The 108796-nt window shown below is 71.3% G+C and carries 95 protein-coding genes and 1 riboswitch (1 of these 96 only partly in view); of the genes, 72 read left to right on the top strand and 23 right to left on the bottom strand.

The window, feature by feature from the left end:
* Positions 1-84 precede the first annotated feature (84 nt).
* The gene (locus ACLQ2T_RS19870; protein WP_425767843.1) at positions 85-705 is read left to right on the top strand and encodes a DUF402 domain-containing protein; all 621 of its coding nucleotides are present in this window, start codon (positions 85-87) and stop codon (positions 703-705) included.
* An 86-nt stretch (positions 706-791) separates the two neighbouring features.
* Here the strand turns inward: ACLQ2T_RS19870 and ACLQ2T_RS19865 are convergent, their stop codons facing one another.
* The 8 genes from ACLQ2T_RS19865 to ACLQ2T_RS19830 form a co-directional block, all read right to left on the bottom strand.
* Positions 792-1853, bottom strand: a complete 1062-nt coding sequence (locus ACLQ2T_RS19865) for an ABC transporter permease (RefSeq protein ID WP_425767842.1) — start codon at positions 1851-1853, stop codon at positions 792-794.
* Positions 1850-2743, bottom strand: coding sequence for an ABC transporter ATP-binding protein (locus ACLQ2T_RS19860; protein WP_425767841.1), 894 nt, complete (start codon positions 2741-2743; stop codon positions 1850-1852). The genes ACLQ2T_RS19865 and ACLQ2T_RS19860 overlap by 4 nt, the downstream gene beginning before the upstream one ends.
* Before the next feature lie 82 nt (positions 2744-2825).
* Positions 2826-3542 (bottom strand): response regulator, encoded by a 717-nt coding sequence (locus ACLQ2T_RS19855; RefSeq protein ID WP_425767840.1) that lies wholly within the window; start codon positions 3540-3542, stop codon positions 2826-2828.
* The gene (locus ACLQ2T_RS19850) at positions 3539-4822 is read right to left on the bottom strand and encodes a sensor histidine kinase (RefSeq protein WP_425767839.1); all 1284 of its coding nucleotides are present in this window, start codon (positions 4820-4822) and stop codon (positions 3539-3541) included. Before ACLQ2T_RS19850 ends, ACLQ2T_RS19855 begins: the two co-directional genes overlap by 4 nt.
* A gap of 69 nt (positions 4823-4891) precedes the next feature.
* Complete coding sequence (locus ACLQ2T_RS19845; protein ID WP_425767838.1) at positions 4892-6892, bottom strand: M48 family metalloprotease; 2001 nt, start codon at positions 6890-6892, stop codon at positions 4892-4894.
* Complete coding sequence (locus ACLQ2T_RS19840; protein ID WP_425767837.1) at positions 6892-7467, bottom strand: LemA family protein; 576 nt, start codon at positions 7465-7467, stop codon at positions 6892-6894. The genes ACLQ2T_RS19845 and ACLQ2T_RS19840 overlap by 1 nt, the downstream gene beginning before the upstream one ends.
* A 248-nt stretch (positions 7468-7715) precedes the next feature.
* On the bottom strand, positions 7716-8681 hold the full coding sequence (locus ACLQ2T_RS19835; RefSeq protein ID WP_425767836.1) for a permease prefix domain 1-containing protein: 966 nt from the start codon (positions 8679-8681) through the stop codon (positions 7716-7718).
* Entirely contained in the window at positions 8678-9019 is a 342-nt protein-coding gene (locus ACLQ2T_RS19830) for a PadR family transcriptional regulator (RefSeq protein ID WP_102658059.1), read from the bottom strand. The genes ACLQ2T_RS19835 and ACLQ2T_RS19830 overlap by 4 nt, the downstream gene beginning before the upstream one ends.
* Positions 9020-9193: 174 nt before the next feature.
* On the opposite strand from ACLQ2T_RS19830, the gene ACLQ2T_RS19825 reads away from it, so the two are divergent.
* The 4 genes from ACLQ2T_RS19825 to ACLQ2T_RS19810 all read left to right on the top strand — a co-directional run bounded on the left by ACLQ2T_RS19825 (position 9194) and on the right by ACLQ2T_RS19810 (position 16437).
* On the top strand, positions 9194-9808 hold the full coding sequence (locus ACLQ2T_RS19825) for a TetR family transcriptional regulator (RefSeq protein ID WP_425767835.1): 615 nt from the start codon (positions 9194-9196) through the stop codon (positions 9806-9808).
* Between the two features lie 88 nt (positions 9809-9896).
* Positions 9897-11477, top strand: coding sequence for an MDR family MFS transporter (locus ACLQ2T_RS19820; protein WP_425767834.1), 1581 nt, complete (start codon positions 9897-9899; stop codon positions 11475-11477).
* A gap of 208 nt (positions 11478-11685) precedes the next feature.
* Positions 11686-15219: a DNA polymerase III subunit alpha gene (gene dnaE / locus ACLQ2T_RS19815; protein ID WP_425767833.1), complete on the top strand. Its 3534-nt coding sequence runs from the start codon at positions 11686-11688 to the stop codon at positions 15217-15219.
* Between the two features lie 180 nt (positions 15220-15399).
* Positions 15400-16437, top strand: a complete 1038-nt coding sequence (locus ACLQ2T_RS19810; RefSeq protein WP_425767832.1) for an aminotransferase class V-fold PLP-dependent enzyme — start codon at positions 15400-15402, stop codon at positions 16435-16437.
* Positions 16438-16565: 128 nt separating this feature from the next.
* Here the strand turns inward: ACLQ2T_RS19810 and ACLQ2T_RS19805 are convergent, their stop codons facing one another.
* Positions 16566-17429 (bottom strand): SPFH domain-containing protein, encoded by an 864-nt coding sequence (locus tag ACLQ2T_RS19805; RefSeq protein ID WP_425767831.1) that lies wholly within the window; start codon positions 17427-17429, stop codon positions 16566-16568.
* Positions 17430-17853: 424 nt separating this feature from the next.
* Here ACLQ2T_RS19805 and ACLQ2T_RS19800 point away from each other — a divergent pair, with 424 nt between their 5' ends.
* The 3 genes from ACLQ2T_RS19800 to ACLQ2T_RS19790 all read left to right on the top strand — a co-directional run bounded on the left by ACLQ2T_RS19800 (position 17854) and on the right by ACLQ2T_RS19790 (position 20923).
* Entirely contained in the window at positions 17854-19416 is a 1563-nt protein-coding gene (locus tag ACLQ2T_RS19800) for an MFS transporter (protein ID WP_425767830.1), read from the top strand.
* 19 nt (positions 19417-19435) lie between these two features.
* Positions 19436-20035, top strand: a complete 600-nt coding sequence (locus ACLQ2T_RS19795) for a TetR/AcrR family transcriptional regulator (protein ID WP_425767829.1) — start codon at positions 19436-19438, stop codon at positions 20033-20035.
* A gap of 174 nt (positions 20036-20209) precedes the next feature.
* Positions 20210-20923 carry a DedA family protein gene (locus tag ACLQ2T_RS19790; protein ID WP_425767828.1) on the top strand — a complete coding sequence of 238 codons (714 nt, stop codon included), beginning with the start codon at positions 20210-20212 and terminating at the stop codon, positions 20921-20923.
* 22 nt (positions 20924-20945) lie between these two features.
* Here the strand turns inward: ACLQ2T_RS19790 and ACLQ2T_RS19785 are convergent, their stop codons facing one another.
* Positions 20946-22859, bottom strand: a complete 1914-nt coding sequence (locus ACLQ2T_RS19785; RefSeq protein WP_425767851.1) for a helix-turn-helix domain-containing protein — start codon at positions 22857-22859, stop codon at positions 20946-20948.
* Positions 22860-22873: 14 nt separating this feature from the next.
* Complete coding sequence (locus ACLQ2T_RS19780; RefSeq protein ID WP_425767827.1) at positions 22874-23656, bottom strand: 3-hydroxybutyrate dehydrogenase; 783 nt, start codon at positions 23654-23656, stop codon at positions 22874-22876.
* Positions 23657-23860: 204 nt separating this feature from the next.
* Here ACLQ2T_RS19780 and ruvC point away from each other — a divergent pair, with 204 nt between their 5' ends.
* The 8 genes from ruvC (at position 23861) to ACLQ2T_RS19740 (ending at position 33267) form a co-directional block, all read left to right on the top strand.
* Positions 23861-24388 carry a crossover junction endodeoxyribonuclease RuvC gene (gene ruvC / locus ACLQ2T_RS19775; RefSeq protein ID WP_425767826.1) on the top strand — a complete coding sequence of 176 codons (528 nt, stop codon included), beginning with the start codon at positions 23861-23863 and terminating at the stop codon, positions 24386-24388.
* Positions 24385-24987: a Holliday junction branch migration protein RuvA gene (gene ruvA, locus ACLQ2T_RS19770; RefSeq protein ID WP_357530775.1), complete on the top strand. Its 603-nt coding sequence runs from the start codon at positions 24385-24387 to the stop codon at positions 24985-24987. The genes ruvC and ruvA overlap by 4 nt, the downstream gene beginning before the upstream one ends.
* A 55-nt stretch (positions 24988-25042) precedes the next feature.
* Positions 25043-26113 carry a Holliday junction branch migration DNA helicase RuvB gene (gene ruvB, locus ACLQ2T_RS19765; RefSeq protein WP_425767825.1) on the top strand — a complete coding sequence of 357 codons (1071 nt, stop codon included), beginning with the start codon at positions 25043-25045 and terminating at the stop codon, positions 26111-26113.
* 136 nt (positions 26114-26249) lie between these two features.
* On the top strand, positions 26250-26588 hold the full coding sequence (gene yajC / locus ACLQ2T_RS19760; RefSeq protein ID WP_425767824.1) for a preprotein translocase subunit YajC: 339 nt from the start codon (positions 26250-26252) through the stop codon (positions 26586-26588).
* 285 nt (positions 26589-26873) lie between these two features.
* A complete protein-coding gene (gene secD, locus ACLQ2T_RS19755; RefSeq protein WP_425767823.1) occupies positions 26874-28751 on the top strand; it encodes a protein translocase subunit SecD in 1878 nt (625 codons plus the stop codon).
* 1 nt (position 28752) lies between these two features.
* Complete coding sequence (gene secF, locus ACLQ2T_RS19750) at positions 28753-29949, top strand: protein translocase subunit SecF (RefSeq protein WP_425767822.1); 1197 nt, start codon at positions 28753-28755, stop codon at positions 29947-29949.
* A 105-nt stretch (positions 29950-30054) separates the two neighbouring features.
* Entirely contained in the window at positions 30055-30621 is a 567-nt protein-coding gene (locus tag ACLQ2T_RS19745) for an adenine phosphoribosyltransferase (protein ID WP_425767821.1), read from the top strand.
* 195 nt (positions 30622-30816) lie between these two features.
* Positions 30817-33267 (top strand): RelA/SpoT family protein, encoded by a 2451-nt coding sequence (locus ACLQ2T_RS19740; RefSeq protein ID WP_425767850.1) that lies wholly within the window; start codon positions 30817-30819, stop codon positions 33265-33267.
* 293 nt (positions 33268-33560) lie between these two features.
* Here ACLQ2T_RS19740 and ACLQ2T_RS19735 read toward each other — a convergent pair whose 3' ends face one another.
* The gene (locus tag ACLQ2T_RS19735) at positions 33561-34388 is read right to left on the bottom strand and encodes a peptidylprolyl isomerase (RefSeq protein ID WP_425767820.1); all 828 of its coding nucleotides are present in this window, start codon (positions 34386-34388) and stop codon (positions 33561-33563) included.
* 47 nt (positions 34389-34435) lie between these two features.
* A complete protein-coding gene (locus ACLQ2T_RS19730) occupies positions 34436-35338 on the bottom strand; it encodes a peptidylprolyl isomerase (RefSeq protein ID WP_425767819.1) in 903 nt (300 codons plus the stop codon).
* A 246-nt stretch (positions 35339-35584) separates the two neighbouring features.
* Between ACLQ2T_RS19730 and ACLQ2T_RS19725 the strand changes: the two genes are divergently transcribed.
* Together ACLQ2T_RS19725 and hisS are read left to right on the top strand one after the other, a co-directional pair.
* Complete coding sequence (locus ACLQ2T_RS19725; RefSeq protein WP_425767818.1) at positions 35585-36304, top strand: MBL fold metallo-hydrolase; 720 nt, start codon at positions 35585-35587, stop codon at positions 36302-36304.
* A gap of 54 nt (positions 36305-36358) precedes the next feature.
* Complete coding sequence (gene hisS / locus ACLQ2T_RS19720; protein ID WP_425767817.1) at positions 36359-37687, top strand: histidine--tRNA ligase; 1329 nt, start codon at positions 36359-36361, stop codon at positions 37685-37687.
* A 289-nt stretch (positions 37688-37976) separates the two neighbouring features.
* On the opposite strand, the gene ACLQ2T_RS19715 is transcribed toward hisS, so the two are convergent.
* Positions 37977-38495 (bottom strand): PaaI family thioesterase, encoded by a 519-nt coding sequence (locus tag ACLQ2T_RS19715; RefSeq protein ID WP_425767816.1) that lies wholly within the window; start codon positions 38493-38495, stop codon positions 37977-37979.
* 54 nt (positions 38496-38549) lie between these two features.
* Here ACLQ2T_RS19715 and ACLQ2T_RS19710 point away from each other — a divergent pair, with 54 nt between their 5' ends.
* The gene (locus tag ACLQ2T_RS19710) at positions 38550-39020 is read left to right on the top strand and encodes a winged helix-turn-helix transcriptional regulator (protein ID WP_425767815.1); all 471 of its coding nucleotides are present in this window, start codon (positions 38550-38552) and stop codon (positions 39018-39020) included.
* 210 nt (positions 39021-39230) lie between these two features.
* Here the strand turns inward: ACLQ2T_RS19710 and ACLQ2T_RS19705 are convergent, their stop codons facing one another.
* Positions 39231-40061, bottom strand: a complete 831-nt coding sequence (locus ACLQ2T_RS19705) for a GDSL-type esterase/lipase family protein (protein WP_425767814.1) — start codon at positions 40059-40061, stop codon at positions 39231-39233.
* Between the two features lie 246 nt (positions 40062-40307).
* On the opposite strand from ACLQ2T_RS19705, the gene ACLQ2T_RS19700 reads away from it, so the two are divergent.
* The 5 genes from ACLQ2T_RS19700 (at position 40308) to ACLQ2T_RS19680 (ending at position 46515) form a co-directional block, all read left to right on the top strand.
* Complete coding sequence (locus ACLQ2T_RS19700; protein WP_425767813.1) at positions 40308-41360, top strand: S1 family peptidase; 1053 nt, start codon at positions 40308-40310, stop codon at positions 41358-41360.
* A gap of 263 nt (positions 41361-41623) precedes the next feature.
* A complete protein-coding gene (gene aspS, locus ACLQ2T_RS19695; RefSeq protein ID WP_425767812.1) occupies positions 41624-43429 on the top strand; it encodes an aspartate--tRNA ligase in 1806 nt (601 codons plus the stop codon).
* Positions 43430-43546: 117 nt separating this feature from the next.
* Positions 43547-44359, top strand: a complete 813-nt coding sequence (locus tag ACLQ2T_RS19690) for an SDR family oxidoreductase (RefSeq protein WP_425767811.1) — start codon at positions 43547-43549, stop codon at positions 44357-44359.
* A gap of 177 nt (positions 44360-44536) precedes the next feature.
* Positions 44537-45130 carry an ArsR/SmtB family transcription factor gene (locus ACLQ2T_RS19685; protein WP_425767810.1) on the top strand — a complete coding sequence of 198 codons (594 nt, stop codon included), beginning with the start codon at positions 44537-44539 and terminating at the stop codon, positions 45128-45130.
* Positions 45127-46515, top strand: coding sequence for an MFS transporter (locus tag ACLQ2T_RS19680; RefSeq protein WP_425767809.1), 1389 nt, complete (start codon positions 45127-45129; stop codon positions 46513-46515). Before ACLQ2T_RS19685 ends, ACLQ2T_RS19680 begins: the two co-directional genes overlap by 4 nt.
* Here ACLQ2T_RS19680 and ACLQ2T_RS19675 read toward each other — a convergent pair.
* Entirely contained in the window at positions 46473-47216 is a 744-nt protein-coding gene (locus ACLQ2T_RS19675) for a GNAT family N-acetyltransferase (RefSeq protein ID WP_425767808.1), read from the bottom strand. The two genes, ACLQ2T_RS19680 and ACLQ2T_RS19675, sit on opposite strands and share 43 nt — an antisense overlap.
* A gap of 139 nt (positions 47217-47355) precedes the next feature.
* Here ACLQ2T_RS19675 and ACLQ2T_RS19670 point away from each other — a divergent pair, with 139 nt between their 5' ends.
* The 8 genes from ACLQ2T_RS19670 (at position 47356) to mltG (ending at position 57644) form a co-directional block, all read left to right on the top strand.
* The gene (locus ACLQ2T_RS19670) at positions 47356-47553 is read left to right on the top strand and encodes a hypothetical protein (protein ID WP_327026774.1); all 198 of its coding nucleotides are present in this window, start codon (positions 47356-47358) and stop codon (positions 47551-47553) included.
* A gap of 75 nt (positions 47554-47628) precedes the next feature.
* A complete protein-coding gene (locus tag ACLQ2T_RS19665) occupies positions 47629-49146 on the top strand; it encodes a replication-associated recombination protein A (RefSeq protein ID WP_425767807.1) in 1518 nt (505 codons plus the stop codon).
* 2405 nt (positions 49147-51551) lie between these two features.
* Complete coding sequence (locus ACLQ2T_RS19660; RefSeq protein ID WP_425767849.1) at positions 51552-52301, top strand: hypothetical protein; 750 nt, start codon at positions 51552-51554, stop codon at positions 52299-52301.
* Between the two features lie 153 nt (positions 52302-52454).
* Positions 52455-52916, top strand: coding sequence for a DUF948 domain-containing protein (locus ACLQ2T_RS19655; protein WP_425767806.1), 462 nt, complete (start codon positions 52455-52457; stop codon positions 52914-52916).
* A 24-nt stretch (positions 52917-52940) separates the two neighbouring features.
* Positions 52941-53246: a hypothetical protein gene (locus ACLQ2T_RS19650; RefSeq protein ID WP_425767805.1), complete on the top strand. Its 306-nt coding sequence runs from the start codon at positions 52941-52943 to the stop codon at positions 53244-53246.
* Positions 53243-55921 (top strand): alanine--tRNA ligase, encoded by a 2679-nt coding sequence (gene alaS, locus ACLQ2T_RS19645; protein WP_425767804.1) that lies wholly within the window; start codon positions 53243-53245, stop codon positions 55919-55921. Before ACLQ2T_RS19650 ends, alaS begins: the two co-directional genes overlap by 4 nt.
* Positions 55922-55994: 73 nt before the next feature.
* Positions 55995-56453 carry a Holliday junction resolvase RuvX gene (gene ruvX, locus ACLQ2T_RS19640; protein WP_425767803.1) on the top strand — a complete coding sequence of 153 codons (459 nt, stop codon included), beginning with the start codon at positions 55995-55997 and terminating at the stop codon, positions 56451-56453.
* Positions 56454-57644 carry an endolytic transglycosylase MltG gene (gene mltG / locus ACLQ2T_RS19635; protein ID WP_425767802.1) on the top strand — a complete coding sequence of 397 codons (1191 nt, stop codon included), beginning with the start codon at positions 56454-56456 and terminating at the stop codon, positions 57642-57644. It abuts the gene before it with no gap.
* A gap of 65 nt (positions 57645-57709) precedes the next feature.
* Here mltG and ACLQ2T_RS19630 read toward each other — a convergent pair whose 3' ends face one another.
* Positions 57710-58048 carry a hypothetical protein gene (locus ACLQ2T_RS19630; protein ID WP_425767801.1) on the bottom strand — a complete coding sequence of 113 codons (339 nt, stop codon included), beginning with the start codon at positions 58046-58048 and terminating at the stop codon, positions 57710-57712.
* A gap of 138 nt (positions 58049-58186) precedes the next feature.
* Positions 58187-59443 carry an endo-1,4-beta-xylanase gene (locus ACLQ2T_RS19625; RefSeq protein ID WP_425767800.1) on the bottom strand — a complete coding sequence of 419 codons (1257 nt, stop codon included), beginning with the start codon at positions 59441-59443 and terminating at the stop codon, positions 58187-58189.
* A gap of 45 nt (positions 59444-59488) precedes the next feature.
* Between ACLQ2T_RS19625 and ACLQ2T_RS19620 the strand changes: the two genes are divergently transcribed.
* The 14 genes from ACLQ2T_RS19620 to ACLQ2T_RS19555 all read left to right on the top strand — a co-directional run bounded on the left by ACLQ2T_RS19620 (position 59489) and on the right by ACLQ2T_RS19555 (position 76038).
* Entirely contained in the window at positions 59489-60322 is an 834-nt protein-coding gene (locus tag ACLQ2T_RS19620; RefSeq protein ID WP_425767799.1) for a shikimate dehydrogenase, read from the top strand.
* 191 nt (positions 60323-60513) lie between these two features.
* Positions 60514-62229, top strand: a complete 1716-nt coding sequence (locus tag ACLQ2T_RS19615; protein WP_425767798.1) for a glycosyl hydrolase — start codon at positions 60514-60516, stop codon at positions 62227-62229.
* 243 nt (positions 62230-62472) lie between these two features.
* Entirely contained in the window at positions 62473-64377 is a 1905-nt protein-coding gene (locus ACLQ2T_RS19610; RefSeq protein WP_425767797.1) for a hypothetical protein, read from the top strand.
* A 150-nt stretch (positions 64378-64527) separates the two neighbouring features.
* Positions 64528-66120 carry a lipopolysaccharide biosynthesis protein gene (locus tag ACLQ2T_RS19605; RefSeq protein WP_425767796.1) on the top strand — a complete coding sequence of 531 codons (1593 nt, stop codon included), beginning with the start codon at positions 64528-64530 and terminating at the stop codon, positions 66118-66120.
* A gap of 9 nt (positions 66121-66129) precedes the next feature.
* Complete coding sequence (locus tag ACLQ2T_RS19600; protein WP_425767848.1) at positions 66130-67473, top strand: O-antigen ligase family protein; 1344 nt, start codon at positions 66130-66132, stop codon at positions 67471-67473.
* A gap of 67 nt (positions 67474-67540) precedes the next feature.
* Positions 67541-69139, top strand: a complete 1599-nt coding sequence (locus ACLQ2T_RS19595) for a lipopolysaccharide biosynthesis protein (protein ID WP_425767795.1) — start codon at positions 67541-67543, stop codon at positions 69137-69139.
* Positions 69140-69146: 7 nt separating this feature from the next.
* A complete protein-coding gene (locus ACLQ2T_RS19590; protein WP_425767794.1) occupies positions 69147-70049 on the top strand; it encodes a sulfotransferase domain-containing protein in 903 nt (300 codons plus the stop codon).
* Between the two features lie 40 nt (positions 70050-70089).
* Positions 70090-71337, top strand: coding sequence for a hypothetical protein (locus ACLQ2T_RS19585; RefSeq protein ID WP_425767793.1), 1248 nt, complete (start codon positions 70090-70092; stop codon positions 71335-71337).
* Between the two features lie 70 nt (positions 71338-71407).
* Positions 71408-71887: a UDP-N-acetylglucosamine--LPS N-acetylglucosamine transferase gene (locus ACLQ2T_RS19580; protein WP_425767792.1), complete on the top strand. Its 480-nt coding sequence runs from the start codon at positions 71408-71410 to the stop codon at positions 71885-71887.
* Positions 71888-71943: 56 nt separating this feature from the next.
* On the top strand, positions 71944-72567 hold the full coding sequence (locus ACLQ2T_RS19575; protein ID WP_425767847.1) for a glycosyltransferase: 624 nt from the start codon (positions 71944-71946) through the stop codon (positions 72565-72567).
* Complete coding sequence (locus tag ACLQ2T_RS19570; RefSeq protein ID WP_425767791.1) at positions 72564-73484, top strand: glycosyltransferase family 2 protein; 921 nt, start codon at positions 72564-72566, stop codon at positions 73482-73484. The genes ACLQ2T_RS19575 and ACLQ2T_RS19570 overlap by 4 nt, the downstream gene beginning before the upstream one ends.
* Positions 73485-73558: 74 nt before the next feature.
* On the top strand, positions 73559-74212 hold the full coding sequence (locus ACLQ2T_RS19565) for a methyltransferase domain-containing protein (protein ID WP_425767790.1): 654 nt from the start codon (positions 73559-73561) through the stop codon (positions 74210-74212).
* A gap of 138 nt (positions 74213-74350) precedes the next feature.
* A complete protein-coding gene (aroC, locus tag ACLQ2T_RS19560; RefSeq protein ID WP_425767789.1) occupies positions 74351-75529 on the top strand; it encodes a chorismate synthase in 1179 nt (392 codons plus the stop codon).
* The gene (locus ACLQ2T_RS19555) at positions 75526-76038 is read left to right on the top strand and encodes a shikimate kinase (protein ID WP_425767788.1); all 513 of its coding nucleotides are present in this window, start codon (positions 75526-75528) and stop codon (positions 76036-76038) included. Before aroC ends, ACLQ2T_RS19555 begins: the two co-directional genes overlap by 4 nt.
* Here the strand turns inward: ACLQ2T_RS19555 and ACLQ2T_RS19550 are convergent.
* Together ACLQ2T_RS19550 and ACLQ2T_RS19545 are read right to left on the bottom strand one after the other, a co-directional pair.
* Positions 76031-76816 (bottom strand): cytochrome c oxidase assembly protein, encoded by a 786-nt coding sequence (locus ACLQ2T_RS19550; RefSeq protein ID WP_425767787.1) that lies wholly within the window; start codon positions 76814-76816, stop codon positions 76031-76033. The two genes, ACLQ2T_RS19555 and ACLQ2T_RS19550, sit on opposite strands and share 8 nt — an antisense overlap.
* Positions 76813-77352, bottom strand: coding sequence for a DUF2243 domain-containing protein (locus tag ACLQ2T_RS19545; protein WP_425767786.1), 540 nt, complete (start codon positions 77350-77352; stop codon positions 76813-76815). Before ACLQ2T_RS19545 ends, ACLQ2T_RS19550 begins: the two co-directional genes overlap by 4 nt.
* A gap of 130 nt (positions 77353-77482) precedes the next feature.
* Here ACLQ2T_RS19545 and aroB point away from each other — a divergent pair, with 130 nt between their 5' ends.
* From aroB to nusB, 4 genes are all read left to right on the top strand, one after another.
* Complete coding sequence (gene aroB / locus ACLQ2T_RS19540; RefSeq protein WP_425767785.1) at positions 77483-78577, top strand: 3-dehydroquinate synthase; 1095 nt, start codon at positions 77483-77485, stop codon at positions 78575-78577.
* Positions 78574-79014, top strand: a complete 441-nt coding sequence (aroQ, locus tag ACLQ2T_RS19535; protein WP_425767784.1) for a type II 3-dehydroquinate dehydratase — start codon at positions 78574-78576, stop codon at positions 79012-79014. The genes aroB and aroQ overlap by 4 nt, the downstream gene beginning before the upstream one ends.
* 361 nt (positions 79015-79375) lie before the next feature.
* Positions 79376-79933: an elongation factor P gene (gene efp, locus ACLQ2T_RS19530; protein WP_327026750.1), complete on the top strand. Its 558-nt coding sequence runs from the start codon at positions 79376-79378 to the stop codon at positions 79931-79933.
* Between the two features lie 23 nt (positions 79934-79956).
* The gene (gene nusB / locus ACLQ2T_RS19525; RefSeq protein ID WP_357532106.1) at positions 79957-80367 is read left to right on the top strand and encodes a transcription antitermination factor NusB; all 411 of its coding nucleotides are present in this window, start codon (positions 79957-79959) and stop codon (positions 80365-80367) included.
* Between the two features lie 128 nt (positions 80368-80495).
* Here nusB and ACLQ2T_RS19520 read toward each other — a convergent pair whose 3' ends face one another.
* A complete protein-coding gene (locus ACLQ2T_RS19520) occupies positions 80496-80984 on the bottom strand; it encodes a transcriptional regulator BldD (protein WP_117229180.1) in 489 nt (162 codons plus the stop codon).
* Between the two features lie 316 nt (positions 80985-81300).
* Between ACLQ2T_RS19520 and pyrR the strand changes: the two genes are divergently transcribed.
* From pyrR to ACLQ2T_RS19425, 19 genes are all read left to right on the top strand, one after another.
* Positions 81301-81888, top strand: a complete 588-nt coding sequence (gene pyrR, locus ACLQ2T_RS19515; protein WP_327026749.1) for a bifunctional pyr operon transcriptional regulator/uracil phosphoribosyltransferase PyrR — start codon at positions 81301-81303, stop codon at positions 81886-81888.
* A complete protein-coding gene (locus ACLQ2T_RS19510; RefSeq protein WP_425767783.1) occupies positions 81885-82811 on the top strand; it encodes an aspartate carbamoyltransferase catalytic subunit in 927 nt (308 codons plus the stop codon). The genes pyrR and ACLQ2T_RS19510 overlap by 4 nt, the downstream gene beginning before the upstream one ends.
* Positions 82808-84085 carry a dihydroorotase gene (locus ACLQ2T_RS19505; RefSeq protein ID WP_425767782.1) on the top strand — a complete coding sequence of 426 codons (1278 nt, stop codon included), beginning with the start codon at positions 82808-82810 and terminating at the stop codon, positions 84083-84085. Before ACLQ2T_RS19510 ends, ACLQ2T_RS19505 begins: the two co-directional genes overlap by 4 nt.
* Before the next feature lie 103 nt (positions 84086-84188).
* The gene (gene carA, locus ACLQ2T_RS19500) at positions 84189-85352 is read left to right on the top strand and encodes a glutamine-hydrolyzing carbamoyl-phosphate synthase small subunit (RefSeq protein WP_425767781.1); all 1164 of its coding nucleotides are present in this window, start codon (positions 84189-84191) and stop codon (positions 85350-85352) included.
* On the top strand, positions 85345-88704 hold the full coding sequence (carB, locus tag ACLQ2T_RS19495) for a carbamoyl-phosphate synthase large subunit (protein ID WP_425767780.1): 3360 nt from the start codon (positions 85345-85347) through the stop codon (positions 88702-88704). Before carA ends, carB begins: the two co-directional genes overlap by 8 nt.
* A gap of 135 nt (positions 88705-88839) precedes the next feature.
* Positions 88840-89880 (top strand): quinone-dependent dihydroorotate dehydrogenase, encoded by a 1041-nt coding sequence (locus ACLQ2T_RS19490; protein WP_425767779.1) that lies wholly within the window; start codon positions 88840-88842, stop codon positions 89878-89880.
* A 142-nt stretch (positions 89881-90022) separates the two neighbouring features.
* Positions 90023-91297, top strand: a complete 1275-nt coding sequence (locus ACLQ2T_RS19485; protein WP_425767778.1) for an adenosylmethionine--8-amino-7-oxononanoate transaminase — start codon at positions 90023-90025, stop codon at positions 91295-91297.
* A 77-nt stretch (positions 91298-91374) separates the two neighbouring features.
* Entirely contained in the window at positions 91375-92211 is an 837-nt protein-coding gene (gene pyrF / locus ACLQ2T_RS19480; protein WP_425767777.1) for an orotidine-5'-phosphate decarboxylase, read from the top strand.
* Positions 92212-92382: 171 nt separating this feature from the next.
* A complete protein-coding gene (mihF, locus tag ACLQ2T_RS19475; protein ID WP_327026741.1) occupies positions 92383-92700 on the top strand; it encodes an integration host factor, actinobacterial type in 318 nt (105 codons plus the stop codon).
* A 25-nt stretch (positions 92701-92725) separates the two neighbouring features.
* Positions 92726-93259, top strand: a complete 534-nt coding sequence (locus ACLQ2T_RS19470; RefSeq protein ID WP_425767776.1) for a guanylate kinase — start codon at positions 92726-92728, stop codon at positions 93257-93259.
* Positions 93260-93310: 51 nt separating this feature from the next.
* Complete coding sequence (rpoZ, locus tag ACLQ2T_RS19465) at positions 93311-93574, top strand: DNA-directed RNA polymerase subunit omega (RefSeq protein ID WP_007075826.1); 264 nt, start codon at positions 93311-93313, stop codon at positions 93572-93574.
* A gap of 14 nt (positions 93575-93588) precedes the next feature.
* The gene (gene coaBC, locus ACLQ2T_RS19460; protein WP_425767775.1) at positions 93589-94815 is read left to right on the top strand and encodes a bifunctional phosphopantothenoylcysteine decarboxylase/phosphopantothenate--cysteine ligase CoaBC; all 1227 of its coding nucleotides are present in this window, start codon (positions 93589-93591) and stop codon (positions 94813-94815) included.
* A gap of 93 nt (positions 94816-94908) precedes the next feature.
* Complete coding sequence (metK, locus tag ACLQ2T_RS19455) at positions 94909-96102, top strand: methionine adenosyltransferase (protein ID WP_425767774.1); 1194 nt, start codon at positions 94909-94911, stop codon at positions 96100-96102.
* 65 nt (positions 96103-96167) lie between these two features.
* Positions 96168-98153 (top strand): primosomal protein N', encoded by a 1986-nt coding sequence (locus ACLQ2T_RS19450; protein WP_425767773.1) that lies wholly within the window; start codon positions 96168-96170, stop codon positions 98151-98153.
* A gap of 295 nt (positions 98154-98448) precedes the next feature.
* Positions 98449-99438, top strand: a complete 990-nt coding sequence (locus ACLQ2T_RS19445) for an AAA family ATPase (RefSeq protein WP_425767772.1) — start codon at positions 98449-98451, stop codon at positions 99436-99438.
* A gap of 114 nt (positions 99439-99552) precedes the next feature.
* Positions 99553-100812, top strand: a complete 1260-nt coding sequence (locus ACLQ2T_RS19440) for a cytochrome P450 (RefSeq protein ID WP_425767771.1) — start codon at positions 99553-99555, stop codon at positions 100810-100812.
* Between the two features lie 42 nt (positions 100813-100854).
* A complete protein-coding gene (def, locus tag ACLQ2T_RS19435; RefSeq protein WP_425767770.1) occupies positions 100855-101415 on the top strand; it encodes a peptide deformylase in 561 nt (186 codons plus the stop codon).
* 5 nt (positions 101416-101420) lie between these two features.
* Positions 101421-102347 (top strand): methionyl-tRNA formyltransferase, encoded by a 927-nt coding sequence (gene fmt, locus ACLQ2T_RS19430; protein ID WP_425767846.1) that lies wholly within the window; start codon positions 101421-101423, stop codon positions 102345-102347.
* Entirely contained in the window at positions 102344-103759 is a 1416-nt protein-coding gene (locus ACLQ2T_RS19425; protein ID WP_425767769.1) for an RsmB/NOP family class I SAM-dependent RNA methyltransferase, read from the top strand. The genes fmt and ACLQ2T_RS19425 overlap by 4 nt, the downstream gene beginning before the upstream one ends.
* Before the next feature lie 40 nt (positions 103760-103799).
* On the opposite strand, the gene ACLQ2T_RS19420 is transcribed toward ACLQ2T_RS19425, so the two are convergent.
* Complete coding sequence (locus ACLQ2T_RS19420; RefSeq protein ID WP_425767768.1) at positions 103800-104684, bottom strand: septum formation family protein; 885 nt, start codon at positions 104682-104684, stop codon at positions 103800-103802.
* Positions 104685-104742: 58 nt separating this feature from the next.
* The gene (locus ACLQ2T_RS19415; RefSeq protein WP_425767767.1) at positions 104743-105630 is read right to left on the bottom strand and encodes a septum formation family protein; all 888 of its coding nucleotides are present in this window, start codon (positions 105628-105630) and stop codon (positions 104743-104745) included.
* A 245-nt stretch (positions 105631-105875) separates the two neighbouring features.
* On the opposite strand from ACLQ2T_RS19415, the gene rpe reads away from it, so the two are divergent.
* The 3 genes from rpe to ribD all read left to right on the top strand — a co-directional run.
* Positions 105876-106556, top strand: a complete 681-nt coding sequence (gene rpe / locus ACLQ2T_RS19410) for a ribulose-phosphate 3-epimerase (protein WP_425767766.1) — start codon at positions 105876-105878, stop codon at positions 106554-106556.
* Position 106557: 1 nt separating this feature from the next.
* On the top strand, positions 106558-107538 hold the full coding sequence (locus ACLQ2T_RS19405) for a GGDEF domain-containing response regulator (RefSeq protein WP_425767765.1): 981 nt from the start codon (positions 106558-106560) through the stop codon (positions 107536-107538).
* A gap of 58 nt (positions 107539-107596) precedes the next feature.
* Positions 107597-107769, top strand: a riboswitch (FMN riboswitch).
* 142 nt (positions 107770-107911) lie between these two features.
* Positions 107912-108796 carry the 5' portion of a bifunctional diaminohydroxyphosphoribosylaminopyrimidine deaminase/5-amino-6-(5-phosphoribosylamino)uracil reductase RibD gene (gene ribD, locus ACLQ2T_RS19400; protein WP_425767764.1) on the top strand. Its footprint extends 177 nt past the window's final position, so 885 of the gene's 1062 nt are visible here — the first part of the coding sequence; the start codon lies at positions 107912-107914; the stop codon falls past the right edge of the window.

The raw sequence follows: 108796 nt of genomic DNA, 5'->3' as shown, positions 1-108796 counted from the left end.
GCCCGACAATCCCACTACACACGCCGCCTCAACCTCGAACTCCAGCCATGATCCCGAACGGCGGCTGCCGTACTAGGGGGAGTGGTGGCGGTCGAACGGTTCAGACCGGGTGACGTGGTGGTCCGGCGGGAGATCCTGCACGGTGAGGTCTGGTTCGGCTGCCCGACCATCTGCGTCCAGGACAGCCCCGACCTGCTCGCGCTCTACCTGCCACCCGGTACGGAGTTCGGCTTCCCGACCGAGGGCCGCTTCCCGTCCGGCCGGCACCCCTGGCAGGTGGCCGGTCACTACGCCTGGACCGGGCACGGCAAGCTGATGCTGCACCGGCCCGGCGAGGCACACGCGGTGGAGGTCTTCTGGTCCGGCCCGCAGCGCACCTTCGCCGGCTGGTACTTCAACCTCCAGGACCCCTTCCGGCGTACCCCAATCGGGGTGGACACCCTGGACCACGAGCTTGACCTGTGGTGGGCGGCGGACACCGACCGGTACGTATTCAAGGACGTGGAACTGTTCGCCCAGCGGCTGGCCGAGGGGCGCTACCCGGGGATGGCCGAGGCGATCCGGGCCGAGGGTGACCGGATCGCCGCCCTGCTCGACGCGGGCCGACGCTGGTGGGACGAGTCCTGGGCGACCTGGCGGCCCGACCCGGCCTGGCCCGTCCCCCGCCTGCCCGCCAACTGGTCGACCATCCCGTTCCACGGTTGACCGGCAGCGCCGTGTCGGGCGGCAACTTCGCCGAAGTTGCCGCCCGAGGTCCGCCCCGACCGCCGTAGGGGCCGGGGTGCTGCCGGTCAGCTCAGGGTCTCGCGCTCCCGCCAGGCGGTACGGATCGAGGTGCGGCCGTTGGTGCGCAGCAGCGAACCCTCGTACACCCGGGACCCGGCGAGCACGAACCCGAGCGCCGAGACCAGCAGCAGGGCCAGGGAGGCGAACAGCTCCCAGACGGCGGCGTCACCGCTGAACAGCCGCAGCGGCATCGCGGTCGGCGACGAGAACGGCAGGTAGGACAGGACCTGCATGGCGCCGGGGTTGTCGTTGAGGAAGACCACCGCGAAGAACGGCAGCATCACCGCGAGCTGCACCGGCATGGACACGCCGTTGAGGTCCTCCAACCGGTTGACCAGGGCACCGGCCGCCGCCCACATCGAGGCGATCAGCACGAAGCCGAGCAGGAAGAACGGCACGAACCAGCCGATCGCCGGGCCGAGCAGGGAGAGCAACTCGTTGCTGTCGCCGAAGGCCATACCGGCCAACGCGACGACGGCGATCAGGCCGATCTGCCCCAGCGCCAGCAGGGTGCCGGCGAGCATCTTGCCGGCCAGCAGGGCGCGCACCGGCACCGCGGCGACGAGGATCTCCACGATCCGGGTCTGCTTCTCCTCGATGATGCTCTGCGCGATCTGCACGCCGAAGATCTGCGAGGTGATGAAGAAGATGAAGGCGAAGGCGAACGGCACCAGGAAGGCCACCACCGGATCCACCGCGTCCGGGTTCAGCAGCCGCACCGGCGGTGCGCTGCTCAACGCGGACACCACGTCGCTGGGGGCGTCGTTCATGGCCAGCACGACCGGGCCGGCGACCACCGCCGCGTCGGCGTCGCCGTCGCGGACCGCCTGCTCCGCGGCGGCGTCGTCGGCCACCACCCGCACCTCCAACCCCGCCTGGCGCAGCGGGGCGGCAGCCGCCTCGGTCACCGCCACGGTGGACGGCCCACCGGAGAGCAGGGGCGGCAGGATGGTCGCCGCCGCCGCGATGAGCAGGAAGAACAGCGTACTGATCAGGAAGGTGCGGTCGCGCAGCTTGACCCGGATCTCGCGGGCCGCGACCAGCCGGGTGGCCTCGAAGGTGTTCACTTGGTGACCTCTCGGAAGATCTCGGCGAGGGAGGGAGTGACCGGCCGGAACGCGCGCACCGGCCCGCGAGCGAGCGCGGCGTGCAGCACCGTCTGCTCGTCGGTGCCGGGGGCTAGGTCGAAGACGGCGCGGGGGCCGTCCAGGTCGACCAGGCTCACCCCGGCCTGGTCCCGCAGCCAGCCCGCGTCGGCGTCCACCACCAGCTCGAAGCGGTGGGCTGCCGCCGAGTCCCGCAGCTGCTCACGGCTGCCGGCGGCGCGGATCGCACCGTCGGCGATGATCACCAGGTCGTCGCAGAGGCGTTCGACCACGTCGAGCTGGTGGCTGGAGAACAACACCGGTACGCCGGCGGCGGCCCGCTCCCGCAGCACCGCCAGGATGGTGTCCACGGCCATCGGGTCCAGCCCGGAGAAGGGCTCGTCGAGCACCAGCACCTCCGGGTCGTGCACCAGCGCGGCGGCGATCTGGGCGCGCTGCTGGTTGCCCAGCGACAGCGTCTCCAGCAGGTCGTCGCCCCGTTCACCGAGGCCGATCCGGTCCAGCAGCGCGTCGGTGGCACGGCGGGCGGCCTCGGCGGTCAACCCATGCAGCCGGCCCAGGTAGACCACCTGTTCCCGGACACTCATCTTCGGGTAGAGGCCGCGCTCCTCCGGCATGTAGCCGAACCGTCCCCGGATCTGGCGGCTCAGCGGCCTGCCGCCCCAGGTCACCTGCCCCGCGTCGGCGGCCAGCACCCCGAGGATGATCCGCATGGTGGTGGTCTTGCCGGCGCCGTTGCCGCCGACGAAGCCGGTCATCCGACCGGCGGCCACCTCGAAGGACACGTTTCTGAGCACCTGACGGTCGCCGAAGCTGCGGTCGACACCGTCGAGGCGGAGGACTGTGGTCACGGCGTCCACGCTAGATCTTTCATGATCTGCTGCCGTCCGCCCGGGGACGGAGATCACTGCTCATCCTCGCGGCGGAGGCCACTCACCCGCCGGGACGGACCACCCCCTGCTCGTACGCGAAGACCACCGCCTGCACCCGGTCCCGCAGCTCCAGCTTCGCCAGCACCCGGCTGACATGCGACTTGACGGTCGCCTCGCCGAGGTGCAGGGCGCCGGCGATCTCGGCATTGCTGGCACCCCCGGCGACCAGGACCAGAACCTCCCGCTCCCGGGGGGTGAGGTCGGCCAGGGCCGCCCGCGGATCCGGCCCACCGGCGCCCGGCCCGCCGGACCGGGCGAAGGTGGCGATCACCCGGCGGGTGATCTCCGGGGCGAGCAGACCGTCACCCCGGGCCACCACCCGGATCGCCTCGATCAACGCCTCCGGGGTGCCGTTCTTGAGCAGGAAGCCGCTGGCCCCGGCGCGCAGCGCGGCGAACAGGTAATCGTCCCGGTCGAAGGTGGTGAGGATCAACACCGCCGGACCACCCTGGTCCTGCTCGGCACGGATCCGCCGGGTCGCCTCCAACCCGTCCACCTCGGGCATCTCCACGTCCATCAGCACCACGTCCGGGCGCAGCGCCCGGGTCATGCTGACCGCCCGTTGCCCGTCGGCGGCCTCGCCGACCACCTCGATGTCGTCCTCGATCTCCAGGATCACCCGGAAGCCGGTACGCACCAGATGATGGTCGTCGGCCAGCAGCACCCGGATCGGTCGGTCGAGTCCGAACCCCTCGCCGTCGCCCAGTGGGGTGCTCATGCCGACCGTCCCGCCGTGACCGGCAGGGGGAAGCGCACCCGTACCCGCCAGCCACCCCCGGCACGCGGACCGGCCTCCAGCTCACCGCCGTGGGTGGCCACCCGTTCCCGCATCCCGATCAGGCCCAGCCCGTCGGTGTCGGGGGAGCGGCTGACCTGGCCGTCGTCGGTCACCTCGACCTCCACCTCCTGGGCCAGGTAGCGGATCCGCACATCGAGAATCCGTGCTCCGGTGGCGTGCTTCAACACATTGGTGACCGCCTCCTGCACCACCCGGTACGCGGCCTGGGAGACCGACTCGGGAAGCGGGGTCCGGTCACCGTACACCCCCAGGGTGGCGCGTAGCCCGGCCTCGCGAGCCCGGGTGACCACCGCCTCCACCTGGGCGATCCCGACGGCCTGAGCCGTGGTGTCGTCCGGCTCGTTGTCGTTGGCGCGCAGTACCCCGAGCATCCGGCGCAGCTCGTCCACGGCGGTCCGGGCGGACTCCTCGATCGAGGTCAGGGCGGTCCGGGCCTTGGCCGGGTCCCTGTCGAAGACCCGGCGGCAGGCCGCCGCCTGCACCCCCATCACCGACACATGGTGGGCTACCACGTCGTGCAGCTCCCGGGCGATGCGGACCCGTTCGCCGACCACCGCGTGCTCGCGCGCCTCCGCCTGTGAGCGGCGCAGCGCCTCGGCCTGCTCGGCCAGCTCGTGCTGCCGGCGGGCGGCGACCCAGGCGATCTCGCCGGAGAAGTACGCGAAGCCGAAGAACAGGGCGTTGACCAGTACACCGGTGACGATCGCGGCGATCATCGGCGGCACCGGCCCGATCGCGTCGGCGAAGGCGTCCGGGGGCATCCGGTCGAAGTTGATCCCGTAGGAGATCGCCAGCCACAGGAACATGGTGACGATCACGCTGATCCGTACCCGGCGGGACAGCCTTCGGTCGCGCCCCCACGCGCCGAGGGTGAAGATGGCCGCGAACAGGGCCCACTGGGAGAGCTGCCACTCCGGTACGGCCCGCACCTGCGATCCGATGAAGGCGGCGGAGATGAGCAGGGCGGTGGCGGTGGGGTGACGGCGCCGCCAGATCAGCGGCAGGGGCACCGCGACGGTCCAGAGGAGCTGTTCCAGGCCGGAGGGCGGCGGGCCGAGCAGGAAGTACCCGGTGCTGTTGGCCAAGGTCAGGCTGAGCAGAGCCAGGACGGTGGCGGCCAGACCGGCGTAGAGGTCGATCCGCTGCTGCTCGGGGGTGGGTCCGGGTCGCCGCCATCCTTCGGCCTTCTCGCTGGTCACCCGGGCCAGGATGCCAGCCCGACGGCCGCTGTCCCAACCTGGGCCGCATCGGTGTGCTCGACGCCGCGTTCAGCCGATTCCCGCGCCGGCCATCGGGGGCAGGGGGCAGTGCAGCAGGCCGCAGATGGTACGCAGCAGCTCGAACTCGGCCACCGTCATCATCCCGTCGGCACTGATCACCGCCACCACGGCGGCCACCAGCCGTTCCTTGTCCGCCGGGCGGAGCCCGTCCAGCACCGGCCAGGCGGTCTCCAGGGCGAGTACGCCGTTCTCCGGCGGGGCGTACGCCCACGAGGTGCCCGGCAGCAGGGTGTCGATGCCGGCCTGGAAGGCGCGGGCGGCCTCGGCCTGCCCGCCATGCCCCACCTGGGCGAGGGTGGCCAGCAGGAACCCCGCCGCCGAGCGAGCGTCGGTCATGCTCCGCCGGTCGGTGCGCCAGCGGGAGTCCGGCCGCAAAGACTCCTGGATCTCGGCCAGCAACAACCGGGAGAGGCAGTACTCGGACACGTCGATCGCATCGTCGGCGTTCATCAGGGTGAACACGGCCGCCAGGATCGACTCCAGTTCCGGGGCCGGCCGGTCGCGCAGCGCCGGGAAGGTCAACTCGGCCAGCGGCAGTACGAGCATCCGGTGCAGCCCGGTCAGGGCCTGTGCCTGACCGATCGCGGCGTCGGCCAGCTCCCGACCGTGTTGGTGGGCCAGGGCGGCGTACTGGTGCTGCCGGATCTGCGGATCGGCGCTGAGCAGCAGACCGAGCAGCAGGGGTACGGCGGTGTTCCGGTCCCGGGCCCGATCCAGCAGCTCGGCCGGGATCTGGTCCAGCAGGGCTGCGGCGTGCTGGTAGGCGCTCTCGGTGGGCGCGGCCACCCGCCCGATCACCTCGGTCGGCGCGACCCGTACCCGGGTCCCCGCCCCCGGCAAGGCCGCCCCGGACGGGCGTACCTCCCCGGTTGTGGCCTGGCCTGGCGCGGCCTGGTTGGGGGTTCCTTGGCCGGCGGGTCGTGGGGGTGCGGTCGGGGCCAGGCCCAGGGCTACATCCTCCTGCCGACCGGACGGCGGGGCCGCCGCCCACTGCCGGGACAGCCGTTGCAGCTCGGCGGGGTCGAAGGAGGGCTCCAACGCGCGGATCCGGTCGGCCAGCGGCGGGTGGGTGGCGAACCAGGACGCCGCCGCCTCGCCGAAGAGCATGTGCCCCACCTCGTCGCGCTTGGGCGACTTCAGTTCCGAGCCCTCGGAGAGGCCACCGATCTTCTTCAGCGCCCCGGCGATGCCCCGGGTCTGCCGGGTGTACTGCACGGCCGAGGCGTCCGCCAGGTACTCCCGTTGCCGGGACACCGAGGCCTGGATGAGTCGCCCGGCGAGCACCCCGACGTACCCGGCCACCAGCAGGGCCAGCCCCACCAGCAGCAGCGGGTTGGCTCCACCGTTGTTGCCGCGTTGCCGGTTGCCGCCGCTGATCAGCCCGGAACGGGACAGGCCCCGGCCGATCACGGTCAGGAACAGGATGCCGAACAGCAGGCCCATCAGTCGGATGTTGAGCCGCATGTCCCCGTTGACCACGTGCGCGAACTCGTGGGCGATGACCCCTTGGAGCTCGTCGCGGTTGAGTCGCTGCAAGGCCCCTCGGGTCACCGCCACGGCGGCGTCCGAGGGACCCCAACCGGCGGCGAAGGCGTTGATCGCCGTCTCCTCCGGCAGTACGTAGACCTCGGGTACCGGTACCCCGGAGGCCAGCGCCATCTCCTCGACGACGTTGCGCAGCCGACGCAGCTCCGGGTCGGTGGTGTTCGGCGGCACCGGCACCCCGCCCAGCTCACGGGCCACCTTCCCGCCGCCGCCGCGCAGGGCGAGGGTACGCACCAGCGCGGCCAGCCCGATCGCCGCGACGGTCGCCACGGTCACCATGGCCACGAAGCCGGCCAACTGCCCCGGGTCGGCGGCGGTCGCGTTGAAGGCGAAGATCGCCGCGAGGTTCACCACCACCACGATGCCGATCACGGCCAGGACGAACAGCAGCACCAGCCGGGTCGACAGCCGGCGTACCTGGCGCTGCCGTTCGAAGAAGTTCATCAGAAGCTGACCTGCGGGGCCTGCCGCTGCTGCGGGTCGTCCGGCTCGAACAGGGCGGCCGGTCCGAAGGAGAACATCCCCGCGATCAGGCTGGAGGGGAAGACCTCACGCTTGTTGTTGTAGGCCATCACGGCGTCGTTGTAGGCCTGCCGGGCGAAGGCGACCCGGTTCTCCGTCGAGGTCAACTCCTCCGACAGCTGCATCATGTTCTGATTGGCCTTGAGATCCGGGTACGCCTCGGAGAGGGCGAACAGCCGACCCAGAGTGCCGGTCAGGGCGTTCTCCGCCCCGCTGAGCCGCTGCATGGCGGCCGGATCGCCCGGAGCGGCCGCGGCGGCGGCCTGCGCGTCGACGGCGACGTTGCGGGCGGCGATCACCGCCTCCAGGGTCTCCCGCTCATGCTTGAGGTAACCCTTGGCGGTCTCCACCAGGTTGGGGATCAGATCGTGTCGACGGACCAACTGCACGTCGATCTGGGAGAACGCGTTGCGGTACGCGTTGCGGGCCCGGACCAGCCCGTTGTAGATCGAGACCCCGAAGCCGAGCACCGCCACGACGATCAGGACCAGGCACACCAATCCGATTATTACTTCCACGGCACCCCCCTGGTTACGCGTCACACCTGTCGCAGGCCAGCCTACTTTCGCCCCACCACCCCCGCCCCCCACCTCACCCACCCCACCCCCGGCCCTCACCGCGTTGATCATGAGGTTGGCGGCAGTCTGGAGATCGACGACTGCCGTTAACCTCATGATCAACGGGGAGGTCAGGGGGTGGGGTGGGGGTGGGGTGGGGGTGGGGTGGGGGTGGGGGTGGGGGTGGGTTAGCGGGGGGTGGGGGTGGGGGTGGGGGTGGGGCGGCGGGCTTTCAGGGCGCTGTCGACGATGTCCCAGAGGGTGGTGGCGACGATGACCACGATGCTGATCTGGGCGACGGTGTCGATGCCGCCGTCGCGCAGCCAGGCGAAGCGGTCGACGAACTCGGGGTTGAACAGGCGGTCGGTGCTCAGCAGCCAGATCACCGGCACGGCGTACGCCAGGTTGAGGGCGGCGTTGACGGCGACCAGCGGCCAGGTCCATCGGCGGGCCCGGTACTTGGCGACCTCCAGCCCGATGCTGGCGACCAGGACGGCGAGCAGCACCGGCAGCCAGAAGCTCCAGAGTGCGGGGTCGAGGAGCGGCAACCGGTCACCGTCGCCGACCACGGTCTGGAAGTGCTGCCACGGCAGGGCGGCGATGAGCAGGACCAGGAACACGATCGAGGCGCACACGTCGGTGAGGCTGACGTCCCGCTCGACGGGCTCGTCCGGGAGCCGGTCGACACTCCACTGTGGCTGGTTGAGCGGAGTGCCCACCCGCTCCATGATCGCGAAGATCAGGGTCACCCAGAAGGCGATCTGCACCGCTACGTTGAACGCCGCGACGATGCCCTTGCCGATGGCCCCGCCCGCGTTGTCGGAGACGGTGGCCTCCAGCACACCCATCAGTACCCCGATGATGGCCGGGATGGTGCTCAGCAACCCGATCATCAGGCGTTGCCAGGCCAGGTAGTACGTCGGGCCGATGAGTTGCAGTCTTCGGTCGGCGTACCGGGCGGCCAGTTCGGCCGGGTTGCCCAGCTCGGTGAGCACTTCGCGCTCGGCCGTGGTGGCGTCGAGCCCTTCGGCCGTCCGGCCGTCGATCATGTCAGCGATCGAGGCGCGCAGTTCGTCGGCGATCTCCTCGCGACGCGCCGTCGGCACCGAGCGCAGGGTGGCGGCGAGGTACCTGTCGGTCAGGGAGGTCGTCATCGGGGGGCTCCTTCAATCAGGGCGGTCAGAGAGGTCTGCACGGCGGCGAGGTCGGTCAGCAGGCGTTCCAACACCTGCTCACCCGCCTCGCTGGTGCGGTAGAACTTGCGCGGCCGGCTTTCCTCGGTGTTCCACTCGCTGGTCAGCAGCCCCTGCTCTTCGAGCCGGCGCAGCAGCGGGTAGAGGGTGTTGGCGTCCACCGGGAAGCCGTGCCCGGTGAGCCGTTGCAGCAGTGCGTACCCGTAGCCGGGTTGGCGCAGGGCCACCAGGCTGGCCACCACCACCGTTCCCCGGCGTAACTCCTGCAGATGTGTCCGCAACACGTCGTCACTGCCCATGCGTCACACCATACTGTGTGCCACACACTAATGTCCAGCGACCAACAGTGTTCGTACGCCAATAGTGTTCGGCGACCATTGGTCTCCGTCGCCCGACATGGTGTCCGCCAGGGAAATTTGCGTCACACGGTAAAACTTTGCAGTGAATGCACCTTCGGTCGTACGGTTTCTACCGTGCCGGTGGACGAGATGACGACGCTGGGTCGGCGGGACCGCAAGAAGCGGCAGACCCGGGCCGCCCTGGCGGCCGCCGCCCTGCGGCTGGTCGCCGAGCGTGGCCTGGACCAGGTGACGGTCGAGGAGATCAGTGAGGCTGCGGACGTGTCCGCCCGGACCTTCTTCAACTACTTCCCGACCAAGGACGACGCCCTGGTGGGCGACAGCGAGGGTGACCGCGAGCGGGTGCTGCGGGCGCTCGCCGCCGTACCCCCGGAGCAGCCCGCACTGGAGGCGCTGCGCCGCGCCTTCATCGAGGCCGTCGAGGAGGCGCAGGGGGACGCCGAACTGTGGCAGCTGAGACTGCGGGTGGTCACCCAGCATCCCGTGCTGCTGGGCCGCCTGGTCACCGGCAACGCCACCACCGAACGGGTCCTGATCGAGGCGGTTGCCGCGCGTACCGGACTGGCGGCCGATGAGGCGTACCCGGCGCTGGTCGTGGGGGTCGCGGGGGCCGCACTGCGTACCGCGATGATCCGGTGGGCCACCGGCGGTGCCGGCCCCCTGACCGCGTTGCTCGACGAAGCGTTCGCCGCGGTCGCCGCCGGCTTGCCCGACCCCCGCACCGGTTGACCACCGAGGCCACCACCGGCATCCCGACCACCACCACTGGCCCGGCGTACTCGCGCCGAGGCCGTACCACGTGTGAGAAAGAAGTGTCATGAAGACTTCGATCGAGCCGGTCGACGCCGCTGGGGCGACCGACGGCCGGATGTCCCGCCGGGAGATCCTCCAGGCCCTCTCCGGGCTGATGGTGGGGATGTTCGTGGCGATCCTCGCCTCGACCGTGGTGGCGAACGCGCTGCCGCGCATCATCGCCGACCTCAACGGCAGCCAGACGGTCTACACCTGGATCGTCACCAGCGAACTGCTGGCCATGACGGCCACCGTGCCCCTATGGGGCAAGATGGCCGACCTCTACAGCAAGAAGCTGCTGATCCAGCTCTCCCTCGGGCTGTTCGTGCTCGGCTCGTTGATCGCCGGACTCACCCCGAACGTCGAGGTGCTGCTGGTCAGCCGGGTGGTGCAGGGTATCGGCGCCGGTGGCATGACCGCCCTGGCGATGATCGTGATGGCGGCCATGATCCCGCCCCGTGAGCTGGGCCGCTACGCCGGCATCTTCGGCGCGGTGTTCGGGGTCGGCACCATCGCCGGCCCGCTGATCGGTGGCGTCCTGGTGGACACCTCCTGGCTGGGCTGGCGCTGGTGCTTCCTGATCGGGGTGCCGTTCAGCATCATCTCCATCGTCCTGCTCCAGCGCACCCTGCACCTGCCGGTCATCCGCCGCAAGGCCCGCATCGACTGGGCCGGCGCGGCGCTGATCACCGCCGGCGTCTGCACCCTGCTGATCTGGTCCTCGCTGGCCGGACACAAGTTCGCCTGGGCCTCCGGCTGGACCGCCCTGATGGTCGTCGGTGGGGTGCTGCTGCTGGTGGCGGCCGTCTGGGTCGAGTCCCGGGCGTCCGAGCCGATCATTCCGCTGGAGATCTTCCGCAGCCGTACGGTCACCCTGACCACCGTCGCCAGCATGCTGGTCGGTGTCGCCCTGTTCGGCGGGACGGTCTTCCTGTCCCAGTACTTCCAGACCTCCCTGGGCAAGTCGCCGACCATCGCCGGCCTGATGAGCCTGCCGATGATCCTCGGTCTGCTGGTCTCCTCCACGATCGCCGGCCAGCTCATCACGAAGTACGGCCGGTGGAAGGCGTACCTGGTGGCCGGGGCCGCCACCATGGCCGCCGCGATGCTGCTGCTGTCGACCATCGACATCGACACCCCCCTGCCGCTGCTGTTCAGCTACATGGCGCTGCTCGGCATCGGGGTCGGCATGCTGATGCAGAACCTGGTGCTGGCGGCCCAGAACGACGTACCCGCCCACGAGTTGGGTGCGGCCACCTCGGTGCTCACCTTCTTCCGCAGCATGGGCGGCGCGATCGGGGTCAGCGCCCTCGGGGCGGTGCTGGCCAACCGGGTGACCGGCCTGATGACCGAGCAGCTCGGACCGGCCGCCGGTGCGACCGGCGGCGGCACCACCGAGGTACCGGACCTGTCCACCCTGCCGGAGCCGGTGCTGGTGATCGTGCAGAACGCGTACGCCACCGCCACCTCGGAGCTGTTCCTGATCGGCGCGCCGATCGCCTTCCTGGCCCTGCTGGCGGTGCTGTTCATCCGGGAGAAGCCGCTGCACACTCTCAGCGGCGACGAGCGGGCCCGCCAGGAGGCCAACCTCCCCCTCACACACTGACCCCACCCCACCCCACCCACTCCTTCGCGATCTTGCAGTTTTGGTCGCCAAATTGCGGCTCCTGTCCGGTTATGCGGCGACCAGAACTGCAAGATCGGCGGGGAGGGGGTGGTCTGGGGTACGACTGCCGCGCGCCGCGTGAGAGGCCCTCCGGTGGCGGGATAGGGTGGGCCGGCCGACTCGATCATCCGACCCGGAGGGCCTTCGCATGAGCGATTCGTTCGCGCATCTGCACGTGCACACGGAGTACTCGATGCTCGACGGGGCGGCCCGGCTCAAGGACCTGTTCGCCGAGGTCAAGCGGCAGGGGATGCCGGCGGTCGCGATGACCGACCACGGCAACATGCACGGCGCGAACGACTTCTACAAGCAGGCCATGGCCGCCGGGGTGACGCCGATCCTGGGCGTGGAGGCGTACGTGGCGCCGGAGTCGCGCTTCCACAAGCAGCGGGTCAAGTGGGGCCGCCCGGAACAGAAGAGCGACGACGTATCCGGTAACGGCGCGATCACCCACATGACCATGTGGGCGAAGAACAAGAACGGCCTGCACAACCTCTTCAAGCTGAACTCGCGCGCCTCCATGGAGGGCCACTACATCAAGTGGCCGCGGATGGACATGGAGTTGATCGCCGAGTACGCCGAGGGGATCATGGCGACCACCGGTTGCCCGTCCGGCGCGGTGCAGACCCGCATCCGGCTCGGTCAGATGGACGAGGCGCTCAAGGTCGCCGGGGCGTACCAGGACATCTTCGGCAAGGAGAACTACTTCCTGGAGTTGATGGACCACGGCCTGGACATCGAGAAGCGGGTCCGGGACGGGCTCATCGAGATCGGTCGCAAGCTCAACATCCCGCCGGTGGTCACCAACGACTCGCACTACACCCGCGAGGAGCAGGCCGAGGCGCACGACGTGCTGCTCTGCGTGCAGACGGCCAGCAACATCAACGACCCCAATCGGTTCCGCCTGGAGGGCGGCGGCTACTACATCAAGTCGGCCGACCAGATGCGGGACGTCAACTCCTCGGAACTCTGGCTGGAGGGTTGCCGCAACACGCTGCTGGTGGCCGAGAAGGTCGACCCGGCGGGGATGTTCGAGTTCCACAACCTGATGCCGCGTTTCCCGGTGCCCGATGGCGAGACCGAGGAGTCGTGGTTCCGCAAGGAGACCTTCGCCGGGTTGGCCCGCCGCTTCCCGAACGGCATCCCCGAGGGGCACGTGGTACAGGCCGAGTACGAACTCGGCGTCATCATCCAGATGGGTTTCCCGTCCTACTTCCTCGTGGTCGCCGACTTCATCCAGTGGGCCAAGAACCAGGGCATCGCCGTCGGTCCGGGCCGTGGCTCCGCGGCCGGTTCCCTGGTCGCGTACGCCCTGGGCATCACGGACCTGGACCCGATCCCACACGGGCTGATCTTCGAGCGGTTCCTGAACCCCGAGCGGGTCTCCATGCCGGATGTCGACATCGACTTCGACGAGCGTCGGCGCGGCGAGGTGATCAAGTACGTCACCGACAAGTGGGGTGAGGACAAGGTCGCCCAGATCGCCACCTTCGGCACCATCAAGGCCAAGGCCGCGATCAAGGACTCGGCCCGGGTGCTCGGCTACCCGTACGCGGTCGGGGACCGGATCACCAAGGCCATGCCCCCGGCGGTGATGGGCAAGGACATCCCCCTGGAAGGGATCTTCGACCCGAAGCATCCGCGCTACGCCGAGGCCGGCGAGATCCGCGGCATGTACGAGTCGGAGGCCGACGTCAAGAAGGTCATCGACACCGCGCGGGGCATCGAGGGGCTGATCCGGCAGACCGGTGTGCACGCCGCCGGCGTCATCATGTCCGCCGAGCCGATCATCGATCACATCCCGCTGATGCGCCGGGACTCCGACGGGGTGATCATCACCCAGTTCGACTACCCGACCTGCGAGTCGCTCGGGCTGTTGAAGATGGACTTCCTCGGCCTGCGCAACCTGACCATCATCGATGACGCGGTGAAGAACATCCAGCTCAACCACGGCAAGGAGCTGGACCTGCTGGGCCTGCCGCTGGACGACAAGCCCGCCTACGAGCTGCTGGCCCGAGGCGACACCCTGGGCGTGTTCCAGCTCGACGGCGGGCCGATGCGCTCCCTGCTGCGGATGATGAAGCCGGACAACTTCGAGGACATCTCCGCCGTCCTCGCGCTGTACCGGCCCGGCCCGATGGGCGTGGACTCGCACACCAACTACGCGCTGCGCAAGAACGGCCTCCAGGAGATCACCCCGATCCACCCGGAGCTGGAGGAGCCGCTGCGGGAGATCCTCGCCCCCACCTACGGCCTGATCGTCTACCAGGAGCAGGTGCAGCGCGCCGCGCAGATCCTCGCCGGCTACACCCTGGGGCAGGCCGACCTGCTGCGCCGGGCGATGGGTAAGAAGAAGAAGGAGATCCTGGACAAGGAGTTCATCCCGTTCCGGGACGGCTGCCGCGAACGCGGCTACTCCGACGACGCCATCCAGAAGGTCTGGGACGTCCTGGTCCCATTCGCCGGGTACGCCTTCAACAAGGCGCACTCCGCCGCGTACGGGCTGGTGTCGTACTGGACGGCGTACCTGAAGGCGCACTACCCGGCCGAGTACATGGCGGCGCTGCTCACCTCCGTCGGCGACGACAAGGACAAGATGGCGCTGTACCTGTCGGAGTGCCGCCGGATGGGCATCCAGGTGCTGCCACCGGACGTGAACACCTCCGCCGGGCCCTTCACCCCGGTCGGTACGGAGATCCGGTTCGGCCTGGGCGCGATCCGCAACGTCGGCGCGAACGTGGTCACCTCGATCATGCGCTGCCGGGAGGAGAAGGGCGAGTACGCCGACTTCTACGACTTCCTGTCCAAGGTGGACGCGGTGGTCTGCAACAAGAAGACAATCGAATCGCTGATCAAGGCCGGCGCGTTCGACTCGATGGGGCACTCGCGCAAGGGCCTGCTCACCGTGCACGCCGACGCCATCGACGCGTACGCCGACGTCAAGCGCAAGGAGGCCGTCGGTCAGTACGACCTGTTCGGGGCGGGCTTCGGTGAGGCCGAGGTGGCCACCAACACCACTGTCATGCCGACCATCGGCGACGGGGAGTGGGACAAGCGCGACAAGCTGGCCTTCGAGCGCGAGATGCTCGGCCTGTACGTCTCCGACCACCCGCTGTTCGGCCTGGAGCACATCCTCGGCTCGGCGGCCGACTGCACCATCTCCACCCTGTCCGAGGAGGGCACCGTGCCTGACGGGGCGGTGGTCACCCTCGCCGGAATCCTCTCCGGGGTGCAGCGGCGGGTCACCAAGCAGGGCCGGGCGTGGGCCTCGGCCACCCTGGAGGACCTCGCCGGTGGGGTGGAGACCCTGTTCTTCCCGAACACCTACGAGGTGATCGGGCAGTACATCGCCGAGGACGCCATCGTGGTGGTCAAGGGCCGGGTGGACCGACGCGACGACATCCCCCGCATCATGGCGATGGACATGTCCCTGCCCGACGTCAGCGCCAGCGCCACCAACAAGCCGGTCACCCTCACCATCCCGGTGACCCGCTGCACCCCACCCCTGGTGGAACGGCTCAAGGAGACCCTGGTGCTGCACCCCGGCGACGCCGAGGTGCACGTCAAGCTGCTCAACGGCAGCCGGACCACCCTGCTGCGGCTGGGGCCGGTCCGGGTGGCGGCGACCACCGCCCTGATGGCCGACCTCAAGAGTGTCCTGGGCCCAGCCAACGTCAGCTGACCCCGCCCCGGCGACGGGCCGGGGTGTGGCTGGCGCCGTTTCGGCGGAATGGCGGTGACAGACCGGTCGGGACCCCGCCACACCGCCGAAACGGTGTCGATCTTCGCCCGAAGGTTGAGGGCCAAAGGGTGCGGATTGGCGCTGCGCACCTGTCGGCACCGGCGACTAGCGTCGGTCTGCGTGGAGCTTGAGCAGGCACAGAAGCTGTGGCAACCGCGACCCGGATGGCTGAACACCGCCAGCTACGGGCTACCGCCCGACCCGGCCTGGGACGCGGTGCAGCAGGCCCTGACCGACTGGCGTCGCGGGACCGGATCCTGGGAGGACTGGAGCACGGCGACGGACCGGTCGCGGGCGGCCTTCGCCCGCCTGACCGGGGTACCGGTGGCCGACGTCGCCGTCGGCGTCACCGTCTCGCAGTTGCTGGCACCGATCGCCGCCGCACTGCCCCCCGGTGCCCGGGTGGTCGTGCCCGAGGTGGAGTTCACCTCCAACCTGTTCCCCTGGCTGGTGCAACAGGACCGGGGGGTCGAGGTACGCACGGTGCCGCTGGCCGAGTTGGCCACCTCGATCGACGCCGGCACCGACCTGGTGGCGTTCAGCCTGGTGCAGTCCGCCGACGGCATGATCGCCGCGTACGACGACATCGTCGCGGCGGCCCGGGCGCACGGTGCGCTCGTCGCGGTCGACGCCACCCAGGCCTGCGGCTGGCTGCCCTTCGAGGCGGCCCGGGCCGACGCGGTGGTGGCCGGCGGGTACAAGTGGCTGATGGGTCCGCGCGGGACCGCTTTCGCCTACCTGGCGCCGCAGTTGCGGGACCGGCTGCGCCCGGACGCCGCCGGCTGGTTCGCCGGCCGTGATCCCCACGGCTCCTACTACGGTCCGCCGCTGCGGCTGGCCGACGACGCCCGCCGGTTCGACATCTCGCCGGCCTGGTTCAGCTGGGTCGGCGCGGCCCCGACACTGGAGCTGCTGCTGGAGATCGGGGTGGCGGCGGTGCACGCGCACGACGTGGCGTTGGCCAACCGGTTCCTCGCCGGGCTGGGACAGCCGCCGGGGGACAGTGCGATCGTCACCGTGCAGGTCGCCGACGCACAGGAGAAGCTCGAACGGGCCGGTGTCCGGGCGGCGGTACGCGCCGGCAACGTCCGCGCCTCCTTCCACCTGTACTCGACCCAGCAGGACGTCGACCTGGCCCTGGAGGCCCTGACCAGCTGATCACACGCCCCTCGCCGGACCGCCAGCTCGGTACGGTCACCGTCCGGTCCGGTGGCCGCCCGCTTCGCCGGTCACCGTCCGGTTCGGTCACCGTCCGGTTCGGTCACCGTCCGGCGAGGGGCGTCGGGTCACCTCGCGGTGCCGGTGACGATGCCCGGGTTGATGCACAGCCCCGGGGAACTGCCGTTCTTCTCGGCGATCTCCAGGCAGCGGGTCACCTTGTCCACCTTGGCGTTGGTCTCGGTGATCTCCTTCTGGATCTCGGCGTTGCGGCGGTCCTGTTCGAGATTGCGGGTCTGGGCGAGCTTGTCCTGGAAGGCCTTGATGTTGCCCTCGGTCTTCTCGTCGTGGTTGACCCGGGTGATGGTCACCGACAGGATGTCGACGTCGCTGCCCAACCGGGTCTCGGCGCTGGACTTGATGCTCTCGGCGAAGGGCTTGAGGTCGACGTTCAGGTTGCCGGTCTTCGCGTCGATGCGCTCCAGCGGGTTGTAGGAGGCGAAGGCGTCGTTGACCGCACTGTCGAGTTGCACACCGACCCGCTGCCCCCGGAAGCTGCCGAAGTCGCCCTTGTAGTCCATGAACTGCTGCGGGGCGTTCTCCGGCTTGACCTGCCACTCGATCAGCACCTCGACGCAGGCGTCGGCGAGGGTGCCGGTACGCACCCGCACACAGGCGTCGTTGCCGATGTGGTCGTACTTCTGTCGGCCCGCGTCCCATTCGCCGACCCGCTGCCACGGCGCGACCCACTTCAGGCCGGAGCCGGTGACCTCACCGGTCGGCTTGCCGAAGCTGGTGACGATCCCGACCGAACGGATCGGTACCGAGTGGGCGCTCGACGTGACGGTGAGCAGGAGCGTCACGGCCAGTGCGGAGATCGCCGCCAGGGCACCGATCTGTCGCACGCTGCGGTGGCCGCCGAGCAGAGCGACGGCGACGGCGATGGCCGCGATGACCGCCGTGGCGATCGAGAGAATGAAGCCGATTGGCATGGGTGTGGACCTTCCGGGGCGAATTGCTGAGTGGATCATCAACCTACCCACCCTGATCAACCCCTCCGCCCACCCGCCAGCCGAGGAGGGCCTACGCGGCGGACGTACAGTGCACCGCCGCGGCGCCGAGGTGGGCCGGTCCGCTGCGTGATCGGCGAACCGAGGCGCAAGGTCGACCAGCCTGGCGGCTTCGGGTGCGTCTGTTGTCGCTGGGGCCGCGACAAGTGCACCCGAAGCTCACGCCCGCCCGTCTGTGACGCGTCAACGCCCACGACGGGAGCGCTGGCGGCGGCGCAGCGGAGACATCAAGCAAGCAGAGTGACGGCGGTCACATCAGATACGAAACGGTTCAGTATCGATACTGGTGACCCTAGGCTCGGATTCGATTACGGACGCGGTCGTATCGAAAACCGGGGGTGCGGGGATGCCGTCTGTTGCCGACACCGGGCATCCGAGGAGATGGGCGATCCTCGGGGTGCTGGTGGTCAGTCTGCTCGTGGTCGTCCTGGACACCACGATCCTCAATGTCGCCCTGCGGACCATCGCCGATCCGGTACACGGTCTCGGGGCCAGCCACGGCGAGTTGGAATGGTCGATCAACTCCTACACCCTGGTCTTCGCCGGACTGCTGTTCACCTTCGGGGTGCTCGGCGACCGCGCCGGTCGGCGTCGCATGTTGCTCATCGGCCTGGTGCTGTTCGGCCTGGCGTCGTTGTGCTCGGCGTACGCGCAGAATCCCGCGCAGTTGATCGCGGCCCGGGCGTTGATGGGGGCCGGTGGCGCGGCCGTCATGCCGGCCACCTTGTCGATCATCTCCAATGTCTTCGACCCACGGGAGCGGGCGCGGGCCATCGGCATCTGGGCCGGCGCGGTCGGGTTGGCGATGGCGATCGGCCCGATCCTCGGCGGCCTGCTGCTGGAGCACTTCTGGTGGGGTTCGGTCTTCCTGATCAACGTGCCGGTCATCGGGCTCGGCATAGTCCTGGTGGCGCTGCTGGTACCCGAGTCCCGGGATCCGAACCCGGGCCGGATCGACGTGCTCGGAGTAGTGCTCTCGGTGGTCGGTCTGGTCACCCTGACCTACGGCATCATCGACGGCGGTGAGCACGGGTTCGGTCGGCCGGTGGTCTGGGCCGCCATCGTGGCCGGGATCGGAGTGCTGGCCTGGTTCGTCGCCTACGAACGGCGCAGCAGCCACCCCTCACTGGACGTCCGGCTGTTCCGGGAGCCGCGCTTCGCCGTACCGGTGGCGCTGATCGGGCTGGTCTTCTTCGCGGCCATGGGGGTGATGTTCTTCAGCTCGTTCTACCTGCAACTGGTGCGGGGCTACAGTCCGTTGCAGACCGGCCTGATCTTCCTGCCGTTCGCGGTCGCCCAACTCGTCTTCGCCCCGCTCAGCGCCACGATGGTGCGTCGGTACGGCCCCCGGGCGGTGTCGGTGGTGGGGCTGCTGCTGGCCGCCGTGTCGCTGGCCGCCTTCGCCTTCATCGACGCGGTGACCCCCATCTGGGTGGTGCTCGTGTTCTTCTTCATCCAGGGGGCCGGGATGGCCAACATCATGCCCCCGGCCACCGAGTCGATCATGTCCTCGTTGCCCAGGGAGAAGGCCGGTGTCGGTTCCGCGGTCAGCAACACCATCCGGCAGACGGCCGCCGCGCTGGGGGTGGCGGTGCTCGGCTCGGTGCTGGCCGCGGGCTATCGCAACGGCATCGCGCCGACGCTGGAGGAGTTGCCGCCGGGGGCACGCGAGTCGGCCGGGGAGTCGATCGCCGGGGCGTACGCCGTCGCCGGTCAGCTCGGGCCGGCGGCGCCGCAGCTGATCACGGCGGCCAACGACGCCTTCGTCTCGGCGATGCATGTCTCCGCGGCGCTGGCCGCCGTGATCACGGTCGGCGGCGCCCTGGTGGCGCTGCGCTGGATGCCGGCCCGGCCCGGGGCAGCCGTACCGGACACGGTCGGTGAACCCGAGTTGGCTGGTACGGCGTAGCGTCGGGAACAATGCGGGCATGACTAGCACGGCAGACGCTCCGCGGCCGCCCGGCCGGCCGCGCAGCGTCCGCGCGGCCGAAGCGATCATCGAGGCCACCCTCGACCTCCTGGCGGAGGGCAGCACGATCGAGGCGATCTCGGTGGAGGCCATCGCCGCTCGGGCCGGGGTCGGCAAGGCCACCATCTACCGTCGCTGGTCGGGCAAGGAGGCCCTGCTGCACGACGCCCTGCGTACCCTCAAGGGCGACCAGCCGCAGCCGGCCGGTCGGTCCGTCCGGGAGGATCTGATCACCCTGGTCGGGGCGGTCGGGCAGAATGTCGACCCGCGGGCGGCGAAGATCATGCCCTGTCTGGTGCCCGAGGTGAAACGCAACCCCGAGCGGTACGCGCTCTACCAGAGCATCGTCGAGCCCCGCCGGGCGGTGATGCGCGAGGTGCTGCGACGGGGCATCCGCGACGGGGAACTGCGGGCCGACCTGGACATCGAGGTGACCCTGGCCATGATCACGGGTCCGATGCTCATCCAGCGGGTGATGAACTGGAACCCCGAACTCGACGAGTCGACCCTTGCCGCGAAGGTCGTCGACCAGGTGCTGGCGGGCATCCGGGCCCGCTGAGAGCGCCGCGACGCGCCGGGGCGAAGTGCGCGACCGGGGGTGACCAGGACGGACGATCCGGTGCGGGGCGAGATATCGGCATGCGTCGGTGTCGGGGCCACGGGCAGCCGGTAGGGGCCTAGACTACGGGCGTCCCACAGTCATCGGGATCGTTCCCAGCCATCGGAGGTCTTCGTGCTGTCACCCGTCACCAACCTGGCCCTTGGGCCGGACTGGCTGGACCCGGAGTGGCTGATCTCGACCTTCGGGCTGATCGGCATCCTGGTGATCGTCTTCGCCGAGTCCGGGCTGCTGATCGGCTTCTTCCTGCCGGGTGACTCGCTGCTGTTCACCACCGGGTTGCTGGTGGCCGACGGGCAGTACCTCAAATATCCGCTGTGGCTGGTGTGTCTGCTCATCACCATCGCCGCGATCGCCGGTGACCAGGTCGGCTACCTGTTCGGCCGCAAGGTCGGCCCGGCCCTGTTCCGGCGGCCTAACTCACGCCTGTTCAAACAGGAGAACCTGCTCAAGGCGCACGAGTTCTTCGAGAAGTACGGCGCCCGGTCGATCGTGCTGGCCCGGTTCGTGCCGATCGTGCGGACCTTCACCCCGATCGTGGCCGGGGTCAGCCGGATGAACTACCGCACCTTCGTCATCTACAACGTCGTCGGCGGCATCCTCTGGGGCACCGGCGTGACCGTGCTGGGCTACTTCCTCGGGCAGATCCCGTTCGTCAAGGCCAACATCGAGTTCATCCTGATCGGCATCGTGGGGCTCTCCGTCCTGCCGATCGCGGTGGAGCTGCTGCGGGCCTGGCTGTCCGCCCGGCGGGGCGTCACCCCCGAGGAGCGGGCCGCCGCCGAGGAGGCGATCCGGGAGACCCGGCAGCACTACGGCAAGCACTGACCGCAGGCAAGGGTCGGTCGGCTCAGCCGGTACGCAGCCGGTGCAGCCGCAGGGCCAGCTGCACCTCCAGGGCCCGTTCGGGTTTCTGCCAGTCCGCGCCGAGCAACTGCCCGACCCGCTCCAACCGCTGGGTCACCGTGTTGACGTGCACATGCAGCACCTCGGCGGCCCGGGCCAGGCTGCCACCGACCCCGAAGTAGGACTCCAGGGTGCGTACCAGGGCGGTGCCCCGCCGGGCGTCGTAGTCCACCACCGGGCCGATGGTGGTGGCGAGAAACCGGCTGACCTCGGCGTCGCCGCCGCCGGAGGCCGTGCCCAGCAGCAGGCCGACGAAGCCAAGCTCGGCGGTGCTCGCACCCTGCCCGGCCCGGCCCAGGGCGCCCAGCGCGGCCAGGCAACGGTCGGCTTCCCGGAAGGCCGTGGCCAGCGAGGTGGGGCCGGTCACCGGGCCGCTGGCCCCGGCGGTCACCGGTCGTGCGGTGATCCGGGACAGATCCCGCGACACCGCCCGGGCGCTGCCGCCGGCATCCTGTCCGGGCAGCATCAGCACCACCCGCCCGTCCCGCGCCGCGGCCAGTCCACCCCGGGTCGAGGCGTACGTGGTGGCCCAGGAGAGCACCCGCTGTCGGGCCGATCCGGTGGCGGCGATGGCGTCGTCGTCGACGGCCACCAGCACGTGCGGGGCGTCCAGGTCGACGCCGAGGCGGCGGGCCCGGCCCCGCAGCGCCTCGATGTCCCGCAGGGGCCGGGCGATCAGGTCGTCGAGCAGCTCACCCCGGACCCGACCCTCGGCCTCGGCCACGGTACGCCGGAACAGCAGCAGCAAGGCGGTCACCAGCGCGGCCCGTTCCAGGATGCGCTGGTCGGCGTCGGCCAGTTCCCCCTCGGGGTGCAACACCAGGGCGCCCAGGTTCTCCGCCCCGGCCACCACGGCCGCGTACCACAGCTGGCCTCGGCGTACGCTGCGTCCCTCGGTCCGGGAGGCCGCCACCGCCTCCACGATGTCCGCCCGGTCCGGCTCGTCGAGTTCACCGACCCGGGCCAGCAGCCGACCCTCGGTGTCCAGCGCCAGCAGGGCCCCGCCCAGCACCTCGGTGACCGCTGCGGTGACGTCCTCCACCCCACCCCCGCGCAGCACCAGGGCGGTCATCCGGTCGTGGGCGGCGGCGGCCCGCTCCACCGAGGCGCTGTGCGCCCGGATGGTGGTGTTGGCCGAGGACAGTTCCGCCAGCGCGGCCCGGGTCTCGGCCAGCAGCCGGGCGGTGTCGATCGCCACCGCGGCGTGCGCGGCCAGGGAGAGCAGCAGTGCCACCTCCTCCCGGGCGAAGGGTCGGGCCGACCGGTTCGCCGCGTAGAGCACCCCGATGCTGGTGGAGCCGAGCCGCAGCGGCACCCCGAGGATGGCGACCAGTCCCTCCTCACCCACCCCGGCGTCGATCTCCCGGGTGTGGTGGAAGCGCTCGTCCTGGGGATAGTTCGCGGTGACGTACGGGGCGCCCGACTGGGCCACCAGCCCGCCCAGCCCGGCACCCATCGGCAGCCGCAGCCGCTGGAACCGGGCGGACACCGAGCCGTCGGTGACCCGCATGTAGGTGTCGCCGCGTTCGGCGTCGTTGAGGGTCATGTAGGCGACGTCGGCACCGAGCAGGTGCCGGGCCCGGTGCACGATGGCCCGCAGCACCTCGTCGAGGTCACGCAGCCCGGCCAGGTCGCTGACGGTGTCGTACAGGCTGAGCAGTTCGCTCTCCCGGCGGCGGCGGCGCTCCAGCAGCGCGCGGACCCGCAGCGCCACCGTCTTGGCCTGCTCCAACTCGGCGATCCGGTCGGCCGGCAGCCCGGCGGAGCGGGCGGCCACCAGCGGCCCCTCGAACTCGACCGGGGCGGCTTCCCGGGCCAGTAGTTCCAGGAACTCCAGCGGCGAGGACATGACCGACATTGTGCGGGGGGCCACTAGTTCGCCGTCCAGCCCCCGTCGAGCGCGATCGAGGTGCCGGTGAGGAAGGCCGCCGGGGGGGCGCACAGGTAGGCCAGCAGCTCCGCCACCTCCTCCGGTTCGATCAGGCGTTTGATCGCGGCCCGGGCCAGCATGATCTTCTCGATCACCTCGTGCTCCGGGATGCCGTGGGTGGCGGCCTGGTCGGCGATCTGGCCCTCCACCAGGGCGGTGCGCACGTACGCGGGGTTGATGCAGTTGGCGGTCACCCCGTGCGCCGCGCCTTCCAGGGCCACCACCTTGGACAGTCCTTCCAGCGCGTGTTTGGCCGCGACGTACGCCGCCTTGTAGGGCGAGGCGCGCAGCCCGTGCACCGAGGAGATGTTGACGATCCGACCCCAGCCCCGGGCGTACATGTGCGGCAAGGCCCGCCGGATCAGCAGGAACGGCGCCTCGACCATCACCCGCTGGAGGTACTCGAAGCGTTCCACCGGAAAATCCTGGATCGGGGCGACGTGCTGGAGGCCGGCGTTGTTGACCACGATGTCCACCTCGGCGTCGAGCCGGTCGATCGCGCCGACGTCCGCCAGGTCCAGTCCGACGGCCCGCCCGCCGGCCTCGGCGGCCACCACCCGGGCCGCCTCGACGTTGCGGTCGACCACCAGCACCTCGGCGCCGGCCGCGGCCAGCCGCAGGGCGCAGGCCCGACCGATGCCGCTGCCGCCACCGGTCACCAGCGCGGTGCGGCCGGTGAGGTCGACGTTCACGACGTGGGGGAGCGCCACGGGTTCTGCCGTCATGGCGCATGAAACTACGAGCTGTGCGGCCGAGGGCACATGGCGGCGCAGCACATACTCCGGTGGAATCAGGTGGCCGTCGGATACATCGCGGGGCGGGTGAGGTCGCCGCCTGACGGCGGTGCCGCGTGTCCCGGGGCGCGGCCGGGAGACGGCATCGGTAGGGTGTCGAACACACGTACTGCTCGACGGCTGGGAGGGGGAGGCGTGCGGGTGCTCGGCGTCGACCCGGGGCTCACCCGGTGCGGGGTCGGCGTGGTCGAGGGGGTGCCCGGACGTCCCTGCACCCTGGTCGCCTACTACGTGATCTACACCGATCCGGCGGACGAACTGCCGACCCGCCTGCTGCACCTGGACCGGTCGTTGACCGACCTGGTGGCCGAGCACCGGCCGGACAGTGTGGCCGTGGAGCGGGTGTTCAGCCAGCACAACGTGCGTACGGTGATGGGCACCGCCCAGGCCAGCGGGATCGCCGTACTCGCCGGGGCCCGGGCCGGGCTGCCGGTGCAGACGTACACCCCCAGTGAGGTGAAGGCGGCCGTGACCGGCTCCGGTCAGGCGGACAAGGCGCAGATGACGGCCATGGTGACCCGGCTGCTGCGGCTGGCCGAGCCACCCCGCCCGGCCGACGCCGCGGACGCCCTGGCCCTGGCCATCTGTCACGTGTGGCGGGGTGGCACCCGTTCCAAGCTGGCCGCCGCCGCGGACCGGGCGAGACGAGGAGGAGCGAGATGATCGCCAGTGTGCGTGGCGTGGTGACCGCCACCGGCCCGGATCACGCGGTGATCGAGGTCGGCGGGGTCGGCCTGGCCGTGCAGTGCGCCCCGGGCACCATCGCCGACCTGCGGGTCGGCCAGCAGGCCCGACTGGCCACCAGCCTGGTCGTCCGGGAGGACTCGCTGACCCTCTACGGCTTCGCCGACGACGACGCGAAGTCCCTGTTCGAGCTGTTGCAGACCGCCAGTGGAGTGGGCCCCCGCCTGGCCCAGGCGGTGCTGGCCGTGCACACCCCGGACGCGGTACGCAAGGCCATCGCCAACGCCGACACGGCCGCCCTGACCCGGGTCCCCGGCATCGGGAAGAAGGGGGCCGAGCGACTGGTGCTGGAGTTGCGTGACCGGATCGGCCCGGTGGCCGTGGGCGCCGACGGAGCGGCCGGGGTCACCGGGGGCGCCTGGCCGGAGCAGGTCCGCCAGGCGTTGATCGGGCTGGGTTGGACGGCCGGCCAGGCCGACCAGGCGGTGGCCGCGGTCGCGGAGACCGTCGACGGGGCCACCCCGCCGGTGCCGGTGCTGCTCAAGCAGGCCATCCGGCTGCTGGGCCGGACCCGATGAGCGCGAGGAGTGAGTCCGGTTTGCGAGCCCCGCAGTCGCGAATGGAGATGGTCCCGTGACCGGCCCCGACAGCGGCCTGGTCTCGGCGTACGTCAACGAGGCGGACCGGGACGCGGAGGTCAGCGTCCGCCCCAAGCGGCTCGACGAGTTCATCGCCCAGCATCGGGTCCGTGACCAGCTCGACCTGCTGTTGCAGGGGGCCATGCGGCGCGGCTCGCCGCCGGATCACATCCTGTTGTCCGGGCCCCCCGGCCTGGGCAAGACCACCCTGGCCAACATCGTCGCGGCGGAACTGGGCTCCGGCATCCGGGTGACCAGCGGGCCGGCGATCGAGCGCTCCGGTGACCTGGCGGCGATCCTGACCAGCCTCGCCGAGGGCGACGTGCTGTTCATCGACGAGATCCACCGCATCGCCAAGCCTGCGGAGGAGCTGCTCTACAGCGCGATGGAGGACTTCCGGGTCGACGTGGTGGTCGGCAAGGGCCCCGGGGCCACCGCCATCCCGTTGGACGTCGAGCCGTTCACCCTGGTCGGCGCGACCACCCGGTCCGGTCTGCTGACCGGTCCGATGCGTGACCGGTTCGGTTTCGTCGCCCACCTGGACTTCTACTCCCCGGCCGACCTGGAGATCCTGCTGCACCGTTCGGCCCGCATCCTCGGTGTGCCGATCACCGAGGAGGGCGCGGTCGAGATCGCCGGCCGGTCCCGGGGCACCCCCCGGATCGCCAACCGCCTGCTGCGCCGGGTGCGCGACTACGCCGAGGTACGCGCCGACGGCGTGGTCACCCTCGACACCGCCCGCGCGGCATTGACGGTCTACGATGTCGATGCGCTCGGACTGGACCGGCTGGACCGGGCGGTGCTCACCGCGCTTGTCGACTCGTTCCGGGGCGGTCCGGTCGGCCTGTCCACCCTCGCGGTGGCGGTGGGGGAGCAGCCGGACACGGTGGAGGAGGTGTGCGAGCCGTTCCTGGTGCGGGCGGGACTGCTGGCCCGTACGCCGCGGGGCCGGGTGGCCACCGAGGCCGCTTGGCGGCACCTTGGCCGTACTCCACCAAATGGTACATTTGCTGCTGAAGTTCCCCCCGCGCCCGATCTGTTCTCCGTGGACACGGGGGAGCCGTGATCTGTTCGTGATCTGCGGCGCGTTCGGCGTTCCCAGCTACAGCGACTAGACTCGCCGCGGTCTGTACAGGATGTGAAAATCCGCCTCCGCTCCGGCGCCATGTGCCGGACTGGGGCCAATGGGAAGGTCGACACCGGTGTTTCACGCAGCAGAAGGCAGCGGAGCGAGTAGCTTCACGCCGATCCTCATGATCGCGCTGCTTGTCGGCGTCATGTACTTCATGATGATCCGCCCCCAGCAGAAGCGCCGCCGCGAGGCCGAGGCGATGCAGTCCGGCCTGTCCATCGGCGACGAGGTGGTGACCATCGGCGGGCTGTACGGCACGGTCTCCGGAATCGAGGACGACAGCGTCCTGCTCGAGGTCTCTCCCGGTGTGCAGACCCGGTACGCCCGACCCGCGATCGCCCGTGTGGTGACCAGGGCGGAGCGTGCCACGGAGCCAACGGCCGAGGAGACCGACGCCGTCAAGGAGTGAGCACCGCACCCACCTGGTCTGCCGGTGCCCCCGGCACGACCAGGTGGGAGAACCACCCGCACGCGTCCCCGGCGGGTGGCCGCCGCCGCGGCGGCGCCCACAACTGAATAGCAGGCCGACGCCGGGCGTCGGCGCGCCGGCTCGGTCCGGTCCACGCGCCCGCGTCGACCACCAGGCGGCGGCGTCAGCCCCGGGCGCCGTCGGAAGGCAGATCGTCGGCCGGGAGACCGGCAGACCCGCCGTCGCGCCTGCGGCGGCGCGACCGTACAGGGAGACAAGACAGCCGTGGCACCACCTCAGGGACAGATGCGCCCGGGACGGCAGTTGGCCGTACTGGGCGGCATCTTCGTCGTCCTCTATCTTTTGGTGTTCTTCGCGGGCGGTGCCAGCGGAGGCTGGAAGGACCGGCTCGAACCCCGCCTCGGTCTTGACCTCGTCGGTGGCACCCGGCTGACGTTGGAGGCGACGAACACCCTCGACGGCCGGGCCCCGACGGCGGACAACCTCGAACAGGCCCGCCAGATCATCGAGAGCCGGGTCAACGCCTACGGCGTGGCCGAGGCCGAGGTGGTCACCGAAGGCGACCGCAACATCGTCGTCTCCCTGCCCGGCGAGAACCGCGACCTGACCGAGATCGGTAGCGCCGCCGAGCTGCGCTTCCGCAAGGTCCTGAAGATCGTGGACGGCAGCGGCGCCCTTCCGGCGCCGGCACCCGTCCCGTCTGAGGGCGCGGAGCCCGCGGCCACCCCGAGCCCCTCCGGCAGCACCAGCCCCACCCCGAACGCCGAGGCCACCGCCTCGCCGTCCGGCGGTCAGGGCGGCGGTGCCCCCACCCCGGACCCCTCGCAGAGCCCGAGTGCCGCCCCGTCGCCGGCTGCCAGCGAGGAGCCGGTGCCGCAGACCCTGGAGGAGCAGCGCAAGGCCGTCGAGCAGAAGGTCGGCGCGGAGGCCTGGGCCGCCGCGAGTGGCCTCCAGGCGCCGGCCGACTTCAGCGCCGACCCGTCGCTGGCCGAGAAGCTCAAGCCCTTCGCCGAGCTGAACGGCCGTGAGGTCGCGGTGCTCCCGACCCAGATGCAGTTCAACGTGCCGACCATCGGCTGCCTGCAGCTCGACGACCGGCCCCCGGCGTCCATCTCCGCCGCGGACCAGCAGGTCGTCGCCTGTGAGGGTGGCTACGCCAAGAACCTGCTGGACCAGGCGAAGGTGCTCGGCACCGATGTCGACTCGGCCGCCGCGGTGCGTGACCAGACCAGCCAGTGGGTGGTCAGCCTGGACTTCACCCGCAACGGCCAGGAGAAGTGGACCGCGCTGACCCGCGAGGCCTTCAACAACGAGGGCCAGGCCTGTGACCCTTCCGCACTCGGTGACGAGGGCCGCTGCCGGGTGGCCGTGGTGCTGGACAACGCGATCATCTCCTCGCCGCAGATCCAGGGGGTGCTCACCGGCAACTCCCAGATCACCGGCAACTTCAGTAACGCCGAGGCCAGCGAGCTGGCCGGCTACCTGAACTACGGCGCCCTGCCGGTCACCTTCGAGGCGCAGGAGCAGCAGAACGTCACCGCCACCCTGGGCGCCAGCTACCTGCGGGCCGGTCTGCTCGCGGCCGGCATCGGCATGCTGCTGGTCATCATCTACTCGTTCTTCTACTACCGGCTGCTCGGCTCGGTGATCTTCGCCAGCCTGGTGCTGTCGGCCCTGCTGCTCTTCGGCGCCCTGGTGGTGCTCGGTAGGCAGATCGGCTTCACCCTCACCCTGGCCGGCATCTCCGGCATCATCGTCTCGCTGGGTGTGGCGGCGGACTCCTTCGTCATCTACTTCGAGCGATTGAAGGACGAGATCCGCGAGGGCCGCAGCCCGCGCAGCGCGGTCTCCCGTGCCTGGGTCCGCGCCCGCCGTACGATCATCTCGGCGAACGCCATCACGATCATGTCGGCGGTGGTCCTCTACGTCGTCTCGGTCGGTGCGGTCAAGGGATTCGCCTTCGCCCTGGGTCTGGCCACCGTGCTGGACCTGGTCGTGGTCTTCCTCTTCCGGCACCCGATGATGACGATGCTCGCCCGGAGCCGGGCGTTCCTGTCCCCGCGGGTCAGTGGTCTCGGCCGGGTACTGCCGGCCAAGACGGAGCAGCCCCAGTCCCGCAACCCGCGTGTCAAGGAGGCCTGAGATGGCTGCTGAGAGCTCTCTGGCAAGCCGCCTCTACCGGGGCGAGGCCGGCCTGAACGTCGTCGGCAAGCGCAAGATGTGGTTCACCGCGGCGGCCATCCTGGTGCTGATCGCGTTGGGCAGCATCCTCATCAAGGGGTTCAACCCGGGTATCGAGTTCGCCGGCGGTAACTCGTTCCAGGTCCCCACCAGTGTGGGCACCATGCAGCAGGCCGAGGACACCGCTGGTGAGTCGTTGAGCACCGAGGGTGCCCACGTGGTCACCGCCCAGCAGGTCGGTGGGGCCGGTGGCTCGTTCTACGAACTGCGGACCACCCAGCTCGACCAGGCGCAGGCCGAGACCGTCCGGCTCGACATGGCCGAGCGCTTCGGCATCGACCCGAACGAGATCAGCGCCAACCGGGTCAGCGAGGCCTGGGGTAGCCAGGTGACCAACCGGGCCGTACTCGGTCTGGTCATCTTCATCGCCCTGGTGACCGTCTACCTGGTGCTGCGCTTCGAGTGGCAGATGGCGGCCGCGGCCATCTTCTCCCTGCTGACGAACCTGGCGCTCACCGCCGGCATCTACTCGATCGTCGGCTTCGAGGTCACCCCGTCGACGATCATCGGTTTCCTCACCATCCTGGGCTTCGCGCTCTATGACGTGGTGGTGGTCTTCGACAAGGTGCAGGAGAACGCCAAGGGCATCACCGCGAGGAACAACCAGACCTACGGCGAGGCGGCCAACCTGGCCGTCAACCAGAGCCTCATGCGCTCGGTCAACACCTCCGTGGTGGCCCTGCTGCCGGTCGGCGGCATCCTCTTCATCGGTGCCGGCCTGCTCGGTGCGGGCACCCTGAAGGACCTGGGTCTGGTGCTGTTCGTCGGTATGGCCATGGCGTTCGTCACCTCGATCACCCTGGCCACCCCGCTGCTGGTGGTGCTGAAGAACCGCGACCCGCGGATCCAGGCGCACAACAAGCGGGTGGAGGCCCGCCGGGCCAACCCGGTGCCGGTCAAGGAGACCCGCAGCAAGGCGGCTTCGGCTGTCGCGGTCGAGGGGGAGGACGAGGAGCCGGTGCCGGCGCAGGCCGATGCGGCTCTGGCCGGTGCGGCAGCCCCGAAGGTGGGTGCCCGTCCGGCCGGCAAGCGTTCCGGCGGGGCCCGCGGTGGGCGGCCCGGCGGCGGCAACCGCCCGGGCGGCGCAAAGCGACGCTGAGCGACACCGGGTACACCCGGTAGGAACTGATCCGGCGGCGTCCGGCATGCTGTGCGAGCAGAATGCCGGACGCCGTCGGCGTCGTGGAAGGGGAGCGCAGCTACCGTGACGGAGACCCACAGCAGCGGGGTACGGGGAGACTTCGGCCCGGAGGTGGCCCAGTTGGTCGCCGGCCGGGTGCTCGACGTGCCCGACTTCCCCAAGCCCGGTGTGATGTTCAAGGACCTCATGCCGTTGTTCGCCGACGGTGCGGCCTTCCGTGAGGTCATCGACGGGATCGTCGCCTACCACGGACCGGAGTCCTTCGACACCGTGGTCGGCATCGAGGCCCGAGGCTTCGTCGTCGCCGCGGCCATCGCGTACGCCACCGGGGTCGGGGTGGTGCCGGTCCGCAAGGCCGGCAAGCTTCCCCGCCCCGCCTACGCCGCCTCCTACGCCCTGGAGTACGGCGAGGCCACCCTGGAGGTGCACCAGGACGCCTTCACCGCCGGCCATCGGGTCCTGGTGGTGGACGACGTACTGGCCACCGGGGGTACCGCCGCGGCGACCCTGGATCTGGTGGAGCGGGCCGGCGGCACGGTGGCCGGGTTCACCGTGCTGTTGGAGTTGGCCTTCCTCAAGGGGCGGGAGCGGTTGGCACCGCGTACCGTCCATGCCCTGTTGACCGTTTGAGGTGCGACCGCCACCGGGCGGAGTCGGCACGGTCCGTCCGGCGGAGCGGCAGGGCACTGCGGGTGCGGGTAGCATTGCCCATTGCTGACCGGACGGTGACCCGTCCGAGCGGCACGAGACCAAGCCGGCCGGCGCACGGTCGGTTCGTTCCGGCGAGCGGTGAGGAGGCCGGTGTCCCACGATGTCGCCCCTCCGGTGGAGGGCACGGTGCACCCGACAGGCGACGCGGACGGCTCGGTGACCGATCGCAACAGCGCCACTGCGGCGCCGGGCGGCGGGCCCGCCACGGTTCAGCCCACCGGCGATGTGGCCCGCACGGGTGTCGGAGCCGATGTGGCACCGGTCGACCCCGTTGTCGACTCCCCGCCGAGCAGTGGCTTCGCCCTGTCCAACGCGCCCACCGGGCGGCGGGTCCGGGCCCGGTTGGCGCGGTTCAACGCTCCCTGGCAGTCCTCGCAGGTCAGCGAGGTGCTGGAGCCGCTGATCTCGTCCCATCGGGAGAATCACCCCAAGGCTGACGCGCGGCTGCTGCAGCGGGCCTTCGACACCGCGGCCCGCTGGCACTCCGGCCAGTACCGCAAGTCCGGCGACCCGTACATCACCCATCCGCTGGCGGTGGCGACCATCCTGGCCAACCTGGGCATGGACACCACCACCCTGGTCGCCGCGCTGCTGCACGACACCATCGAGGACACCGAGTACACCCTCGACCAGATGCGTGCCGACTTCGGTGGCGAGGTGGCCCTGCTGGTCGACGGAGTCACCAAGCTGGACAAGGTCAAGCTCGGTGACGCGGCCAAGGCGGAGACCATCCGCAAGATGGTCGTGGCCATGGCCAAGGACCCCCGGGTCCTGGTGATCAAGCTGGCCGACCGGCTGCACAACATGCGTACCCTGACCTTCCTGCCCCGGCCCAAGCAGGAGCAGAAAGCCAAGGAGACCCTGGAGATCCTCGCCCCACTCGCGCACCGCCTCGGTATGAACACCATCAAGTGGGAGCTGGAGGATCTGGCCTTCGGCACCCTGTTCCCGAAGCGGTTCGAGGAGATCAACCGGCTGATCGGGGAGCACCAGCCGCAGCGGGAGGCGTTGCTGCGGCAGGTCACCCAGAAGGTGCAGACCGACCTGAAGGCCGCCAAGATCAAGGCGGAGACCACCGGACGGCCGAAGCACCTGTACTCGATCTACCAGAAGATGATCGTGCGGGGTCGGGACTTCAACGACATCTACGACCTGGTGGGTGTGCGGATCCTGGTCGACACGGTGCGGGACTGCTACGCGGCGTTGGGTGTCATCCACGCCAACTGGCAGCCGGTGCCGGGCCGGTTCAAGGACTACATCGCCATGCCGAAGTTCAACATGTACCAGTCGTTGCACACCACCGTGATCGGCCCGACCGGCAAGCCGGTGGAGATGCAGATCCGCACGTACGCGATGCACCGTACGGCGGAGTTCGGCATCGCGGCGCACTGGAAGTACAAGGAGCACAAGGGCACCCAGATCGTCGGGCCGCCGGCGCACATCGACGAGATGACCTGGCTGCGGCAGCTGCTGGACTGGCAGCGGGAGGCCGCCGACCCGAGCGAGTTCCTGGACGCGCTGCGGTTCGACCTGTCCAGCCAGGAGGTGTACGTCTTCACCCCCAAGGGCGACGTCATCCCCCTGCCTACCGGCTCCACGCCGGTGGACTTCGCGTACGCGGTGCACACCGAGGTCGGGCACAAGTGCATCGGGGCGCGGGTCAACGGCAAGCTGGTGCCGCTGGAATCGACGCTGTCCAACGGCGACGTGATCGAGATCTTCACCTCGAAGTCCGAGACCGCCGGCCCGACGCAGGACTGGCTGGGCTTCGTCAAGAGCCCTCGGGCGCGGACGAAGATCCGGCAGTACTTCAACAAGGAGCGCCGCGAGGAGGCGATCGAGGAGGGCAAGGACGCGATCGTCAAGGCGATGCGTAAGCAGGGCATGCCGTTGCAGCGGATGCTCACCTCCGACAACCTGATGGCGATCGCCCGGGATCTGCACCTGGCCGACGTGGCCTCGCTGTACGCGGCCGTCGGCGACAGCCAGGTCTCCGCGCAGTCCGTGGTGCAGAAGCTGATGGCCACCTACGGCGGCGAGGAGGGCGCGGCCGAGGACATCGCCGAGACCGCCGTGGCCACCCGGCCGCCGCGCAGCCGGGTCTCCAGCCACGACCCGGGTGTGGTCGTACGCGGGGTCAGCGACGTGTGGATCAAGCTGGCCCGCTGCTGCACCCCGGTGCCCCCGGACTCGGTCTTCGGTTTCGTGACCCGCTCCGGCGGGGTCAGCGTGCACCGCGACGACTGCGCCAACGCCGAGGACCTGCGGGCCCAGGGGGAACGTGTGGTCGAGGTGAGTTGGAAGCTCACCTCCGCCTCGACCTTCCTGGTGGCCATCCAGGTGGAGGCCCTCGACCGGCACAAGTTGCTGGCCGACGTCACCCGGGTGCTCTCCGAAGAGCGGGTCAACATCCTCTCCGCCACGGTCACCACCACCCGCGATCGGGTGGCGGTCAGCCGGTTCAGCTTCGAGATGGCCGACCCCAAGCACCTGGGTCACCTGCTCGCCGCCGTACGCAAGGTCGACGGCGTCTTCGACGCCTACCGAGTAACCTCCGGCTCCTAACCCTCCCCACCTTCCCCACACCCCGCACCCCGCCCCACGCTCCGCGTCGGGCGCGCTCTCCGCGTCGGGCGCGCTCTCCACGTCGATCTTGCACTTTTGGTCGCCACATAACGGGACAGATAACGCATAAAGGCGACACAAAGTGCAAGATCGCGGGTGCGGGTGCGGGTGCGGGTGCGGGTGCGGGTGCGGGTGCGGGGTGGAACGGTGGGATGGTGGGATGGTGGGATGGTGGGGCAGGGAAGCGCCCCCCCGCTCCAGCCGGCGGGCGCTTCGACGTGTGGGGCTTAGGGTCAGCTCATCGTCAGGTCGGTGATGAGGACTTCCTTCTTGGGGTGGCCGCCCCCGGCCTGCTGGGCGAAGGCGCCGTCGTCGCCGGCCTTGGCGACGTCCTCGACGATGTCCATGCCGCCGGTGATGGTGCCGAGCACGGTGTAGTTCGGGTCCAGCGGCGAGTCACCGTAGACGATGAAGAACTGGCTGCCGCTGCTGGCCGCCTGGCCCGAGTTGGCCATCGCGATGACACCCGCAGGGTACGGCGGACGCTTGTCGGTGGGCAGGTTCTCCTCGGCCATCCGGTAGCTCGGGCCGCCGGTGCCGTCGCTGTCCCGCCAGCCCTCGCCGGTGGCGCTCGGGTCGCCGCACTGGAGCACCTTGATGCCCTCGGTCACCAGTCGGTGGCACTTGGTGTTGTCGAAGAAGTTCTGCTCGGCCAGGTGGACGAAGCTGCCCGCGGTGCAGGGCACCGCCGACCGGTCGATCCGCGCGGTGATCGGACCGAGGTTGGTGGTGATCGTCATGGTCTGGCTGCCGACCTTGCTCTGCTCGACCGGCGGCAGTCCGACGTCCTTGGTCGTCGGGCTCCGCTCGCCGTTGGGCAGCTCGACCCAGTCGCACTGCACCGTGTCCGCGCTCTGGGCGGTGGTGTCGGTGCCGCTGTCGTCGCCGATCAGGCTGGTGGCCAGCCAGACCGTACCGGCGACCACCAGCAGCAGGACCACGCCGCCGCCCACGACCGCCTGGGTCTGCCGGCGCTTACGGGCCCGGGCCGCCCGCTCGGCCATCTCCTTCTCGAGCCGGGCGCGGGCCGCCGCGCGCTGCCGCTCTCTGGTGGACGTCACGCCTCGATCCTCCTGGACTGTCTGTGGATGCCGCTGCCCGTCGTGGGTCAGCCGGCGTTCGGGCTCGCCTCTGGTGAATCGGAGACCGCCGGGCTCGGCGTACCCGTGGGGTCGGTGGGCGATGCCGGATCCAGCACCGGCTCACCGACGGTCAGGCTCTGGATGACCACGTCGTTCTCCGGCTTGACCTTCTGCCCAGCCTCATTGTCCACGGTCGGCAGGGCGCCGATCTTCTCCACCACGTCGAGGCCCCCGGTGACCCGACCGATGATCGGGTACGCCGGATCGTCGTGGGTGGTGAAGTCCTTGAAGAAGATCAGGAACTGGCTGCTGTTGGCACCCGGCGGGTTCGAGATCATCGCGACCGTGCCCTTGGGGTACGTCGGCGGCTCACTCGGCGGGGCCGGGCTGCTCTCCGGCGGGGTCGGCACGTTCTCGCTGTGGAACGAGTACGCCGGGCCACCGAGTCCGGTGCCGCTCGGGTCGCCGCAGCGCAGCGCACCCTCGGCCGTGATCTCGTGGCAGTTGGTGTTGTCGTAGAACGACTGGCTCGCCAGGTGGGCGATGCTCGCGGCGGCACACGGCGCCTTGGCGAGATCCAACTCGATGTTGATCGGTGCGCCCTGGTTGGTGGTCACCGTCATCGGGCGGGTGCCGGTGGTCGGCAGACCGGTGGTGGCCGGCTCGCCGACCTCCTTGAGGTTGCTGTTGCCCTGGGTGTTCTGCGGGGTCCACAGGCAGATCTCCGGGCTGGCGGTGTCCTCGCTCGTCTCCCGGTCGAACGCACCCAGCGCCCAGGCCGAGCCGACGACGACGAGGACGAGGATCAGGGCCGTGCCGACCCCGGCGCGAATCTGTCGGCGCCGTTTGACGGCGGCGGCTCGACGAGCCATCTGCCGGTCGAGCTTGGCCCGCGCGAGTTTGCGCTGCCGGTCCCTGCTGGAAGCCACTCGCGCTCCCCTTCCTCTACCCTGATTGTCAGTCGCTGGTGCGCGTACCCGTCGGGCGGCGGGTGCGCCACGCCACACGCCCGCCAGAGTGTACGGGTACTGGCTGGAAAAGTCGTGTACGAGGTCCGTGCGCGGGCTGATCGTGACCTGGTTCGTCCCGACGGGCTGCTGGGGCGGCGACGGAAATGGGCGCGACGGGCCGGTTAGGCTGCGATCGACGGACAGTTCGACGAAAGAGGAGCGGACGTGCTCGTAGCCGGCTTTCCCGCCGACGCCTTCGGCACCAACTGCTACGTGGTCGCCACCGGGCCGGGGGAGCAGTGCGTGGTGGTCGACCCCGGCATCGGGGTGGTCGACCGGCTGGACGCGCTGCTGGCAGAGCATCGCCTGCATCCGGCCGCGGTGCTGCTCACCCACGGCCACCTGGACCACACCTTCTCGGTGGCGCCGGTCTGCGGGGCGCGCGGGATCACCGCCTACGTGCACCCGGGGGACCGGGAGATGCTGGCCGATCCGGCCAAGGGCCTGTCGATGGACCTGAGCCAGTTGTTCGGCGGGCGGCTGCCGTACGCCGAGCCGGAGGACGTGGCCGAGTTGGCCGACGGTACGACGCTCACCCTCGCCGGGTTGGAGATCACCGTCGACCACGCGCCCGGCCATACCGGCGGGTCGGTGCTGTTCCGACTGCCCGGCGCCGGTTCGCCCTGGGAGGCCGACCAGGTCTGCCTCTCCGGTGATGTGCTGTTCGCCGGCTCGATCGGCCGCACCGACCTGCCGGGCGGCAGTATGCCGACGATGCTCACCAGCCTGCGGGACAAGATCCTTCCACTGGCCGACGACACCGTCGTACTGCCTGGCCACGGCCCCGCGACCACCATCGGCCGCGAGCGCGCCACCAACCCGTACCTCGCCGAGGTGGCCGGGATGGGCGGCGGGCGACCGGCGGCCCCCACTCGCGGCCTGTAGCGGCCGCGCCCACGCTCACCCGCGCGGACCGTGCGGGTTTCCGAACGGAGCATCATGAGCAAGCCCACGCCCATCTCCGGTTTCCCGGAGTGGACGCCCGCCCAGCGGATGATCGAGCAGTACGTCCTGGACCGGATCCGGTCGACCTTCGAGCTGTACGGCTTCGCCCCGCTGGAGACCCGGGCGGTCGAGCCGCTGGACCAACTGCTGCGCAAGGGGGAGACCTCCAAGGAGGTCTACGTGATCCGTCGGCTGCACGGGGACCCGGAGGGCCCGTCCGGCGACGACACCCTGGGGCTGCACTTCGACCTGACCGTGCCGTTCGCCCGCTACGTGCTGGAGAACGCCGGCAAGCTGAACTTCCCCTTCCGGCGGTACCAGATCCAGAAGGTGTGGCGGGGCGAACGCCCGCAGGAGGGGCGCTACCGGGAGTTCCTCCAGGCCGACATCGACATCGTCGACCGGGACACCCTGGCACCGCACCACGAGGCGGAGATGCCGCTGGTCATCGGCGACGCGCTGCGCTCGCTGCCGATCCCGCCGGTGCGCATCCAGGTCAACAACCGCAAGATCTGCGAGGGCTTCTACCGGGGCATCGGGCTGACCGACCCGGAGGCGGCACTGCGCGCGGTCGACAAGCTCGACAAGATCGGCCCGGCCGGGGTGACGCAGTTGCTGGCCGAGACGGCCGGGGCCAGCGAGGCGCAGGCCAAGGCGTGTCTGGCGCTGGCCGAGATCTCCGCGCCGGACGCCTCCTTCGCCGACGCGGTGCGCGGGCTGGGGGTCAGCGACCCGCTGCTGGAGGAGGGCGTCGAGGAGCTGGTCCGGGTGGTGGAGACCGCCGCCGCGCACTCGCCCGGCCTCTGCGTGGCCGACCTGCGCATCGCCCGAGGCCTGGACTACTACACCGGCACGGTCTACGAGACCCAGATGATCGGGTACGAGCGCTTCGGCTCGATCTGCTCCGGCGGCCGGTACGACAACCTGGCCAGCGCCGGCAACGTCCGGTTCCCCGGGGTGGGCATCTCCATCGGGGTGACCCGGCTGCTCGGCCTGCTCTTCGGCGCCGATGCCCTGTCGGTGTCCCGGTCGGTGCCCACCTGTGTGCTGGTCGCGGTGACCAGCGAGGAGCACCGTGGCGCCAGCAACCGGGTCGCCGAGGCGCTGCGCTCGCGCGGCATCCCCACGGAGGTCTCGCCGAGCGCGGCGAAGTTCGGCAAGCAGATCCGCTACGCCGAGCGGCGCGGCATTCCGTACGTCTGGTTCCCCGGCACCGACGGCGCCCCCGACGAGGTCAAGGACATCCGCTCCGGCGACCAGGTCACCGCCGCGGCAGGGGAGTGGACCCCACCCCAGGCCGACCTCAAGCCGCTGATCGGCTGAGCGAGTCGGTCCCTACCCGGTGCCGCTGCCGGGCCTGGCTGTGCTCGTACCCGATGAAGCTCCGGGCGTGGGGGGGGGGGGGGGGGGCGGCGCCCCCCCCCGGGGCGGGGCCGGGGGGGCGGCCCCGGCCGAGGCTGGCCCGCCACCGCTGGGGCGGGGGATGGGCGAACCTGCCACGGGCCCGTCACCCGGGGGGGCGGGTGGCGCTGCCCCGGGGGGGGGGGGCGGGCGCGGCCCCCCCCCCCACGCCGGGAGCGGTCCGGGGGTGCCGCCCGGTGCCGCGTTTCCGTCAGGCGGCGGGAGGCTCCAGGGGCAGCAGGAGGCAACTGGAGGTGGCGTGGGCGACCAGGCGGTCCCGCCCGTCGGTCAGCCGGGCCTCGGCCAGGGCGGTACGGCGGCCCTGCTGGAGCACCGTCCCCTCGCAGCGCAGCATGCCGGAGTCCACCGTCACCGGGCGGAGGAACTTCACGTTCAGGTCGAGCGTGGTGTAGCCGATGCCGGCCGGCAGGGTGCTGTGTACGGCGCAGGCGGCGGCGGTGTCCAGCAGCGTCGAGATGACCCCGCCGTGCACCGTGCCGAGGGGGTTGTAGTGGAACTCCTGCGGCTTCAGTTCGACCACCACCCGCCCCTCCTCGGCGGTCATGCTGGCCATGTCGATCAGGCGCATCACCGGAGGGGCGGCCAGCTCGCCGGCGACCATGGCGCGGATCAGGTCCAGGCCGCTGCGTCGGCCGATCTGCGCGGCGTTGATGCTCGGGTCGGACCACGAGAAGGTGCGGCTGCGCGTCGCATCCTGCGTCTGCGTCATGGACTCAGCCTGGCAGCGGTTGCTGAGTCTGTCAACGAGACCTAGCCTTGCGGGATGAGACCCACGGCGTTGGACTGGTCGGTGGACAACTGCACGGTCGCCCGCGCCATGGAGATCCTCGGCGAGAAGTGGACCCTGGTGGTGCTGCGTGAGGTGTTCAGTGGGGTCCGACGCTTCGACGACATGCGGGTGCGGACCGGGATTCCCCGCCAGGTGCTGACCAACCGGCTGGCCGGCCTGGTCGAGCAGGGCGTGCTGCGCCGTGAGCCGTACCAGGAGCCGGGCAGTCGGATCCGCCACGAGTATCGCCTCACCACCAAGGGCTTCGACCTGTGGCCGGTGCTGGTCGCCGTCCTGGCCTGGGGTGACCGCTACCTCGCCGATCCGGAGGGGTCGCCGCTGACCGTCGGCCACCGCGACTGTGGCGCCGAGGTACGCGTGGAACTCCACTGCACCGCAGGCCACCCCGTTACCGACCCCCGCGACCTCATCCCCCGCCCCGGCCCCGGCGCCCACCCCCGCTAGCCCTCCCCACCCCTCCCGCCCGCGCGCAGGCCTCACCCCGCCTCGCGCGCGGCCCCCGCCCGCCCCGCGCCCGTCGATCTTGCATTTTCGGTCGCACCTTCGGGGTTTTTGCCCAGGTGTGCACCGACAGAAAGTGCAAGATCGCGGGGAGGGTACGGGCGCGGGGGGAGGGAGGGGGCGTGGGGGAGGGGGGAGGGGAGGGAAGGGGGGCTACCAGGGGTAGCCGGCGGGGTAGGAGATGGTGGACAGGGCCTGCTGGCCGGTGGTGTTGGGGTGGAAGTAGTCCCAGGTGGAGAGCTGGGCGAGGGTGAAGGGGTAGCTGAAGACGGCGTTGTTGTCGTACCGGCAGTTCGCCCCGTAGGCGGCGCAGGCCGCGGCCAGTTGGGCGTTGAAGGCGATCACCCGCTGCCGGACCCGGTCGCGGCGGTCGACGTCGGCCTGGGCGGTCGAGGTCGGGTTGGCCAGGATGGACTGGCAGATGCCGAAGACCGACCAGGCGGTACGCGCGCTGCTGCTGCCCTTGCCGACCGACCAGAGTCGGTGTACGTCCGGGATGCTGATCACGTAGACCTTGGCGTTCGGTAGGCCGGACTTGAGTCGGGCCAGTGCCGAGTCGATGTTCGCCCGGAAGGTGGCCGTCGAGGTCATCGTCGACTCCGAACTGGTGCAGGCGTCGTTGGCGCCGATCAGGACGGTGACGTAGTCGACGCCCTGGCTGACCGCGGTACCGGCCTGGCCGTACAGGTCGGCTGACTTGGCCCCGGTGCGGGCGGCGTTGTGGTTGCGGCCGTTGATGGCCGGGTTGGTCCGGCGGATTCGCAGGTAGTGACTGTTCACGGTGGCGTCGCCGCCGGTGCTGAACGAGCGGTTGGTGCAGTCGACGTACCACCCGCAGGCGTTGAAGCCGCGGGTGATGGAGTCGCCCAGGCTGGCCATCGAGTTCGGTGGTGGACCGGGGTCGGCCAGAGCGGGGCCGGTGGCGAACAGCACGAGGGCGGTGACGCCGGCGAGGGTGGCCAGCGCGCGTCGGACGAGGGTCATGGTGGCCTCCGGGTCACGGTTGCCGGGGGGTGGCGGTGACCAGAGCGTATAGATGACCGTCTGTATCCACAATGTTGCCGGCGGGTTACTTCGGATGACCGGCGAAATTGGGGCAAAGGGCGGCCTTGTCTATGATCTTAAATGTGTGAATACTTCTCTTCGCTTGGCCGTTTCCCCAGGTGGCCGAGTTTCCCCCTGCCCTGTCGGCATGACAGGGCCCTCCAACCCCCTTCGGGAGGCTGTTACATGCGACCCACAAGGTCAATGCTGCGCCGCGCGGTCACCGTCGCCGCGGCCGGAACCCTCGTCGCCGGCGTACTGGCCGGCACCCCCGCCCAGGCGGCTCCCGCCTCCGCCACGCCTGACTCCGCCGCCACCCTGGCCGAGCGGCTCGGTGCCCGCGCCGCCGGCACGTACGCCGACGCGACCGGCAAGATGGTCGTCGCGGTGACCGACAGCCTCGCCGCCCGTCAGGTGGCGTCGGCCGGCGCCACCCCGAAGCTGGTCAAGCGGGGTGCGGGGGAGCTGAACCGGGCCACCGCCGAGTTGGACCGTTCCGCGGCCATCCCGGGCACCGCCTGGTGGGTCGACCCGGCCACCAACCAGGTTGTCGTCTCCGTCGACAGCACCGTCACCGGCGCCAGGCTGGAGCGGGTCAAGGCCGCCGCGGCGCGGACCAACGGCGCGGTACGCATCGAGGCCGAGGCCGGTGTGCTGAGCACCCGGATCTCCGGCGGCGAGGCCATCTACGCCCAGGGCGGCGGGCGCTGCTCGCTCGGCTTCAACGTCCGGGCCGGCAACACGTACTACTTCATCACCGCCGGGCACTGCACCAACATCGCGGCGAACTGGTACAGCAACTCCAGCCAGAGCGCGCTGCTGGGTTCGCGTACCGGCAGTGTCTTCCCGGGCAGCGACTACGGCATCGTCCGGTACAGCAACCAGAGCGTGGTGCAGCCGGGCAACGTCTCCCTCTACAACGGCAGCTTCCGCGACATCACCGCGTCCGGTAACGCCTACGTCGGCCAGTCGGCGCAGCGCTCCGGCAGCACCACCGGCGTACGCAGTGGTTCGGTGACCGCCCTCAACGCCACGGTCAACTACGCCGAGGGTCAGGTTCGTGGCCTGATCCGGACCAACATCTGCGCCCAGCCCGGTGACAGCGGCGGTTCGCTGTTCAGCGGCACCATCGCGCTCGGCCTGACCTCCGGCGGCAGCGGCAACTGCTCCATCGGCGGCACCACCTTCTTCCAGCCGGTCGGGCCGGTGCTGAGCCGCTACGGCGTCAGCGTCTACTGATCTGCCGTACCCCCTGACCCTCCTCACCGCAGCGGGCCGCCGGATTCCTCCTCCGGCGGCCCGCCCGCGTGTGCCGAGGTTCCAGGTGCCGTCGGGTCGGGATGCAGGGGGTAAACGGCGTGCGGACCGGCTGTTAAGAGGGGACCCTTTTGCTACCTGAGGCGTTAAGAAGGGGCCCTTCCTTGCACCCGGCAAACGGCGGCGGGGGAGGGCTGCGAGAATGCCCGCAACAGACGTAGAGCTTCACGAGGGAGACGCACGCCGTGATCCGTACCCATGACGCCGGCAGCCTGCGCGCGACGGACGCCGGCACCACGGTGACGCTCGCCGGATGGGTGGCCCGCCGGCGCGACCACGGCGGTGTCATCTTCGTCGACCTGCGCGACGGCTCCGGCGTGGTCCAGGTGGTCTTCCGTGAGGAGGACGCGCACGCCCTGCGCAACGAGTACTGCGTCAAGGTCGTCGGTGAGGTCACCCGGCGGCCGGAGGGCAACGAGAACCCGGAACTGCCCACCGGCGAGATCGAGGTGACCGCCACCGAGTTGGAGGTGCTCTCCGAGGCGGCGCCGCTGCCGCTGCCGGTGGACGACCAGGTGGTGGCCGGCGACGACATCCGGCTCAAGTACCGCTACCTGGACCTGCGGCGCGGCGGACCGGCCAAGGCGATGCGGCTGCGCTCGCGGGCCAACCAGCTGGCCCGGGCCGTGCTGCACGAGCGGGACTTCCTGGAGATCGAGACCCCGACCCTGACCCGGTCCACCCCGGAGGGTGCCCGCGACTTCCTGGTCCCGGTGCGCCTGCAACCCGGCAGCTGGTACGCCCTGCCGCAGTCGCCGCAGCTGTTCAAGCAGCTGCTGATGGTCGGCGGCATGGAGAGGTACTACCAGATCGCCCGCTGCTACCGCGACGAGGACTTCCGGGCCGACCGGCAGCCGGAGTTCACCCAGCTCGACATCGAGATGTCCTTCGTCACCGAGGACGACGTGATCGACCTCGGTGAGGCGATCGTGGCCGCCCTCTGGTCGGACCTGGCCGGGTACGAGATCCCCCGGCCGCTCCCGCGCATCACCTGGCACGACGCGATGGCCCGGTACGGCTCGGACAAGCCGGATCTGCGTTACGGCGTCGAGCTGACCGAGCTCACCGACTACCTGCGCGGTACCACGTTCCGGGTCTTCGCCGGCGCGATCGACGCGGGCGGCTACGTCGGCGCGGTGGTCATGCCCGGCGGCGCCGCCCAGACCCGCAAGGAGCTGGACGGCTGGCAGGACTGGGCCAAGGCGCGCGGCGCCAAGGGCCTGGCGTACGTGGTGCTCGACGCCGAGACCGGCGAGGCACGCGGCCCGGTGGCGAAGAACCTGTCGGCCGAGCACCTGAACGGGCTGGCCGACGCGGTCGGCGCCAAGCCGGGCGACGCGATCTTCTTCGCCGCCGGCGCCGAGACCCGGGAGGCCCAGGAGCTGCTCGGGGCGGCCCGCATCGAGATCGCCAAGCGGGCCGGCCTGGTCGACGAGAGCGCCTGGGCGTTCTGCTGGGTGGTCGACGCGCCGATGTTCGAGAAGACCGACGAGGGTGGCTGGACGGCGGTGCACCACCCGTTCACCTCGCCGAACTCCGAGTGGGTGGACCGCTTCGAGGAGGCGCCGGACCGGGCGCTGGCGTACGCGTACGACATCGTCTGCAACGGCAACGAGATCGGCGGCGGCTCGATCCGTATCCACCGCCGCGACGTGCAGCAGCGGGTCTTCGACCTGCTCGGCATCACGCCCGAGGAGGCGCAGGACAAGTTCGGCTTCCTGCTGGAGGCGTTCAGCTACGGCCCGCCGCCGCACGGCGGCATCGCCTTCGGCTGGGACCGGGTCTGCATGCTGCTGGCCGGGGCCGACTCGATCCGCGAGGTGATCGCCTTCCCGAAGACCCGGGGCGGCTTCGACCCCCTCACCGGTGCCCCCACCCCGATCACCGCCCAGCAGCGCACCGAGGCCGGCATCGACGCCAAGCCCAAGCCCCAGGCCCCGTCCCACCCCGGCACCGCCGGCCCCGCCGCCCCGGTAGCCGACCCCACCTGACCCACCCACCCCTCGGCCACCCTTCCTCGGCCTCCTGGTTGATCAAGAAGTTTGCGTCATGATCTGAGCCCTTCGGCGACGCAAACTTCTTGATCAACCAACCGGGGAGGGGCGAGGATGCGGGTTCTGGTGGTGGGGGGTAGTGGGTTTCTGGGGCGGGAGGTGTGCCGGCTGGGGGTCGGCGCGGGGTGGTCGGTGGTCGGGACGTGCCACTCCGGTGCGGTGCGGGTGCCGGGGGTGGCGGTCCGGCGACTGGACGTGACCGACCGGCTCGCGGTGCGCACTCTGGTCGCGCAGGTGCGCCCGGACGTCGTGGTCAACACCTCCTACCGGTACGACGACTGGGCGGTCACCGCCGACGGGGCGGCGTACGTGGCCCGGGCCGCTGCCGAGGTGGGTGCCCGCCTGGTGCACATCTCCAGCGACGCGCTGCACGCCGGGCGCTCCGAGCCGTACGCCGACGATGATCCACCCACCCCGATCTTCCCGTACGGTGCGGCGAAGGCGGCTGCGGAGACGGCCGTGCGCGCGATCGACCCGGGGGCCGTGCTGGTGCGTACCTCGCTGATCGTCGGCGAGGGCAGTCCGCAGATTCGGCTCTGCCGAGAGGCCCTGGCCGGACGAGGAGCCCTCTTCACCGACGAGTTGCGCTGCCCGGTGGACGTCACCGACCTGGCCGCCGCCGTGCTCGAACTGGCGACTTCGGACTACGCCGGACCGCTGAACGTGGCCGGCCCGGACCCGGTCAGCCGAGCGGAACTGGGTCGACTGCTGGCCCGCCGGGACGGCCTGGACACCGGTGCCCTGACCACCACCACCGCCGCCGAACGTGGCCTGGTCCGCCCGGCTGAGATCCGCCTCGACACCACCCGCGCCATCACCCTGCTCCGCACTCGCCTACGCGGCATCACCGAACTCCTAGCCCGCTAGACCCACCCCGGGCCGACCTCACCCACCCCGCCGATCCACCCCTGCCGTCGATCTTGCACTTTCTGTCGGGGCAAAGCTGACAAAAGCCTCGAAAGAGCGACCGAAAGTGCAAGATCGACGGGGAAGAGGAGTGCACAATAGTTGTGCATAGGAGTTGTGCATAAGTATTGTGGATTCATGGGGAGTGGTACGGGGGATCGGCCTCGGCGAGTGCGGATCGATCGGCGGCAGGTTCGGGTGTTGGCGCATCCGTTGCGGACGCGGCTGTTGGGGGCCCTGCGGGTGAAGGGGCCGGCGACGGCAAGCGGGCTCGCTGAACTGCTCGACACCAACACCGGGGCGACCAGCTATCACCTGCGGCAGCTGGCCGAGGTGGGGTTGGTGGTCGAGGAGCCGGGTCGGGGGACCGGGCGGCAGCGGTGGTGGCGGGCCGCCCACGACGTCACGAACTGGGAGAACACCGACTTCGACGATGACCCGGACGCGCGGGCGGCGATCGAGTGGATCCAGGCCGAGCAGGTACGCCAATACGTCGAGTACGCCGAGCGGTGGTTCGCCGTACGCGATCAGTGGCCGCCGGCCTGGCGCGACCTCTTCGGTACGAGCGACATCTTCATGACCATTCCGGCGGACCGGTTGGCGCAGTTGCGTGCCGAGCTGTGGCAGGTGCTGGAGCGCTACCGGGCCGAGGCGGACCCGACCGAGCCCGGGGCCGAGCAGGTGCAGATCTTCCTCACCGCCCTGCCGATGCTGATCGGTGGCACCCGGTGAACCCCCTGTCCGTACGCCAGGTCCGGCGGCGTTACCTGGCCCTGCACGGCCTGCGCTGGTTGCCGGTCGGCCTGCTGATCCCGGTGACCATCCTGCTCATGCAGGAACGCGGCCTGACCCTGACCCAGATCGGTCTGGCCGTCGCCGCGCAGGGCGTGGTGGTGCTCGCCCTGGAGTTGCCGACCGGCGGGGTGGCCGACGCCCTGGGCCGCAAGCCCGTGCTGGTGGTGGCGAGTCTGGTCGGCCTGGTCTCGACCGGGTTGCTGGTGGTGGCGGACTCCTTCGCCCTGCTGGTCGTCGTCTGGGCGCTGCAAGGGGTGTTCCGCGCCCTGGACAGCGGCCCCCTGGAGTCCTGGTACGTCGACACCACCCTGGCCGCGGACCCGGACGCCGGGTACGAGAAGGGGTTGGGGCAGGGCGGCATGGTGCTCGGCCTGGCCATGGCGGCCGGGGCGCTGCTCAGCGGCGGCCTGGTGGCCCTGGGGCCGATCGGGCCGCTGAGCGCCTTGACCGGGCCGGTGCTGGCCGCCGTCGGCTTGCAGGTGGTCTACCTGGTGGCGTTGCTGATCCTGCTGGTGGAGGGTCGGGCGGCGATCGGCTCGGCCGCGTTGCGGGCCTCCGTGCGTGACGCCCCGCGCATGGTGGGGGAGGCCCTCGGTCTGCTGCGCCGGTCCCGGGTGCTGCTGGCCCTGGTGGCGGTCGAGTTGTTCTGGGGCTTCGGCATGGCCACCTTCGAGGGGCTGTTGCCGATCCGGTTGGCCGAGGTGGTGGGCGACCCCGAGCGGGCCGGTGTCCTGCTCGGGCCGGCCAGTACGGCGGCGTGGCTGGCCTCGGCCGGTGGCGCGGCGATGACTCCGCTGATCATCCGCCGGCTGGGTGCCGCACCCGGTGCCGCCCTGCTGCGGATCATGCAGGGGATCACCGTGGTCGGCATGGCGCTGTTCGCCGGGCCGACCGGAGTGTTGATCGCCTTCTTCGCCTGCTACGCGGTGCACGGCGTCTCCAATCCGCTGCACATGGGGCTGCTGCACCGGCAGGTCGCCGGCCCGTACCGGACCAGTCTGATCTCGCTGAACTCCATGGTGGCGATGCCGGCCGGCGCCCTGGGTGGGGTGGTGCTCGGTTACATCGGCGACCGGGCCGGGGTCAGCGCGGCGATGCTGGTCGGCGCGGTGGTGCTGGCGGTCGCCGCGCCGCTGTACCTGCCGGCCTGGCGGGCCGGCCGCCACCCCGAACCGCCGGTGACCGCCGATCAGCAGCACCCCACCGATCGGCAGCAGCCCGCCGCCGAGGAGCAGCAGCCCGCCGAGCCGGAGGCCGGCAACGGGGTGGCGATCCCGGGTCAGGCGCAGCGCACCGAGGTGAGCCCGACGGTCTCGACGTAGCCGAGCCGACGGTAGAGCCGCATCGCACCGCTGTTGGCCAGGAAGACGCCCAGCGCCAGCACGTCGTAGCGGGCCGACAGGGCCCGGCTCATCCCGGCGGTGAGGGCGGCACCCAGGCCCCGGCCCCGCCAGGCCGGCGCCACCGTCAGCCCGGCGAGGTAACCGACGTCACCCCGGGTGCGGTCGGCCCCGCAGGCGATCAGCCGGTCACCCTCGCGGATGCCGTACCAGTCGACGACCTGGGGATTGCCCGGCCGTGCGGTGGAGGTGGGGAAGGAGTCCTCGATGAGGGCGGTCAGCTCGGGATGATCCGCCTCGGTGAGCCGGACGACCCGTTCCTCGCCGGGTTGCGGTGGCGGCGGGGTGGTGGTCCAGAGGAAGTCCCAGTCCTCGTGAGCCGCCACCCCGGGGGCGGTGTCGAGGGTGGCCCGGTCCAGTCGGGGCAGATGAACCCAGCGGCCGGGCTGCAGGACGCCCTCGGCGGCGAGTGCGCCGAAGAGGTCCACCGCCTCGGCCGGCGGCCCGACCATCCCACCCAGCGGCCCCGTCGTGACCTCGGGCAGCAGCCAGCAGACCGCGCTGTCACGGCGCCAGGCCCGTACCGGCTCCCGCAGCGGCAGCGAATGTCGAAGGAAGGGGTGCGGGCCCGCGGCGCGCAGAATCGCCTCCCGCTCGGTCAGCCCTCCGTCGCAGATGACCATGGGATGAGCCTAGGTGGGCCCAGATCATGGCAGCAGAGGTCCCCGGGAGGGTGGTCCGGGGTCCAGGATGGAGATTGGTGAGGGGACCGATCGGGTACATCTCGGGCCGACCTACTGGAACCCCCACCGGAGGAACGCCATGCTCGCCATTGCCGCCGCTGCGGTCTTCGGCTTCACGTTGCTGCTGGACCTGCTCGGTACCGATCTCGGAGCGCCGGACCTGTTCAACTGGAACACCCTCGTACTGATCGGCCTGCTGCTGCTGGCGCTGCACCTGGCCGGTGTCGGCAGCCGGGGTGGCCGCTGGTATCGGGGGCGTCGTCCCGGTCGCGGCTGACCGAGAGCGATCATCCCGGGCTCGATCGGTGGCGTGATTCTGGCGTGGTCGGTCGAGCCCGGTACTGTTCTCGTGATGGAGTCCGAGACGCTGTTCACCCTGGGTGAACCTGCCGCAGCAGTCGGTGCGGTGGCAGGTTCCAGTGGCGTCGGTGGCTTCAGCCCGGTCGGCCCGGACGCCCCGCTGCCGGTCCGGATGCGTCCGGCGAGCCTGGACGAGCTCGTCGGTCAGGAGCACCTGCTCGCCCCCGGTGCGCCACTGCGACAACTGGTCACCGGGCAGGCCCCGATGTCGGTCATCCTCTGGGGGCCACCCGGAAGCGGCAAGACCACCATCGCCCACCTGGTGGCCACCGCCACCGACCGGCGGTTCGTCGCCATGTCGGCCCTGTCGGCCGGGGTCAAGGACGTCCGCGCGGTGATCGACACCGCTCGGCGGCAGCGGCGCTCCGGCGGCCCGCCCACGGTGCTCTTCATCGACGAGGTGCACCGGTTCAGCAAGACCCAGCAGGACTCCCTGCTCGCCGCCGTCGAGGACCGTACGGTCACCCTGCTGGCGGCCACCACGGAGAATCCGTACTTCTCGGTCATCTCCCCGCTGCTGTCCCGGTGTGTGCTGCTGTCCCTGCACCCGCTCGACGACGCGGCCGTGCGTCGCCTGCTGCATCGGGCCCTGACCGACGAGCGGGGCCTGGCCGGGACGCTCACCCTCGACTCCGAGGCGGAGGATCATCTGGTCCGGTTGGCCGGCGGGGACGTCCGCAAGGCCCTGACCGCCCTGGAGGCCGCCGCCGGGGCGGCCACCGCCCTGGGCACCGGTCGCATCGACCTGGCCACCGCCGAACGGGCGGTGGACACCGCCGCGGTCCGGTACGACCGGGCCGGGGATGCCCACTACGACGTGACAAGCGCCTTCATCAAGAGCATGCGGGGCTCGGACGTGGATGCCGCCCTGCACTGGCTGGCCCGGATGCTGGTCGCCGGGGAGGACGCCCGGTTCATCGCCCGCCGACTGGTCATCTTCGCCAGCGAGGATGTCGGCATGGCCGATCCGAGTGCCCTCAGCGTGGCGACCGCGGCTGCACACGCGGTGGAGTTCGTCGGCCTGCCGGAGGTGCAGCTCAATCTCGCCCAGGCGGTGATCCACCTGGCCACCGCACCCAAGTCGAACTCGGCCACCACCGCGATCGGTGCGGCGATCGCGGACGTACGGGCGGGTCGGGGTGGCGCGGTGCCGCGGGGCCTGCGCGACGCCCACTACGCCGGGGCCCGCGGCCTCGGTCACGGCACCGGGTACCGCTACCCCCACGACGACCAGCGGGGCGTGGTCCGCCAGCAGTACGTCCCGGACGACCTGGTCGGGACCGACTACTACCAGCCGAGCCAACACGGTGCGGAACGCGCGGTGGCCACCCGGCTGCCGTTGCTACGCCGGATCGTTCGTGGACTACCCGCCCCCGCCGCCACGGGAACGTCGCCGGGCGGCGGCCGGGCTCAGGTCCGCTCCGGTGCCGATGACCCGCAGTCGACGACCGCGGCCGCCGAGGTGACCGAGGAGGTCGGCGATCGCGCCGACGGGAAGGGTCAACAGTGAGATCGCCTGGTTCCGAGCGACCGGAGGACGGCCAGGAGGAGCGGCGCGCCAAGCCCCGCCGCTGGGGCCGAAACAAGTCGGAGGCCGTCCCGCAGGAGCCGGACGGCGGTGAGGACTTCGGCTGGATCGACGACCTGCGCTCGGCCAAGCAGCAGCGCGGCGAACTGGGTCCCGACGGGGTCACACCCGTACCCGAGGGCCCGGCGGCGGCGTCCCGGCCCGATCCGACCCGACCCGTCCACCCCGGCCCGATCCCGGGCAGCCCCGCCTCGGCCGGGCCGGGAGTCCCGCCCACCGGGCCGGTCCGACCTCCCGCCGACGGGCGTACGCAGTCGATGCCGGTTCGTGGCACCGGCCTCCCGCCCCGCCCCGCCGAAGCGCCCCGCCCCGTGGAAGCGCCTCGCGCCCGCCCGGTGGACGGCCCCTGGCCTGGTACGCCGATCACCCGCCCGAGCGGTGGCGGCCATCCGACTGCCGGTCCCGCCCCGACTGGCGGCCCCGCCCCGGTCGGCGGCCCTCGTCCGGCCGGTGGGCCGGTGGCCGCCGGTGGGCCTCGGCCCACTGAAGCCCCCGGGGTCGCCGCCTCGCCGGGTGCGGCGCCGCTGCCCGGCACCGGGCACCAACCGGTGGCAGGTGCCCGAGAACCGCTACCCGCGCCCGCAGGACAACCCCCTGCGCCCACCGGACCTCGTGGCCGCCAGGGCCCGGGCACGGCGGACACCCCGCCGGGTGGCTGGCCGCAGACAGCGGAGGGGCGGTACCGGGGCGAACCGAGGACCGGTCCGGTGATCGGGCCGCCGGCCAACGCGCCGGAGGGGCCCGTCTCGGGTTCTCCGGTCGGCCCGGTGTCGGGTCCCCCCGCAGCGCGCCGCGCGGTCCGGCCGACCGGGACGCCCGCCGGCCCTCGTCGGGCTATGCCGGAACCGATGGGCGGCCCCCGCGTTCCCGGTGCCCCCGAGATCGACCCTGCGGTACCTCCGCTGCCGGCTCAGCCGGGCCGACGTGCGGTCCCGGAGCCGTCCTCCACCGCCGACCCGGCCGCGGGTGGCCTGGGCCGTCCGGCAGCAGGCATGGCGCCCGCCCCGGGGGCACCGACCGGCGCACCCGCCACCGGTCGACGGGTGGGACGGCGACGCGCCGCCGAGCCCGAGGCGGACCAGCCGGTGGTGCCGGCCTCCGGCAATGCGCCGCCGGTCCCCGAACCGGCATCGCACGGCACCGGCGACGAGAATCCCCTCCGGGGCCGCAGTCCCGCGCCGGAGGGCCCGTCCACCGCGCAGCGAGGCCCGTCCGCTGCTACGCAGGGCCCGTCGATCGGGCAGCGAGGCCCCGCGACCGCCCCACAGGGCCCCTCGACAGGGCACCGAGGCCCGTCCGCGCCGCAGGGCCCGTCGACGGCGCCGCCGGGACGGTCGACGGCAGCGCACGGCGTACCGGTGGTGCCGCCAGGGCCGCAGACGCCGCCCCAGGGCCGTCGGGCGGTGCCGGAATCACCGCGTCGAGCGGACGTGCCGGAGGTGTCCCCTGGCACCGGGACACCGCCGCCGAGCAGGGCCGGTCGCCGGGCTGCCGAGGACGGGCCGGTGACCGCTACCGGCTCGGTCGACGACCCCGGCGGGCGGTCGGTGGACCCCCGCTCCGGCACCGGCGGCCCGGACCGGCCGCAACGACCGGCGGACTGGCTACGTCAGGCTGGACGTGCCCACCACACCGATCCGGCGCTTCGGACGATCACGAGGTCGGAACCCGGCCGCCCCGACGGTGCCACCACCGGCGATGTGCCGACGACGCGGGGGCAGCATGGCGTGGAGAACCCCGCCGGGCCGCCGCCGGGTCGCGCCGCCGCCGAAGCGGGCAGGCCCGAGGGCGGGGTACGGCGGCCGGCTGGCGGAGCAGCCCGTCACGACGGGCCGCCCACCGGCCGAGGGCGTGTCCTGCCCCCGGTCGGAGCACCGGCTACGCCGCCGACCGCGAACGAGCCGCCGCCCGGCCGAACCGGATCAGCCGTATCCCCCGGAGGACCCGGATCAGCCGTACCCCCCGGACGGCCCGGATCAGCCGTACCGCCCGGCCGGTCCGGACCGGTGCCGGGGCAGCCGGGCGGAGGGCCGGTGACCGGGCGTACCCGGGCTCCGGATCAGTTGCCCGCCCCGCCGCGCGGTACCGCCCGCCCCGATGGCCCACACGTCGGCCGCCCCGCTGACCTGCCGCCGGGACCCCCCGGGTCGCCGGTGGTCGCCCGGGGCGCCGCCGTGCCTCGGTCCGAGGAACGGCCGGCCGGCCGGGCCGCTCCGCCCGCACGCAACCCGGGGCGTCCGGAGCCCTCCGGCACCGCACCGGTACCCCCACCGGCGCGCGCCGGTGAAGGCCCGGCGGTGGCTCGGGCGGCCGCGGCGGTGGTGCCGATGGGCCCGGTGCTCCGACCCGGGCCGGAGCCGCAGGTACGCAACCCGGCCGAGGCGCCACCGGCGCACTCCGACGGACCGGGAGACGACGGGCCGGACGACGGCGCGCAGGAGCGCCACCAGGACGGCGACAACCGTCGGCTGCGGGTGATGATCCTGGCCGTGGTCAGCGTGCTGCTGCTCGGCGCGGTGCCGGTCTTCTTCGGCCTGCGCGCGGAGGGCCGGGACCCGGTCTTCGCCTCCTTGGACGAACTGGCGGTGCCCACCTGGGCCGCGGTCAACACCACCGATGCGGTCAGCGGCAGCCGCTGGTGTCTGCTGGACTGCCGACTGCGGGAACGGACGGTGACCTCCGAGCGGTCACCGGAGGAGACCGCCCAGGTGTACGAGTCGGCGCTGAGCCAGGACGGCTGGCAGCCCTGGAAGCCGGCCTACTGCCCGGAGCAGGAGGAGAAGGGCCGCTACACCTGCTGGCGGCGGGACGAGTTGACCCTCGATCTCTGGGTCCGCCCACCCACCTGCGTACCTCCGCCGGTGGACGGCGAGCCGGCCGTGGTTCCCTCGCTGGATCCGGAGGCCGCCGCCGAGGAGTGCGCCGGATCGTTGGTGACGGTGAAGGTGCGTAACGCGATCGACGACGACCGGACCCGGCCACAGCCGAGCACCGATCCGTCACTGACCGGTGTGGACCCCTTCCCGACCCTGGGCGACGATCCGCTGGGTGACTTGACGCCCTCACCACCGTCCTGAGCCGAATGTCATCACGGACGGTAGGGTCTCACCTGGCGTCCCGCGTGTGACCCGGCCGGCCCTGCGGCGGGCCACCGGGCGTCGGCGCGGGCGTGACGGTCGTGCGGATCGGGGATAATGCCGCCCCGAGACATCTCGTTGAGGAGGACAGGCGTGGGCATTTTGGAGGTCGCGGCACTGATCGCGGCAATCGCATTCGCGATTCTGGTGCTTTTCCTGACGCGGCCCATCCTGCGGCTGCGGCACACGCTGGATGCCACCACCCGCATGATCAACGACCTCAACGACCGGACCGGTCCGTTGCTGGGCGAGGTCAACACCACGGTCCGCAATGTCAATGTCACCCTGGAGCAGGTGCAGACCTCCCTCGACGGGGTGAACCTCCAGCTGGCCAAGGTCGACACCATGACCAGCCACGCGCAGAACGTCAGCGCCAATGTCGCCAACCTGGTCACGGTCGTCTCCGCCGCCGCGGCCAATCCGCTGGTCAAGGTGGCGGCCTTCGGCTACGGGATACGCAAGGCGGCGGCCACCCGTCGGCACGCCGAGACCGAGCGCGAGGTCCGCGACACCATCAAGGCTCAGCGGCGCGCCGCCCGGCGCGGGAACCGCTGACCAGACGAGGGCGGAGGTACGAGCATGAGGCGCCTGTTCTGGCTGGGTATCGGGGTGGCCGTCGGGGTGATGGTGGTGCGCAAGGCGACCCGGGCCGCGCACGCGTACACCCCGGCCGGCATCGCCGACAACCTGTCTGAATCCGCTGGCAACCTGGTCGAGGAGTTGCGTAGCTTCGTGGCGGACGTACGCGCCGGGATGGCCGAGCGGGAGCAGGAGATCCACGAGGCGTTCGCCCAGGGTGAGGCGTTCGACGACCAGTTCGCCGAGCTGCGGGAGGACCCGCGGATCGGCGATCGAGAAATCTTTCCGGAGGAACACCAGCGATGAAGACGGCGGAGATCAAGCGGCGGTTTCTCGCCCATTTCGAGGCGAACGGTCATGCCGTGGTGCCGTCCGCTCCGCTGCCCGCCATCAACGACCCGAACCTGCTGTTCGTCAACGCCGGCATGGTGCAGTTCGTCCCGTACTTCCTGGGCCAGCAGACCCCGCCGTACCCGCGGGCGGTCAGCGTGCAGAAGTGCATCCGTACGCCGGACATCGACGAGGTCGGCAAGACCAGCCGGCACGGCACGTTCTTCCAGATGAACGGCAACTTCTCCTTCGGTGACTACTTCAAGGACGGGGCGATCCCGTTCGCCTGGGAGCTGGCCACCAAGTCGGTCGAGGCGGGCGGTTTCGGGCTGGACCCGGAGCGGATCTGGGCGACGGTCTACCTGGACGACGACGAGGCGCGCGACATCTGGCTGCGTACCGGGGTGCCGGCGGAGCGGATCGTGCGCCGGGGCAAGAAGGACAACTTCTGGTCGATGGGCATCCCCGGCCCGGCCGGCCCCTGCTCGGAGCTGTACTACGACCGGGGTCCGGAGTACGGCCTCGAAGGCGGCCCGGAGGTCGACGAGGACCGGTACCTGGAGTTCTGGAACCTCGTCTTCATGCAGTACGAGATCGCGGACGTCCGGAGCAAGGAGGAGTTCCGGATCGTCGGCGAACTGCCGAAGAAGAACATCGACACCGGTATGGGCCTGGAGCGGATGGCCTCCATCCTCCAGGGGGTCGACAACCTCTACGAGATCGACGAGGTCCGGCCGATCCTGGAGCGGGCGGCCGAGCTGACCGGCAAGCGCTACGGGGCGCACTCCGGCCAGGCGGCCAACCAGTCCCACCCGGACGACGTACGGCTGCGGGTGGTCGCCGACCACGTGCGGACCGCGTTGATGCTCATCGGGGACGGGGTGACCCCCTCCAACGAGGGCCGGGGGTACGTGCTGCGGCGGATCATGCGCCGGGCCATCCGGGCGGTGCGGCTGCTCGGCTGGCAGGAGCGGGCCCTGCCCGAGCTGCTGCCGGTGGCCCGGGACTGCATGGCGCCGTCGTACCCGGAACTGGCCACCGACTTCGACCGGATCTCCGCGTACGCGTACGCCGAGGAGGACGCCTTCCTCGCCACCCTGCGGGCCGGTACCACGATCCTGGACACCGCGATCACGGAGACGAAGTCGGCCGGCAAGCCGGCGCTCTCCGGTGCCAAGGCGTTCCAGTTGCACGACACCTACGGCTTCCCGATCGACCTGACCCTGGAGATCGCCGCCGAGCAGGGGCTCGACGTCGACCAGGAGGGTTTCCGCCGGCTGATGGCCGACCAGCGGGCCCGGGCCAAGGCCGACGCCCAGGCGCGCAAGACCGGGCACACCGACCTGTCGGCGTACCGGTCCGTGCTCGACTCCGGGGGCCCGGTGACCTTCACCGGCTACACCGAGACGGCCCGCGAGTCGACCGTACGGGCGGTGCTCGGCACCGACGGTCCGCGCGCGGCGGCGGTCGAGGGCGACCTGGTGGAGCTGGTGCTGGACACCACCCCCTTCTACGCCGAGGGCGGTGGGCAGCAGCCCGACCTGGGCATGATCACCGTGGGCGGTGGGCAGGTCGAGGTGCTCGACGTGCAGCAGCCGGTGCCCGGTCTGATCGTGCACCGGGCCCGGGTGATCCGGGGCGAGGTGCGCGCCGGGGAGACCGGGTACGCCGAGATCGACACCAGTCGGCGGCGGGCCATCTCCCGGTCGCACACCGCGACCCACCTGGTGCACCAGACCATGCGCAACTTCCTCGGCGAGTCCGCCACCCAGGCCGGTTCGCTGAACGCCCCGGGTCGGCTGCGGTTCGACTTCAACACCGCGACCGGGGTGGCCCCGAGCGTGCTGCGGGACGTGGAGCAGCAGGTCAACGAGGTGCTCCTGGCCGACCTGGAGGTGCACGCCTTCGTCACCTCGCTGGACGAGGCCCGTCGCATCGGCGCGATGGCCCTGTTCGGCGAGAAGTACGGCGAGCAGGTCCGGGTGGTCGAGGTCGGTGACTACGCCCGGGAGCTGTGCGGCGGCACCCACGTGTCCCGCTCCGGTCAGCTCGGCCTGGTGAAGATCCTCTCGGAGTCCTCCATCGGGTCCGGGGTCCGCCGGGTAGAGGCGCTGGTCGGCATGGACGCCTTCAACTTCCTGGCCCGGGAGCACCTGCTGGTGGCCCGCCTGGCCGAGCTGTACCGGGTCCCCGCCGAGCAGGTCGCCGACCGGGTCGAGCAGACCGTCACCCAGCTGCGCGACGCGGAGAAGGAGCTGGAGAAGCTGCGCGCCCAGCTGGTGCTCGGGGGTGCGGCGGCCTTCGCCGCCCAGGCCAAGGACGTACGCGGGGTCGCCTACGTCGGCATCGAGGCGCCGGAGGGTGCGGCCGGCAACGACGTGCGCACCCTGGCCCAGGAGATCCGTGGCCGGATCGACCTGGCCCGGCCCGGGGTGGTCGCGGTGGCGGCCCGGTCGAACGGCAAGGCATCCCTGGTGGTGTCGGTCAATCCCGCCGCCCGTGGGCGGGGGCTGGCCGCCAACGACCTGGTCAAGGCGGCGTTCTCCGGTCGTGGTGGGGGCAGCCCGGATCTGGCTCAGGGCGGTGGCCTGCCCGAGTCGGAGGTGCCGACCCTGCTGCTGACGGTCGAGAAGGCGATCGCCGAGGCGTGAGTCATCGGCACAGCGGGCCAGGGTGGACCAGTTCGGTCCGCCCTGGCCCCTTTCTCTACAGGGGTGACGTTAGGTGACTGAGCTGTCCCGTGGTGTGCGGCTGGGGGTGGACGTCGGCCAGGTCCGCATCGGGGTCTCCCGGTCCGATCCGCACGGGGTGCTCGCCACCCCGCTGGTCACGGTCGCCAGGGAGCAGAATCCCAGGCCGGACGCGATGCCGAGCGATCTTGCCCAGCTCGCCGCGTTGGTCGTCGAGCACGAGGCCGTGGAGGTGGTGGTGGGCCTTCCGGTCAACCTCGCCGGTAGACATGGGCCCGCAGCCGAGCACGTCAAGGCGTACGCTCGACAACTGGCCGAGGTGATAGCGCCTGTCCCGGTGACGTTGACCGACGAGAGGATGTCCACGGTCGTGGCTAGTCGTAGGCTGGCCGAACGGGGTGTCCGGGGGAAGAAGCAACGTGCGGTGGTCGACCAGGCCGCCGCGGTGGAGATTCTGCAGAGCTGGCTGGAGACGCAGCGGAGGCGGACGTAGATGTTTGACGAGCTGGACCTCGGTCAGGACGAGCAGGATCGGGGGGACAAGGGCAAGCACCGCCGAGGTCGTAAGCGGGGCGGTCGCTCCAGTGGGGGCAAGACGGCGCTGGCCCTGTTGCTGGCCCTGGTGCTGCTCGGCGGTATCGGCGGCGGTGCCTTCTACGGCTTCGACCGGATCCAGAACTTCTTCGTCACCCCCGACTACGACGGCGCGGGCACCGAGGACGTGACGATCCAGATCCCGCAGGGCGCGTTCCTGGCCGACATGGCCGTGGTGCTCCGCGACGCAGGCGTGATCAAGAGCACCAAGGCGTTCATCGAGGCCGCCGAGGAGAACTCCCGCAGCCGCAACATCCAGTCGGGCACCTACAAGCTGCGCAAGCAGATGAGTGGTGAGCTGGCCCTGGCCGCGATGCTCGACCCGGCCAACCGGATCGTCAACGGGATCACCATCCCCGAGGGGCGTACCGCCAAGAGCATCTTCAAGCTGCTCAGCGACAAGACCGACATCCCGGTCAAGGAGTTCGAGGCCGCCGCGAAGGACCCGGAGAAGCTCGGCGTACCGGACTGGTGGTTCAAGCGGGACGACGGCAAGAAGTCCAAGAAGTCCATCGAGGGCTTCCTCTTCCCGGACACCTACGAGATCCCGCCGAACGCCACCGCCGAGACCATCCTCGGGCAGATGGTCGACCACTTCCTGAGTGTCACCGGGCAGATGGAGTTCGCCGACCGGGTGCAGAAGGAACGCGGCGGGATCAGCCCGTACGAGGCGTTGATCGTGGCGTCGCTCGCCCAGGCCGAGGCCGGCACCAAGAAGGATCTCGGCAAGGTGGCGCGGGTCGCCTACAACCGGGTCTACTCGGGCACCTTCCCCTGCGGCTGTCTGGAGATGGACGTCACGGTCAACTACTACCTGGAGTTGACCGGGCAGAAGACCAAGACCTCGGCCGAGATGACCCGGGACGAACTGCTCGACACCAAGAACCCGTACAGCCGCAAGCTGCGTGGCATGATCCCCAGCCCGATCAACAACCCTGGCAAGGATGCCCTCGAAGGTGCCATGGACCCGCCCAAGGGAGAGTGGCTCTTCTTCGTGGCCGTCGACAAGGAAGGCAACTCCGAGTTCGCCGAGACCTACCAGGAACACCGCAAGAACGAGGCCAAAGCCCGGAAGGCCGGGATCATCTGAGTTCCGGCGATACACAGCCTGACGGGGGTGGAGATCGACTCTCCACCCCCGTCAGTTCGCTTCGATCAGTCGATCCCGGCGCCCGGCGGCATCTGGCCGGTGTTCACGCAACCCAGTGCGACATACCGCAGGGTGCGCTTGTAGCCGACCTTGAGCCACTTGTTGCTGGTGGCACCGTTGCAGGTGTAGGAACCGCCGGTGGTCACACCGGTGGTGGTCTTGTTGCAGTCCGACGTGATGGGGTACCAGCAGCCCACCCACTGCCCCGTGTTGATCTGGGCGACCGCCGTGTAGCCGGTGCCGGCTCCGGTGCGGATCTTCACCGCGGTGTTGCCCGCCTTCGGCGTCGCCCCTGCGTTCAGGGTGCTGGCGTTGGCCGGCGCAACACCCAGCGTGAGGGCCACCAACGTGCCGGCGACAACAGCTGCGGACACTCTTCGTAACAGCATTCACACTCCCCGTGGATTGGTGTGGGGGTATCGAATCATCGAAGGCCGCTAATCAGCAAGCTTTATTTGGACTCCCGCCACGCCCTGTCGTGGTCAGGACAGGTCGATGGTGGCGGTGGTGTCGGCGGCGTCGATGGTGAAGCGGGCGGTGCGGTCACCCGCCGAGACGATGTAGTCGCCGAGGAACCCTTCGACGGTGATCATGCCGTCCGGGTCGGTGCGCATCGTGGTCGGTGTTAGCCACCATTCGTCCTTGATTAGGGCTTCGAGTGTGTCGTACGACGGCTTGCGGCTGCCGTCGGAACGAACGAGGCCGGCTGGGGCACCCAACCACGCGCCCCGGTCGGTGAGCCCCCAGTAGTTGACCGCCTGCACGGCGGGGTGGGCGAGCAGGGACCGGTAGTGCCGGACGATCTCCTCGGCCTGCCGGGCCTCGCCTTCGGGGGTGCTCGGCCACTCCGGGATCTGGTAGTCGTTCAGGTCCTCGATCTCCGGCGGCATGAGGTGGCCGGAAACCAGCGTGGTCTCGGTCAGGTGCAGCGGCAGGCCGTAGCGAGCGAACCGGTCGAGCATCTCGTGCACGTACTCCTCGCCCCGGTACCCCTGGTGCATGTGGGTCTGCAGGCCGATCGCGTCGAGACGGACGCCGGCTTCGAGGACGCCCTCGATCAGGCACTCGTAGGCCGAGCTGAGGTCGAAGTCGTTGAGCACCAGGGTCGCCGCCGGGTTGGCCGCTCGGCCCTCCTCGAACGCCATCCGCACCAGGTGGATGCGGCCCCGGGCCCGGGCCAGGGGAGTGATGGCGTTGTCCCCGTTGCCGAAGACGGGCATGATGACCGCCTCGTTGATCGCGTCCCAGGTGTCGATCAAACCGGAGAACCCGCCGACCAGGTCGCGGATCCGGGCCCGTTGCAGCGCCTCGACCTCGTCGAGGTCGAGGCCGAGCAGCCACGGCGGCTGCACGGTGTGCCAGACCAGCGGGTGGCCCTTGACCGTCACGCCGTGACCGGCCAGCCAGCGGGCGGTCCTGGTCAGCCGCTCGGTGTCGGGTGCGCCGCGTCGTGGCTCGTAACTGCCCCAGTAGAACGGCAGCGTGGCGGTGTTGAAGAGGTTCAGCCACAGCTCGCTGAGCCGGTCGAGATCCGATGAGTCCGTGCCGCCGAAGGGCTGGGCGCCCTCGGGGCCGGGACCGCCGACCAGGTTGACGAAGTCGAAGCCGATGTTGCCGAAGGCGAAGGCGTGCCGCCGCTGCTCGACCGTCACGACCTGCTCGGCGAGCACCTGCCGATCCGGCCCGCGCACGGTGAGGGTGGTCTTTCCGGTGCGGTGTCGCAGGCTGCTGTCGGACATTGTTGGATGTTAGGTGACAGTCGTCCCTGCGGTGGAGGAGCCTCGTTGGCGGTCTCGGTGCACAAGACGGCGGTGGTGGGCAAGCCGATCGCGCACTCGCTCTCTCCGGTGATCCACAATGCCGGCTACGCCGCCGCCGGGCTCGATGGGTGGTCGTACACCCGGATCGAGTGTTCGGCGGCGGAGCTGGCGGATCTGGTCGCGGGCCTGGGCCCGGAGTGGGCCGGGTTGTCGGTCACCATGCCCGGCAAGGAGGCGGCGCTCGCGGTGGCCGCCGAGGTCTCCCCGGCCGCCGCCGCCGTCGGCGCGGCCAACACCCTGGTACGCCGACCCGACGGTTCCTGGTACGCCGACAACACCGACGTCACCGGCATGGTCGAGGTGCTGACCGAGGCGGGGGTGGCCCCCGGTGCCACGGTCACCGTGCTGGGGGCCGGTGGCACTGCCCGGGCGGCTCTGGCGGCGGCGGCCCGGTTGCGGGCGGCCGGTGTCACAGTGGTCGCCCGCCGGCCGGAGGCGGTGGCCGAACTGGCGCCGGTGGCGCACACCCTGGGCCTGGCCCTGACGGCCGCGCCCTGGTCGCAGGCGGCGACCCTGACGAAGGCCGAGGTGTGGATCTCCACTGTGCCCAAGGGGGCCGCCGACGAGTTGGCCGACGCGGTGGCCTGGCGGCCCGGCACGGTCCTCTTCGACGCCATCTACGATCCCTGGCCGACCCCACTGGCCGCCTCGGCCGCCGCCGCCGGCTGCCGCATCGTCTCCGGTCTGGATCTGTTGCTGGCGCAGGCGATCGGCCAGTTCGAGCACTTCACCGGGGTGCCGGCCCCTCGGGCGGCGATGGCTGCCGCCCTGGCGGCCGCCCGCACGGACCAGCCCTGACCCGAGCCGGGGTGCGAGTGTGGCCCGGTACGTTCCCGCGGAATTGAAGGTGATCACGCAACGGAAGCACCTTCCTGGGTGGAGCCTTAGGTGAGGGTTAAGACGCGCTTAGGTCCCCCTGTCATGCCCATGCTCCGTGGTGTGCACCGATACGCTGCTCAGCGTTACCGCCGTAGACGCAAGGAGTTTCCGTGACCAGGCGTGGACTGCATCGGCTCATTCGGCACCCCGGTCCCCGGCGCAAGGCCGTTGTCCTCGGTGCCCTCGGCATCACGGTCGTGCTCGGACTCACCGCGACCATGGTGCCCCTGCTGGCCGACGACAACCTGTCCATCCCGGTGGTCGCCGACACCACGGCCACCTCGGTGGCGCAGGACGGGGACAACAGCGTCAAGACCACGCTGGCCACCTGCCCGGCCCGCTGCGACGGGAACTCCCGTGGTGGGCGAGAGGCCGTGCTCGCCTTCCTGGTCACCTCCCTGCCGGCGAACGCCACAAACGTCCGGGCGACCCTGCGGGTGCACACCTGGCAGGCATTCAAGGCCACGGTGACCGCACACGCCTCGAATCTGGACGCCACCGCGCAGCGGCCCGTGCCGCAGCGGGCGGGTACGGCCCTGGACACCGTCACCGGGGTAGGCAAGGGCTTCAACGAGTGGGACGTCTCCGGGCTGGTCACCGGTAACGGCATCTGGACGTTGTCCCTGGCCCAGGCCGGGTTGGATACCCGCATCTACTGGGCCTCGGCCGAGAACCGCAACGCGGATCTGCGGCCCAACCTGGTGGTGACCTACGACGTGGCCGCCCGTCCGCCGTCGGCGCCGCCGCCGAGCGCCACCCTGCCGGCCACCCCGGCACCGACGGCCACCGTCGCGCCGAGTGCCTCGCCCAGCGCGTCGCCCAGCCGGGCGCCGACCCCCACGCCGTCGGCTCCGACCACCACCCGGCCCCCGGCCGACTCCGGCAAGTGTGGACAGGTCTCGGAGAAGCTGGTCCCCTCCTGTGGCGCCTGGTGGGGGATGTACTCACCGACCAACCCCCAGACCTGGGACCACGGTCGGGCCATCACCGATGTCGAGGCCCAGGTGGGTCGCAAGTTCGACGTCGTGCACCGGTACCACGACTTCTCCAACAACGGCAGCAACGGTGCCTTCCCGGACACGTACCAGCAGCAGCAGATGCGTGAGGGCCGGCTGATGTTCTTCGCCTGGGAGAGCCGGGTGTTCTCCTCGGGCACCGTGTTGACCTGGAAGGACGTGTACAGCGGTCGGTACGACGAGACCATCGACGCGGTCGCCGGGCGGATCCGGGCGGTCGGGCAGCCGGTCTTCATCGGCTTCGACCACGAGCCGGAGGACGAGCCGGCCAAGGGCAGCGACGCCGACTTCGTCAAGGCCTGGCGGTACGTGCACGACCGGTTCGGCGCGGCCGGCGTACGCAACGCGGTCTGGGTGTGGACGATGATGGGCTGGTCCGGCCACTACGACCGGTACGCCGGGCTCTACCCCGGCGACCGGTACGTCGACTGGGTCGCCTGGGACCCGTACAACTTCCATGTCTGCAACGGCGGCACGGTCTGGAAGAGCCCGAGCACCACCATCGGATCCTTCTACCGCTGGCTGGACGAGAAGGGCATCGGGGCGGGCAAGCCGCGGATGCTGGCCGAGTTCGGTACGAACTTCGACGCGGCGGATCCGAACGCCAAACGGCGGTGGTTCGAGGAGTTCCCGGCGGCGTTGAAGGCCCACCCCAAGATCAAGGCAGCGATCTACTTCAATTCGCCAGGCGTGACGACCTCGACCAAGACCTGCAACATGACGATGAACCACGACGCGGCATCGCTGGCCGGGTTCACCGCCGCAGGACGGGACAGTTACCTGCGGCAGCCCACCGGAGGGAGCCGCTGACCGTAACCGGACACCCGTTTGCGACACTCGGTGGCTGCTGAAGCCCCTCGCGTCGCTACTGTCCGACAACCGATGCACCGACCGCCCAATCGGCGGATGTCGCCCTGCTGGGTGGACGCGAGAGGCTACCGGCAATCCCGTCCACCCTGGAGGCGAAGCGTGCCCGTAATCTCCTTTCAGCGGCACCCCACCCGTAGACGTAGAGCGCGGGTCGGGGCCGTCGCGTTGGTAACCCTCGCGGCAGTGCTGGCCGTGCCGAAGGCGGCTGAAGCGGCCGTACTACCCGTACCGGAAACCGGCACCCTGGTGTCGACGAATCCGGTCGACCACACCCCGCACGGCCGCGACGGTGAGGCCCGTGCCTTCGCCGAAGTGGGCAACACCGTGTTCGTCGGGGGTACCTTCACCCAGATCCGGCAGACCGCCAGTTCTCCGTGGATCACCCAGCGATACCTGTTCTCGTACAACCGGACCACCGGCACCATCAACACCGCCTTCGTGCCGGTGCTCGACGGCGCGGTCAACGCCCTCATCGCCGGGCCGGGTGGCACCCTGATCGTCGGTGGGACCTTCAAGAACGTCAACGGGGTGTCGCGTCGGAACCTGGTCGCCCTGGACCCGGCCACCGGCGAGACCATCGACAGTTGGGTCGGCCGCTCCGACGGCGGAATGATCCGCGACATGGTCCTGCACGGCAACGACCTGTACCTGGCCGGTGCCTTCAACTGGATCAACGGCACGGCGCACTCCGGCATCGCCCGGATCAACGCCAGCACCGGTGCGATCGACCCGACCTTCGATGTCAACGCCACGGTCGGTCGGCACGGCACCAGTTCGTACGCCTGGACCATCGACATCACCCCGGACGGCAGCACCCTGGCCGTCGGCGGCAACTTCACGCTCGTCGACGGGCTGCCCCGTAACCAGATCGCGCTGATCGATGTCAGCGGCACGCCGAGCGTGATCGACTGGAGTTCGGAGCGGTTCGTCGCACCGTGCGGGGACCCGGCCACCTTCGTGCACTACGTGCAGGACCTGCGTTTCAGTGGCGACGGTAGCTGGTTCGTCGTCGGCACCAACGGCGGCACCGGCTGGCCGGCCGCCTACTGCGACGCGCTGGTCCGGTTCGAGACCGCCAACCGGGGACCCAGCCAGGTGGGCACCTGGGTCAACTACACCGGCAACGACACGATCACCTCGGTCGAGGTGGCCGACAACATCATCTACCTCGGTGGGCACTTCCGCTGGCTGAACAACCCGAACGGCAGCGACCGGGCGGGTAACGGCGCGGTCGACCGGCTCGGTATCGCCGCGGTCACCCCGGCCACCGGCATGCCGGTCAACTGGAACCCGGGTCGTCGGGGCGGCAGCGCCCTGCCCTCGGGGGCCAGCAACTGGGGCTCGACGGTGCCGGTGATCTGGCGGGGCAGCACCGGTCTGTACTTCGGGCACAACTCCGACGGCATGGCCAACGAGTACCACGGCCGGCTCGGCATGTTCCCGATCGCCGGTGGTCGGACGATCAGCCCGCGGAACCCGTCGGCGGCCAGCTCCGGGCACCTGTACCTGGGTGTGACCGCGGGCGAGTTGCAGCGGGTGCCGTTCGACGGCACCACGCTTGGCACGCCGACCACGGTCAGCCAGCCCAACTACACCGGTGCCGGCGCGACCTGGGGCCTGGGTGACCGGATCTACTGGTCGCGGGCTGTCCCCGGCAGCACCACCGGCAGCCGGATCGACATCTCGATGTTCAACGGCGGCAATGTCGGGGTGCCGTGGGAGTCGTCCGGTTTCAACGCCTGGTACAACCCGGCGAACATGACCGGCGCCTTCTTCCTCGACGGTCGCCTCTACTACACCCGTACCGGCGCCAACCAGCTCTACTACCGGTACTTCGAGGTGGACGGCAACTACCTGGGTGCCACCGAGTTCACCCTGCCGACCACCGGCGTGACCTGGTCTGCGGTGCGAGGGCTGGCCTGGGTCGACGGCAAGATCGTGTACGGTCACACCGACGGCAGCCTGCGCAGCGTGCCGTTCGACCCGACGGCCGCGCCCGCGGTCAGCGGGACGGCGAGTACGGTGCTCACCACGGCCGCGGACGGGCTCTCCTGGTCGATTCCCCGGATGTTCTTCGCGGTGCAGTAGGGGTGTACCCGTTGTAGCAGAAGGTCGGTAACTTGTTCAGGTCGGGCCGGCGGCGGATTCCCGTCGCCGGCCCGAGCGTTGGGCGGAGCTGTCCCGCAGGCCGCTGCACCCGCGATGCTCCTTTTCGACGACGTAGCGACGGTGGCGTTCATGACTGATGCACAGCCCGGCTGGTCCGGCGGTACGGTTGCGGCTCGTACGGTCACACTGACCGATTTGTTGCGGGTTCCGCTGCACCGGATCCGGCTGGTGGCCGCAGTCGCGGTGCTGGGCCTGGCGGCGGCGATCGGGTACGTCTTCTTGGTCCCCGGTGCGGTCAGCGCGAGCGCGGTGGTCGCGGTCCGCCCGGTGGTCACCGATGCCTTCACCCCCAGCGGCGCGGCGGCCGACCGGGCGGTGAACATGAACGTGGAGAGCGGCATCGCCACCGGCACGGAGGTGGTCCAGCGGCTGGCCGACGCGGGTGGCCGGGATCCCCGTGACGTGCGCAACGCGCTGGATGTGGAGGTACCCGCCGGCGGGCAGATCCTGCGCTTCACCTTCACCTCGAACTCGCCCGAGTCGGCGGTGGCCAGTGCCAACCTGGCCGCCCAGTCATACCTGGAAGTACGCCGCACCATGTACGAACGGCAGCGTGAGGAGATGCTGCGTTCGTACGACGAGAGCATCGAGAAGGTCGCCGCGCAGCAGGCCGCCCTCCAGAAGCGGGTGGCCAACGCGCGCGACGGGGCCCGGGAGGCGGCCGTCGCCGAGCTTTCCGGAATGAACAACCAGTTGACCCAGCTCAGCTCGGCCCGTACCGAGATCGCCGCGGTCGACGTCAATCCGGGCTGGGTGACCCAGAGCGCGGAGAAGGCCCTGGTCTCCGCCGGCGGGCGGGGTCCGCTCTACCTGGCGGCGGGGCTGCTCGGCGGGCTGCTGTTCGGTGTCGTGCTGGCCTTCGCCTGGGAGTCCATCGACCGGCGGATCCGTTCGGTCGACGACGGACGGGACGCCACCGGTCTGCCGTTGCTGGGCACGGTACGGGGGCAGGGGCTGTTCGGCCGGCGCAGGCCGGTGGACGCCGACATCCGCTACGTGGCGATGGCCATCGCGGAGCGGGTCCGCGAACCGGCCCGGGTGGCCCTGCTGACCACCCGGGAGGATCAGACCACCCTCGCCGCCGGCCTGGCGGTGGCCCTGGCGGCCACCGGCCGGGAGGTCTACCTGGCCGACGACAGCGGCCGGCTGGACCGGTTGCGGGCGACCGTGATGACGGACCGGGGTCGGCTGCCGGCTGCGATCAACCCGGCCCGGCCCGCCATCCCCAAGCCCCGCCCGGACGGCTCCGGCCCCATCGACGACATCACCCAGCAGATCGCGGTACGCCGTCCGTCCCCGCATCCCAGCCCGGTCCGGCCCGGCACCGACCCGGAGGCGACCATGATGTTGCCCCGGATGAGCGGTGGCCCGGTGACGGCGAAGAGTCCGGTCGCCGAGCACCCCGACGAGGTGCCGGTGGGCGGCGGTGGGGTCCGCTTCGGCACCTGGCGGCAGCGGGCCGCCAAGGGGCTGGTGCTGTTCAACGCGCCCCCGGCCGAGGCCGACGAGCGCGGAGTGGCCGCCGCCCGGCAGGGCACCGCGGTCGTGGTGGTCGAGCAGGACCGGACGAAGCAGGACGATCTGCGCCGCCTGGCGGAGCGACTGCGGGCCGCCGGGGTGGCCCCGCTGGGATTCGTGCTGACCCGCAGCGGCCGGGGGTGAGCGGTGCCCATCCTCAGCCCGCCGTCGGTCGAGGAGCCCGCTGGCGAGCGACCGGTGACCCGGCTGGCCGCCCCGACGCTGCCCCGGCTGCCGGTGTGGCCGCTGGTGGTGATGTTCGGGCTGGTGCCGGTCTGGTGGGCGGCCGGGGCCTTCTATCTGGGCTGGTCGTTGCTGGGCGCGGTGTTGCTGGCCCTGCTGCTGGTGCGGGGTCGGGTGCCGTTGCCGCCGGCCACCGGGGTGTGGTTGTTGTTCCTGGCGTTGGTCGTGGTCAGCGCCACCCAACTGACCTCGGTCGGCTCGTTGCTCGCCTTCGGCCTGCGGCTGGGTTTCTACGTGACCGCCCTGGTGGTGGGCGTCTACGTGTACGCGGTGGCGCGGCAGGGCATCGACCTGGCCGCCCTGCTGGTGCCGATCTGCCTGTTCTGGTTCGGGTTGGTCCTGCTCGGCTGGTTGGGGGTGCTGATGCCCCGGTTCAGCCTCAGCACACCGATGGAGATGCTGCTGCCCGGTGGGGTCTCCGGCAACCCCTACATCCAGGACCTGGTACGGGTCCGGGCCAGCGAGTTCAGTCCCCGCTCGCTGAACCCCATCTTCCGGCCCTCGGCGCCGTTCCCGTACACCAACAACTACGGCAGCGCGTACGCGATGACCCTGCCCTGCGTGGTGGCCTTCGTCATGCTCCGCCGGCACGGCCTGCTGCGCTGGGCGTTGATCGTCTCCCTGCCGCTGTCGCTGGCCCCGGCCTTCCTCACCCTCAACCGGACGATGTTCGTCAGCCTCGGGGCGGGTCTGCTGGTGCTCGGGCTGCGGGCCGCCCGGCGCGGCAACATCCGGGTCGGCGCCTCCGTGGTCGGTGTGCTGCTCATCGGCGGACTGGCCGCCCTGTTCATTCCGGTCACCGAGCTGATCGACAACCGGGTCGAGTCCAGCGACACCAACAGCGACCGGTTCGCCCTCTACGGGGAGGTGCTGCGGCGGGTGGCGGAGTCACCCTGGCTCGGTTACGGGTCACCGGCCACGGTCGACACGATCAGCGCACCCGTTCCGGTGGGCACCCAGGGGCAGCTGTGGATGGTGCTGTTCTGTCACGGCGTACCGGCGTTGCTGTTCTTCCTGGGGTGGTTCGTGCTCGCGGCGGTGCTCTGCGCCCGGGCCCGGTCGGCGGCCGGGCAGTGGCTGGCGGTGGTGCCGGTGGTGTGTCTCGTGCAGGTGCCGTTCTACGGCATGGCCAGCCCGAACCTCGCGGTGGCCTTCTTCGCCATCGCCCTCTCCATGGCCCTGGTGGAACGGGAGGCCCGACCGCCCGGCCCGGCCCTGCCCCAGCCGTCGGCGGCGTCGGAGGCGGTGGCATGAGCGAGCCGATCATCAGGTGCGGCGCGGTGGTCCCGTCGGCCCGCACCCAGCCCAGCGGAGGGCACTCATGAGCATCCCCGTGCAGCCGGCTCCCCAGCCGCCCGCCACCGGCGGCCCGGCTGACCCGGCCTCGGACCCTGCCGCCACCGAGGCCCGCCGGGGCGCCCGCAGTGGCGCCGCCGGGCTGTTCGGTGCCGCCGTCAACGGGCTGATGGGCTTCGTGCTGGTGGTCGTCATCACCCGCGGCTACGGCACCGAGGGGTCCGGGGTCTTCTTCGCCACGATCGGGGTGGTGACCGTGGCGGCCGCGCTGTGCGTGCTGGGCGCGGAGACCGGACTGATCTGGAGCCTGCCCCGGCGTCGACTCGGTCCGCAGGGCGACGCCGCCCGGATGCTGCCGGTGGCGCTGATTCCGCCGCTGACCGCCGCCCTGGCGGTGGCCACCCTCGGCATCCTCGCCGCCGAGCCGCTCGCCCGCCGACTGCTGGACGGCGCGGGCGCCGAGGGCGGTGACCTGCTGCGGGTCAGTTTCGCCGCCGTGCCGGTGGTCGTGGTGATGACCCTGCTGTTCGCGGTGCTGCGCAGCGTGCGGCCGATGCGGGCGTACGTGGCGGTGCAGTCGGTCCTGCTGCCCACCGCCCGACCGCTGCTGATCGCCGCGGCCGTGCTGCTGGCCGGCGGGGGCCTGCTGGCCGGCCTGACCGGCTGGGCGGTGCCGGCGCTGATCGCCCTGCTGGTGACCTTCCTGCTGGTCGCCGGCCCACTGGGGCTGGGCCGGGGGGCCCGGCTGCGGGCCCGGCCCGAGGAGTGGGGCTCCTTCTGGCGGTTCGCCCTGCCCCGGGCCGCCTCGGCGGCGATCGACGCGGGCGCGGTCTGGGTCGGGGTGCTGCTGACCACCATGCTCGCCGGTGCGGCCGAGGCCGGCATCTTCGGCGCGGTCAGCCGCTACATCCTGGCCGGTCAACTCGCCATGCAGGGGCTGCGGGTGGCGGTGTCGCCGCAACTGTCCCGGCTGTTCGGTCAGGACCGCCACGACGCGGCCGCCGCCCTGCACCGGCAGTTGACGACCTGGGCGCTGGTGCTGTCCTGGCCGGTGTATCTGCTGCTGGCGGTCTTCGGCGCGGGCTTCCTGGCCCTGTTCGGGTCCGGGTTCGCCGGTGGCGCCACCGCGATGACCGTCCTCGCGTTGGCCATGCTCGTCAACACCGGAGTAGGCAATGTGCAGAGCCTGCTGTTGATGAGCGGGCGCAGCGGGCTGCATCTCGTGGCCACCGTGGCCGGTCTGACGGTCACGGTCTCCCTGAGCCTGCTGCTGATCCCCGCCCACGGGGCCACCGGGGCGGCCTGGGCCTGGGCCGCGGGCATCGTCACGGAGAACCTGATGGCGGTGACCTTCGCCCGCCTGGTCGTCGGTCAGCCGTTGACCGACCGGGGCATGGTGCGGGCCGCACTGATCACCGCCGGCGGGGTGGGCGCCGCCGCGACCCTGGGCGTGCTGGTCGGCGGCCGGGGCATCGCCGGCCTGGCGGTGGCCCTGGCCGTGCTGGCCGCCGGTTGCGTCGGCTTGCTGACGTTGCCTCGGGTGCGCGCCGGCATCCGGGCGACCATGTTGCAGATCCGTGGCGGAGCGCCCAGCGCCTCGGCACGACCCTCGAAAGGCAGGTGACATCGTCGTGGCGTCCATCCGCGACCGGGTGAAGCAGTTGGTGCCTACCCAGGTGACGAGCCGGGTGCGGGAGAGCCTCGTCGATTACGGGGTACGCACCAGCGACCGCCGGCCGCTGCCGGATTTCCTCATCATCGGCACCAAGCGGGGCGGTACGACCTCGCTGTGGAACTACCTCATCCAGCATCCCCTGGTGCCGCGCCTCTTCCCGGCCTGGAACACCAAGTCCTCGCACTACTTCGAGGAGAACTGGGGGCGGGGCGAGGCCTGGTACCGGTCGCACTTCCCGACCCAGCGGCACCGGGAGGCGCTGGAGAGCCGCCACGGTGGTCCGGTGCGGGTGGGTGAGGCCGCCCCGCTGTACATGTTCCATCCGCTGGCCGCGCAGCGGGTCGCCGCGCTGATGCCCCAGGTGAAGCTCATCGTGTTGCTGCGCGATCCGGTGGAGCGGGCGTACTCGCACTGGAAGGAGCGGCGTACCAACGGGGTGGAACCGTTGGACTTCGCCGCCGCGCTGGCCGCCGAACCGGAGCGTACGGCGGGGGAGCGGGAGCGGCTGATCGCCGAGCCGGAGTACTTCAGTGAGGCCTACGACTGGCACACCTACCGGGCCCGGGGCCGCTACCTGGAGCACCTGGAGCCGTGGCTTACCCACTTCGACCGGGGACAACTGCTCTTTCTGCCCAGCGAGGACCTGTACCGCGACGCCCGGGCCACCTACCGGCGCACCCTGGACTTCCTCGGGCTGCCCGCGTACGACCTGCCCGACTTCAAGGTCTACAACGATCGGCGTTCGGCACCCCTGGAACCGGCGTTGCGCGCCGAGTTGACGGAGTACTACCGCCCGTACAACGAGGCGTTGCGGCAGCGACTCGGGCTGCACCTGGACTGGCCGGACCAGGTCTCGTGAGGCCGACCGGTGCCATCGGGTGCCAACCCGGGGCGTTGCGGTGACCGCCCCGGGGGACCTGCGGACCCGTGCGGACGGACTGGGGTGGGTCACCCGGGCCGTCTTCGGCGACGAGCGGATAGCCCTGGCCGTGGACGCCCCGGCCCCGGCCGGGCACACCGTGGTGGCCCGCTACGCCGTCGTCCCCTCGGTGGACCGGGCCCGGTTCCTGCTGCCGCTGGGCTCCTCCCGGGCCACGGCGGCGGCGCTGTTGGCGTACAACGCGTTGCGGCCGGTGAAGGTGCGGGCCGTGCGGGCGGCACTGGGGGTGGCGGCGCGCTCCGGGATGCTGGCCCGGGCCCCGTTTCCGGTGCTGACCGTCGCCGTGCCGACCGCCCTGGACCCGACCGAGGTGCTGCTCGCCGAGCGGCTGGCCGCCGAGTTGGGTGGCGCCAGGGCGTACGCGGCCTGCGGGGTGCGTCCCCCGGACCCCAACCACAAGCCGACCCTGCAACTGTTCGACCACGCCGGTACCCCGCGCGGCTACGCCAAGATCGGCTGGAACGAGGCCACCCGGGCCCTGGTCACCGCCGAGGCGGCGGCCCTGCGCGAGGTGGCCGAGGTGGCCGGCACCGCCGGGCATCCGGGTACCCCCCGGCTGCTGGCCGAGACGAGCTGGGCCGGGCAGGCGGTCGCCCTGGTCGAGCCGCTGCCCACCGGGGTACGCGGAATGCCGGTCGAGGCCGAACCGGAGCTGGCGGCCCTGCTGGCGGTGGCCCGCCGGGGCCGGACTCCGGCACCGGCCCGCCCTCTGGCCGGCTCCTCCTTCCTGGCCCGGTTGACCGCGCAGGCCCAGCGGGCGGCCGAGCAGGACCCGGCCACCGGGGGCCGGGCGGTGGCGGCCGTGGCCGACCTGGCCCGACGGCACGGGGAGGTGGCCGTCGAGTTCGGCCACTGGCACGGCGACTGGGTGCCGTGGAATCTCGGTAGGCACTCCGGTGGGCTGGTCGCCTGGGACTGGGAGCACAGCGGGCCGGACGTACCGGTCGGGTTCGACCTGGCCCATGACGCGTTCCAGCGCTCCCTGGTGTTGCGGGGTGAACCGGCCGCGACCGCGGCCGAGCAGGTACGGCGATGGCTGGACCGGTACGGCGACCGGCTGGGTCTGGACCCGGCCCGCCGCCGTCTGGTCGCCGACGCCTACCTGGTGGAGATGTGGCTGCGTACCTGGCGTCTGGCCGACGCCGGTGCCGGCTGGAATCCGGCGTTGCATCCGGCGTTGCTGGACGTCATCGAGAAACGACAGTGAGAGACGGTCGGGCCACCGCTGGGGGTGCGACCCGACCCGGTGCAGGCACAGCGGACTTGTGGGGAGTCGCGTGGACAACTTCGACAACGACGGGCAGCGGTCACAGTTGCTGCTGGTCGGGTCGAGCGGTGGGCATCTGGCCCAACTGCTCGCCCTGAAACCCTGGTACGAGACCTGGCAACGCTGCTGGGTGACCTTCGACACCCCGGAGGCGGTGTCCCTGCTGGCCGGGGAGGACCTGATCCCGGCCTACCATCCGACCACCCGGAACCTGCGCAACCTGCTGCGCAACACCCTGCTGGCGGCCCGGGTGCTGCGCCGACGGCGGATCGCCGCCGTGGTGACCACCGGGGCCGGGGTGGCCCTGCCCTTCGTCGTGCTGGCCCGGCTACGCCGGATCCCGACGGTCTACATCGAGGTCTACGACCGGATCGACACCCCGACGCTGACCGCTCGGCTGTGTCGGCCCTTCCTGTCGAAGATGCTCGTGCAGTGGGAGGAGCAGCGCCGCCAGTACCCGGAGGCCACAGTCGTCGGGACCCTGCTGTGAGCGGCGAGGCGACCCGCACGGACGAGCAGTTCGGCGGAGTCGGGGACCGGGCCGAGGTGCTCATCCCGGCCCCCCGTGAGAGTGGCCGGGTCGGCCGGGCCCAACTGCTGGTGGCGGTCGGCACCGACAAGCATCCCTTCGACCGGCTGGTCGGCTGGCTGCGGGAGTGGTACCCCGAGGTCGCCGACGAGGTGGTGTTGACCGTGCAGCACGGCCACACCCGGGTCGATGGCCTGCCGGACGCGGTGCCCTTCCTCGGGCACGCCGAGTTGCAGACCGCGATGGCCGGGGCCGACCTGGTGGTCTGCCACGGTGGTCCGGCGACCATCCTGGAGGCCCGCCGGCACGGGCACCTGCCGATCGTGGTGCCCCGGGACCCGAGCCTTGGCGAGCATGTCGACAACCACCAGCAGCTGTTCGCCCGCCGCCTCGGCGCGGCCGGCCTGGTGGTGCTCTGCGAGTCCCGGCAGGAACTGCTGGCGGCGCTGACCGCCGGGCTGGCCGACCCGGGCCGGTTCGCGGTGACGGTGGACGCCGAGGCGGCCGAGGCGCAACGCGCCGCGGTACGCCGGGTGGGCGTGATCGTCGAGGAGTTGGTGGCCGAGGCCGCGCAGCGGCGTCACCGGCCCCGATGGCGGCCGTGGCGCAGGCCCGGCCCGAACGGAAGGCACAAGCAATGACCGCGTACCCGAGCGTCACCGCCGTCGTTCCCACCCGGGACCGTCCCGAACTGCTCCGGGCGGCGGTGCGGGCCATCGTCGGGCAGGAGTATCCGGGGCAGGTCGAGACGGTCGTGGTGTTCGACCAGTCCGAGCCGGACCCCGCCCTGGCCGAGTTGTCCGCCCCGGACCGGCCGGTCCGGGTGGTGACCAACACCCGCACCCCGGGACTGGCCGGGGCCCGCAACTCCGGAACCATGGCCGCCACCGGCGATCTGATCGCCTTCTGCGACGACGACGACGAGTGGCTGCCGGGCAAGCTGGCGGCCCAGGTCGAGGCCCTGAACGCGGTGCCCGGGGCCGAGTTCGTCAGCTGCGGCATCCGGGTCAGCTACGACGGGCGCACCGTCGAGCGGGTATTGGAACGAGACTCGATCAGCCTGGCCGATCTGCTGCGGGACCGGATGACCGAGCTGCACCCGTCGACCTTCCTGATTCGGGCGGCGGCCCTGCGCGACGGGTTCGGGCTGGTCGACGAGGAGATCCCGGGCAGCTACGCCGAGGACTACGAGTTCCTGCTGCGGGCCGCCCGCAGCGCCCCGCTGGTCAACCTGCGCACCCCGTACGTGCTGGTGCGCTGGCACAAGCGGTCGTACTTCGCCCAGCGCTGGGACACCATCTCCGAGGCGTTGCAGTGGCTGCTGGACCGCTATCCCGAGTTCGCCACCCAGCCGGCGGGACAGGCCCGGGTCACCGGGCAGATCGCCTTCGCCCGAGCCGCCTCCGGAGACCCCCGGGGGGCTCTGCGCTGGGCTCGGCAGACCATCCGCCGCAATCCGCGTGAGCCGCGGGCGTACCTGGCGCTGGCGGTGGCCGGCCGGGTGGTCCGGGCCGACGCCGTCCTGCGCACCCTGCACAAGCGCGGCCGGGGCATCTGACCGGAGGGCGGACAGCGGGTGACCGTCGCCGCCGCTCCACTCCACCTTCACCCCTACCGAAGGATCACATGTCGATGGCACTTCACTCGCTCAGATTCCGTCTGGTCGACTCACCCGACTCCTACGGGGCACGACGGCGTGCCCAACGGGCTGCCTGGTTGTCGCAGACCTTCCCCGACCTCGCCGAGATGAGCGTCCTGGACCTCGGCGGCCGGGTGGAGAGCTGGACCAAGGTGCCGGTCCGCCCGGCCCGCGTACATGTCGTCAACCTCGAGCCCCTGCCGGCGCAGTTGCCCGACTGGGCCGAGGCCGATCACGCCGATGCCTGCGAGCTGCCGAAGGAGATCCTCAGCCGCCGGTACGACCTGGTCTTCAGCAACAGCGTGCTGGAGCATGTCGGGGGCCATGAACGTCGGCGCCGGATGGCGGAGGCGATCCGGGAGATGGCACCGGCCTACTGGGTGCAGACCCCCTACCGGTACTTTCCGGTGGAGCCGCACTGGGTGGCCCCCGGCATGCAGTTCCTGCCGGTGCCGGCCCGGGCCTTCGTGGCCCGCAAATGGCCGTTGGCGTACACCCCCGGCAAGTCCTACGACGCGGCGATGCGGCAGGTGCTCACCACGGAGCTGATCGGTCGGGCGGAGATGCAGTACCTGTTCCCGGACGCCACCATCCGCGCCGAACGCCTGCTGGGCCTGACCAAGTCGATCATCGCGATCCGTAGGTAGCGCACACGCTGGCGCCGCACGCGGGTGTGGCGCCGGCGCGGCCCCTGCGACCTCGGCGTACGCCCAGGTCCGGGCCGGTGAGTCCGTAGGGCGGGACCGTGCGGGGCGGCGGACACCGGGCGTGACACACTCATGGCTGTGTTGCGCTGGTTGACCGCAGGGGAATCGCACGGACCCGCCCTCGTCGCGTTACTGGAGGGGGTGCCGGCCGGGATCGAGGTGACCACCACCGAGATCGCCGGGGAGCTGGCCCGCCGCCGGCTCGGCTACGGCCGGGGGGCACGGATGGCCTTCGAGCAGGACGAGGTCGAGGTGATCGGCGGCCTGCGGCACGGGGTGACCCTGGGCAGCCCGGTCGCCATCCGGGTCGGCAACTCCGAGTGGCCCAAGTGGCGCACCGTGATGGCCGCCGATCCGGTCGACCCCGAGGAGCTGGCCAGTCAGGCCCGTAACGCCCCGCTGACCCGACCCCGGCCGGGCCACGCCGACCTGGCCGGCATGCAGAAGTACGGCCACACGGACGCCCGGCCGATCCTGGAGCGGGCCAGCGCGCGGGAGACCGCCGCCCGGGTGGCTGTCGGCACGGTGGCCAAGGCGCTGCTGCGGCAGGCCCTCGACGTGGAGATCGTCTCGCACGTCGTGGAGTTGGGGCCGGTGAGCGTCAAGCCGGGGCTGCGACCCCGACCGGAGGACGCCGAGCGCATCGACGCCGACCCCCTGCGCTGCCTCGACTCGGAGGCCAGCGCCCGAATGGTCGCCGAGGTCGACGCCGCGAAGAAGGCCGCCGACACCCTGGGCGGGGTGGTCGAGGTGCTGGCCTACGGTGTGCCGCCCGGCCTGGGCAGCCACGTGCAGTGGGACCGCAAGCTCGACGCCCGGCTGGCCACCGCCCTGATGTCGATCCAGGCGATCAAGGGTGTGGAGATCGGCGACGGCTGGCAGCAGGCCCGCTCGCGGGGCTCCGAGGCCCACGACGAGATCATCAACACCGCCACCGGGGTACGCCGGGTCACCGACCGGGCCGGCGGCCTGGAGGGCGGCATCACCACCGGCGAGCCGCTGCGGGTCAAGGCCGCCATGAAGCCCATCTCCTCGCTGAACCGGGCCCTGGCCACTGTCGACATCACCACCGGTGAGCCGGCCACCGCGATCAACCAGCGTTCCGACGTCTGCGCGGTACCGGCCGCCGCCGTCGTCGCCGAGGCGATGGTGGCGCTGGTGCTGGCCGAGGCGGCGGTGGAGAAGTTCGGCGGCGACTCGATCGCCGAGATGCGCCGCAACCTGGCCGGCTACCTGGACGCGCTGGTGATCCGGTGACCGGTCCGACCCGTCCGGTCTGTGTGCTGGTCGGTGCCCCCGGCTCCGGCAAGACCACCGTCGGGCAGCTCCTCGCCGCCGAGTTGGGGGTGGAGTTCCGCGACACCGACACCGACATCGAACGCCAGGCCGGCAAGCCGATCCCGGAGATCTTCGTCGACGAGGGCGAGGAACACTTCCGGGCCCTGGAACGGGCGGCCGTGGCCGCGGCCCTGGCCTCCTGCGAGGGAGTGCTGGCCCTCGGCGGAGGGGCGGTGCTGGACGAGGCGACCCGCGGCGCGCTGATCGGGCACCGGGTGGTGCACCTGTCGGTGGAGTTGACCGACGCGGTGAAGCGGGTGGGCCTGGGTGTCGGGCGTCCGTTGCTGGCGATCAACCCACGGGCCACCCTGAAGTACCTGCTGGATCAGCGTCGCCCCCTCTACGCCGAGGTGGCGACCGAGACCGTGGTGACCGACGGCCGCACCCCCGCCGAGATCGCCGCCGAGATCCTCCCCCTGCTCAAGTAGCCGCTCGCGCGGGTGCCGGTGTCGGCACCCGGCGCGGCTGCGGGCGCCAACTGGCCAGCAGGGCCAGGGCCAGCAGGATCTCGGCCAGGTCACCGCCGTAGTACATCACCGCCGCACCGGCCCGCAGCGCCTCCGGCGGGGCGGGTACCTCGACCAGCAGTCCCGCGTACAACAGTTGGGCCAGGCCGGCGTGCGCGACGATCGCGGCGCCGAGCACCACCAGCCGCACCGGTACGCGGGCCCGGTGCCGGTAGGGCTCCGGACCGGCGATCGACCAGGTGAACAGCAACCCGCTGAGCAGGAAGTGCAGGTTGACCAGGTCGTGCAGCGCCGGGCTGCTGAGGGTGGCCCGGTACAGGGGCGTCAGGTAGAGCAGCCACAGCCCACCGGCGGTGAGCAGCAGCCCGGTGACCGGGTGCAGAAGCGTCCGCGCCACCGGATGCCCCAGCGCCCGCAGCGCCGCCCGCCCGAACCGCCGGTCGACCGTACGCAGGGCCAGGGTGCCGGGGGCGCCGAGCACCAGACCCAACGGCGCGAGCATCCCGAGCAGCAGGTGCTGCCACATGTGTCCGGCGAACCCGTCGACCGGCAGCAGCAGGGCGGTGGCGACCAGGGCGCACCCGGCGGCGAAGGCCGCCGTACGCCAGTGGCTCCAGCCCGTCCGGTCCGGTTCGCGCTGCCGCAGTGCGGCAGCCAGGTAACACCAACCCACCACCAGGGGTACGAGCAGCGCCGGGCCGACCGCAGTGGGGTGCTGCGCGGTGTGCGCCAGGCTCATCGGTGTCGACGTACGGTCGACGAATCCTCGCAGAGGTCCACCGCGGTGGCCCGGCGCTGCACCAGCAGACCGACCACTATCAGCAGCACCCCCAGGGCGAGGAAACCGAGGTCCCACCAGAGCTGGTGTGGCCCGGGGCGGACGTGGTGGATGGCCAGCAGGTGATGGTCGACGATGCCCTCGACCAGGTTGAACAGTCCCCACCCGATCAGCGCCCAGCCCCACAGCATCGGCGAGCGCCACAGCCGTCCTCGGGACCGGGTCACCCGGGCATAGAGCATCGCCAGCCCGGTCAGCACCGCCACCCAGGTGACCACGTGGAAGAGGCCGTCCCACAGGGTGTTCATCTGCAACCCGGCCACGGTGTCCACCGGGTACTCGCGGATGCCGATGTTGTCGGCACCGGTGTTGCTGAGCAGGTGATGCCACTGGAGCACCTGGTGCAGCAGGATGCCGTCGACGAATCCGCCGAGCCCGACGCCGAGGATGGTGGCCGGCAGCCGGATGTCGGCCCCGTCGATCGTTCGCTCGGTCATGCCGTCTCCCTGGTGGTCTGCGATGGTGCTGCCCTGCCCCGTGCGGGCAGTGGTAAACCTGCGTTCCACACCTCGGGCACCCCCGGACGGATCCGGTCGAGGCGGTCATCGGTGGGCTAGGCTCCCGGCGATGGACAAGGTGACCCGGATTCCGGTCGGCGGCGAGCAGCCGTACGACGTGCTGGTCGGCCGTGGCCTGCTCGACACGCTGCCCGGTCTGCTGCCCGACGCCACCCGGGTGGCGGTGCTGCACGCCCCGCCGCTGAAGGAGTTGGCCGATGCGATCTCCGACCGGCTCGGTGCCGCCGGGCTGACTCCGCTGCCGATCGAGGTGCCCGACGCCGAGGCCGGCAAACATGTCGATGTGGCGGCGGCCTGCTGGGACCGGCTCGGGGCGGCCGGTTTCACCCGTACCGACGCGGTGATCGGGGTGGGCGGTGGCGCGGTCACCGACCTGGCCGGGTTCGTGGCCGCCTGCTGGCTGCGCGGGGTGCGGTGGGTGCCGGTGGCCACCTCCCTGCTCGGCATGGTCGACGCGGCGGTGGGCGGCAAGACCGGCATCAACACCACGGCCGGCAAGAACCTGGTCGGCGCCTTCCACCCCCCGGTGGGGGTGTTGGCCGACCTCAGCACCCTGGACACCCTGCCACCGGTGGACCTGGCCGCCGGCCTGGCCGAGGTGATCAAGTGCGGCTTCATCGCCGACCCGGCCATCCTGGACCTGGTCGAGCGGGACCCGGCCGGGGCCGTCGACCCCACCGGCCCGGTGACCCGGGAGCTGATCGAGCGGGCAATCCGGGTCAAGGCCGAGGTGGTCGGGGGAGATCTGCGCGAGTCCGGCGTACGCGAGGTGCTCAACTACGGGCACACCCTGGCCCACGCGATCGAGAAGGTCGAGGGGTACCGCTGGCGGCACGGCCACGCGGTCTCGGTCGGCCTGGTCTACGCCGCCGAACTGGCCCGCCTCGCCGGCCGACTGGACGCCGACACCGCCGCCCGGCACCGCGCGGTGCTGACCGCCCTCGACCTGCCCACCCGGTACGCGGCCGAGGCCTGGCCCCGACTGCTGGAGACCATGCGGGTCGACAAGAAGGCCCGCGGCAACCTGCTGCGGTTCGTGGTGCTCGACGGGCCGGCCCGTCCGGCGCTGTTGGAGGGGCCCGACGACGACCTGCTGCGATCCGCCTACGCCGCGGTGTCGGCACCGGAAGGTGGATCGGCATGAGGGTGTACGTGTTCAACGGACCCAACCTGGGCCGCCTGGGCACCCGCCAGGTGGAGGTCTACGGGGCGACCAGCTACGCCGACCTGGTGCAGCTCTGCGAGACGACCGGGCGGAAGCTGGGCCTGGAGGTCGTCGTACGGCAGACCGACGCCGAGCACGAACTGCTCGGCTGGCTGCACGCGGCCGCGGACGAGGGCGCCGCCGTGGTGCTCAACCCGGCAGCCTGGTCGCACTACTCCATCGCGGTACGGGACGCCTGCGCCATGCTGCGGGGGCCGCTGGTGGAGGTGCACCTGTCCAACATCCACGCGCGGGAGCAGTTCCGGCACCACTCGGTCGTCTCGGCGGTGGCGACCGGGGTGATCTGCGGGCTCGGTGTGGACGGCTACCGCCTGGCCCTGCACCACCTGGCCAACCGCCGCGACCAGCACGGCTGACCTCTCAGCCGCAGAGGCGTTGGGCACCGCGACTACCCTCCGCTCTCGTCGCGCTGAGTGAGATCCTGACCTCCCCTCCTACCACCCCCTGCCTCCTTCGCACTGCTTCAACGGACGCAATGGCCCCTGAACAGCGCCATCGTGCCGAGGGTTGGCGCAAGGCGCGGCCTTGTTGTCACAGACTGTGACCGTTGTGTGGGTTGAAGCAGAGCAAAGGGCGGGAGGGGTGGGACTGCGGGGGAGGGAGGGGTTACCGACGGTGGTGGGCGGGACCTCGATGAGCAGAGGGGACGGCCGGTGGGTCCGCACCCGGCTAGTAGACTTGCTAGGTCTGTCCGCCAAATGACGATCAAGGCAGGAAATGGCCACCACCAACGACCTGAAGAACGGCCTGGTACTCAACCTCGACGGGGAGCTCTGGGCCGTCGTTGAGTTCCAGCACGTCAAGCCCGGTAAGGGTGGTGCGTTCGTGCGTACCACGCTGAAGAACGTGCTCTCCGGCAAGGTCGTCGACAAGACCTTCAACGCGGGCACCAAGGTCGAGACCGCGACCGTGGACAAGCGCACCATGCAGTACCTCTACGCCGACGGCGAAGACTACGTCTTCATGGACATGGAGACCTTCGACCAGATCACCGTTCCGGGCGCCACGGTCGGCGACGCCGCGAACTACCTGCTGCCGGAGGCCGAGGCGACCGTGGCCACCCACGAGGGGGTGCCGCTCTACGTCGAGCTGCCGACCTCGGTGGTGCTGGAGATCACCTACACCGAGCCGGGCCTTCAGGGTGACCGGTCCACCGGTGGCAACAAGCCGGCGACGGTGGAGACCGGCGCGACCGTACAGGTGCCGCTCTTCATCACCACCGGCGAGAAGATCAAGGTCGACACCCGCGACGGCCGTTACCTCGGCCGCGCCTGATGGCCGAGGGTCCGAAGCAGCAGATGCCGGCGCGCCGCAAGGCGCGCAAGCGGGCGCTGGACGTGCTCTTCGAGGCCGACCTGCGTGATCGTCCGCCGGTCGAGGTGCTGGCCGGCTACATCGAGCGGATCGAGAAGCCGCGCCCGGACCATCTCGGGTACGCGGTCGGCCTGGTCGAGGGGGTGGCCGGTCACCTGGACCGGATCGACGAGTTGATCGCCAGCTACGCCGAGGGCTGGACCCTGGACCGGATGCCGGTGGTGGACCGTAACCTCGCCCGGATTGCGGTCTACGAGCTGCTCTACATCGACGAGATCGACGACGCGGTGGCGATCAGTGAGGCCGTGGAGTTGGCCCGGCAGATGTCCACGGACGACTCGCCCCGGTTCCTCAACGGCCTGCTCGGCCGCATCGCCGAGTACGCCACCCGGTGACCCCTGGCCGCTGATCGACCCCGCCAGGGGTGCGCTCGGCGACCGGGGTGGCCGCCGGTCACGAGGAGGGCGACCGCAACGAACGAAGGCCCGCGCCGTCCGGCGCGGGCCTTTCGTGCTGCGGGGGTTCAGGAGGCGAAGAATGCCCGGGGGTCGGCGACCAGCACGCCGTGCTCGGTCAGCCGCTCGATCAGGCCGGAGGGGGAGGCGTCGTAGACGATCGCGAGTGCCCGCAGGTCGTCGGCGCGGATCGACAGCACCCGACCGTTGTAGTCACCGCGCTGCTGCTGGATGGCCCGGGCGTACCGAGCCACGTAGGCGAGTTCCTCGCTGGCCTCGTCGTAGAGCCGCTCCAGGTCCAGAACGATCTTGCTGGTGGGCTCGTGCCGCACCCCACTGCCGTCCGGCAGCAGCTCCGAGACCGGGACGCGGTAGAACTCGGCCAACTCGGCCAAGCGGGACACCGTGACGGCCCGGTCGCCGCGCTCGTACGAGCCGACCACAACCGCCTTCCAGCGCCCGTTCGACTTCTCCTCCACGCCCTGCAGGGACAGGCCCTGCTGCTGGCGGATGGAGCGCAGGCGGGCGCCCAGAGACTTGGCGTATTCAGAGGGCATTCGGACACTCCCAGTGCTGCTCGGGGTTCTCCCAGCGATCGCTACGGAGCGTGACGGTACGGGGATTCGGAAACGTGGTCAAGTGGTGCTGACTCTCCAGTTGGGCACCCCGGTCGACTTGTCCCGTTCTGCCCGCTGAACCGATACGTCGACCGGTCCCCGACGACGTGGCCTGAGCCACTCATGCCCGACCGTGGTCACGGCAACGACCACTGGTAACGTGGCCCAAGCCTTCCCGCCGGCCGCAACCCGGCTGACCTGGAGGATCCGACATCCTTTAACGACCCGTCCCGTGAGGCGGGGAAGGAGGTCCGCCGTGGCCTACCCACCGGCTGCCCATCCGTCGCCGCCGCGACAACCCTCGGTGAAGGTGATTTTGACCAGCGCCGAGGTGCAGCGAGTCGTCGACCGGATCGCCCACCAGATCCTGGAGAAGACCCAGGGGGCGTCGGACACCGTACTGCTCGGTGTGCCGACCCGAGGCGCTCCGCTGGCCCGCCGACTCGCCGACCGGATCAACGCCTTCGAAGGCATAGCGGTGCCCGTCGGGGTGCTCGACATCACCCTGTACCGCGACGACCTGCGGCGCAACGCCACCCGGGCGGTCGGCCCGACCCAGGTGCCGCCCGGCGGGATCGACGGCATGCGGGTGATCCTCGTCGATGACGTGCTCTTCTCCGGCCGCACGGTGCGCGCCGCCCTCGACGCGCTGGGCGACCTGGGGCGGCCGGCGTCGGTGCAGCTCGCGGTGCTGGTCGACCGGGGCCACCGGCAACTGCCGATCCGCGCCGACTACGTCGGCAAGAACATCCCCACCGCCCTGGCCGAGAGCGTGAAGGTGACCCTCGCCGAGACCGACGGCGCCGACGAGGTCCGGCTCTACGCGGAGGACGCCCTCTCATGATCAGGCACCTGCTCTCCGGCGCCGACCTCGACGCCGACACCGCCCTACAGATCCTGGACACCGCCGCGGAGATGGCAGCCGTCTCCGGCCGTGAGGTCAAGAAGTTGCCCGCGCTGCGCGGACGCACGGTGGTCAACCTCTTCTACGAGGACTCCACCCGGACCCGGATCTCCTTCGAGGCGGCGGCCAAGCGGCTCAGCGCCGACGTGATCAACTTCTCCGCCAAGGGGTCCAGCGTCGCCAAGGGGGAGAGCCTCAAGGACACCGCGCTGACCCTCCAGGCGATGGGGGCCGACGCGGTGGTCGTCCGGCACCCGGCCTCCGGCGCCCCGCACCGGCTCGCCGACTGGGTCGACGGTTCAGTGGTCAACGCCGGCGACGGTACCCACGAGCATCCCACCCAGGCGCTGCTGGACGCGTACACCATGCGCTCCCGGATGGGCCGGCTGGCCGGCCTGTCGGTGGCGGTCGTCGGTGACGTGCTGCACTCGCGGGTGGCCCGGTCGAACGTGCTGCTGCTGTCCACCCTCGGTGCCAAGGTCACCCTGGTCGGACCGCCCACCCTGATCCCGATCGACATCGTCGCCGCCCTGGCCCCCGGCACCGCCGTCTGCTACGACCTCGACGCCGTGCTGCCCTCGACGGACGTGGTGATGATGCTGCGGGTGCAGCGGGAGCGGATGGGTGACTCCTACTTCCCCTCCGCCCGCGAGTACGCCCGCCGCTACGGCCTGGACGGCACCCGGATGCGCCGGCTGCCGGAGCACGCGATCGTCATGCACCCCGGTCCGATGAACCGGGGCATGGAGATCACTCCGGAGGTGGCCGACTCGCCCCGCTCCACCATCGTCGAACAGGTCACCAACGGGGTCTCCGTGCGGATGGCCGTCCTCTACCTGCTGCTCGGGGGAAACAACCGGTGAACTCGTACCTGCTCAAGAACGTCAGTGTGCTCGGCGCGGCACCTACCGACCTGCTGCTGCGCGACGGGGTGGTCGCTGAGGCCGGCCCGGGGCTGTCCGCGCCGGAGGCCACCGTGCTCGACGCCACCGGGCTGGTGGCCCTGCCCGGCCTGGTCGACCTGCACACCCACCTGCGCGAGCCCGGGCGGGAGGACGCCGAGACCGTGGAGACCGGTTCCCGGGCGGCGGCGCTGGGCGGCTACACCGCGGTCTGCGCGATGGCCAACACCTCCCCGGTGGCCGACACCGCCGGAGTGGTCGAGCAGGTCTGGCGGCTCGGCCGGGAGGCCGGGCTGGTCGACGTGCAGCCGATCGGCGCGGTCACCGTCGGGCTGGCCGGCGAGCGCCTGGCCGAGTTGGGGGCGATGGCCGACTCCGCCGCCCGGGTGCGGATCTTCTCCGACGACGGGCACTGTGTGGCCGATCCCCGGCTGATGCGCCGGGCCCTGGAGTACGTCAAGGCCTTCGACGGCATCATCGCCCAGCACGCCGAGGAGCCCCGGCTCACCGAGGGCGCGCAGATGCACGAGGGTGAGGTCTCCACCCGGTTGGGCCTGACCGGCTGGCCGGCCGTGGCCGAGGAGGCGATCATCGCCCGGGACGTGCTGCTGGCCGAGCACGTCGGCAGTCGGCTGCACGTCTGCCACCTCTCCACCGCGGGCAGTGTCGAGGTGCTGCGCCAGGCCAAGGCGCGGGGGGTCCGGGTCACCGCCGAGGTGACCCCGCACCACCTGCTGCTCACCGACAGCCGGGCGGAGACCTACGACCCGGTGTACAAGGTCAACCCGCCGCTGCGGACCGCCACGGACATCGCCGCCCTGCGGGCCGCGCTGGTCGAGGGGGTGATCGACATCATCGCCACCGACCACGCTCCGCACGCCGTGGAGGACAAGGAGTGCGAGTGGGCGTACGCCCGCCCGGGGATGCTCGGGCTGGAGACGGCGCTGTCGATCGCCCTCGAGGTGCTCGGCCCCGAGTGGGATCTGATCGCCGAGCGGATGTCCCGCACCCCGGCCCGCATCGCCGGGCTGACCGAGCACGGGCACGACCCCGCCCCCGGAGCCCCGGCCAACCTGACCCTGGTCGACCCGGCGGCCCGCCGGACGATCGACCCGGCGGAGTCGGCCAGTCGCAGCCGCAACACCCCGTACGCCCGGATGACGCTGCCGGGTCGCATCGTGGCGACCTTCCTGCGCGGCGAGGCGACGGTCCTGGACGGAAAGGCAGTCCGGTGAGCGTGAGGAATGTAGCGGAGCGGAGTCCCGCAGTCGCGAACGAAAGGCGGACTCAAGTGAGCGCAGCCCAGCGGAGCAACGTCGTCCGGATCGGAGGCGCGGCATGAGTCGTAGGCGTCCGGCGATTCTCGTCCTGGAGGACGGGCGCACCTTCCACGGCGAGGCCTACGGCAGCGTCGGGGAGACCTTCGGTGAGGCGGTCTTCAACACCGGGATGACCGGTTACCAGGAGACCCTGACAGACCCCTCGTACCACCGGCAGGTCGTGGTGCAGACCGCCCCGCACATCGGCAACACCGGTGTCAACGACTCCGACGACGAGTCCCGGCGGATCTGGGTGGCCGGCTACGTGGTGCGGGACCCGGCGCGGATCAGCTCCAACTGGCGCGCCACCGGCGGGCTGGAGGACCGGCTGGCCACCGAGGGGATCGTCGGCATCAGCGGGGTGGACACCCGGGCGTTGACCCGGCACCTGCGCGACCGGGGCGCCATGCGGGTCGGCATCTCCAGCATCGACGACGACCCCCGGGCCCTGCTGGCCCGGGTCCGTCAGTCGCCGCACATGGTGGGCTCGGACCTGTCCGCCGAGGTGAGCACCACCGCGCCGTACGTGGTGCCCGCCGAGGGGGAGCACCGGTTCACGGTGGCCGCGTTGGACCTGGGCATCAAGCGCAACGTGCCGCGTCGGCTCGCCGCCCGGGGGGTGACCACCCACGTGCTGCCGGTGACGGCGACCATCGAGGATCTGCTGGCCACCGGGGCGGACGCGGTCTTCTTCTCACCCGGCCCGGGTGACCCGGCCACCGCCGACGGGCCGGTCAAGCTGGCCCGTGAGGTGCTGCGTCGGAAGGTGCCGTTGTTCGGCATCTGCTTCGGCAGCCAGATCCTCGGCCGGGCGCTGGGCTTCGGCACCTACAAGCTCGGCTACGGCCACCGGGGCATCAACCAGCCGGTGCTGGACCGGATGACCGGCAAGGTCGAGGTGACCAGCCACAACCACGGCTTCGCCGTGCAGGTGCCCGGGGTGGCCCAGGGTGCGGTCGTGCCCGACCAGGTCATCGAGACCGAGTTCGGGGGCGTACAGGTCAGCCATGTCTGCCTCAACGACAACGTGGTCGAGGGGCTGCGGGCCCTGGAGGTCCCGGCGTTCACCGTGCAGTACCACCCGGAGGCGGCGGCCGGTCCGCACGACGCGGACTACCTCTTCGACCGTTTCGCCGAACTGATCGAGGGCCGGAACCACAGCAAGGGGCGCAGCAATGCCTAAGCGCGACGATCTCAAGCACATCCTGGTGATCGGCTCCGGGCCGATCGTCATCGGTCAGGCCTGCGAGTTCGACTACTCCGGCACCCAGGCCTGCCGGGTGCTGCGCAGCGAGGGGATCCGGGTCAGCCTGGTCAACTCGAACCCGGCCACGATCATGACGGACCCGGAGTTCGCCGACGCCACCTACGTCGAGCCGATCACCCCGGAGTTCGTCGAGCTGGTCATCGCCAAGGAACGGCCGGACGCCGTGCTGCCCACCCTCGGCGGGCAGACCGCGTTGAACACCGCGGTAGCCCTGCACGAGGCCGGGGTGCTGGAGAAGTACGGTGTCGAGCTGATCGGCGCCAACATCGACGCGATCCGTCGCGGCGAGGACCGGCAGCTGTTCAAGGACATCGTGGCCAAGGCGGGCGTACGGCTCGGCATGGCGGATCCGACGAGCCTGGTGCCCCGCTCAAGGGTCTGCCACTCGATGGACGAGGTCCGCGAGACCGTCGGTGAGCTGGGCCTGCCGGTGGTGATCCGGCCGTCGTTCACCATGGGTGGCCTCGGCTCCGGCATGGCGCACACCGACGAGGACCTGGACCGCATCGCCGGCTCGGGGCTGGCCGCCAGCCCGGTGCACGAGGTGCTGATCGAGGAGAGCGTGCTCGGCTGGAAGGAGTACGAGCTCGAACTCATGCGGGATCGCCACGACAACGTGGTGGTGGTCTGCTCGATCGAGAACATCGACCCGATGGGCGTGCACACCGGCGACAGCGTGACCGTGGCACCGGCCATGACCCTCACCGACCGCGAGTTCCAGCGCCTGCGTGACCTGGGCATCGCGGTGCTGCGGGAGGTCGGGGTGGACACCGGCGGCTGCAACATCCAGTTCGCGATCAACCCGGCCGACGGGCGGATCGTGGTCATCGAGATGAACCCCCGGGTGTCCCGCTCCTCGGCGCTGGCCTCCAAGGCGACCGGCTTCCCGATCGCGAAGATCGCCGCGAAGCTGGCCATCGGCTACACCCTCGACGAGATCCCGAACGACATCACCCGCAAGACCCCGGCGGCCTTCGAGCCGACCCTGGACTACGTGGTGGTGAAGATCCCCCGGTTCGCCTTCGAGAAGTTCCCCGGCGCGGATCCGGAGCTGACCACCACGATGAAGTCCGTCGGCGAGGCGATGAGTCTCGGCCGCAACTTCAGCGAGGCCCTGAACAAGGCGATGCGGTCCATGGAGACCAAGGCCGCCGGGTTCTGGACGGTGCCCGACCCGGCCGGCGCGACCAAGGAGAACACCCTCGCCGCCCTGGCCACCCCGCACGACGGTCGGCTCTACACGGTGGAGCGGGCGCTGCGCCTGGGTGCCTCGATCGCGGAGGTCACCGCGGCCTCCGGTGGGATCGACCCCTGGTTCGTGGACCAGATCGCCGCGTTGGTGGAGTTGCGCGCGGAGATCGTGGCCGCCCCGGTGCTGGACGGTGAGCTGCTGCACCAGGCCAAGCGGGCTGGCCTGTCCGACCGCCAGTTGGCCGCGTTGCGTCCCGAACTGGCCGCCGAGGACGGGGTACGGATCCTGCGTCACCGGCTGGGGATCCGACCGGTCTACAAGACGGTGGACACCTGCGCCGCCGAGTTCGAGGCCACCACCCCGTACCACTACTCCTCGTACGACGCGGAGACAGAGGTGGTCGGCTCGAACCGGCCGAAGGTGCTGATCCTCGGTTCCGGGCCGAACCGGATCGGGCAGGGCATCGAGTTCGACTACTCCTGCGTGCACGCGGTGCAGGCGCTGCGCGGTACGGGTTCCGGCGCCGGTTTCGAGACCGTGATGGTCAACTGCAACCCGGAGACGGTCTCCACCGACTACGACACCGCCGACCGGCTCTACTTCGAGCCGTTGACCTTCGAGGACGTGGTGGAGGTCTGGCACGCGGAGGACTCCTCCGGTCGGGCGGCCGGTGGGCCGGGCGTGGTGGGCGTGATCGTGCAACTGGGCGGGCAGACCCCGCTCGGGTTGGCGCAGCGGCTCAAGGACGCCGGGGTGCCGGTGGTCGGTACCTCCCCGGAGTCGATTCACCTGGCCGAGGAGCGGGGCGCCTTCGGGGCACTGCTGGCCCGGGCCGGTCTGCGGGCCCCGGAGCACGGCACCGCCACCTCGTACGAGGAGGCCAAGGAGATCGCCGACGAGATCGGCTACCCGGTGCTGGTCCGGCCGTCGTACGTGCTGGGCGGGCGAGGGATGGAGATCGTCTACGACGACGCCACCCTGCGTGACTACATCGGGCGGGCCACGGACATCTCCCCGGATCACCCGGTGCTGGTCGACCGGTTCCTCGACGACGCCATCGAGATCGACGTGGACGCCCTCTGTGACGCCGACGGGGAGGTGTACCTCGGCGGTGTGATGGAGCACATCGAGGAGGCGGGCATCCACTCCGGCGACTCCTCCTGCGCCCTGCCGCCGATCACCCTGGCCGGCTCGCATGTGGCGCAGGTCCGCCGGTACACCGAGGCGATCGCCCGGGGCGTCGGGGTACGCGGCCTGCTCAACGTGCAGTACGCGCTGAAGGACGACACCCTGTACGTGTTGGAGGCCAACCCGCGCGCCTCGCGTACGGTGCCGTTCGTCTCCAAGGCCACCGCGGTGCCGCTGGCCAAGGCGGCGGCCCGGATCGCCCTCGGGGCGACCATCGCCGAACTGCGGGCCGAGGGTCTGCTGCCGGCGACCGGGGACGGTGGCACCCTGCCGCTGGACGCCCCGGTCGCGGTCAAGGAGGCGGTCCTGCCCTTCAAGCGCTTCCGCACCCCGGCCGGCAAGGGGGTGGACTCGCTGCTCGGCCCGGAGATGAAGTCGACCGGCGAGGTGATGGGCATCGACACCGCCTTCGGGTACGCCTTCGCCAAGTCCCAGTCGGCCGCGTACGGGGACCTGCCGACCCAGGGCAAGATCTTCGTCTCGGTGGCGAACCGCGACAAGCGCAGCATGATCTTCCCGGTGAAGCGCCTGGCCGATCTGGGCTTCGAGATCGTCGCGACGGCCGGTACCGCCGAGGTGCTGCGTCGGCACGGCATCGCCTGCGAGTTGGCCCCCAAGCACTACGAGGCCGGCTCCGACGACGACGCGGTGTCGCTGATCCGCAACGGTCGGATCGCTCTGGTGATCAACACCCCGCAGGGTTCCGGTGCCAGCGCCCGTTCCGACGGCTACGAGATCCGCAGCGCCGCGGTGACCGCGGACATCCCCTGCATCACCACGGTCCCCGGTGCCGCCGCCGCGGTCATGGGCATCGAGGCCCGCATCCGCGGCGACATGCAGGTCCGCCCGCTCCAGGCCCTCCACGCCACCCTCCGGACCCCCCGATGACCCCACCCACCCCCACCCACCCCTCACCCCACCCCCCTCAGCCCCGGTTGATCATGAGGTTGGCGGCAGTGGCGGAGATCCACACCGCCGTCAACCTCATGATCAACGGGGGGGCGGCGCGGGGGAAGGGGGAGGGTGATGTTTGAGCGGACGGTTCGGCGGGGGTTGTTCCGGGTCGGGGGCGGGGACGCGGAGGCGGCCCATGAGTGGACGTTGCGGCGGTTGAGCGCCCTGTCGCGGATGCCGGCGGCGTTGGCGGTGCTGCGGGCCCGGTACGCGGTGGCCGCACCCCGCACGGTGTTCGGGGTGCGGTTTCCGAACCCGGTCGGACTGGCCGCCGGGATGGACAAGGACGGGGCGGCGCTGCCGGCCTGGCCGGCCCTGGGCTTCGGCTTCGTCGAGGTCGGTACGGTGACGGCCCACCCGCAGCCCGGCAACCCCCGGCCCCGGCTGTTCCGCCTGCCGGACAGCGAGGCGGTGATCAACCGGATGGGCTTCAACAACGCCGGAGCCGAGGCCCTGGCGGCCCGGCTGGCGGCGTTGCCCCGTCCGTTGGGCGTACCCCTGGGGATCTCCCTGGGCAAGTCCAAGGTGACACCGCTGGAGGAGGCGGTGACCGACTACCAGGCGTCGTACCGCGCCTTGCGTGGGCACGGCGACTACTTCGCGGTCAACGTCTCCTCACCGAACACCCCCGGCCTGCGCGCCCTTCAGGACCGGGACCACCTGGACGCCCTGCTGGCCGCCCTGGTGGGGGAGAAGCCCGTGCTGGTGAAGATCGCCCCGGATCTCACCGAGCCCGCCATCGCCGAACTGCTGGAGGTGTGTCTGGCGCGGGGGGCCGCCGGGGTGATCGCCACGAACACCACACTGGGCCGCGAGGGCCTGGCCCCGAGCGACCAGCCGCGGGCCGGGGAGGCGGGCGGCCTGTCCGGTCGACCGCTGACCGACCGGGCCCGGCAGGTGGTCTCCTTCGTCCACCGCGAGACCGGCGGACGGCTGCCGATCATCGGGGTGGGCGGCATCGTCCACCCCGACGACGCGGCCCGGATGTTCGACGCCGGCGCCAGTCTGGTGCAGCTCTACACCGGCTTCATCTACCGCGGTCCGGCCCTGCCCCGTGCGGTCGCCCGCGCGGCGGCGACCGCCCCGCGACCGGCCACCACCACACGATGACAGACCACGGTGGAGCGGGCGGTGCCGGACCTGAGGGGGAGACAGCGGCCGGCCCGACCCACCTACCGAGGTGTACGAGCGACGGGCGCCGGGTGCGGGCGGTTCGGAGCGGCCACCTCGCCGGTGCCGGAGGGGAGACCCGGTGAGGCCGGAGGAGATTCTCGCCGCTGACGCCGCGCACGTCTGGCATCCGTACGCGACCCTGCCGCCGGCCATGACGCCGTACCTGGTCGAGGGTGCCCAGGGGGTGCGGCTGCGGCTGGCGGACGGGCGTGAGCTGGTCGACGGGATGTCGTCGTGGTGGGCGGCGATCCACGGCTACCGGCATCCCGTGCTGGATGCCGCGGTGACCGACCAGCTGGGCCGGATGAGTCATGTCATGTTCGGCGGACTGACCCACGCCCCCGCCGTCGAGCTGGCCCGCACCCTCGTCGAGTTGGCACCCGAGGGGCTGGAGCACGTGTTCCTGGCCGACTCGGGCTCGGTCAGCGTCGAGGTGGCGATCAAGATGTGCCTTCAGTACCAGCGGGCCACCGGCCGGCCGCAGCGCCGACGGTTGGGCACCTGGCGGGGTGGCTACCACGGGGACACCTTCCACCCGATGAGCGTCTGCGACCCCGAGGGGGGCATGCATCATCTCTGGGGCGAGGTGCTGCCCCGGCAGGTGTTCGCCCCGGTGCCGCCGGGCGGCTTCGACACACCCGTCGATCCGGGGTACGAGGCCGCGCTGGTCGAGGCGGTGCAGCGGCACGCCGACGAGTTGGCCGCGGTGATCGTCGAGCCGGTGGTGCAGGGGGCCGGGGGGATGCGGTTCCACAATCCCCACTATCTGCGGGTGCTGCGCGAGGTGACCCGGGCGCACGGGGTGCTGCTCATCTTCGACGAGATCGCCACCGGGTTCGGGCGTACCGGGGCGATGTTCGCCGCCGAGCACGCCGCAGTGGTTCCGGACGTGATGTGTGTCGGCAAGGCCCTCACCGGCGGCTACCTGACCCTGGCCGCCGCGCTGTGCACCCCCGAGGTCGCGGCCGGCATCCGGGCCGGTGGGGTGCTGGCACACGGGCCGACCTTCATGGGCAACCCGCTGGCCTGTGCGGTCGCCAACGCCTCGCTGGGCCTGCTGTCCAGTGAGGACTGGGCCGGGCAGGTGGCCCGGCTCGAGCGCAACCTGCGGGCCGGTCTGGAACCGTTGCGCGGCGCACCGGGGGTGGCGGATGTCCGGGTGCTCGGCGGCATCGGCGTGGTGCAACTCGACCACGAGGTCGACATGGCCGCCGCCACCGCCGCGGCGGTGGCGGCGGGAGTGTGGCTGCGCCCCTTCCGGGACCTGATCTACACGATGCCGCCGTACCTCACCGAGGACGCCGACCTGGCACTGATCACGGCGGCTATCGGTGCGGCGGCCCGGGTCGCCTGAGTAGTCGGTCCCGGCCTGGGTTCCGCAATTGAGTAGCCGAACAGGGCAAGTTGAGCACTGAGAGAAAGGCGCGAAGGATGGAGAGCTTCGGCACCCGACTGCACCGGGCCGTCCGTGAACGGGGTCCGCTCTGCGTCGGCATCGACCCGCATCCGGCCCTGCTGGCCCGCTGGGGCCTCGCCGACGACGTCGAAGGGCTGAGCCGCTTCGCCGCGACGGTCGTGGACGCCCTCGGTGACCGAGTTGCGGTGGTGAAGCCCCAGTCGGCGTTCTTCGAGCGATTCGGGTCCCACGGTGTGGCGGTGCTTGAGTCAACTATCCGACAGTTGCGCGAGCGCGGCGCTCTCGTTCTGCTCGACGTCAAGCGCGGCGACATCGGCTCGACCGTCCACGCGTACGCGTCGGCGTACCTTGATCCATCCAGCCCCATGCATGTCGACGCGGTGACGGCAAGCCCGTTCCTGGGGGTCGGATCGCTCGCCCCCATGTTCGAACTGGCCGCCGAACACGGCGGCGGGGTCTTCGTCCTGGCGCTCACCTCCAACCCTGAGGGTGCCGCGGTCCAGCGGGCCACGACGGCCGACGGGCGCACCGTGGCGCAGACGGTGATCGACGAGATTGCGCAGCTCAACGCGGGTGCGGAGCCGCTCGGGAGTATCGGTGCGGTGATCGGGGCGACCGTCGGCGAGACCGGCTGCGACCTGTCGGCGATGAACGGTCCGTTGCTGGCGCCGGGCCTCGGGGCGCAGGGTGCCACGGCGGCCGATCTGCGGGTGGTGTTCGGTTCCAGCCTGCCCGCCGTGCTGCCGTCGTACTCCCGAGAGGTGTTGGGAGCGGGCCCACACCCGGATGCTCTGCGGGCCGCAGCTGACCGGGCGGTAACCGACTGCCAGGCCGCGCTGAGGATGTCATGACTGACTGATGGCTCGGTCACTTTGTGGTGATCATCGCGCGCCCACGTTGCCGAAAGCTCCGTTGACCGCTAGTTTTCCCGGCGCTGGGAACCCCTTGGTTCACAGCGACACCACGTTTCACAGATGCGGCGGTGCGTCCCGCCCGTCGCGATAGGGACCTGAGGAGAACTGGTGCCGCTCCCGTCACTGACCCCCGAGCAGCGCGCAGCCGCGCTGGAGAAGGCTGCGGAGATCCGCAAAGCCCGTGCCGAGCTGAAGGAGCAGCTCAAGCAGGGCAAGACCACCCTCGGCGCCGTTCTTGCGCGGGCCGAGTCCGACGATGTCGTCGGCAAGCTCAAGGTGTCGGCCGTGCTGCAGGCGATGCCGGGCATCGGCAAGATCCGGGCCACCCAGATCATGGAGAAGCTCAAGATCGCCGAGAGCCGTCGCCTGCGTGGCCTCGGCGAGCAGCAGCGCAAGGCCCTGCTTGGGGAGTTCGCTGCCAACTGAGCGAGGCTGCGTGTAGAAACAAGCAGTGAGCTTGGATGACGAGACGCGCCCGGCGGCTCGGCTCACTGTCCTGGCTGGCCCATCCGGTGCCGGTAGGGAGAGTGTCGTCGAGTTGGTCCGGGCGCGTTCTCCGTCCGTGTGGCGGCCGATCACGGCCACCACCCGACCCCGACGTGAGGGCGAGCGCGACGGGGTCGATCGTCACTTCCTGACCCCGCCGGAGTTCGACCGCCGCCTGGCCGCGGGCGAACTGCTGGAGTGGAGCCGGTTGGGCGCGCATCGCCGAGGCACCGAGATCGCCCCGCTGCGCAGCCGGCTCGCCGCCGGAGTGCCGGTCCTGTTGCCCCTGGATCTGGACGGGGCCCTGCTGGTGCGGGCCGCCTGGCCGCAGGCCCGACTGGTGTTGCTCCACCCGCCCGGCCGAATGCCGGCCCCGACCGTGGTGTCGGCCTTCGACCACACCATGTCGTACGACCGCACGGAGCGGGTCGTGGGCGAACTGGTAGGATTCATCGGTTCTTCCTTCCTGGCTCCGGCCCGGCCGCGCCCGCGCGGTTGAGCGCCGGCACCGCGCTAGCGCGGTCCGTGCGAAAGACGCAGAGGTTAATCCGTGGGATCCATCGCCAACCCAGAAGGCATCACCAACCCGCCGATCGACGAGCTTCTGGAGAAGACGACGTCGAAGTACGCCCTGGTCATCTTCGCGGCCAAGCGCGCGCGTCAGGTCAACGCCTACTACAGCCAGCTCGGTGAGGGTCTGTTGGAGTACGTCGGTCCGCTGGTCGAGACCACCCCTCAGGAGAAGCCGCTCTCCATCGCGATGCGGGAGATCAACGCGGGCCTGCTCACCGCTGAGCCGACCGACCAGCCGTAATCCCTCCGCGTGCGATGAGCGCCCGGATCATCCTCGGGGTCGGCGGCGGGATCGCCGCGTACAAGGCGTGTGAACTGCTGCGGCTGTTCACCGAGTCGGGACACCAGGTGCGGGTCGTGCCGACCGCCGCCGCGCTGCGGTTCGTCGGCGCCCCGACCTGGGCCGCGCTCTCCGGTCAGCCGGTGACCGAGGAGGTCTGGGCCGACGTGCACGAGGTGCCGCACGTGCGCCTGGGGCAGCAGGCCGACCTGGTGGTGGTCGCACCCACCACCGCCGACCTGTTGGCCAAGGCCGCCCACGGCATCGCCGACGACCTGCTCACCAACACCCTGCTCACGGCCCGCTGCCCGGTGCTGCTGGCGCCGGCCATGCACACCGAGATGTGGGAGCACCCCGCCACGGTCGACAATGTGGCGACCCTGCGGCGCCGGGGGGTACGGGTCATCGAGCCCGCCGTGGGACGGCTGACCGGGGCCGACACCGGCAAGGGCCGGCTGCCCGATCCGGCGGAGATCTTCGCGGTCGCCCGCCGGACCCTGGCCCGGGGCGCGACCGCCCCGGCCGACCTGGCCGGCCGGCACGTGCTGGTCACCGCCGGAGGCACCCGGGAACCCCTGGACCCGGTGCGCTTCCTGGGTAACCGCTCCTCCGGCAAGCAGGGCTACGCCTTCGCCCGCGCCGCGGTGGCCCGGGGTGCCCGGGTCACCTTGATCTCGGCCAACGTGTCGCTGCCCGATCCGGCCGGGGTGGACCTGATCCGGGTGGGCACCACCGCCGAGTTGCGGGAGGCCACGGTGCGGGCCGCGGCCGACGCCGAGGTGGTGGTGATGGCGGCGGCTCCGTCGGATTTCCGACCCGCCAGCTACGCCCCTGGCAAGATCAAGAAGGCGGACGACGGGGTGGCGCCGACCATCGAACTGGTCACCAACCCGGACATCGCCGCCGAGTTGGGCCAGCGGCGGCGGCCGGGACAGGTGCTGGTGGTCTTCGCCGCCGAGACCGGTGACGCCGAGGCCAACGGCCGGGCCAAGCTGGCCCGGAAGCGGGCCGACCTGATCGTCATCAACGAGGTGGGGCTGGACAAGGTCTTCGGTGCGGACACGAACGCGGCCACCGTGATCGACGTGGAGGGTTCGGTCACCCGGTTGGCCGAACAGTCCAAGGAGGAGCTTGCCGACGAGGTGTGGGATCTGGTTGTCGTCAGGCTTTCGGGGCGATCCTCCGTAAGAGTGCTCCCCTAGCCGGCGATCTACGTAGCCGTACCGTTTGGTGACTACACTGCCGCCCAACGACATCCACTGACTCCCAACGACTTCCACTGACTTAGGAGTGCCGTGACACGCCGCCTATTTACGTCCGAATCGGTCACGGAAGGCCACCCGGACAAGATTGCCGACCAGATCAGTGACGGCATCCTCGACGCCCTCCTCAGCCAGGACCCGCACAGCCGGGTGGCGGTGGAGACCCTGATCACCACTGGTCAGGTGCACGTCGCGGGCGAGGTGACCACCAAGGCGTACGCCGACATCCCGACCATCGTGCGGGAGACCATCCTCGGCATCGGCTACGACTCGTCGAAGAAGGGCTTCGACGGCGCCTCCTGCGGCGTCAGCGTCTCGATCGGTGCCCAGTCGCCGGACATCGCGCAGGGTGTCGACAACGCCTTCGAGTTGCGCACCGGCGCCTCGGAGAGCGCACTGGACGCGCAGGGCGCCGGCGACCAGGGCATGATGTTCGGCTTCGCCTGCTCCGAGACCCCGGAGCTGATGCCGCTGCCGATCGCCTTGGCGCACCGCCTGGCCCGTCGCCTGGCCGCGGTCCGCAAGGACGGCACCGTCCCCTACCTGCGTCCGGACGGCAAGACCCAGGTCACCATCGAGTACGAGGGCCTGCGGCCGGTACGCCTCAACACCGTCGTGGTCTCCAGCCAGCACGCCGCCGACATCTCCCTGGAGTCGCTGCTGACCCCGGACGTCCGGGACCACGTCATCGCCCCGGAGCTGGAGGGCCTGAGCCTGGACACCGAGGGCTACCGGCTGCTGGTCAACCCGACCGGCCGCTTCGAGATCGGTGGCCCGATGGGCGACGCCGGCCTGACCGGGCGGAAGATCATCGTCGACACCTACGGCGGCTACGCCCGGCACGGCGGTGGCGCCTTCTCCGGCAAGGACCCCTCGAAGGTCGACCGCTCGGCCGCGTACGCGATGCGTTGGGTGGCCAAGAACGTGGTCGCCGCCGGCCTGGCGGAGCGCTGCGAGGCGCAGGTCGCCTACGCCATCGGCAAGGCCCACCCGGTGAGCCTGTTCATCGAGACCTTCGGCACCGAGACCGTGCCGGTGGCCTCGATCGAGAAGGCCGTCAAGGAGGTCTTCGACCTGCGCCCGGCCGCGATCATCCGGGACCTGCACCTGCTGCGTCCGATCTACGCGCAGACCGCCGCCTACGGTCACTTCGGCCGGGAACTGCCGGAGCTGACCTGGGAGAGCACCGACCGGGCCGCCGACCTCAAGTCGGCCGCGGGAGCCTGACCGGCACCAGGCGAGACGACCGGCGACCCGCGGACGGGTCGCCGGTCGCTCGTGTCTGTGTCGATGTGCCGCTGCCCCACCTGGACCGTCCCTTCGACTACCTGGTCCCGCAGGCGCTGGACGCCGAGGCACGCCCGGGGGTACGGGTCAAGGTGCGCTTCGCCGGCCAGTTGGTCGACGGCTGGCTGCTGGAGCGGCTGGACAGCTCAGCGCATCCCCGGCTGGCGTACCTGGAGAAGGTGGTCTCGCCGGTGCCGGTGCTCGCCGCCGAGGTGCGTCGGCTGGCCCGTGCGGTCGCCGACCGGTACGCCGGCAGCCTGGCCGACGTGCTGCGCCTGGCCGTCCCACCCCGGCACGCCCGGGTGGAGAAGGATTTCCTGGCCCGCACCGCTACCGGGCAACCCCCGACCGACTCGACCGCCGATCCGGGCGAGCCCGCCGATCCGGGCGAGCCCGCCGATCCGGGCGAGCCCGCCGAGCCGAGCGGGTCGGGCGGGCCGGAGCCGGGGGGGTGGGGGGACTACCCGGCCGGGCCGGCCCTGCTGCGGGCGCTCGCCGACGGGCGGGCACCCCGGGCCGTCTGGTCGGCCCTGCCGGGGGAGGACTGGGCGGCGAGGTACGCCACCGCGGTGGCGGCCACCGTGGCCGCCGGTCGGGGCGCCCTGGTGGTGGTCGCCGACGGCCGGGACCTGGATCGGCTGGACGCCGCCCTGACCGCCACCCTGGGACCGGACCGACACGTCTGCCTGTCCGCCGCGCTGGGTCCGGCCCGCCGGTACCGCGCCTTCCTCACCGCCCGCCACCAGGATGCCCCGGTGGTCATCGGTACCCGGGCCGCGATGTTCGCCCCGGTGTCCCGGCTGGGCCTGGTGGCCATCTGGGACGACGGCGACGACCTGCACGCCGAGCCCCGGGCTCCGTACCCGCACGCCCGTGAGGTGCTGCTCACCCGCGCTCACCTGGACGAGGCCGCGGCGCTGGTCGGCGGCTACACCCGTACCGCCGAGGCGCAGCTGCTGGTGGAGACCGGGTGGGCCCGGGAGGTGGTGGCGACCCGGGAGGTGCTGCGGGCGCGGGCCCCGGCGGTCGCGCCGACCGGTGACGACCCCCAGTTGGCCCGTGACCCGGGGGCGGCGACCGCCCGGCTGCCCAGCCTGGCCTGGACCGCCGCCCGGGAGGCGCTACGGGCGGAGTCTCCGGTGCTGGTGCAGGTGCCCCGGCGGGGTTACCTGCCGTCGGTGGCCTGTGACGACTGTCGTACCCCGGCCCGCTGTCCGCACTGCGCCGGGCCGTTGGCACTGCCGTCGGCCGGTGGGGCCCCGCACTGTCGCTGGTGTGCTCGGGTGGCGGCCGCGTACGCCTGCCCGCACTGCCATGGACGGCGGCTGCGGGCCTCCGTCACCGGGGCCCGACGCACCGCGGAGGAGTTGGGCCGGGCCTTCCCCGGGGTGTCGGTACGCACCTCCGGGCGCGAGGAGGTGCTGGTGGAGGTCCCCGGCGGTCCGGGACTGGTGATCGCCACCCCGGGGGCCGAGCCGGTCGCCGTCGGTGGTTACGGGGCGGTGCTGCTGCTGGACACCTGGGCCCTGCTCACCCGGGCCGATCTGCGCGCGGGGGAGGAGGCGCTGCGGCGTTGGACGGCGGCGGCCGCGCTGGCCCGGCCGGCTGCCGAGGGCGGCCGGGTGGTGGTGGTCGCCGACGGCGCCCTGGCCCCGGTGCAGGCTCTGCTGCGTTGGGATCCCGCCTGGTTCGCCGCCCGGGAGTTGGCCGAGCGGCGGGAACTGGGCTTTCCGCCGGCGGTGCGGATGGCCAGCCTGACCGGTGTTCCGGAGGCAGTGGCCGATCTGTTGGCGCAGGCCCGCCTGCCCGAGCAGGCGCAACTGCTCGGTCCGGTGCCGGCCGACGGTGAGCGGGAGCGGATGCTGATCCGGGTGCCCCGGGCCCGGGCCGCCGCGTTGGCCGAGGCGTTGCACGCCGCGGCCGGGGTGCGCAGCGCCCGGAAGGCGGCCGATCCGGTACGCCTGCAGATCGACCCCCTGGCGATGTTCTGACCCCGACACCCCCGTACGGTCGGGTGATCACGGGGTGTGATGCCCGGCACGGTAATTGTCGCCATATGTGAGGCGATCAACTCCCTCTGTGGCGATGCTCCCGTCGCTGGTCGTGTCTTCGGGACCGTCCCGTCGAAGGTGATAGAGTCGCCCGTCATGCCGGGGCGCACGACCGCTCCAGGTCACGGTGCGGCGGCAGGCGCGCAGGGTAGGGGTAGTCGCAGGACGGCGCGACCGCGTCGGTCCGGCGCGAAATCGATGCTTCAATTCAGCCGTGATCAAAGGTGGGCCAGTCGTGACCGTTCGTCAGTCGATCGTCTTCAACGGTGACCTCGGCAGCGGCAAGAGCACCGTGTCCGTGGAGATCTCCAAGCGGCTGGGGCTGCGCCGGGTCAGTGTCGGTGACCTCTACCGGCAGATGGCCCAGGAGCGTCAGATGACCGCCCTTCAGCTGAATCTGCACGCCGAGCTGGACCAGGCCGTCGACGGCTATGTCGACCAGCTCCAGCGCGACATCGCCGCCTCCGGTGAGAGCCTGGTCATGGACTCGCGGCTGGCCTGGCACTTCTTCACCGACGCCCTCAAGGTGCACATGATCACCGAGCCGGGTGAGGCGGCCCGCCGGGTGTTGCTGCGTCCCTCCGGGCCGGCCGAGAGCTACACCTCCATGGAGGAGGCCAAGGCCAGACTCCGGGAGCGCAGCGAGAGCGAGCGGGGCCGGTTCCTGGTCCGCTACGGCGTGGACAAGGCCCGGCTGCGCAACTACGACCTGGTCTGCGACACCACCCGGGCAGCGGCCGGCGAGGTGATCGAGCGGATCATCGACGCGTACGAGGGGCGGCTGGCTCCCGAGGTGCTGCGGGGGGCGCCGCCGCTGCTGCTGCTGGACCCGGCGCGGGTCTACCCGACCGAGGACGTCTCCGGCCTGCGCGGGCTGTGGGACTCGGACCCGACCCTCGTCGAGGAGGTGGCCGAGGCCGGCGAGACCGGCCTGGAGCCGCTGGAGATCGGCTACACCGGTGAGTACTTCTTCGTGGTCAACGGGCACCGGCGGCTCAGCGCCGCCCTGCGCAACGGCTTCCGGATGGTCCCCGGTCGCCTGGTCGCCGAGGTCGACGAGCCGGTGGTGGGTACGACCAGCGCGGTCGACTTCTTCGCCGCGCAGGCCCGCCCCAGCCTGATCCACGACTGGGAGGCGGCGCACGACATCCGCCTGCCCCTGCCGGAGCACGCCCTGCTCGCCGGGGACGCGGTGCTGGCCGGGGAGCCCGGCGGCATCGGCTGACCGAGGCCCGTCGCCACCCCGACGGACCGGTCGGCAGGGTGCCTCCGGTCTGCGGGTGTCTTCGGCTGGCGGGCGGCGGGCATGATGGAGCCTTCGATACCCGGGGAGGCTCTGATGGACCCTGCGGAGATCTTCGCGGCCCTCATGTCGCCCCAGGGGCGCCTGGACCCCTATCCGGGCTACGAACGGTTGCGCGCCCACGGGCCGGTGGTCCAGGTCGGTCTGGGCATGTACGCGGTCACCGGCTATCCCGAGGCCGACGAACTCCTGCGGGATCCCCGGCTGTGGGTGTCCGACGACCGGGTCCGCGAGGTCCTCGCGCCGCAGTGGCGGCAGAGTCTGGCCATGTCGACGATCGCCCGGTCGATGCTGCAGACCAACCCGCCGGATCACAGCCGGATGCGTCGACTCGCCGCAGGGGCCTTCACCCCACGTCGGATCGCGGCCATGCGAGCAGTGGTGGCCGCCCAGGCCGACGAGTTGATCGAGGCGATGGCGGCGGCCGACGGGCCGGTCGACTTCATGGCCGAGTTCGCCTATCCGCTGCCGGTCGCGGTGATCTGCGCCCTGCTCGGGGTGCCCGCCGTCGACCGCCCGTTGTTCCGGCGGTGGGCGGCCGATCTCGTCGGCATTCTGGAACCCGAGATCTCCGGGGAGGACCTGGCGGCGGCCGACGCGGGCGCCGCCGAACTGGTCGGCTACTTCACCGAGCTGGTGGCGGCCCGTCGGCGCAGCCCGGCCGACGACCTGACCACCGCTCTGGTGCAGGTGCACGACGCCGGTGACCGGCTCACCGGCGACGAACTGCTGGCCAACCTCGTGGTCCTGCTGGTCGCGGGCTTCGAGACCACCACCAACCTGCTGGGCAACGGCCTGGCGGTGCTGCTGGCCCATCCCACCGCCGCCGAGGTGCTGCGGGGACACCCGGAGCACGCCCCGGCGTACGTCGACGAACTGCTCCGCTACGACTCGCCGGTCCAGCTGACCAGCCGGACCAGCAGCGAGACCCTGCGGGTCGGTGGGATGGAGCTGCCCGCCGGCAGCTGGGTCCTGCTGCTGCTCGGGGCGGCCAACCGCGACCCCCGGCGCTACCCGGACCCGGCCCGCTTCGATCCCTGGCGGGCGCTGCTGAACCCGTTGTCCTTCGGGGCCGGCCCGCACTACTGCCTGGGTGCCGGGCTGGCCCGGCTGGAGGGCCAGGTCGCCTTCACCCGGCTGCTGCGCCGGCTGCCCGCGCTGGCCCTGTCCGGTACTCCCCGGCGTCGGCTGCGGCTGACCCTGCGCGGGTACGACACCCTGCCGGTCACCGTGGGTGAGTCGGCCCCGCTCCTCGATCATGATGCGCCGGTCGGGTCGGCCCCGGACACTCCGTAGACTGGTCAGGCACTGCCGTCCGCCGCTAAGGAGTCAAACCGCGTGACCGTCCAGCCCATCCGTCTGTTCGGCGATCCGGTGCTGCGCACGCCGGCCGATCCGGTGGTCGATTTCGACGTCGAGCTGCGCAAGCTCATCGCCGACCTGACCGACACCATGCGTGACAGCAGCGGGGCGGGTCTCGCCGCGCCGCAGCTCGGCGTGGGCCTGCGGGTGTTCACCTTCGACGTCGACGACGTGGTGGGCCACCTGGTGAACCCGGTGCTGGAGTTCCCGGACGCCGAGGAGCAGGACGGCCCGGAGGGCTGCCTGTCCATCCCCGGCATGTACTTCGACACCAAGCGCCGGCAGAACGTCGTCGCCAAGGGCTTCAACGGCTACGGTGACCCCCTTCAGATCGTCGGCACCGGCCTGATGGCCCGCTGCGTGCAGCACGAGACCGACCACCTCGACGGCGTGCTGTTCATCGACCGGCTGGACCCGGCCGGTCGCAAGGAGGCGATGAAGGCCATCCGCCAGGCCGAGTGGTACGACGACGCCGCCCCGCCCACGGTGAAGCTGAGCCCGCACACCGCCGGCAGCCCTTTCGGTCTGGGGCGGTGACCGGAATGCATGTGATCTTCGCCGGAACCCCGGCCGTCGCCGTACCCGCCCTGGCCGCCGTCGCCGAGTCCCGGCACGAGCTGGTCGCCGTGGTCACCCGCCCGGACGCCCCGGCCGGTCGCGGTCGCGGCCTGGTCCGCTCCCCGGTGGGTGCCTGGGCCGACGAGCACGGCATCGAGGTGCTCACCCCGGCCCGCCCCCGTGAGCCGGAGTTCCTGGACCGGCTGCGCGAGCTGGCCCCGGACTGCGTACCGGTGGTGGCCTACGGGGCGCTGGTGCCGCCGGTGGCGCTGGAGATCCCCCGGCTGGGCTGGGTGAACCTGCACTTCTCGCTGCTGCCTGCCTGGCGGGGGGCCGCGCCCGTGCAGCACGCGGTGCTGCACGGTGACGAGATCACCGGGGCCAGCGTCTTCCAACTGGAGGAGGGGCTGGACACCGGCCCGGTCTACGGCACCCTCACGGACGAGATCCGGCCGGCCGACACCTCCGGTGACCTGCTGGAGCGGTTGGCCCACTCCGGTGCCGGTCTGCTGGTGGCGGTGCTGGACGCCTTGGAGGACGGCACCGCGCGGGCCGAGCCCCAGCCCGCCGAGGGGGTCACCCTGGCACCGAAGCTGACCGTGGAGGACGCCCGGGTCCGTTGGTCCGACCCGGCCTTCGCGGTGGACCGCCGGATCCGCGCCTGCACCCCGGCACCCGGACCCTGGACGACCTTCCGGGGCGAGCGGGTGAAGCTGGGACCGGTCGTAGCGGCACCCGACGCCGCCGCCCTCAAGCCCGGTGAGCTGCTGGTGGAGAAGTCGCGGGTACTCGTCGGCACGGCTACCGTCCCGATCCGCCTGGGCGAGGTGCGGGCGGCCGGCAAACGGGCCATGCCGGCCACCGACTGGGCGCGGGGCGTCCGGGTCAGTGCAGGGGAGGACTTCGCGTGAGGGACGCCGCACCCCGCCGGGAGACGGACCGTCGGGGCCCGCGTGCCCCGCGCCCGGCCATGGACCGCCCCCGGTACGCCGCATACCAGGCCGTCGCCGCGGTCAACCGGGACGACGCGTACGCCAACCTGGTGCTGCCGGCGATCCTGCGGGACGAGGGGCTGTACGGGCGGGATGCCGCCTTCGCCACCGAGCTGACCTACGGCACGCTGCGGCACTCCGGCACCCTGGACGCGATCCTCACCGCCGCGGCCGGTCGAGACGTGGAGCGCATCGACCCGCCGGTACGCGACGCCCTGCGCATCGGCGCGTACCAGCTGCTGCACACCCGGGTGCCCCCGCACGCGGCCGTCTCCTCGACGGTCGACCTGGTGCGGATGGTCGGTCAGGGGGCCACCGGGTTCGCCAACGCGGTGTTGCGCGAGGTCTCGGCATCTGACATCGACAAGTGGGTGGCCCGTCTGGCGCCGTCGATGGAGACCGACCCGATCGGTCACCTGGCCCTGGCCCACAGCCATCCACAGTGGATCATCCGGGCCTTCGCGGAGGCGCTCGGCGGGGACCTCGGCGAGACCACCCGGCTGCTGATCGAGAACAACGAACGTCCGCCGGTGCACCTGTGCGCCCGGCCGGGTCTGGCCGATCCGGTCGAGTTGGCCGACGCCTCCGGTGGCGCCCCGGGTGCCTTCTCGCCGTACGCGGTCTATCTGGCCGGCGGCGCTCCCGGGGACCTGGCCGCGGTGGTCGACGGGCGGGCCCACGTCCAGGACGAGGGTTCCCAACTGGTGGCCGCCGCCCTGGTGCAGGCACCGGTGGAGGGCCCGGACGGCCGCTGGCTCGATCTGTGTGCCGGGCCGGGTGGCAAGTCCGGGCTGCTCGGTGCCCTCGCGGCCCAGCGCGACGCCCGGCTGACCGCGGTGGAGGTGACCGAGCATCGGGCGCGACTCGTCGAGAACGCCACCCGGGGCCTGCCGGTGACGGTGTTGCACACCGACGGACGGCTGGTAGGTGACGAGCCGAAGCTGCCGGAGGGGCACTTCGACCGGGTGCTCGTCGACGCCCCGTGCACCGGTCTGGGTTCCCTGCGCCGTCGACCGGAGTCGCGGTGGCGCCGCCAGCCCTCGGATCTGCCGGCGTTGACCCGGTTGCAGCGTGAGTTGCTCACCGCCGGGCTCCGAGCGGTCCGCCCGGGTGGGGTGGTGGCCTACGTGACCTGTTCACCGCACACCGTGGAGACCCATGTGACCGTCACCGAGGCGGCCCGTCGCAGTGGCACCCCGGTGGACTTCGTCGACGCCCGGCCGCTGATGCCGGCGGGGATGCCGGGTCTCGGGGACGGGCCCACGGTGCAGTTGTGGCCGCATCGGCACGGCACGGACGCCATGTTCCTCGCCATGCTGCGCCGCGGCTGACCGCTCGCGGGACGGGTTGACGCCGAGCCCGCCGGTCGCCTCAGGTGATCGGCAGGGCTCGGCTGCCGGCCCCCTTCACCGAACGGTCCAGCACCCGCCGGTTGCTCCACATGAAGCACTGCACCCCCCGGTCGCCGCTGCGCCACTCGTCCTCGTCGGGGTGGTAGAAGATGGTGCCGGTGCGGTACTCGAGGTTGCCGTCGTCCGGCACCTTGGCGTACTTGGCGACCAGGCTGCGGCAGGCCCGATGGTTCCGGGTGGAGTTGTTCAGGAAGGCCTCGTAGCTGCTTTTCGGGGCCTTCCAGACACCGACGAACTCGGCCCGGTGCCGTGCCGTGCACTTCACGGCGACCATCTCGGTGACCTGGTTGCCGTCGGCCTTGGCCTGGAAACACCCGTACCGCAGGGGCGAGGACCCGGACAGGGCCCCGGCCAGGCTGGCGGTGCGGCGTACCGTAGTCGAGTCCTCCAGGTCGGACAGTTCGCGAACGTCGCAGCGGAACCAGCGTGCTCCGCCGGTCCACCCCTGCGGCGAGGGCAGGACCACACTCAACCTGACCCGGCCGATCCGCCAGTCGGCGCCGAGGGCTTTGCGTACCTGCTGGTCGCACTCGGTGAAGGCGGTCCGCATCAGGGCGCTGCCGGCGGTCGGTGGCTCCTTCTCGTCGGTCTCGGGCAGGGTGCCGACGTGCATGGTCTCGACCCGGTGCGGTTGATCGCAGGGCACCGGGGCGTAGTCGCGGAGATGACCGACCACCACAGGCTGGGGGTGACAGGTCTGTGCCGCGGGGGTGAACACCACCGGTGCCGCCATCGGCGCCCAGTCGTCGCTGAGATCACCGTCGGTCCCCTCCGGTCTCGTGCAGCCGCCGAGCGCCAGGGCCACCACAGTGCCCAGTGCGATTCCGGTCAGCCACCGTCGCATCCGTAGACCTCCCCCGTACCCGTTCACCCCGCACGCGCAGCGGCAGCATACGGCACCCTCAGGTCACCGGGAGCCCTTGCGGGCCGACCCCCCGCATCGATCCGGTGAGCTTGCGGTCGTCGCTCCACAACAGACACCGCACCCCCCGGTCGCCCTCCTCCCACTCCCGCTGGGAGGGCGGGTAGAAGATCGAGCCGGCGCGGTAGGGCAGGTCGGAGTTGTTGGGCACGTCCGCGTACGCGGCGATCAGCGACATGCAGCGGCGGTGTGCCTGGCCGGCGGACCTGCTGAACTCCTCCCAGGTCATGTCCCGCTCGATGTAGACCCCGACGAACTCGGCGCCGTGCGGTTCGGTGCACAGCACGGGGGCCATGTAGTTCAGGCTGTTGCCGATCAGTTTCGGGTCGAAGCAGCGGTGCACCAGGGGCGGGTCACCGATCAGCGCGCCACGCAGACTGCCGGTGCGGTTGACCGGCCGGGTGTTGTCGATGCTGTCGGTCTCGCTCAGGTCGCACCGGAACCACCGCGCGCCGCCGTTCCAGGCCGACACCGACGGCAGGGCGATGTTCAGGGTCAGGCGGGCGACATGCCAGTCGCCACCGAGGACCAGTCGGGCCCGCTGGTCGCACTCGGCACGGGCGGCGCGCAGGGCCGCGGAACCGGGGGAGGGGCGTGGGCCACGGGCCGCCGCACCGGTGAAGGCGCCGACGTGCACCGCCTCGGCCAGATGGTTGCGGGCGCAGTCCACGGTCTCGTAGGTGCTCGCCTGCACGATCGCGGTGACCCGGGGTAGGCAGGCGTCCGTGGCCGGGACGAACATCGTCGGTGCCCGCATGGCCGGCCAGTCGTCGGTGAGGTCGCCGTCCGTCGCGCCCTGCCGTACGCAGCCACTCAACGCAATCACAGCCGCACTGGCCAACGCCAGCGCCGCGAACCAGCGTCGCATCGTCCGCCCTTTCCGGGAGCCGGTGCCCGGCTGCGGCTCCCGTGCCCACGGCCAGCAGGTTACCGTCACCGTCCCGGATGGAGTGTCGCCGCGATTCGGCGCTCCGGCCAGTCGGAAATCACCATTTCGCGTGCCTCCGTCTCCGGAGGGTGTCATTCTGCACCATTGGTCACCTCTGGGTCACGTGGTGTCCGGTTCGGTGCCGTGCTGCCGGCGGCCGGTCACCGCCTTCGTACACTGGCCCGGTGACCGTACCGCCGCTGATCGTCGCGCCCAGCATCCTCGCCGCCGATTTCGCCCGCCTCGCCGAGGAGGTCCGCGCCGTCGAGAACGCCGCGGACTGGCTGCACGTGGACGTGATGGACAACCACTTCGTACCGAACCTGACCATCGGGCTGCCGGTGGTGCAGAGTCTGCGCGCCGCCACCGAACTACCCTTCGACGTCCACCTGATGATCAACGATCCGCATCGGTGGGCGCCCGGCTACGCCGACGCCGGGGCCTACAACGTCACCTTCCACGCCGAGGCGTGTGACGATCCGGTGGCGCTGGCCAAGGACCTGCGCGCGGCCGGGGCCAAGGCCGGACTGGCGATCGACCGGGACACCCCGATCGAGCCGTACCTGGACCTGCTGCCCCACTTCGACACCCTGCTGGTGATGACCATCAAGGCCGGGTTCGGTGGCCAGCGGTTCATTCCGCAACTGCTGGACAAGGTCCGCGCCGCCCGCCGGCACCGCGACGCCGGTCACCTGGAACTGCGCATCGAGGTGGACGGCGGGATCGCCGCCGACACCATCGAGCAGGCCGCCGCGGCCGGTGCCGACGCCTTCGTCGCCGGGACCGCGGTCTACGGGGCGGACGATCCGGCCGAGGCGGTACGCCGACTGCGGGGGTTGGCGGAGCGCGCGGTCGACGGGCAGTGAGGTGGAGGCCGCCGGCGATCGCAAGGACGTGATCCTCGTCGTCGACGACGACGAGGACATCGCCCGTTTCGTCGAGTTCAACCTGCGGTTGCACGGTTTCGAGGTCATGCTGGCCGGCGACGGTCAGGAGGCGTTGGAGCTGATCGCCCGTCAGCGTCCCGATCTGGCCGTGGTCGACCTGATGATGCCCCGCATCGACGGCCTGGAGTTGACCCGGCGGCTGCGGGCCGATCCGATGACGGCCGTCCTGCCGGTGATCATGCTGACCGCCAAGGGGATGACCCAGGACAAGGTCAACGGGCTCAGCGCGGGCGCGGACGACTATCTGGTCAAGCCCTTCGACACCCTGGAACTGCTGGCCCGGGTCACCTCGACGCTGCGCCGCAACAAGGAGTTCCGGGAGGTCTCCCCGCTCACCGGGCTACCGGGCAACAGCCGCATCCGGCGGGAGATCGCCGATCGGGTCCGTACCGGCACGGACTACGCGGTGGGCTACATCGACATCGACCGGTTCAAGAGCGTCAACGACCGGTACGGGTTCGTCCGGGGCGACGACTTCATCTCCGCGTTGGCCCGCACCCTGCATCAGGCGGTGGTCTCGGTGGCCCCGCCGCCGGCCTTCCTGGGGCATGTCGGTGGGGACGATTTCGTCTTCGTCTGCACCCCGGATCAGGTCCTGCCGCTGACCTCCCGGGTATCCGCACAATTCGAGAAGGCGGCGGACGCCCTCTACGACCCCACCGACCGCGAACGGGGGTACGTGGAACTGAAGGACCGGCGGGGAAACATCCGAAAAGCGGCCTTGGTGACCCTGTCCATCGGGGTCTGCGTATCCGACTCCGACAAGCGTCTGACCAGCCCACTTGAGGCCATGACGATTGCTTCGGAAATGAAAACCGTGGCCAAGAGCCAGCCCGGTTCGTACGTGGCGGTGGACCGTCGGCGCAGTGTCGGTGAGCCGGGTAACCGTCATGTGAAGTAGCTCGCCGGGCTGGCCAAATCACCCGCCCTACGTGTAAGACTTTCCCTCAGTACCCACCACGCGCTGGCGGGACTCGGTGTAATTCCGAACCGGCGGTGATCCACGGTCTGACCGTGGTAAGCCCGCGACCCGGGAGCGGTTAGTCCGCCCGGTGGACCTGGTGAGAATCCGGGGCCGACGGTTGGGTGCGGTCCGTCCGCGCCCAGACAGTCCGGATGGGAGACAGCGCGCGGATCGGAAGGGTCGGTGCTCGCCGGATCTCGGCGTGCGCACCCACCCGCCCGGGGGCGGCTGTGCCGTTCCTGGACTCCGCCGCATGCCTGATCCCCTCTCCCGCCCGCGCCAGGACCAGCGAGAGGGCAGGGACCAGGCGATGGCGAGCGTCTCCGTGGACGAGGCGATGCGTCGCGCGATCGAACTCGCGGCGCGCGGGCTCGGCACGACAAGTCCCAATCCCGTGGTCGGCTGCGTGCTGCTCGACGCCGACGGCGAGGTCGTCGGCGAGGGCTTCCACGCGTACGCCGGTGGGCCGCATGCCGAGATCGTCGCGCTGGCCCAGGCCGGTGACCGGGCGAAGGGCGGCACCGCCGTGGTCACCCTGGAACCCTGCGACCACACCGGGCGTACCGGCCCGTGCAGCAACGCCCTGGTGCAGGCCCAGGTGGCGCGGGTGGTCATCGCGGTGCCCGACCCCACCCCGGTGGCGGCCGGGGGTGCGGCCACCCTGCGGGCCGCCGGTGTCCGGGTGGACCTGGGGGTCCGTGCCGCCGAGGCGGAACAGGGCAACATCGCCTGGCTGACCGCCATGCGCCGGGGCTGGCCCTACGTGATCTGGAAGTACGCGGCGACCCTGGACGGCCGCTCCGCGGCGGCCGACGGCACCAGCATGTGGATCACCTCCGAGGCGGCCCGGATGGACGTGCACGCGCTGCGCGCGACCGTCGACGCGGTGCTCGTCGGGGTGGGCACCGTCCTGGCCGACGACCCCCGGCTGACCGTACGCAACCTGCGCGACGGCAGCCTGGCCATCCGGCAGCCCCTGCGGGTGGTGGTCGACTCCGCCGGGCGTACCCCGGCCGACGCCCAGGTCCGCGACGGTGCGGCCCGCACCTGGATCGCCACCGCGGCCGAGGTGGGTGCCGGCCCGGAGGGCGGGGTGGACCTGCCCGCGCTGCTGGCCGCCCTGCACACCCGGGGGGTACGGGCGGTGCTGCTGGAGGGCGGGCCCAGGCTCGCCGGGGCCTTCCTGGCCGCCGGC

This window comes from Micromonospora sp. DT229 (assembly GCF_049844505.1).
GTDB lineage: Bacteria > Actinomycetota > Actinomycetes > Mycobacteriales > Micromonosporaceae > Micromonospora.
Note: the sequence above shows the minus strand (reverse complement) of the source record. Positions and strands in the feature narration are given on the sequence as shown.

What these genes read in the sequence shown, in the direction of transcription:
- ACLQ2T_RS19835 (WP_425767836.1), bottom strand. Translation starts at nt 8,681, where the DNA reads ATGACGACCTCCCTGACCGACAGGTACCTCGCCGCCACCCTGCGCTCG.
- coaBC (WP_425767775.1), top strand. Translation starts at nt 93,589, where the DNA reads ATGAGCGCCCGGATCATCCTCGGGGTCGGCGGCGGGATCGCCGCGTAC.
- ACLQ2T_RS19605 (WP_425767796.1), top strand. Translation starts at nt 64,528, where the DNA reads ATGACTGATGCACAGCCCGGCTGGTCCGGCGGTACGGTTGCGGCTCGT.
- ACLQ2T_RS19670 (WP_327026774.1), top strand. Translation starts at nt 47,356, where the DNA reads ATGCTCGCCATTGCCGCCGCTGCGGTCTTCGGCTTCACGTTGCTGCTG.
- aroB (WP_425767785.1), top strand. Translation starts at nt 77,483, where the DNA reads ATGGACAAGGTGACCCGGATTCCGGTCGGCGGCGAGCAGCCGTACGAC.
- ACLQ2T_RS19420 (WP_425767768.1), bottom strand. Translation starts at nt 104,684, where the DNA reads ATGCGACGGTGGCTGACCGGAATCGCACTGGGCACTGTGGTGGCCCTG.
- ACLQ2T_RS19510 (WP_425767783.1), top strand. Translation starts at nt 81,885, where the DNA reads ATGATCAGGCACCTGCTCTCCGGCGCCGACCTCGACGCCGACACCGCC.
- hisS (WP_425767817.1), top strand. Translation starts at nt 36,359, where the DNA reads ATGAGCAAGCCCACGCCCATCTCCGGTTTCCCGGAGTGGACGCCCGCC.
- mltG (WP_425767802.1), top strand. Translation starts at nt 56,454, where the DNA reads ATGTTTGACGAGCTGGACCTCGGTCAGGACGAGCAGGATCGGGGGGAC.
- ACLQ2T_RS19650 (WP_425767805.1), top strand. Translation starts at nt 52,941, where the DNA reads ATGAGGCGCCTGTTCTGGCTGGGTATCGGGGTGGCCGTCGGGGTGATG.
- nusB (WP_357532106.1), top strand. Translation starts at nt 79,957, where the DNA reads ATGCCGGCGCGCCGCAAGGCGCGCAAGCGGGCGCTGGACGTGCTCTTC.
- ACLQ2T_RS19595 (WP_425767795.1), top strand. Translation starts at nt 67,541, where the DNA reads ATGAGCATCCCCGTGCAGCCGGCTCCCCAGCCGCCCGCCACCGGCGGC.
- ACLQ2T_RS19830 (WP_102658059.1), bottom strand. Translation starts at nt 9,019, where the DNA reads ATGGGCAGTGACGACGTGTTGCGGACACATCTGCAGGAGTTACGCCGG.
- ACLQ2T_RS19705 (WP_425767814.1), bottom strand. Translation starts at nt 40,061, where the DNA reads ATGACCCTCGTCCGACGCGCGCTGGCCACCCTCGCCGGCGTCACCGCC.
- ACLQ2T_RS19415 (WP_425767767.1), bottom strand. Translation starts at nt 105,630, where the DNA reads ATGCGACGCTGGTTCGCGGCGCTGGCGTTGGCCAGTGCGGCTGTGATT.
- ACLQ2T_RS19785 (WP_425767851.1), bottom strand. Translation starts at nt 22,859, where the DNA reads ATGTCGGTCATGTCCTCGCCGCTGGAGTTCCTGGAACTACTGGCCCGG.
- ACLQ2T_RS19570 (WP_425767791.1), top strand. Translation starts at nt 72,564, where the DNA reads ATGACCGCGTACCCGAGCGTCACCGCCGTCGTTCCCACCCGGGACCGT.
- secF (WP_425767822.1), top strand. Translation starts at nt 28,753, where the DNA reads ATGGCTGCTGAGAGCTCTCTGGCAAGCCGCCTCTACCGGGGCGAGGCC.
- ACLQ2T_RS19800 (WP_425767830.1), top strand. Translation starts at nt 17,854, where the DNA reads ATGCCGTCTGTTGCCGACACCGGGCATCCGAGGAGATGGGCGATCCTC.
- ruvA (WP_357530775.1), top strand. Translation starts at nt 24,385, where the DNA reads ATGATCGCCAGTGTGCGTGGCGTGGTGACCGCCACCGGCCCGGATCAC.
- ACLQ2T_RS19855 (WP_425767840.1), bottom strand. Translation starts at nt 3,542, where the DNA reads ATGAGCACCCCACTGGGCGACGGCGAGGGGTTCGGACTCGACCGACCG.
- ACLQ2T_RS19665 (WP_425767807.1), top strand. Translation starts at nt 47,629, where the DNA reads ATGGAGTCCGAGACGCTGTTCACCCTGGGTGAACCTGCCGCAGCAGTC.
- ACLQ2T_RS19710 (WP_425767815.1), top strand. Translation starts at nt 38,550, where the DNA reads ATGAGACCCACGGCGTTGGACTGGTCGGTGGACAACTGCACGGTCGCC.
- ACLQ2T_RS19545 (WP_425767786.1), bottom strand. Translation starts at nt 77,352, where the DNA reads ATGACCGAGCGAACGATCGACGGGGCCGACATCCGGCTGCCGGCCACC.
- ACLQ2T_RS19845 (WP_425767838.1), bottom strand. Translation starts at nt 6,892, where the DNA reads ATGAACTTCTTCGAACGGCAGCGCCAGGTACGCCGGCTGTCGACCCGG.
- efp (WP_327026750.1), top strand. Translation starts at nt 79,376, where the DNA reads ATGGCCACCACCAACGACCTGAAGAACGGCCTGGTACTCAACCTCGAC.
- ACLQ2T_RS19625 (WP_425767800.1), bottom strand. Translation starts at nt 59,443, where the DNA reads ATGTCCGACAGCAGCCTGCGACACCGCACCGGAAAGACCACCCTCACC.
- ACLQ2T_RS19440 (WP_425767771.1), top strand. Translation starts at nt 99,553, where the DNA reads ATGGACCCTGCGGAGATCTTCGCGGCCCTCATGTCGCCCCAGGGGCGC.
- ACLQ2T_RS19805 (WP_425767831.1), bottom strand. Translation starts at nt 17,429, where the DNA reads ATGCCAATCGGCTTCATTCTCTCGATCGCCACGGCGGTCATCGCGGCC.
- ACLQ2T_RS19565 (WP_425767790.1), top strand. Translation starts at nt 73,559, where the DNA reads ATGGCACTTCACTCGCTCAGATTCCGTCTGGTCGACTCACCCGACTCC.
- aroQ (WP_425767784.1), top strand. Translation starts at nt 78,574, where the DNA reads ATGAGGGTGTACGTGTTCAACGGACCCAACCTGGGCCGCCTGGGCACC.
- ACLQ2T_RS19685 (WP_425767810.1), top strand. Translation starts at nt 44,537, where the DNA reads ATGGGGAGTGGTACGGGGGATCGGCCTCGGCGAGTGCGGATCGATCGG.
- ACLQ2T_RS19660 (WP_425767849.1), top strand. Translation starts at nt 51,552, where the DNA reads ATGGGCCCGGTGCTCCGACCCGGGCCGGAGCCGCAGGTACGCAACCCG.
- fmt (WP_425767846.1), top strand. Translation starts at nt 101,421, where the DNA reads ATGCATGTGATCTTCGCCGGAACCCCGGCCGTCGCCGTACCCGCCCTG.
- ACLQ2T_RS19675 (WP_425767808.1), bottom strand. Translation starts at nt 47,216, where the DNA reads ATGGTCATCTGCGACGGAGGGCTGACCGAGCGGGAGGCGATTCTGCGC.
- carA (WP_425767781.1), top strand. Translation starts at nt 84,189, where the DNA reads ATGAGTCGTAGGCGTCCGGCGATTCTCGTCCTGGAGGACGGGCGCACC.
- ACLQ2T_RS19780 (WP_425767827.1), bottom strand. Translation starts at nt 23,656, where the DNA reads ATGACGGCAGAACCCGTGGCGCTCCCCCACGTCGTGAACGTCGACCTC.
- alaS (WP_425767804.1), top strand. Translation starts at nt 53,243, where the DNA reads ATGAAGACGGCGGAGATCAAGCGGCGGTTTCTCGCCCATTTCGAGGCG.
- dnaE (WP_425767833.1), top strand. Translation starts at nt 11,686, where the DNA reads ATGAGCGATTCGTTCGCGCATCTGCACGTGCACACGGAGTACTCGATG.
- ACLQ2T_RS19550 (WP_425767787.1), bottom strand. Translation starts at nt 76,816, where the DNA reads ATGAGCCTGGCGCACACCGCGCAGCACCCCACTGCGGTCGGCCCGGCG.
- carB (WP_425767780.1), top strand. Translation starts at nt 85,345, where the DNA reads ATGCCTAAGCGCGACGATCTCAAGCACATCCTGGTGATCGGCTCCGGG.
- ACLQ2T_RS19690 (WP_425767811.1), top strand. Translation starts at nt 43,547, where the DNA reads ATGCGGGTTCTGGTGGTGGGGGGTAGTGGGTTTCTGGGGCGGGAGGTG.
- ACLQ2T_RS19700 (WP_425767813.1), top strand. Translation starts at nt 40,308, where the DNA reads ATGCGACCCACAAGGTCAATGCTGCGCCGCGCGGTCACCGTCGCCGCG.
- ACLQ2T_RS19520 (WP_117229180.1), bottom strand. Translation starts at nt 80,984, where the DNA reads ATGCCCTCTGAATACGCCAAGTCTCTGGGCGCCCGCCTGCGCTCCATC.
- pyrF (WP_425767777.1), top strand. Translation starts at nt 91,375, where the DNA reads ATGGAGAGCTTCGGCACCCGACTGCACCGGGCCGTCCGTGAACGGGGT.
- ACLQ2T_RS19795 (WP_425767829.1), top strand. Translation starts at nt 19,436, where the DNA reads ATGACTAGCACGGCAGACGCTCCGCGGCCGCCCGGCCGGCCGCGCAGC.
- ACLQ2T_RS19715 (WP_425767816.1), bottom strand. Translation starts at nt 38,495, where the DNA reads ATGACGCAGACGCAGGATGCGACGCGCAGCCGCACCTTCTCGTGGTCC.
- ACLQ2T_RS19820 (WP_425767834.1), top strand. Translation starts at nt 9,897, where the DNA reads ATGAAGACTTCGATCGAGCCGGTCGACGCCGCTGGGGCGACCGACGGC.